This is a genomic window from Paraburkholderia sp. ZP32-5 (assembly GCF_021390495.1).
Lineage (GTDB): Bacteria > Pseudomonadota > Gammaproteobacteria > Burkholderiales > Burkholderiaceae > Paraburkholderia.
Genome location: NZ_JAJEJP010000001.1, coordinates 3401919 through 3516608, shown reverse-complemented (window position 1 = coordinate 3516608; position 114690 = coordinate 3401919). Strand labels below are relative to the sequence as shown.

The window sequence follows — 114690 nt, the reverse complement described above, 5'->3', positions numbered from 1 at the left end:
TGCCGTCCGCGCGCAACTCCGGCGCGAGCGTCGAGAACGTCAGCGCGGACAGCGGCACGAACACGAGACCGAGTCCGAAGCCCTGGACCACGCCGGGCCACACGATATTCGACGGCGACAGCACGATCGTGTAATGCATCATCTGCCACAACGCGAACGCGGAAATCAGAAAGCCGGCGAGCAGCAAAAGCCGCGCGTCGACCCGCCGGAGCAGCCGCCCGGCGATCAGCATCGCGACCATCGTGCCCGCGCCGCTCGGCGCGGTGACGAGCCCCGTAGTCGCGACCGGATAACCCATCAGGTTCTGCAGCATCGGCGGCAACAGCGCGCGCGTCGCATACATGACCGCGCCGATCACGAAGATGAAGAACGTGCCGGTCGCGAAGTTCGGGTCTTTCAGCAACTTGTACTTGAAAAACGAGCGCTCGCCGACGGTTGCCGTATGCACCAGAAAGAACGCGAAGCTGATCGCCGCGACCAGCGCTTCGATCACGATCTCGGTCGACGAAAACCAGTCGAGCTGTTCGCCGCGATCGAGCATCGCCTGCAACGCGCCGATCGCGAGACCGAGCGTGATGAAGCCGAACGCGTCGAACTTCACGTCGTGCTTCGGCTCGCGCGTCGGCAGGAAAGTCGCGACGCCGAACAGCGCGAACGCGCCGATCGGCACGTTGATGAAGAACACCCAGCGCCAGTTGTAGCTATCGGTGAGCCAGCCGCCCAGCGTTGGTCCGAGAATCGGACCGACCATCACGCCCATGCCCCATACGGCCATCGCCTGGCCTTGTTTTTCGCGCGGATTGATGTCGAGCAGGATCGATTGCGACAGCGGCACCAGCGACGCGCCGAAGATGCCCTGCAACAGACGCGACAACACGATTTGCGCGAGCGTTTCGGATAGCCCGCACAGCGCGGACGACACCGTGAAGCCGCCGATCGCGATCAGCAGCAGCCGCTTCACGCTCAGGCGGTCCGACAGCCAGCCGGTCAGCGGCGTGGCGATCGCGGCGGCGACGATGTAGGAGGTCAGCACCCACGTGATTTCGTCCTGCGACGCGGACAGCGTGCCTTGCATATGCGGCAGCGCCACGTTGGCGATCGTGCTGTCGAGCGTCTGGATCAGCGTGGCGAGCATGATCGAGATCGTGATCATCGGCCGGTTGAGCGGCATGGCGGCGCTCGCCGGCGAGGAGGCGGAGGACATGAAGGGTGGGAGTCGTCGATATCGTAAGCATGCTTATTATATCGATCGCGCGCGAATACGCCATCAGGAGTTGTGCTGACGCTAAAGCGCATCGGTTGCCGTGCTGCGGGCAAAAAGGCTTCCGTATAATTCGCGCATGAAAACCCAATTCGAAGAGCGCTTCGGCTTTCTGATTTCCGACGTCGGCCGCCTGACAGGCAAGCGTTTCGACGATCTCGCGAAATCGTCGGTCGACCTGACGCGCGCGCAATGCCGTGTGCTGGCCTATCTCGGCCACTACGGCGACATCAATCAGGCGCGGCTCGCGGATCTGCTCGAGGTCGCGCCGATCTCGGCGGGCCGGCTGCTCGACCGGATGGAGGAGGGCGGCTGGATCGAGCGGGCCGCGAACCCGCAGGACCGCCGCGAGCGCCAGGTGCGCATGACGCCGAAAGCCGAGGGCACGCTCGACAAGGCGCGTAAGGTCGGCGATGAAGTCGCGCTCGAAGCGCTCAATGGTTTCAGCGCCGAAGAAGCGGCGCAGCTGATCGCGTTGTTGCAGCGGGTACGCGGCAATCTGAGCCGGCTCGTGGATCGCTGAAACGCCAACGAGGCCGCGCGAGGTCGACGCTGCTCGTGCGTCGAACCCGCGCCGAGCTTGCGCCGGACCGGCGCATCCAATCAGTACAGAAAAGCGCTATTTCGCTTCCGACGCCGGCGCGCCGCCGCCCGGCGGCACCAGTTCGTAACAGGCCGGCGGCGTAGCCGCTTTCGTCTTTGCATCCGCCGCTTGCGGATCAATGCATTTATACGCGCTCTGATCGCGCTGCACGAAGATCGTATCGGCCGGGCCAGCGTTGCCGCGCGCGCCGTTGACGACGGCGACGATCCGGTAGCCGTCCTGCAGCAGCGTCGCGAGTGTAGTGGGGCTCGCGCGCCATTGGCTGTCGGACGAGGCCGCGGTTTGCGCCTGAACCGGAAGCGTCGCATTGGCGCCGAGCAGCGCGACAGAAACAACGGCGGCGGATGCGGCGGGGCGAAACGTCATCAGTGAGCCTCCTCGAAGTTGCGCTTGACGGCCACCGATCCCAACGCGGAATCGGCGGCGTCTGTCAGGCCGTTAGAGACCAGCCTGCCGATCGAGTTCAGCCACACCACCGGAGGACCCGCACGGTCCGGCGCGCTGGTTTGCCACGCTCGCCGCCGCGCCTACTGCCGGGTCTCGCTCTGATCCTCTGACACGTGCAACGGATGATGGCGCGGCGGCTGCGCCAGCGACGGCGCGCGCAACAGCGGCAAGCGCTTGCGATGCGCCTTGATCCACGGCAGTAGGTCCTCGGCGGGCATCGGTTTCGCGAGCAGATAGCCTTGCCCGATCTGACAGCCATACTGCTGTAGCAAGCGCCAGTCCTCGACGGTTTCGACGCCTTCGGCGACCGTTACGAGGCGCAGCCGGTGCGCCATCGTCAGCGCGGACTCCAGAATCACCCGCAGATTTTCCTGCTCATGCGCGCGATGCACGAACGAGCGGTCCACCTTCAGTTCGGTGAACGGAATGCGCGCCAACTGCTGCATCGACGACAAACCGGTACCGTAGTCGTCGATCGACAGGCCGAAGCCGCGCAGACGAAAGCGCGCGAGCGCGCCGAGCGCGGGACCGTCCGGGCTCACCACCGAGCTCTCGGTGATCTCCAGCACGACCTGCGACGGACTCACGCCGTGCTTTTCGAGCAGCCCCGAAATCGCCTCGACCAGGTGCGGCTCGCTCAGCAGACACGGCGATATGTTGAGCGCGAGGATCAGCCGCAGGCCGCGCGTATTCCAGCTGGCCGCCTGCGCGACCGCCTGATCGATGACCGACAGGCTGAGCGTCAGAATCAGGCCACTGTGTTCGGCGGCCGCGATGAAGCGATCGGCCGGCACCGGCCCGAGCCGCGCGTCGGTCCAGCGCGCCAGCACCTCGACGCCGCGCAGCAGGCCGCGCTGGATATCCACCTTCGGCTGATAGTGCGGCACGACTTCGCCCGCGCTGATCGCCTGCGCGAGCGCGGCGATATCCACATCGGGCAGGTGCGCGGCCGGCGAGCCGCAGTGCAACTGCTCGACGTTGTCGCGGCATTCGAAAGCGCGCGCGAGCGCGTCGCGCGTGAGCGGCTTGCATAGCCCGGCGATTACCGGCAGACCGAGATTGCGCGCCATGCCTTCGACCGCCCGCACCAGCGGGCCGTCGTGACCGGACGACACAATGATCGGAATGCGCAGTCCGCGCTGGCGCAACTGCTGCATCATCTCGACGCCATCCATCACCGGCATTTCGAGGTCGACGATCATCAGGCTGGGCGTGAACCCGGGCACCGCCAGCAGCGCGAGCGCTTCGGCGCCGTCGTACGCACACACGACGTCCTGCACGCCGAGCTCTTTGCACATGAGCGTGACGGCCTCGCATTCGGTTGCGCTGTCGTCAACCAGAAGCACCGATTCGATTGGGCAAGGCATCGGCTTCATTGAGGGCATCCTGCGTTACGGGAGAACGATGAAGAAGGCTTCGGAATGGCGGCTCTCCTTCATGGCTTGCGATACACCGAGGGCGCGACCTGCACCAGATCGTCGTTGACCTGATGCAGGCTCTCCGAATGACCGACGCACAGCATGCCGCCCGGACGCAGTTGCGCGCACACCCGCTCGACCACCTTGCGGCGCGTCTCGATGTCGAAATAAATCATCACGTTGCGAAGAAAGATGCAGTCGAACATGTCGATATCGGGCAAGCGCGCATTCAGGTTGACCTGCGCGAAGCGCACGCGCTCGCGCAGCGAACGCTCGACGAGCAGCGTGCCCGCGTAGTCGCCGATACCCTTGCGGCAGTATTGCCGCAGCAACGCGGGCGGAATCTGGCGCGCGCGTTCCTCGGTGTAGTGTCCGCGGCGCGCGTGCGCAAGTACGCGGGTGCTGATATCGGTGCCGAGCACGTCCCAGCGGTTCGGGCCGAGCGCGTGGTCGAGCACCATCGCGATGCTGTAGGGCTCCTCGCCGGTCGAGCACGCGGCGCTCCACACGTTGAGCGGCTCGCGCCGCTCGCGCCACAGCGCGGCGAAGCGGCGCAGCATCTCGAAGTGCCGGCTTTCGCGAAAGAAGAACGTCTCGTTGGTGGTCAGCAGGTTGATCGCCGTCTGTGCTTCATCGCCCGCCGCGTCGCCTTCGAGCAGCACGAGATACTGGCTGAAGCTGGTGCACCGGAAGTGCTGGAGCCGTCTCGCGAGCCGTCCGCAGACGAGCCCCCGCTTCGCGGCGGAGAGGTGGATCCCCGCCGTTTCGTGGATAAAGCGGCTGACCCTCGCGAATTCCCTGTCGGTGATCGTGGCTATCATCGGAACACGTGGTGCATGAATGGGGAGCGGCGCGCGCGACGACCCGCGCGAGCGCGCCGCGTTGCTAGTCGGGCTCGACCGGCTCGACCTCGGCGGACAGCGCGTCCATCGCGCCGAGCTGCTCGAGGTTCAGCACCTCGTCGAGGTTGAGCAGGATCACGAAGCGGCCTTTGTCGTCGCCGTTGCCGTTGCCCTTTTCCTTATCCTTGTCTCGTTCTGCTTCCTTGCTTCTGCGTTTGCGTGTGTCTTGGCCCATGCCGAGCACGAATTGCGCGGCGAGACGCATCCCGAAGCCCGGCGCCGGTTCGATTGCGCTCGCCGGAATCGTCAGCACCGCGCTCACCGTGTCCACGACCACGCCGATCACATGCGACGGCTCGCCCGCGCAGATTTTCTCGACGATCACGATGCAGGTGCGGCGCCCGACCGGACTCGACGGCTGACCGAAGCGCGCGAGCAGATCCACCACCGGCACGACCGCGCCGCGCAGATTGATCACGCCACGCACGGTGCGCGGCATCATCGGCACGTCGGTCACACCGCCGTATTCGATGATCTCCTTGACCGACAGGATATCGATGCCGAACACCTCGTCGGCGAGCGTGAACGTCAGATACTGCGACGGTTCGTCAAAGCGCGTGTCGTCCATGCGTCTCTTCCTGCGTCTCTTTCCTGCATGCTGTCTCCATGTCCGCGGCCCCTAGTACCTGACGAAGCTCGACTCGTCGAAGGGCTCGGCCGACTCCAGCTCCAGCGCGCTCGACTGCCGTCTGCCGCGCGGCTTGCCACGCTGCCTCGCGGCGGCGGCGCGGCGCCGGCCGTCGCCGGACCACGGCGCGGAGCCGGCCGGCGTCGCCGCCAGCTTGAAAAAGTCGACCGTTTGCTGAAGCTGGCGCGCCTGGCCGCTCATTTCCTCGGCGGTCGCGGCGAGTTCCTCGGAGCTGGCGGCGGTCTGCTGGGTCGCCTCGTTCAGTTGCATGACCGCGCTGGTGATCTGCGACACGCCGGTGGCCTGTTCTTCCGACGCCGACGTGATCTCCTGCACGAGTTCCGACGTCTTGCGGATATTCGGCACCATCGAGTCCAGCAGCAGGCCGGCGCGCTCGGCCAGCTCGACACTGCTGCCCGCGACCTCGCTGATTTCCTGCGCCGCGACCTGGCTGCGCTCGGCGAGCTTGCGCACCTCGGCGGCCACCACCGCGAAGCCCTTGCCGTGCTCGCCGGCGCGCGCGGCTTCGATCGCCGCGTTCAACGCGAGCAGGTTGGTCTGATAGGCGATGTCGTCGATGATGCCGATCTTGCCGGCAATCTGTTTCATCGCCGCGACGGTCGCGCGGACCGCGTCGCCGCCTTCGTTCGCCTCGCTCGCCGCCGTCGTCGCCATACCGTCGGTGACCCGCGCGTTCTCCGTGTTCTGCGCGATCGACGTGGTCATCTCTTCGAGCGACGCGCTGGTTTCCTCGACGCCGGCCGCCTGTTCGCTCGCCGACTGCGATAGCGACTGCGCGGTGTCGTTCAACTGCTCCGACGCGCGCGACAGATTGGCCGCGCCGTCATGCACTTCGCCCACCACCTGCGACAGCCGCGCGACCATTTCCTTGACCGCGAACAGCATGCTCGAACGATCACGCGCGCGGGTCTGCACGTCGACGCGCAGATCGCCGCCCGCCACCTTGCGGACGATTTCGGCCGCATACGACGGGTCGCCGCCGAGCGTGCGCATGATCGCGCCGACGATCACCACGCCCAGCGCGATCAGCAGCGTCAGCAGCGCGGCCGCCGCGATATACATGTGCCGGAGCGTGCGGGTCGCGTCCGCGTCGATGGCGTCGGTCGCGGTCTTGCCGTAGCGCATGTTCATGGCGACCAGTTGTGACAGATCGGTCGCCGCGACGCGGAACTGCGTATCGCTTTCGACCAGCGATTGATGCAGCGCGACGAACAGCGCCGATCGCTCGCCGGGGTCGGCGTGCGTAATTTCGAGCTGCTGGTCGGTCAGCCGCGTTTCCGCGTCCTTCCAGGCTTGCCAGTCCTTCACGAACTGCTGCCACACGACCGTCTCCTCCGGCGTCTGCGGCAACGGCTCATAGCGGTTCCAGCCCTTCTCGACGCGTGCCCACAGTTCCTGTTTGCGATCGAGCTGCGCGCCGATCTTGCCGAATTCGTCCGGAAAACTGGCCAGCGAATCGACCGCGCGATCGGCGGAGCGAATCGCCGTTTGCCCTTCGTGGACGATCATCAGCCCTTCGACCGACGGCAGATGGTCGCGGCCGATCTCGTCGAGATGCGCGGCGACCGTTTTCAGCCCGGCGAGCCCGATGTCCAGCACCATCAGTGTCGCCAGCACGCCCACGCCCAGCAGCAGGGTCGCCTTTGCCTTCAGAGAGAGATTTCCGAGCATGAAATGTCCTTCATTCAGTCAATGTGGGGCGCGTGCTCGTGCGCCGGCTGCCGCGCTGCTTTCCACGAGATCGGCGAGGCGCCCGTGACGTCGGCTCGAACGTTGCCGCCGCAAATGCTGCTGAAGAGCGCGGGGACGTCGATGATCAGCGCGACGTCGCCGCTGCCGAGGATCGTCGAGCCACTGATGCAGCGAACCCGCGAAAAAACCGGGCTCAGCGGTTTGATCACGGTCTGCAATTCGCCGACGAGACCATCGACAACGAGCCCCGCGCGCAGCTCGCCATGCTTGATCACGACCACGCTCTGGCGCCGGGTCGGCGTGGAGTCGAGGGCGAAGAACTCGCGCAGGCGGATTAGCGGCAGCACGTTGCCGCGCAGGTTCGTGTAGTCGCGGCCGGCCTTGTCGTTGAATTCGATGCATTCGTCGACCATCTCGAGCGGGATCACGAACGCGGCGTCGTCGACTTCCACCATGAAGCCGTCGATGATCGCCAGCGTGAGCGGCAGCCGCACGGTCATCCGCGTGCCGATGCCCGGCTTGCTGTCGATCGCGATGCTGCCGCGCAGCGCGGTGATGTTGCGTCTGACGACGTCCATGCCGACGCCGCGCCCGGACAGGCTCGTCACGTGATCGGCGGTGGAAAAGCCCGGCTCGAAGATCAGCTCGAAGACTTCCCGTTCGGGCAGCTTGGCGTCCGCCGAAACGAGGCCGCGCTCGACTGCCTTCGCGAGAATCTTTTTGCGGTTCATGCCGGCGCCGTCGTCGCTCACTTCGATCACGACGCTGCCCGAGTCGTGATACGCGTTGAGCGTGACCGTACCGCGCGAATGCTTGCCCGCGCGCAGCCGTTCGGCCGGCATTTCGATGCCGTGGTCGATCGCGTTGCGCACCATGTGCGTCAGCGGGTCGGCCAGCTTTTCGACCAGCGTCTTGTCGAGTTCGGTATCTTCGCCGTTGACGACCAGCGCGATGTCCTTGCCCATCTCGTGCGACAGATCGTGCACCACGCGCTGAAAGCGGTTGAACGTCGCGCCGATGCGGACCATGCGCAAATGCAGTGCCGCGTCGCGGACTTCGCGGACCAGCGCGGTCAGCGTCGCCGTGCATTCCTCCAGTTCCGCGTTACGACTGCGGCGGGCCGTGAGCGCGGTGCCGGCGGCGGCGATCGTCAGTTCGCCGAGCAGATCGATCAACTGATCGAGCCGCTGCGCGTCGACCCGCAACGACTGGCGCTCCGCCGCTTCCTTCGCGCGCAGCATCTGCGCGGCGGTGGGCGTGAGTGGCGCGGCCATCTGCGTTCTGGGCGCTGTGTGCGGTGGCGACGGCGGCGCGGGTTCCGTTTGCGCGGCGGCCATCGCCAGCGGATGCGCGGCGCTCACCGAGTGCGTGGCGCCCATCACGTCGCGCAGCACCGCATCGAGCTGCGCGGTGTCGAGCGTGCCACAGCGAACCAGCATCTCGCCGGCGCGCACCGGATCGGTGCCGAGTTCGCTGAGCAGTTGCGCGCAATCGCGCGGCGAGCTGTCCGGTGCGAGGATGCGCACCTCGCAGTCGTCGATGACGAACTCGAACGCGCCTTCGATCGTCGCGCGATCCGCGTCGGAGCGAAAGGCGATTTCGAAGCCGAGATAGCAGAGTTCGGGGTCCATGTCGGCGGCTACCGGCATCGCGTCGGACATCGTCACGACCGCGGCGAATTCGCCGAGCGTGCCCAGGTAACGCAGCAAGGACAGCGGGTCGAGGCCGTTGCGCAGCACGCTGGCACCGAAGCGCAGCGAAATATGCCAATGGCCGATGCCGGGCTCGCGCGGCACGTTGCCGGCAGTGTCTTCAGCGGTGTCGCCGGCCGGGTCCGCGGCGGTGCTGTCGACGATAGTGACGGTCGTGACCGTGGCGGCCGCGGGCGCGCCGCGTTGGCCCAGATAGCCGTGCAGTTGCGCCATCAATTGCTGCGCGCGTTGCACGGATTCGGTGTCGTTGCCGTGACGGCCCTGTTCGAGCGCGGTGATCAGCGACGCGATGTGGTCGCCGCAGGCGAGCAGCAACACCATCATGCCGGCGTCGACCGCGACGCGGCCGCCGCGCATCTCGTCGAGCACGCTTTCGAGCAGATGCGTGATCCCGACGATATGGTCGAGCCCAAACAGACCCGCCGAGCCCTTGATCGTATGCGCGGCGCGAAAGATCGCATTGACCGCTTCGCCGTCGCGCGGATTTTCGCCGAGCGACAGCAGCGCGCTTTCCATGTTCTCCAGCAGGTCGCGACTCTCGGCGATAAAGGTGGTGAGCGCGTGGTCCAGATTCATGGTGTGCCCGGCGGCGTTGAGATGAAATCCACGGGTGACGGTTATCCGCGGCTCGAAGGCGCGAGCAGCGGGTCGTTGAAATAGCCGGCCAGATCGAGTAGGTCGAAGACTTCCCGCACGGCGGAGCTGTGGCCGGTCAGCCGCAATTCGCAGCCGGCCTCGCGCGCCGCCGCGCTCGCCATCATCAGCAACTGCACGCCCGCGCTGTCGATTTCGGTGACCGCCGACAGATCGATCACGAGCGTATCGGCGCTGTCGAGCGCCGACAGGAAAATCTGTTTCAGTTCATTCGCGCGATAGATCGTCAATTCGCCTTCGACGGCGACTTGCACGCAGGATTGGGCTGAAGCGGAGGAGGGCATCGTTCGGTTCGCCGGACTCGAGGTTGAACGGAGACAGGATCGCGGCCGCCTGTCAGGGCAGCACCAGCCGGCGCACCACGCCGACCATCTGCTCGGCCTTGAACGGCTTGACGATCCACGCGCCTGCACCGGCCGCGCGCCCCTCGCGCTTTTTGTGCTCCGCCGATTCGGTGGTCAGCATCACCACCGGCGTAAAGCGATAGTTCGGCAGTTGCTTGACGGCTTTCACGAAGTGAATGCCGTCCATATTGGGCATATTCATGTCACTGATCATCAGATGGATCTTTTGCCCCGTCAGTTTTTCCAGCGCATCGCAGCCGTCGCAGGCTTCGATCACTTCATAGCCCGCGTCGCGCAGCGCGATGCCCAGTACCTGTCGCAAGGAGGCTGAGTCATCGACGATCATTACGGTCTTTGGCATGGTGTGTCAGATGTAGGTGATGGCTGCGCCGGTGTGGCTCGCGCTGCGCGAATCCTTCTGTCCGGCGGTTCGCCATCCCCGTCGATGGCGCTCTGCTTCACTTCACTGCATGGCTGGCTTGCCCGCCGCGACCGCAGACCTGCTGGTACGGCGCGGCATCGAGCGCTTTCACGACCATCGACGACTGCTGCTGCGCTTCTGCCCGAACTGCGAGCTGGTTTTCCCTTTCTAGTGCTGCTCTACTTTCCGGCGGTCATGGTTGCGTTCGAGTATTTATATCGGCGTTCTGGCGAATTGCTTTAGGGCATTTGTCAGCGGGAAAATCGCGGCGATTCGTCAGTTATTCACACGGCACGTGCTGTTTTTTCAATAAAACGTTTGCGCGAAATTGATTTATTCGCTTTAACCGGTGATCGAGCGATTCGTTACTTATTCAGCCTCTGCTTCAAGCGGCTCGGATACGCCGATTCCGTTTTCCCCAATGCGATTTCGCCCCGCGGCTTTCGCGGCGTAAAGCGCGGAATCGGCCATTTTCACCAATGCGAAAGCCTTTTCACCATGCGTAGCGCGGCGGGTCGCGACGCCGATGCTGACGGTCACGCGCCGCCATGGCGACTGCTTATGCGCGATGTTCAGGTCGTGAACCGCGCGCCGCAGCGCTTCGGCGACAATTCGCGCGTTGTCGGCGCCCGTACCCGGCAGCAACGCGACGAACTCTTCGCCGCCGTAGCGCGCGATTTCGTCGAGCGGACGGCCGATGCACGCCATCATCGTTTCGGCGACTTCCTTCAGCGTTTCGTCGCCGGCCGAGTGGCCGTAGGTGTCGTTGTATTTCTTGAAGAAGTCGACGTCGACGAACAGCAGCGAAATCGGGCTCGCGTCGCGCATCGATTGCCGCCACAGCCGCCGCAGCACCGCGTCGAATACGCCGCGATTCGAGAGTCCGGTCAATGCGTCGGTCGCCGCCGCGATTCGCAAACGGCCCTCGGCGTGCTGGCGGCGTTTCAACTCGGTGGCAAGCACGCTCGCGCACAGGCCCATCGACAGCGTGAAGACCAGCGTCAGCAGACCGACCCGGATCGCGCGCTGTCGCCAGCCCGCGTAGACGTCGGCGAGCGACGGCGCGACCACCAGCAGCAACGGCGCCTGGGAAAGCCGCTTGAACACGTACAGGCGCCGCGTGCCGGTTGTTTCGTCGAACGCGGCAAAGGCGCCCTCGCTTTTGCCGCGCATGCGCAGAAACAGCGGATCGTGGCTCATGTCCCGGCCGACCGAGCCGGGCGTGTCGGGCTGCTGCGACACCAGCGAGCCGTTGCTGTGGATCACCGCCGCGAAGCCGTCCTTGCCGAGCGCGACGCCGCCCAGCAGGGAGCGGAAATAATCGACGCTGAGCGTGCCGGCCACGATGCCGTCGAATTTGCCGCTCGGCGTGCTCAGGCAACGGCTGAAGCCGACCACATAGGTGTCGTACGTCAAGGGCGATCGATAGGGCGCGCCGATGAACAGATCGTTGCCGCAACTGCCGCCCTGGGCGAGCAGGTAGCGACGGTCGGCGTCGCGGGTCGGGCGCGCGGTCAGCGCGGTCGAGTCCAGCACGACCGTGCCGTTCGCGTCGGTCACGAAGACCGCGCCGAAGTAACTTTCCGGCGTCGCGCCGGCGAACAGCAACTGATTGCGCAGCAGCGGCGGCAACTGCATCACTCCGGGGTCGCCGAGATTCTCGACGACCGCTTGTAGCGAGCGGTCGAACAGATCGACGTTTTCATCGATGTCGTGCGCGATGAAGAACATCAGATTCTGCGCGTCGTTGACGGCGCGCGAGTACGCTTCGCGGCGCATGCCGATCAGATCGCGCGCGCATACGCCCCACATGAAAAGCGTCAGCATCACGCAGGCGACGACGACACCAACCGGAGACAACGCGCGGCTCGCCAGCCTCGCGGGAATATGCGCGGCGCGCGAAAGCCAGTTCATCCGACTTCTTTCCATCGTTACGCTCATTGACCCGGTCCTTCGACCGCGCCGCGAACCATGCCGCGTTCGCGTGCGCTTGCCGAAATCCGGCTCCCTCCCTGGGGTTGGTTTTTATCGGGCGCTACACCTTCTTCGGGTCGCGGCCGCCGTCGCGGCGCGCGGTGCAATCGATACGGGCTGTCCGGGTGATCAGAAGGTTTGCCAGTCGTCGCTGGCCTGTGCGGCAACTGGTGCCGCAACTGGTGCCTGCGCGGCGGGCGCTTCGTTGCGAACGTCGCTGCGCGGCTCGACGCGCGCCTTCACCGCGACGCGTCTGCTGGCCGGCACGGCGGCGCGTTGCATGGCGGCGCGCGCGAGAACCGGTGCGGCGGCATTCGCGTTGCCGAGCCTGAACGTGGCGACCGCGGCCTTCAGTTTCGCGGCCTGGTCGTCGAGCGACTGCGCGGCGGCCGCGGCCTCTTCAACCAGCGCGGCATTCTGCTGCGTGACTTCGTCCATTTGCGTGACGGCCTGGCCGACCTGATCGATGCCCTTGCTCTGCTCGTCGGATGCCGACGCGATCTCGCCCATGATGTCGGTGACGCGCGTGACGGCGACGCTGATCTGCTGCATCGTCGCGCCGGCCTGATCGACGAGGTCCGCGCCGGTGAGCACGCGCGATACCGACGTATCGATCAGCGCCTTGATTTCCTTCGCCGCCGTCGACGAGCGCTGCGCGAGCGCGCGCACTTCGCCCGCCACGACCGCGAAGCCGCGGCCTTGTTCTCCCGCGCGAGCCGCTTCGACCGCTGCGTTCAGCGCGAGGATATTGGTCTGGAACGCGATGCCTTCGATGATGCCGATGATGTCGGCGATCTTCGACGAGCTGTCCTTGATTTCATCCATCGTCGAGACCACGCGCTGCACCACGCCGCTGCCTTCTTCGGCGATGCCCGACGCGTTGGCCGCGAGCGTGCTCGCCTGGCGCGCATTCTCCGCGTTCTGGCGCACGGTGCCGGTCAGTTCCTCCATGCTGGCTGCCGTCTGTTCGAGCGATGCGGCCTGTTCTTCGGTGCGCGACGACAGATCGACGTTGCCCGCCGCGATTTCCTTCGATGCGACGCTCACCGACTCGGTCGATTCGCGCACCGTCGTCAACACGTCGACGACACGGCTCATCAGATCGTTGTACGCGGTGGCCGCCATACCGATTTCGTCCATCGCGTGGACCGGCACGCGATGGCTCAGGTCGAGCGATTCGCTCGCCTGTTGCAGCGTCGCGCGGATGTTATTCAGCGCTCTGAGAATCATGCGGGACAATGCCCAGATCCATCCGGCCACCAACGCGAGACCGACACACATCACGACGATGATGAGGTACATCATGTTTTCGCGGGTCTCGTCCGCGCTTGTGGTGGCGGCGTTAGCGCGTTCGGCGATTTCGGCGATGTTCTGGTCGAGCAGTGCCTGGAACGGCTGGAAGTTCGTGTGATAGATCGCGTTCACGCTATCGTTCGCGGCCTTCGGGTCTTGCGCGGCCGTGCCGATGATTTGCCGCGACTTCTGGTCGTACGCTTTCCAGCTTTCTATCAGCGTCTTGAACTTTTCGCGCCGCTCCGGGGTGGTCAGGATCGGCTCGATGATGCCGGTCCATTTGTCGATGTTCTGCTCGGCGGTGGTGAAGACCTGCTTCGTATCGTCGGTGGTCGGATCGAGCTGGATCGTGGACATCGCGCTTGCCTTGATTTCGGTCATGCCGCGAATCTGCTGTTGCCGTCTCGTCGCGATCGACGACGCGTCGCCGATCGAGTCGAACGCCTTCGTGGTGACCGCGAGCACGCCTCCCATCGCACACACCGTCACCAGCATCAGAATCTGAAATTTACGTTTGATATTCACTTGACCCGACCACCTGAAAAAATACTCGTTCGATCTACGACTCACATCCGTTTGCGCTTGCGCGCCCGACGATTAGCACGTTCGTACGCGGCATCGAAATACGCGATGTGCCGGTATGCACTCGCTCGACTTTCACGCGCGGTTTCGAACGGCCGTATTTAAATGAATATGCAAAAGAACCGGGCAGAGCAAACGTTGAAATAGCGCTTTTCCCCGCTGTTCGGAGCGCGATGGCTTGTTTGCGATGACGACGCGTGCCATTCGTGGCACGACGAAGTGATGCCGGAAGGCATCGGAGTACCCGGTCATTCATGATATCGGCCGACAGTGATGTTCCGACGTGGCGCACGGTGTGCTGAACCTGCCGCGCGATACCTGTCGGAATCGAACCGTCGCGTGCTGCCTGCGGATCGCTGATGCGGTGCTGTGCGTAGTTGTCCGTGTTAACGACAGCGATGCCCAATAGTTGAGGCATGGAGTGATCGCTCCACGCACGACGCGTGAAGTGTGAGGTCTGTGCAAACCTGAAGCAGCACTATTGCAATGACACTGCGCTGATTCAGATTTTCTTCAGACAATTAACTGGCCAATCTCCGGACGAGGGTTTTATTTTTTGGAGTACCCGGAATGGCGAGAGCTGCGAAGTAATCGTTTGCGATAGCAATTGCTGAGTGGAAGTACTCCGGTTGGAATCGCTTCCACGTCGGTGTTTGTTATCGAATGCGATGGAGCGGCCTCGAAGCTTCCATCAGGCCGCTCCCATTCACTCAGAGTCAGGAAACGGAACTGCACTCACTGGCGAGCCAGGCTCGCCATCCGCCGAACGTGGAGATATCCGTTGCGGCTTGTATCGCATACGGTTCGCACAGGAAGCCGGTTATCCACGAGCCGTCCGCGAGTTCGACCTTGCCGAGCACGAGAGGCGAGGGCACGGTCGCGATGAATGAACCGAACTCCGAACTGGGCATCTCCCATACTTCGACCGCGATCCCTACACCATTGTGCGACGGGTCGCTTTCGATGTTGCCGGCTACGCGCCACATGCCTGGACGTCGTGTGCCGTCCGCCGACGCGGGCAGCGCCGCTAACCGGTAATGCGCGGCGGTATGCGTGGCGCGCACCAGATGCGCGCCGCGCGCAACCAGATCGCGATTGAGCGGCAAGCCTTGCATGTGCGCGCCGCAGACCACGATCCGCATCCGGTCGTGGCTTGCGGTGCGCGGCTCGGCAGGCAACGGCGGTTGACCGCCGACGCATGGCACCGCGCTGTTTCGTTGCAGCAGATCGGCGACGCCCAGCAGATACTGGTCGGTCATCGCGCGGCCGAACACGGTGACACCCCAGGGCAGGCCGTTCTTCATGAAACCGGTCGGCGTCGCGACGGCCGCGTAGTCCAGCAGATTCATGAAGTTCGTGTAATAGCCCAGTAAGGAGTTCGGGCCGATCGGATCGCGCTCCAGTTCGTCGAGCGTCACCGCGCGTGGATACGCGGGCGTCAGCACGAAGTCCAGCGATTCGAGCAAAGCATCGCAGCGTGCTTTCAATTCCTGCAGACGATACTGCGCGCGAAATAGCTCGACTGCGGTGGCACCCGGCGCCTTGGCCAGCACATCGCGGATGACCGGCAGTACCGCGTCGGGCTGCGTCGTCATCAATTCGCCGGCCACGCTGTAACGTTCGGCGACCCACGGACCTTGATAGAGCAGTCTGGCCGCTTCGACGAACGGCTCGAAGTCGATTTCGACTGCTTCTCCACCGGCTTCTTCGAGCAACGCACGCGCTTTCGCGAATAAGGCCGGGCTCTCCGTGCAACCCGCGAATTCCAGTTGCGCGGGCACGCCGAAGCGGAACGCGGCGGGCGTGCCGAACGCGCGTGCGCTGTTCCATTGTGGATTCTTGCGGCTGTATGCGTCGCGCGGATCGGCGCGCGCGGTCAATGCCAGCAGCTCGCTGGCTTCCTGCGCGGTCGCGGTGAAAAACGTCACGCAGTCGAGCGTGCGGCACGCGGGCACGACACCCGCGGTGGACAACAAGCCCTTGCTCGGCTTGAGTCCGATCAGATTGTTCAGCGCGGCCGGCACGCGGCCGGAACCGGCCGTGTCGGTACCGAGCGCGAAGCTCGCCACACCGAGTGCGACCGCCAGCGACGAACCGGCGCTCGAGCCGCCCGACGGATAGTCCGGATGCACGCTATTGCGGCATTTGCCGTACGGCGAACGCGTGCCGTTCAGACCGGTCGCGAACTGATCGAGATTGGTCTTGCCGAGCGGTATCGCGCCGAGCGCGATCAACTGCGCGACCAGCGTCGCCGATTCCGTGGGTGTGTAAGCGAACGCGGGACAGGCGGCTGTCGTCGGGATGCCGGCGAGATCGATGTTGTCCTTGATCGCGAACGGAATGCCATACAGCGGCAGCTTGTCGATGTCCTGAGTGTCGAGCCAGTCGAGATACGGCGCGACTTCTTCAACGCTCAGAAGATGGATGAAAAGATTGAACTCGGGGTTCAGCGTGGCGGCTTTATCGAGCAGTTCGGCGACGAGCCCGCGCGGCGTGAGACTCCCCGCGCGGTAGGCGGCGCGAAGTGTCGGAAGACGCAGATCGAATGACGTCATGGTGATCTATCCAGCTATTGATTGAGGTTCTGCTGACGTGCGATGACCGCCACGCGCTGCCCGGCTCGCACCGGCGAACCCGGCGCCACGTGAATTTGCGCGACGGTTCCGGCGCACGGCGCGCACACGGAGATTTCCATCTTCATCGACTCGATGACGAGCAGCACGTCGCCGGCATCGACTGTCTCGCCGGGCTTCACTTTTACTTGCCACAGACTGCCGGCGATTTCGCTGTCTACTGCGACTTCGCCATCTTCCAGCGCCGCGAGCTCCGTATCCTGCGCAAGCGGCGGCTCGAACGTCTGCTCGGATGCGCCGGCTTCACGCCACCGTTCACGCTCCGCCTGGAAGGCCGTGCGCTGGCGCGAACGGAACGCGTCGATGCTAGCCGATTCGTCGGCGAGGAAGGCCTGATAGTCCGGCAACGACAGCTCGGCCTCTTCGATTCGCAGCGGATAGCGGCCCAGCGGAAAGTCGGCGCGGATGCGCAACAGCTCGTCGGCCGATACTTCGTAGAAGCGGATCTGATCGAAGAAGCGCAGCAGATAATGCTGCCCGGCGAAGTCCGCGGTCTTGCGGTAGCGATTCCACATCTGCAACGTGCGGCCGACGAACTGATAGCCGCCGGGTCCTTCCATCCCATACACACACAGATACGCGCCGCCGATACCGACGGAGTTCTCCGCGGTCCACGTGCGCGCCGGGTTGTATTTGGTCGTCACCAGCCGGTGGCGCGGGTCGAGCGGCGTCGCGACCGGCGCGCCGAGATACACGTCGCCGAGTCCCATCACCAGATAGCTCGCATCGAAGACGATCTGCCTGACCGCGTCGAGCGAATCGAGATCGTTGATACGGCGAATGAATTCGAGGTTGCTCGGGCACCACGGTGCGTCCTTGCGCACCGTGGTCATGTATTTCTCGATCGCGAGCTGGCATGCCGGGTCATCCCACGACAGCGGCAGATGAACGATGCGGGACGGCACGCGCAGGTCCTTGTGCAACAGCACCTGGCTCCACGCGCGCGCGACGATGTCGAGCAGATCGGCAAGCGGCAACGCCTCCGGCCGGTAGTGAATCTGCAGCGAGCGAATGCCAGGCGTCAGGTCGATCACGCCGGGCAGCGCCATGGCTTCCAGCGACTGCATCAGCGCATGGCCGCGGAAGCGCGACACGAGGTCGAGTTCGGCCGGTCCGATTTCGAGCAGCAGATGTGTGTCGCCCGACACGCGCGCGACGAGCCGTTCGTGATCCGCTCCGGTATCGAGCACCACCGGCGACGTCAGTGTGCCTGCGGTGTTGAGCGGCGCGCTTTGCTCGATCGTGAGGCTCTCCAGTTCGCGCAGACGTTGGCGCGCGGCCGCGCGCGCTTCATCGACGCCGACCGGCACGAAGCGGATCTTGTCGCCGGCTTTCAGCTGGCCGATCTGCCACAGGTCCGCTTCGATGATCGTCACCGGACACACGAAACCGCCGAGGCTCGGGCCATCGGGGCCGAGAATCACGGGCATGTCGCCGGTGAAATCGACCGCGCCGATCGCGTACGGATTGTCGTGAATGTTCGACGGATGCAGGCCCGCTTCGCCGCCGTCTTCGCGCGCCCATTCGGGCTTCGGTCCGATCAGGCGCACACCGGTGCGGCTCGAATTGAAGTGAATCTCCCATTCGGTGTCGAGCAGCCGTTCGATATAGCGCTGGCTGAAGTATTCGGGCGCGCCGTGCGGGCCGTAAATCACGCGCAGGGTGCGCACGCTATCGAGCGTGGGCGCATGCGCGAGCACCGCGCCGGCCTGCGTATCGTCGAGCGGATAGAGGTGCAGCACGTCGCCCGCGCGGATCGCGCGGCCGCCATGTCCGCCGAACTGACCGAGCGTGAAGGTGCTGCGGCTGCCGAGATAGTCGGCGACATCGAAGCCGCCGCGCACGCATAGATAAGCGCGCGCGCCTCGGCCGCGGATCGTGCCGAGTGTCAGCGTCGAACCGGCGCGCACAGCGATCGTCGTATTCAGCGGCTGCGCGACGTCGTCGAGCAGTACGGGGATTTCCGCGCCGGTTACAGCGATCACCGCATCGGTATTGAAGCGCAGCGTCGGTCCGCTCATCGTCACTTCGAGCGCGGCGGCATCGGCCGCGTTGCCGAGCAGGCGATTGCCGAGCCGCATCGCGCGATCGTCCATCGGTCCCGACGGCGGGATGCCGACCGCCCAATAGCCGAGCCGGCCCGGATAGTCCTGCACCGTGGTTTGCGTGCCGCCGCTGATCACTTCGACGGTCGTCGCCCGGTACTTGAGCCCTTCAAGGCAACGGGTCCACGGCTCTCCCGATGCGAACGGCGCGGCGCTCAGAATCTGGCGCAGATAGTCGCGATTCGTTTCGACGCCGTAGAGGCGTGTGTTTGCCAATGCATGGTCGAGCGCGGTGCGCGCTTCGTCGCGGGTCGGCGACCACGCGATCACTTTGGCGAGCATTGGGTCGAAGTACGGGGGCACTTCGCAACCGGCCTCGATCCACGTATCGATGCGCAGCGCGCTGCCGTCCGCGGGCGGGAACGCGACATCGGTCAGCAGACCGGGGCTCGGTTTGAAATCGCGGCCCGGGTCTTCGGCATAGAGCCGGGCCTGAATCGCGTGCCCGCGCGGCGTCAGATTCGCCGTGAGTTCGTGTAGTGGCGCGAGCGTGCCGGCCGCGAGTTCGATCATCCAGCGCACGAGGTCGACGCCCCACACCTGTTCGGTGACGCCGTGCTCGACCTGCAGACGCGTGTTGACTTCGAGAAAGTAGAACTGTTGCGCGGCGCTGTCGTAGACGAACTCGACGGTGCCGGCGGAGCGATAGTCGACCGCCTTCGCGAGCTTGACCGCGGCCTCGCACAACGCGGCCGACATGCCTTCGGGCAGACAGGGCGCGGGCGTTTCCTCCAGCACTTTCTGATTGCGCCGCTGCACCGAGCAATCGCGCACGCCGAGTGCGATTGCTCCGCCTTTACCGTCGCCGAATACCTGCACTTCCAGATGCCGCGCGCGTTCGATGTACTTCTCCAGAAACACGCCGGCATCGCTGAAGTTGTTCTCGCCGAGCCGTTTGACCGCGTCGAAATGGGCGCCGAGTTCATCGGCATCCCAGCACACCCGCATGCCGATACCGCCGCCGCCCGCGGTGCTTTTCAGCATCACCGGATAGCCGATGGTCTGCGCGGCTGCGAGCGCCGCCGGCAGATCGTCGAGCAGCCCGGTGCCGCGCAGCATCGGCACGCCTTCGTTGGCGGCGATTTCGCGAGCTGTGTGCTTCAGACCGAACGCGCGCAACTGCGCGGGCGTCGGTCCGATGAACGCGATGCCGGCCGCTTCGCAGGCTTCGCCGAACGCCGCGTTTTCCGATAGAAAGCCATAGCCGGGATGGATCGCCTGCACGTTCTCGCGACGCGCGATCTCGAGGATCTTCGCCGTGTCGAGATAGGTCGTCGCGGCCGGACCCTCGCCGAGACCATGCGCGACAGGCGCTTCGCTGACGTGACGGCTCGCGCGGTCGGCTTCCGCATAGATCGCGACGCCGGTGACATCGAGCTCGCGCAACGTTCTCAGAATGCGGCACGCGATAGCGCCGCGATTGGCGATCAGAATCTTCTCGAACATGGAAGGTGTGTTGAATCAGAGGCGGGCCGTCCCGCCGTGGGAGGTGCCGGCCGTGGTCGTCCACGGCCGCGGTCGCGGTTGCAGTTACGGTTGCGTCAGCGCTGGGCTCGGCGCAGTTGTTCGCGCGTCACGGCGACACAGCGCCCGGCGCGAACCAGCATGACGAAAAAGAGCCAGTTGCGGATGCGCGTCAGTTCCATATCAGCAGCTCGGCGGGCGTCGGGTTGTACGCGTTGCACGGATTGTTCAGCTGCGGGCAGTTAGAAATCAGCACGATCACGTCCATCTCGGCGCGCAGCTCGACGTACTTGCCCGGCGCGGAAATGCCGTCTTCGAACGTGAGTCCGCCTTCGGCCGTCACCGGTACGTTCATGAAGAAGTTCACGTTCGCGCCGATGTCCTGTTTCGCCAGACGTCCGTCGTGCGCGCACGCACGCAGGAAGTTGTCGCGGCAGCTATGCATGTAGCGCTTTTCCAGCGCATAGCGCACCGTGTTGCTCTCCTGCGCGCAGGCGCCGCCGAGCGTATCGTGACGGCCGCAGGTGTCGGCGACGATCGTCAGCATCGGATTGCCGAGGTTCGAATACAGCACCGAGCCCGAGCCCAGATAAAGGCTTTGTTGCCGGCGCAACGTGCGCTGCGGATCGAAACGCTCGCGTGGATCGGCGAGACTGTAGAACAGCGTATCGACGGCCTGATTGCCTTCGAGGTCGACGATGCGCAGTGTCTGGCCGGCTTTCACTTCGTGAAGCCATGGCTCGCCCGCGGCGAGTGTTTCGCGATAGGCCGCGTTTTCAGGCTGTTTTTCGCTGACGGTAAGCGTGCTGGTCATGGGTCGGTCTCCGCTCAAAGAAAGAACCGCTCGGTATTGATGAAGCCGCGTGCGTTTTCTTCGCAGGCGGTGCGGCAGATTTCGGCGACCTCGGCTGGCGCGTCGCTCAGTTCGAGCTTCACGGGCTTCGGCGCGTATTCCGGATTGGGGTCGAGCGGATGCTGAATCGCCGTGAGCACGACGAGCGTGTTCATCGGCGCGTACAGGTCGACGTAGTCGCCGGCCTTCGAGTTGCCGGGCACGAACTTCAAGGTCCCGTTGTCGGTGACATCGACACGGCTGAACAGATTCAGCGTCATCAGCAGGTCGGAGATGCAGAGGCCCCACTTGCCCATTTCGACGAGCAGGTTGTCGGTGCCGTTGCGATAGAAGCTGTTGCGCAGTTCCTGATAGCGGCCCGCGCCATAGCGTTCGAGCACTTCACTTGCGTTCGATACGCCGCCGATGCTGTCGTGCCAGCCGCAGGTATCCGCAACGATCGCGGCGAGCACGCGGCCCATGTCGGAGTACAGGCAGTGGCCGACGGTGAGCTTCGCCGTGTGCTGGCACTTCAGCGAATCCGGCAGATTCAGCCGTTCGCTTTTCTCCGCGGCGTTGACCATCATCACGCTGACGTTTGCGCCACCGCGCAGGTCCGTCACGCGCAACGACTGGCCGCGTTTGACGATCAGCGAGGTATGACCGCCGCCGGGAACGAGTTCTTCAAGCAGCAATTTCATCTTCGAATTCCTTCAGTCAGAGATCGCTTCAACACTCGCCGCGCCTTGCACCGCTGCCTGAGCGAGATGAACGGCGGATGCGGATTCGCGGCTGCGGTCGAGCGGAATGTTGTAGGTGATGCGCGCGCCATACGCGCCGGGCGCTTGCGGATCGACGCGCACCTTGTCGAAAACCAGCACGCGGCTGCCCAGCGTGAAGCCCTCTTTCAGGTCATGCGTGACCATGAAAATGGTGAGCTTCGCTTCGCGCCACAGGTCCGATAGCAGCTCGTGCATATCGCGGCGGATACCGGGGTCGAGCGCGCCGAACGGCTCGTCGAGCAGCAGCACGCGCGGCTTCATCATCAGCGCCTGGGCGATCGCCAGACGTTGCTGCATGCCGCCCGACAGTTGCTGTGGAAATTTGTGCAAGGACGCACCCAGACCCACGCGTTCGAGCATCGCGGCGGCTTCGTCGGCAGCCGCGCGGCGCCGCGCGCCGAAGAGCCGGCCCGTGAGCTTCGCTTGCGAAAGCTCGAGCCCCAGCATCACGTTGCGCAGCACGCTCAGGTGATCGAACACCGAGTAGCGCTGAAACACCACGCCGCGATGCGGGTCCGGCTCACCGGGCAACGGCTTGCCGTCGAGCAGGATCTCACCGCGAGTCGGTCGCTCCTGGCCGAGCAGCAGCCGCAGAAACGTCGACTTGCCGCAGCCCGATGCACCGACCATCGAACAGAACTCGCCTTCCTTGACGGTCAGATTCAGGCGTTCGAGCACGACCTGGTCGCCATACTCTTTCCATACGTTGCGCACTTCGATCATCACGCGCCTCCGCAATACCAGGGGAAGGACCACCGCGCGATCCGGCGCAGCAGTTCGTCGGTGAGCCATGCGAGCAGCGTGATCCACGCGACGTACGGCAGGATCAGATCCATCGACAGATAGCGGCGCACGAGGAAGATGCGATAGCCGAGGCCGTCGGTCGACGCGATCGCCTCGGCGGCGATCAGAAAGAGCCATGCCGCGCCGAGCGACAGACGCATCGCGACCAGCAGGCGCGGCAGCAGTTGCGGCAGCACCAGACGCAGAATCAGCGTCCAGCTGGTGGCGCCGAGCGTCTGCGCCTTGACCCACAGCTCGGCCGGAATCTCGCGAGCGCGTGCATGCAGGTCGCGAATGATCATCGGCGTGATGCCGAACACGATCAGCACGACCTTCGACAACTCATCGAGCCCGAACACGATGAACAGGATCGGCAGCACCGCGAGCGGCGGCACCATCGACACGACGGTGATGAACGGCGACAGCGTCGCGCTGACGAGCGGCAGCGAGCCGGTGGCGATCGCGGCGGTCAGCGCGATCAGCGCGCTCACCACGAGACCGATGCCGAGGCGCCGCAAGCTGGACACCGTATCGGCCCACAGCAGATATTCGCCGGTGCGCCGGTCTTCGGTGAACGCGACGGTCTTGACCGCATCGCTCATTTGCGCGGCGCTCGGCAGCAGCTTGTCATCGGGATTGGCCGCGAGCCGCATCGACGAGCCGGTGAAATAGACCGCGCAAAGCACGACGAACGGCAGCAGGAGCAGCATCAGGCCGCCGATCCGGCTCGGATGTCGATTGATGAGTCGCATGGTGGGCGCCTTGTTTTAAAGCCTTGCAGAAAGGCCGCAATGCCGGTCTCAGAGCTTGCCCGCCGCTGCCATCGCGACGTAGCTCGGGTCGAAGCGCAGCTTGACGTTGTTCTTGTTGCCGATCACGACGCCCTTGTCGAATGCCATGCCGACCGCGTCCGCGCTTTTCGCGTCCTGGCCGAGCAGGCCGTGATCGAACGAGAACTTCGCGACGCGCGTCATGATCTTCGGCATGTCGGGGCTGGTGACGAAATCGAGCGCGGCTTGCGGTGTATAGAAGAGCGCGGTGGTCGACAGTTGACCCTTGAAGTTCGCGAGATCGGTGCCCGAGGCCTTCGCCATCGCGGTCAGCGCGGAGGTGCTTTCGGCGGAATTGGTGTGCATCAGCGCGACCATTTCGAACCACGCGCCGGTCAGTGCCTTGCCGAGTGCCGGGTTCTGCTGCAGCGTCTTCGTGTTGACGACCATCATGTCCATGATCTCGCCGGGGATCTTGCTCGAGTCGAAGACTTCGGTGACGTTCGGCTGTGCTTTCAGGTCCGCGAGCATCGGGTTCCACGTGACCGCGTTGTGCACCGTAGGCGTTGCGAAGGCGCCGGAGATGTCGGCATCGGATGTGTTCACGACCTTCAGGTCACGCTCGCTCATATGCGCGCTTTCGAGTGCGCGCGCGAGCAGGTAGTGCGACACGGAGAACTGCACGAGATTGACTTCCTGGCCCTTCAGATCGGCGATCTGTTTGCCTTTGCCCTTGATCAGCACGCCGTCGTTGCCGTTCGAATAGTCGCTGACGATCAGCGCGGTCGAATCGACGCCGCCGGAGGCGGGGATCGTCAGCGCATCCATATTGGTCATCGCGCAGCCGTCGAACTTGCCGGCCGTGTATTGATTGATCGATTCGACGTAGTCGTTCAACTGCACGACATCGACGTTGATGCCGTATTTCTTCGCCCACTTGGAGACGATGCCTTGGGTTTTTGCCTGGCCCCACGGCATCCAGCCGGCGTAGATGGTCCAGCAGACCTTGAAATCATTGCGACCCGCGGCGAACGCGGGGCTTGATGCGAGTGTGGCGAGGGAGACGGCGGCAATGCCAAGACAGCGCACGAGCTTGAACATGGGTTGACCTCGGAGGGGACGGTTAGCGACGGCAGGGAGCAGCGCAAACATCGCGTTCTCTCCCGGGCTTTTATCCCGCCGTGTAACCTCGCCAGAGGTCGACGGCTCTCGGACCAGCGCCTGCGCGATGCAGGCCGGAACCCTAGCCGTCCATTTACAGATTGTCTGAACCGGGTGTTGCGCCGGCTCCTTGCGTGCTCTTTAAAGCGGGAAGTGTGCCAGGGCCGAAGTGGTGCTGTGGCTGGGCTTGAGCCTTGAGTTTTTGCCCTGTGGCGGGGAGGTGTGCACCGATGTAAGTCAATGCGCGCACCTGATTCGGGCGTGAGAGGTTGGTGCTCGCGAGGGAGTTGGGGGTAATGGAACGGTAAGCGAGTTCGCTAGCAGCGCAGTGTGTCCGGGTGATTGCAGGCGGATGTGTACAAGGATCTTTTCAATGGATTGATTCGGACTTTTTTCGTAAATCTATTGATTCGAATTAGAGTGCGATTCAACCGGGAGAAATGGGACCGAGTCGACTCGGGTGGATTTCGAATCTCTTTTCAATATTTTCCCGCGCGATCGTTATCGTAAAGAATTGAGCACCGTCACAGTAAAACGCGAAGGGTTATAGGACTATGCAAAACTTTCCGGAAGGCGATCATGGGTGACTACAATACTTCGCTGGTTGATACGGACGTTTCTCGCGAAGACGCCCCAAAGAGCGCACTTAAGCTCTATGAGCGCCTTGTCGACGGCGGCGTTATCCGTCCCGAACTGCGTGATGATTTGTCGCTGCGTGGGTTCGCTTTTCCGTTACGCGATGACTTTCGAGGTCTGGATGACCTTGAAGGCTGGGGTTCTCCCGAGCGAAAAGTTAATTCACATAGCCCGGAATTTACACGTATCAAGGCTATTGAAATCGATGTGACGGGCCACGCCTGGCAGATTGGTGCAGATGGTCGCCCAGAACTGATTGCTCACTCTCGCAATTACGGTTTGTTCATGAATTTTGAAGGCGGCTTTCGAGTGAATTGCCCATCTTGCAACGTTGCTGTCGAGATTGGGGCAGAGGGAAGTGAAGGGCTGGATGATGCTCTGAATGTCTGGTGCGAGGATCCGGACTCCCATTCACCTCTACGCTGCAGGTCATGTCATGTTGCCGCGCCGTTGTCGGCATGGCGCTCTAAAGATTACGAATTCGCGGCAGGCCACCTTGGAATGACATTATGGGGTGAGCATCTGCTGGGTCTTACGGAACGTCCGTTTAGCGCTGCGACGAAGCTTCTGAAAGGGTTGTTTGCTGGAAGCGATGGCGTTGATCCTGCTGTTGTTTTTTGCAATATTTAAGGGCGAACAGCGCAGCATTTCGACGGATGAGAATATCGCGGCATTTTTGCGACGCATAACTGGCTGACCGGGCTCGGCCGTCCAGCCGACTTACGGTTTCACGACTATCTGAGTGTCGTCTGTTGGCACATCGAGCATCCGGAATTCAAAGGAGGATAGACACATGGCGGGACTGCTAGTGCCGGCAATCGAGGGAGCGGCAACGGAACTTGGGCCCGTATTGGCGCGAGTGGGAGCCGTCTTGTTGGGCGGAGCGACGGCAGCCGGGACAGCTAGTCTGTCCGGCGATACCGCGAAGAACGACAGCAAGGCAACACCCGCTGTGCGCGCAGTGCCGAAGACGGGCGAGCGTTGCAAGAAATGTCCACCTGAGGAAACGGGGAGAGCCAAGCAGGCCATCCATCACATGACCGCGGCAGCGCGCGAATATCAAGGCCGCATCACGGGGTGGCCGTATAGCGTAAAGGAAGGATGGAGCGAGGAATGGGAGTGGAAGACAATTGATTTCGACGGCTTCATCGCTGCGCGATGCATGCTTCAAGAGGCGAAGGGTAACTACGATCAATTCCTTGATATGCCTTGGGCCGCTTCGTCGTTTTCTGGCTTTGATGGAATGGAATCCACGATTGTGAGACATGGCAGAGCCGTTCGTAACGATCCGCCGACAGGCCTGACATGGTATTTTCAAGGGCCGAAGACGCGTGCAAAAATGCTCCGGCTTCTAACTCAATGGGGTATTCAGTCTGTGGTCGTTCCTTGAGGCACACATGTCGACGATGGAAATCAACACGCAGTTTCGCGACACCGCATTGTCGCCGATCGATTTCGAATCGGTTCTGTTCCGGCTGGGTAAGATCATTGAAATAATCGGCGAGCGACAGCCCGAACTCCGGAAAGACGAGTGGTATCTAAAAGGCCAAACGCAGAAGGAAGCCAGGCTCTATCGCGCCTTTGATGCCGATGCCGCGTCAACCGCCGCAATCGCGGTTTTAAAAGAGTCGTTTCGAAATTCGCCCGATCAAACGTATGTTGGGATCTGGGCCCACCCCGAAGGATCAGAAATGGGCGGCAGCATGACCTGCCACATTGGCCCATCGGGTGAATTGAATTCACTCGCCGTATCGTTAACAGGCGAACATGCGTTGATCGATTTCGATGCGTTCACCCAATACACAAGCTGCGTTGCAGATGAGTTCAACCCCATCTATGCGGAAGTGTCTCCGGCGGAATATTTTGAGAAGCGGGTGTTCGACGACAAACCCGGTGTTGGCTGGATGCTGTATCTGCCTAAAGTCGTCACCGTGCAGCAGGTTCCTGAAGCGCGTGCGTTGATTCCGGTTCCAGGTCCCGGCAGGGAGCAGACCGGCACAATCATCGTCAGCGTTACCGATGCGGTGTTTTCGGTCGACAACACGGAACATGTCGAGGTCGCAAACCGTATCGAAATCCGTCTGGTTGATCAGGATCTATTGCCGTCCTATGCGGAACTTTAAGCACGGTGCGCCGACGAACGACTCCTTGCGTTCGTCGGTGATTTCACGTTTGTCCAGATACTGCCCGAGTCGGCGGGACACATTTTCCGAGTAGCCGGTTTCTGCCTTCCAGATGAGCAAAAGCTGTGTATCGCCACTCGCTTTCACGTTTTCGTGCGAGAAACGGCAACCGCTGCGCCAATCCCGTCGTGCGCGTAGCGCGGCTCCAACAGCGCATTGGCGATGAGGGCTTTCGATCGATTCTCTCCGGCCATCTGCAGAAACCTTTCGTCTGTCACGCCTTGGCCCGGCCTGGCGGCGCGCAATGATCGTCGGGTTGGCCAAATGCGTGTCTCTTTCCAACGGCCGGCTGCTCGTGACGCAAGGGTTCGCTCTGCCTTGGCTAAGGATGTCGTCCTGCCAGGCAGGACGGTCAGCGCGGGTTCGGCAACGCTTTTGCGGGCGTGAGCGGCGGAGTGTCGAGCAGAGCGGCCTTGGCTGCGAGCAGCCCGTTCTCGTCCACCTCAAAACGGCGAAGCCACGCGTTCGTCGACGCGACCGTGTTGTAGACCGGCGCGTCGCCATTGATCGTCCCTTGTTGCAAGACGTCGAGACTCGTCGTGCGGATCGGGCGCAACGCATGATCGAGCACAACATAAGCGGGCGGTGGTGATGGCCGTTCGCCCTCGCTTGCCGCGCGGCCCGAGTCCGGCTCCACTCCCGCGCGAATGATCACGCCAGCACCGTAGTCGTTCAGGCTGAACCACGAAGGGGGCAATTCAGCGCGCAATTCGCGCACGCCGCCCACTTTGTCGAACATCGCCTTCTCGATCGCGGTCAGCCAGCCCACCGTTTTGATTTGCCCTTTGAGGCCACGTGCGGCGTTGTCGATGACCGGCCCGACATCGAGCCCGGGCATCATTTGGCTGATCCAATACTCGGTCGCTTCATTCTCTTGCCGCGCGGTGGGCGACAGGTTGACACCGTGCCCGGCGTGGCCGTGGATCGCGTTTAGCCGCTGGGCGGCGTTGAAGAACAACCGCGCGAACGCGTCCGGGTTCTCCTGGACCGCGAGCATGGGCCAGGAGAACTCGACGACGTCGACGCCGCGAGTGCCCATCTTTTGCTCCCACGCCCGCATGCCGAAAGTGTGGAAGCCGTAAAACCCCGCGTCGCTCGCCTGCTCGCCGCTCATGAAGTAGAAATCGAATCGGTCGTTCTCTTTGAGCGAGGCCGCGAACTCGCGCATCGGTTTGGCGCGCTTGAACGGCTGCGAAGCTTTGCCGTTGTGCCACACGAAGGTCAAGACGTCGCCCGAGGCCGCCAGATACTCATCGAGGCAATCAGCCAGCGCGAGGCGGACAGACGGCTCATAGGCTTTCTCGAAATACAGAACAGCCCGAACGACGAGCGCCGCGCCGATGCCTTCGTGCGAATGGCGCGGCTCCAACAGCGCGTTGGGGACAAGGGCTTTCCACTGGTTCTCTTTGGCCCACCGCAAGAAATCGTTGTCCATTTGGGTGTCGTTTGCTCAGGGCACGGGAATGGGCGGAGGTGGCGGCGGCAAGCCGCGAAGCCCCCAGCCGCTAACGCATGCCAGGGTCTCTCACGACCTATTTCCGCTTCCACAATGACTTTTTCTCGCCCGCCTCCCCCGAATCCGGCGGCGGTTCATCACCGGACTCGGTCGTCTTGTTGAGCGCTTTGAGGTCCGGGTTGGTCATCGACAACTGATTCACCATGGCGACTCCGATTCGACCCGCGATCTCATTGGTCACCACGCCGCCGAACGCTTCGACCGGCAGTTCGATGTTGAACGCCTGGTCTGCCACGTCCTGAACCTTCGTTGCTTCGACAGAGCAGATTTTGAACGCCTGCGTCTCGTCGTCCCAGCGAATGACGAGGCTTCGTTTCGGTTGGGTTTTCGACATTAGTATCCTCTGCACTGTTGATAACGTTGAAAGGCCTTTTGGGAGCACATGTCCATCCGGCGCTGACCGCCCATCACGCCTTTGTAAAACGAACACTCTTCCATGTCTCGTTCGTATTGCGCGTGGCACTCGGCCTCGTCTTCCTCACTGACTCCTCGGGCGGCTTCGGTCTGGACTGCGCTGCCGCTCTGGCTGGCGTGGTATTCGAACGGCTGGGCGTCCCCAAGCGGTGTTTGGGGGCTGGCGTCGGCTACGCCAGCGCCGGAGGACGGGCCAGAAGCTTGGGAGGCCGCCAACGCCCCCGCGCCCGCAAGCCCCGCGGCGACAGCGATCAGCGAGCCGTCCGGATGGCAGCCCATTGCAGCCAGTTCGCCCGTCTCGAACGATTGACCCATACTCGCGTTTGACGCGACCATGGTCGGTTGCGGCGAGCAATGACAGGCGCAAAGATCGCCATCGAGCGCGGCCTCTTTTCCCATCAAATTACCCGGCCAGCGTGGGCCGGCTGCGACAATGTGGCCGGTTGTATTGCAGGCGGGGCACGAAACCGCAGCCCCGATGAACGCCAACAATCTGCCATCGTTGGACATGCCGTCTATGCCTTCTATGACTACGCCGCCAACAGACGATTTATCACCTTGAAGCAAGTAATTCCGACGCATGAGACTCCCTTGGAGTTCGGGATTTGCATCACTTTACATAGGTATGAGGAAAGCGCTGCGCGAGCGGAGCGAGCGCCGCCGTTAAAAGACCGCCTGGTTTGGTTTTTTGGGGGCTGCCAACGCACAACATCAAACTGGCGGGCGGCCTCGGAGAGATCGAAATCGGCGAGGTTGGGCGCTTTGGGCTTGTTCAAGGCCAGTTCCAGATTGAAGGCAAGAGCCCAGCGCTTAGCCCGTTGATAGTCCTTTGTGCGTAAGGACCGTTTCATCTCCCGCCCATTGCGGATAAGGCGCAGGTAGACGCCTAGGCGGTTGCAGTAGAGACGCGGCAGTTTGTGCAAGATGGCTCACCGACGCACAAAGCAAAAAAGCCGCTGTCCTTGTGGGACAGCGGCTTTTCCTTGAAACTGGTGGCGAATCAGGGACTCGAACCCCGGACCTGCGGATTATGATTCCGTCGCTCTAACCGACTGAGCTAATTCGCCGAAAGAAGCGAGATTATGCTGACGGGGCCGGAGGATGTCAACCCCCGGCCGCCATCTTTTTCAACGTATGCCAGCTTGCCCGGACATCAGTCCTGCGCGTAGATATCCGAGTCCTTGGTCTCCCGCACGAACAGCATGCCGATCACGAAAGTGATGACCGCGATCACGATCGGATACCACAGCCCCGAGTAGATGTTGCCCTTCGCCGCGACGATCGCGAACGCGGTCGCCGGCAGGAAGCCGCCGAACCAGCCATTGCCGATGTGATACGGCAGCGACATCGACGTATAGCGGATCCGCGTCGGGAACATCTCGACCAGCATCGCGGCGATCGGTCCGTAGACCATCGTCACGTAGATCACGAGGATCGTCAGCACCACGATGCTCATCGGCCAGTTGATCTGCGCCGGATCGGCCTTCGGTGGATAGCCGGCGGCCTTCAGCGTGCTGGCGAGCGTCTTCTCGAATACCTTGGTTTGGTCCTTCGCATCGGCGGCGCGTCCGTCGAACGTGTTGACGACGACGTCGCCGACCCGGATCTGCGCGATCGTGCCGGCCGGCGCCGCGACGTTGTCATAGTTCAGACCGGCTCGCGACAGTGCGCCCTTCGCGATGTCGCACGAGGTCGTGAACTTCGCCGTACCCACCGGGTTGAACTGGAACGAGCACTCCGACGGATCGGCGATCACGACGATCGGCGACTTCGCGGTCGCCGCTTCGAGCGCCGGGTTCGTGTAATGCGTGAGCGCCTTGAAGAGCGGGAAGTACGTCACCGCGGCGATCAGCAGACCGGCCATGATGATCGGCTTGCGGCCGATACGATCCGACAGCGAGCCGAAGAACAGGAAGAACGGCGTGCCGATCAGCAGTGCGAGCGCGATCATGATGTTCGCGCTGGTGCCGTCGACCTTCAGCGTCTGCGTGAGGAAGAACAGCGTGTAGAACTGGCCCGTGTACCACACGACGGCCTGGCCGGCGGTCAGGCCGAGCAGCGCCAGAATCACGACCTTCAGGTTCTTCCACTGGCCGAACGCTTCGGAGAGCGGCGCCTTCGAGGTCTTGCCCTCGGCCTTGATGCGCTCGAACACCGGCGACTCATGCAGTTGCAGACGGATCCACACCGAAACGGCAAGCAGCAGGATCGACACGATGAACGGAATGCGCCAGCCCCACGCACCGAACGAATCCTCGCCCATCAGCGTGCGCACGCCGAGAATCACGAGCAGCGACAGGAACAGGCCGAGCGTCGCGGTGGTCTGGATCCACGCGGTGTAGAAGCCGCGGCGGCCAGCCGGCGCGTGTTCGGCCACGTAGGTCGCGGCGCCGCCGTACTCGCCGCCGAGCGCGAGACCTTGCAGCAGCCGCATCGCGATGAAGATCACCGGCGACGCAATGCCGATCGCCGCATAGCCGGGCAGGAAGCCGACGAGGAACGTCGACAGGCCCATGATGATGATTGTGACGAGGAACGTGTACTTGCGCCCGACCATGTCGCCGAGCCGCCCGAACACGATCGCGCCGAATGGCCGCACCGCGAAGCCCGCTGCAAAGCTGAGCAGCGTGAAGATGAAGCCGGCGGTCGGATTGACGCCGGAGAAGAAGCTCTTGCTGATGAAGGCCGCCAGCGAGCCGGCCAGATAAAAGTCGTACCACTCGAACACCGTACCCAGCGACGATGCGAAGATCACCCGCTTCTCATCGCGCGTCATCGGCACGGGCGAGATGTGCCCGCCAACGGTAGCCATATGTCGTCTCCAAATATTTGATATGCAGGCGGAATCGCCGGCTCGGGCGTTTCCGTGCAACCGATTATTGGAGTGGAAACTTACGTCGTTCTGACGTGGCGAGGGGAGGTAGGGTAGTCCGGTAAGCCGGTGAATCAGCATCCAATTCCGGGCAACGTGCGCGGAATTTCTCGCAACATGCGTGGAAGTATCTCAAAATCACGCGCTGGGCGTGGCTGACGTTCGGCGCCCGTTAGGGTAAGTCCCGCCCCCGTTCCAGCAGATGCAAGCTGACACGCACGAGCGTTCCCGCCAGCCGTGGCGAGTCCTGATAGACGTTATCGTCGATCGTCAGCTCGCCGCCGTGCATCGCGGTGATCTCGCGGACGATCGCAAGTCCGAGGCCGCTGCCGTCGCCCTCGCGGCCGAGAATCCGGTAGAAGCGCTCGACCACGCGCGAGCGTTCGGCCGCGGGAATGCCGAGCCCGGTGTCCTCGACTTCCAGGTGCACGAGGCGCGCGGCCGCGTCGTGCCGGACCCGCACGGTGATGCGCCCGCCCGCCGGTGTGTAGCGGATCGCGTTGTCGATCAGGTTCGATAGCATTTCGCGCAGCATCACCGGATTGCCGGCGACTTCAACCGGCTCGTCGGGCGCCTCGTAGCCGAGGTCCATCTGCTTCGCGAGCGCTGGCTGCACCCATTCGCGCACCGCGCTACGTGCCAGCTCGCCGAGCTCGACCGGCGTGAAGATCTGTCCGGAGCGCCGGTTCTCCGCGCGCGCAAGCGCGAGCAACTGCGTGACGAGCCGCGCCGCCTGCTCGGAACTCGTCGCGATCTGTTCGAGCGAGCGATGCACCTCCGCCGACGCGTTCTGACGCAACGCCAGCTCGGCCTGGGTGCGCAGGCCGGCGAGCGGCGTTTTCATCTGATGCGCGGCGTCCGCGATAAAGCGCTTCTGCAGCTCCATATTCTGTTCGAGGCGCGTGAGCAGGTCGTTAAACGAGGTCACGAGCGGCTCGATTTCGGGCGGCGCGCGCTGTGCTTCGAGCGGCGATAAATCATCCGGGCGGCGCGCGCGGATATGCGCCTGCAGCGCATGCAGCGGCGCGAGCCCGCGCGACAGCCCGAACCACACCAGCAGGATCGCGAGCGGCAGGATCACGAACTGCGGCAGGATCACGCCCTTGATGATGTCGTTGGCGAGCTGGCTGCGTTTGTCGAGCGTTTCGGCGACCTGCACGAGCACCGGCTGCGCGCCCGGCGTCTGCGGAAACTCGACGGTCGTGTAGGCGACGCGGATGTCGTTGCCGCGCAGCACGTCATCGCGAAATTCGACGATGCCAGCTTGCGGACGGTCTTCCTCGTGCGGCAGCGGCATGTCGCGCTCGCCGGCGACGAGTTCGCCGCGCGTGCCGAGCACCTGAAAGAACACGCTGTCGACGTTGTCGGCGCGCAGGAAGTCGCGCGTGGATTCGGGCAGCGACAGCTCCGCGACGCCATTGACCGGATGGATCTGGCGCGCGAGCACGTAGGCATCGGTTTCGAGCGCGCGATCGAACGGGCTGTTCGCGATCGATTTCGCGACCAGATAGGTGACCGCGAGACTCATCGGCCACAGCAGCAGCAGCGGCGCGAGCATCCAGTCGAGAATTTCGCCGAACAGCGAGCGCGGACGCGCCTCGGCGGCGGCTTCGGTCTCGTCGGGCGGAGCGAACGGATTGGCGTAGCGCGCGTCGCGCGCCTCGTCGAGGTCCGCCGCGTGCGCCGTGGCGCGATCAGCGCGTGCGGACATCGCGGCCCTCTACTTATAGTGATGGCTCGCCGGCATCGTGCCGGAGGACGGCGCGGCGGACGGTTGGGCCGGTTGGGTTGGCGGGGGTGGCTGCGGCGGCTCGGCGCCGGGCGAGGGCGCGCCGGTGTTCGCCGCGGAACTCGCATTCGCCGGCGGCGCCGCTTTTTCGAGGCAGTAGCCAAGGCCGCGCACGGTAATGATGCGCACCCCGCTCGGCTCGATCTTCTTGCGCAGCCGGTGCACGTAGACTTCGATTGCGTTGTTGCTGACTTCCTCGCCCCATTCGCACAGGTGATCGACGAGCTGTTCCTTCGACACCAGCCGGCCGATCCGCTGCAGCAGCACTTCGAGCAGGCCGAGTTCGCGCGCCGACAGATCGATCACCTGGTCGTTCACGTAGGCGATCCGGCCGATCTGATCGAACGTCAGCGAGCCGTGCCGCACCACCGTCGGACCGCCGCCCGCGCCGCGCCGGGTCAGCGCGCGCACGCGCGCTTCGAGTTCGTTGAGCGCGAAGGGTTTGGCCATGTAATCGTCGGCGCCGAGGTCGAGCCCCTTGACGCGTTCGTCGACGCTATCGGCGGCGGTCAGGATCAGCACGGGCAGGTTCGAATTGCGCGCGCGCAGGCGGCGCAGCACTTCGAGTCCGGACATGCGCGGCAGGCCCAGATCGAGGATCAATAGGTCGAACGTCTGCATTGACAACGCGGTATCGGCTTCCACGCCGCTTTTCACGTGATCGACCGCATAGGCCGATTGGCGGAGTGATCGAACCAGACCGTCCGCGAGTATGCTGTCGTCTTCGGCAATCAGAATTCGCATGATGCGCCAGCCTGGCTTTGCCGGCACCGTGGGGTTCGCCCCGGGCGCGCAGCGGTCTCCGAAATCATTTATGGGTAGTTGGGCGGCGCGACAGTAAAAATGCGTGTTCGCATAACAATCGTGCTTGCCAAAACTACTGTTTTTTTATACAGTGTCTGCGTTTCGTGTGCTGTTCACTCGAATAGCCTCGGGAACATGCCACAACCGGCTGAAACCCGGGCGCACACCTGCCTCAGACGCCGTTCATCATAGCAAAGGACGATTCATGGAAGAAAGCAAGAAAGGCTCGGCTGGACTGACTGCTGAAAAGAGCAAGGCACTTGCCGCCGCGCTCGCGCAGATCGAAAAGCAGTTCGGCAAAGGGTCGGTCATGCGGCTCGGCGCAGGTGAGGCAGTCGAAGACATTCAGGTTGTGTCGACCGGCTCGCTCGGCCTCGACATCGCACTGGGCGTCGGCGGTCTACCGCGTGGCCGCGTGGTCGAAATCTACGGTCCGGAATCGTCCGGTAAAACCACGCTGACGCTGCAGGTCATCGCCGAAATGCAGAAGCTCGGCGGCACCGCGGCGTTTATCGACGCGGAACACGCGCTCGACATCCAATACGCGGGCAAGCTCGGCGTGAACGTCTCCGATCTGCTGGTCTCGCAGCCGGACACCGGCGAACAGGCGCTCGAAATCGCCGACGCGCTGGTGCGTTCGGGCTCGATCGACATGATCGTGATCGACTCGGTCGCGGCGCTGGTGCCGAAGGCCGAAATCGAAGGCGAAATGGGCGACTCGCTGCCGGGTCTGCAGGCACGTCTGATGTCGCAGGCGCTGCGTAAGCTCACTGGCACGATCAAGCGCACGAACTGCCTCGTGATCTTCATCAACCAGATCCGTATGAAGATCGGCGTGATGTTCGGCAATCCGGAAACCACCACGGGCGGTAATGCGCTGAAGTTCTACGCGTCGGTGCGTCTGGATATTCGCCGCATCGGTTCGATCAAGAAGAACGACGAAGTGATCGGCAACGAAACGCGCGTGAAGGTCGTCAAGAACAAGGTGTCGCCGCCGTTCCGCGAAGCGATTTTCGACATCCTGTACGGCGAGGGTATTTCGCGTCAGGGCGAAATCATCGATCTCGGCGTGCAGGCGAAGATCGTCGACAAGGCTGGCGCCTGGTACAGCTACAGCGGCGAGCGGATCGGTCAGGGCAAGGACAACGCGCGTGAATTCCTGCGCGAAAATCCGGACATCGCTCGTGAAATCGAAAACCGCATCCGCGAATCGCTGGGCGTCACCGCGATGGCAGATGCCGTGGCCGGCGCAGACGCTGAAGAAATCGCGGGCGAAGAAGAGTAAGCATCACGTGATACGCAAAGGCCGGCCGCTGTCTGGTTCCAACTCCGGACGCTATCCGGACGGCCCGCGCGACACAGCGGGTGGAGCGTCCGATCGCGATGCCTCATCCGCTGGCGATCCATTCGATCCGTTCGAATCATTCGACGCACACGATCGCGCCGCGGGCCGAGGCTCGCGGCGTACACGATCCGAATCCTCCGCATCACCTTCCTCATCATCATCTGGCGCGGGGTTTCCCGACACCAGTTCCGAAGCTGCTGCCGAAGTCACCTACACCCGTTCGCGCCGCCAACCCGGCGAAGCTAAGCCGGGGCAGTCCGACGAAGACGACAGCAGAAAATCCCAGCGTCCAGCGCGCTCGCTAAAAGGGCGCGCGCTCGGTTATCTGTCGCGACGCGAATACAGCCGCGCCGAACTCGCGCGCAAGCTCCAACCTTATGTCGAGGAAACCGATTCGCTCGACACGGTGCTCGACTCACTGGAAGCCGAGAACTGGCTCTCCGATTCACGCTTCGCGGAAAGTCTGATTCACCGGCGCGCTTCACGGCTCGGTACGAGCCGCATCCTCGGTGAACTGAAACAGCACGCGCTGAACCCGGCGCTGGTCGAAGAGGCCACCGCGCAATTACGCGACACCGAACTCACGCGCGCGCTGGCTGTGTGGCGCAAGAAGTTCGGCGAGCTTCCGCAAACGCCGGCCGAGCGTGCGAAGCAGGCGCGCTTTCTCGCGTCGCGCGGTTTTTCCGGCGCGACGATCGGCAAGATCCTCAAAGGTATCGACGAGATGGACAGCGGCGATTAGCGCGGCGGTACCGGCGCGGCTGCGCGGGCGGCAACCCCGCGCCCCGAGCCAGCGGCCGGCCTTGCGCATTGCGGGGTATCCCGAATACCCGTTATGCTAAAATCCATAAGTTTTCCAATCCGGCCTTTCCTTCCCGCATGTCGCTTTCCCCGCCAGTATCCCGTCAGTTGCGCCATCGTCGCGCAATCAGAGCGGAAGCTTACGAGCGAGCCGACGGCCTGTGGGATGTGGAAGCGTGCCTCACCGACGAAAAGCCGCGCGATGTAGCGCTTGCGTCGGGTGTCCGGCCCAATGGTCAGCCGATCCATGAACTCTGGCTTCGCATCACCATCGATCGCAAGCTCAATGTCGTCGACGCCGAGGCGTCGTCCGACTGGGTGCCCTATCCAGGGTTGTGCCAGGCCAGCAATCCCGCCTACCGTGCCCTCATCGGGCTCAATCTGTTCCACAACTTCCGTCGCGATGCCGCCCGTTTGCTGGCCGGTACGGCCGGTTGCACGCATCTCACCGAGTTGTGCGCAATCCTGCCGACCGCCGCGATCCAGGCGTTCGCCGGCGAGGTATGGAACACCAATGACAGCACGCCAGGCGAGAACGCGGGTTCCGCAGACAGATCGTCGAACGGCACGGGCGAACATTCCAACGACAAACCGCCATTCCAGTTGGGACGCTGCCACGCGCTGCGTTTCGACGGCGAGGCGGTGAAACAGTTTTATCCGCGCTGGTATGGCCACGCACCGCATTCGGTGGAGCGCGCGGCTGCGGCGGACGACGCGGCGAGCCGCGAAGAAAGCGGCAACGTGTCGGCCTGAACGGCGGCAACGGAAACGAAGTTCAATCCAACTCTCAGACTGAAGGGAATCACGCATGAAGATTCACGAGTACCAGGGTAAGGAAATCCTGCGGAAATTCGGCGTCGCGGTACCGCGCGGCAAGCCGGTCTTCTCGGTGGATGATGCGGTCAAGGCCGCGGAAGAGCTCGGCGGCCCGGTTTGGGTCGTGAAGGCTCAGATCCACGCGGGTGGCCGTGGCAAGGGCGGCGGCGTGAAGGTTGCCAAGTCGCTGGAACAGGTTCGTGAATACTCGAACCAGATCCTCGGCATGCAACTCGTCACGCACCAGACCGGCCCGGAAGGCCAGAAGGTGAATCGCCTGCTGATCGAAGAAGGCGCTGACATCAAGAAGGAACTGTATGTCGGCCTGGTGATCGACCGCGTGTCGCAGAAGATCGTCGTGATGGCATCGAGCGAAGGCGGCATGGACGTCGAAGAAGTCGCGGAAAAGACGCCCGAGCTGATCCACAAGATCGCTGTCGACCCGTCGACCGGCCTGAAGGATTCCGAAGCCGACGAGCTTGCAACGAAGATCGGCGTGCCCGCCGCTTCGCTGCCGCAAGCTCGCGCGATCCTGCAAGGTCTGTACAAGGCGTTCTGGGAAACCGACGCGTCGCTCGCCGAAATCAACCCGCTGATCCTGACCGGCGACGGCAAGGTCATCGCACTCGACGCGAAGTTCAACTTCGACTCGAACGCGCTGTTCCGTCACCCGGAAATCGTCGCTTACCGCGATCTGGACGAAGAAGATCCGGCTGAAATCGAAGCGTCGAAGTTCGATCTCGCGTACATCTCTCTCGACGGCAACATCGGCTGCCTCGTGAACGGCGCTGGCCTCGCAATGGCAACGATGGACACCATCAAGCTGTTCGGCGGCGAACCGGCGAACTTCCTCGACGTCGGCGGAGGAGCTACGACCGAGAAGGTCACCGAAGCGTTCAAGATCATGCTGAAGAACCCGAACCTGACCGCGATCCTGGTCAACATCTTCGGCGGCATCATGCGCTGCGACGTGATCGCGGAAGGCGTGATCGCGGCGTCGAAGGCCGTGTCGCTGAAGGTGCCGCTCGTGGTCCGCATGAAGGGCACGAACGAAGACCTGGGCAAGAAGATGCTCGCCGAATCCGGTCTGCCGATCATCTCGGCGGACAGCATGGAAGAAGCGGCTCAGAAGGTCGTCGCGGCTGCTTCGGGCAAGGCGTAAGCCAAAGCTCCAGCGGATTTACAGGCGCATTTACCAGCGCATTTGCCAAGTTGACGAGTGGCGGCGCGCAAGCGACACAGGCGTGAAACATCGCGCCGAATGGCGCTACCGCGCGACGCCAAACGAACAGAGGTCAATACATGTCGATTCTGATTAACAAAGACACCAAGGTCATCACGCAGGGCATCACCGGCAAGACCGGTCAGTTCCACACGCGTGCTTGCCGTGAATACGCAAACGGCCGCGAAGCGTACGTCGCGGGCGTGAACCCGAAGAAGGCCGGCGAAGATTTCGAAGGCATTCCCATCTACGCGAGCGTCGCTGAAGCCAAGGCTGAGACGGGCGCGACCGTGTCGGTGATTTACGTTCCGCCGGCAGGTGCTGCAGCTGCGATCTGGGAAGCAGTCGAAGCCGATCTGGATCTCGCGATCTGTATCACGGAAGGCATTCCCGTCCGCGACATGATCGAGCTCAAGGCTCGCATGCGCGCGGAAAACCGCAAGACACTGCTGCTCGGACCGAACTGCCCGGGCACGATCACGCCGGACGAACTGAAGATCGGCATCATGCCGGGTCACATCCACCGCAAGGGCCGCATCGGCGTCGTGTCGCGTTCGGGCACGCTGACGTATGAAGCAGTCGGCCAGCTGACCGCGATCGGCCTCGGCCAGTCGTCGGCAGTCGGTATCGGTGGCGATCCGATCAACGGTCTGAAGCACATCGACGTGATGAAGATGTTCAACGACGATCCGGAAACGGACGCCGTCATCATGATCGGCGAGATCGGCGGTCCGGACGAAGCGAACGCCGCGCACTGGATCAAGGACAACATGAAGAAGCCGGTGGTTGGCTTCATCGCTGGCGTCACGGCGCCTCCGGGCAAGCGCATGGGCCATGCCGGCGCGCTGATCTCGGGCGGTGCTGACACCGCTGAAGCGAAGCTGGAAATCATGGACGCATGCGGTATCAAGGTCACGAAGAACCCGTCGGAAATGGCGCGTCTTCTGAAGGCGATGCTGTAAATCGAAGAAATTCGCGTGCCGTAGCGGCGCGGTTTTGATACGCTTACGAAGTCCTTTCGTGAGCGGGCGGTCCCGAAAAGCGGGGGAGTGCAGACTCCCCCGCTTTTTTTCGTCCGCGTTCGTGTCCACGCGTCAGCTTTCTTCCGGTTTTCTCATGCTTGAATTTTTCACGACGCTCAACTGGGGCGCGGTCTTCCAGATCATCGTGATCGACATCCTGCTCGGTGGCGACAACGCGGTCGTGATCGCGCTGGCGTGCCGCAATCTGCCGCCCGCGCAGCGCGTGCGCGGCGTGCTATGGGGGACAGCCGGCGCGATCCTGCTGCGCGTCGTGCTGATCGCGTTCGCGGTCGCGCTGCTCGACGTGCCGCTTCTGAAGTTCACCGGCGGCTTGCTGTTGCTGTGGATCGGCGTGCGTCTGCTCGCGCCCGCGCACGACGTGCATGAGAACGTGAAGCCCGCCGACAAGCTGATCTCGGCGATCAAGACGATCATCGTCGCGGACGCGGTGATGAGCCTCGACAACGTGATCGCAATTGCCGGCGCGGCCGAGGGCGCGGAGCAGGAGCATCGGTTGGCGCTCGTGATCTTCGGACTCGTGGTGAGCATTCCGCTGATCGTGTGGGGCAGCCAGCTGATTCTGAAGCTGCTCGACCGCTTCCCGGTCATCGTGCTGCTCGGCGCGGCGCTGCTTGGCTGGATCGCGGGCGGTCTGATGGTCAACGACCCCGCCGGCGACCGTTGGCCGATCCTCGATACGCCCGCCGCCGAATATGGGATGAGCATCGCGGGTGCACTGTTCGTCGTGGTCGTCGGTTATCTGCTGAAGCGGCGCAATGCGAGACGCGCCGCGCTTTGAGTCTCCAGTTTTGAGTCTCGAGTTGGTTGCAACGCGAGCACGGGCCGATGCATGCGGCCTAAGCGCCGCCCTCACCGCGCCGATGCAACATTGGCCATCTGGCTGACTGTAAGACGCGAGCCGGGCTCGCTACGATGGAAACGCCTGTTCCCGATCCGTGGGGCAGGCGTTTTTCGTATCAGGAGTCTGCCGATGACCGTCACCTTGCCCTATTCCCCTTATTCTCAAGCGACGTCTTCGTCGCGCTGCGCGCGCTGGCGTGCGAACTGGCGCGCGCGGTTTGCGCGTGCGTGCCGCCGTTGCGGCGTCGGCTTCACGCTGATCGAGCTGATGATCGTGCTCGCAATCGTTGGGGTGATTGCCGCCTATGCGATCCCTGCGTATCAGGACTATCTGGCGCGCAGCCGGGTGGGCGAGGGCTTATCGCTGGCTTCTTCCGCGCGGCTGTCGGTGGCCGAGAACGCCGCGAGCGGCAATGCATTCGGCGGCGGTTATGCTTCGCCGCCTGCGACGCGCAACGTCGAGTCCATTCATATCGACGATGACACCGGGCAGATCACCGTCACCTATACGACGCGCGTCGCACAGGCCGGCGAGAACACGCTGACGCTGGTGCCGTCGGTGCCGGACAACGCGGAGGCGCCGACCACGCGGGTCGCGTTGAACAAGGACTCGGTGCAGACCGGCGCGCTTACATGGGAATGTTTTGCGGGCGGCAAGGCAGCGTCGTCGTTACCGGCGCCGGGGGCCGGGCCGTCGCCGACCGAAGCGCCGACGCTAGCGGGCAATCTGGCGCCACCGGAGTGTCGATCCTAAGCAGAGCGGCCAGCCGGCGAAAGAGTATCGAAAGAGCTTTCGAATGTGCTGGCGAACGCGAATGAATGGGCAAACGAATGAGCGCATGAATGGACGACTCAAGGGGCGCATCGATCGTCGACTAAGTAGCTGACTGAGTGGCCAACGAACCAGCCGGCAACACAACGTAAAAGGCTGATTTTCTGTCTATTTCGGCCGGGCCGACGCACAGCGTAAGGAATTTTTTGTATAGTGCGCCGGTTGCTGACGCCCACCGTTGATTCGATGCCCACCCCTTTCGCGCGCTACCTGTCTCTCGTTCTGTTGGCCCTCGCGTTGATACTGCCGTATGCGGTCGCCAACCACACGTATCCGATTCCGACCTTCTACGCCGAATTCACCGCGCTCGCGCTGTATCTGCTGACCGGCGCGGCCGTCGTACTGCTGGTCGCGACCGCGCGGCCGCGCGTCGCGTTCGCGTCACCGATGGTCGCGCTGGTGCCGTTGCTATTCGGCTTGCTGCTGATCGTGCAGGCATTCGTGCTGCCGGTTGCCGTGCCGTCGATGAACTGGCTCGGCGCCGGCTTCCTGCTCGCGGCGTTGATGGCGGTGCACGTGGGCTACGGCTTCGCGCGTGTGAAGCTCGACGAAACCGCGCTGCGCTGGGCGGCAGGGGCGTTGATCGTCGGCGGACTGTTCGCGGTGTTCAGCCAGGTGATCCAGCTGTTTCACCTCGAGACGCGGGTCGCGCCGTTCGTCGTCGCGTACAACGTGACCATCGAGCGCCGGCCGTTCGGCAATATGGCGCAGGCGAATCACCTTGCCACCTATATCGCGTTCGCGATGGCGGGTGCGTTGTATCTGGTGCAGACGCGCCGTATTGCGCTGCCGATCTGGCTGCTGGTGTCGACGATTTTCTCGGCCGGTCTCGCGCTGACCGTGTCGCGCGGGCCGTGGTTGCAGATGGGCGTGATCGTTGTCGCCGGTTTCTGGATGGCGTTCGCGCAGATGCGTAGTGAGCCGCTACTGCGCCGCGGCAATCGCGAATGGCTGATTCCGATCGCGCTCGCGGTGCTGTTCTTCGTGGTCAATGCGCTGATCCGCTGGGCCAATGTGCGCTACCACCTCGAGTTGGGGCAGTCGGCGGCCGAGCGTTTTCAGGATGCCGGCCAGATCGCGCCGCGCCTCGCGTTGTGGAAATATGGCTGGACGATGTTCACGGCGCATCCGCTGATCGGCGTGGGTTGGGGCGAATTCCCGAGCTATCAGTTCGAGCTCGTGAAGCAGCTTGGCGGTGTCGAGATTGCGAACAACTCGCATGACATCTTTATCGATCTGCTTGCGAAGACCGGTCTGATCGGCCTTGGCATCGTGCTGCTCGGCCTCGTCGCGTGGCTCGTGCGGGTCGTGCGCGCGCCGCAGAGCGCCACGCGCGTGTTCGGGGTCGCGCTGATCGGCGTGCTGACGATGCATGCGCTGGTCGAGTATCCGCAGCAGTACATGTTCTTCCTGCTGCCGGCGATGTTCGTGTTCGGCCTGCTCGATACGCGGCCGCTGCGCGCCGTGCCTGCGGGCGTGTCGTTCGGCGGGTTCGCGGTGGTGGTGTTCGGCGGGCTCGCCGCGCTGTATCCGGTGTACCGCGACTATGCGCGCGCAGAGGTGCTGTACTACGGCGCGAAGCCGGCCGAGCAATACGGCGCGGATCCGTCCTTCCTGTTCGGTGCGTGGGGCGAGTACGGCATGGCGACGCTGCAGCCGATGAATCCGATGAACCTGCAACGCAAGCTCGCGATGCACCGCGAGGCGATCGCGCTCTTGCCGGGTGAGACGGTGCTGCGCCGATATGCGGTGCTGCAGGCGCTGAGCGGCGACACCGCGGCGGCGCTCGATACGGTCGAGCGTTTGCGGATTTTTGCTCAGGAGCTAAAGGACTGGCCTGCGCAGCTGGGCTATCTGTACCAGCTGGTCGATGAGCAGAAATCGCTCGGCGGGTTCAAGGAGCAACTGGTCAAGCGCTATGGCACGCCGCCGGCCGACGCGAATCAGCAGGACGATGACGATAGTGACGACGATTGAGCGCGCCGTGCAGCCTGCTTGCCCGGGCGGTTAGAGCGTAGCGATCGTCCGGCGCAGGGTCGATGCACGTTCGAACAGCAATGCGATGCGTTGCATTCGCTGCCCAAGCGGTTCCGCATCAAAGCCTGGAATACTTCGTCGCCTTTCCCCTGGCCTTGTCCACCGGATAGCGCGTTTCGTTGAGCTTGAGCTTTTCCGCTGCCGCGTCGACGAGATCGAATCCCGCGGTATGGGCAACCAATAGCAGGTACATCAGCACATCCGCGCATTCGTGCTTCAGGTTCTTCATTTGCGCTGGATCGCGCAACAGCGCTTCGATGTCCGCGTCGCTCTTCCACTGCACCGTTTCCAGCAGCTCCCCCGCCTCGATGCTGGTGGAGACGATCAGATTGCGAAGCGTGTGAAATTGCTCCCAGTCGCGGGCGTCGCGAAACGCGAGTAGCTGTTTGAGCAGTGCGTCGATCGTCATCTGCATGTCCTGATAATGCTGAGTCTGGAAATCGAGGCCGGGAAGTCGACGCCGATAATCGACGCCGATAAAGCCGCGCTTAACCCTGCGCGACCCAATCTCCCGATTTCCCACCGTGCTTTTCCAGCACGCGAACATCGGTGATAGTCATCCCACGATCGACCGCCTTACACATGTCGTACACCGTCAGCAACCCGACCTGCACCGCGGTCAGCGCCTCCATCTCCACGCCGGTTCTGCCAAGCGTCTCTACCTGGACCGTGCAATGCACGCCGGGTAGCGTGTCGTCGAGTTCGAAGTCGGCCTTCACGCGCGTCAGCGCGAGCGGATGGCACAGCGGAATCAGATCGGCGGTGCGCTTGGACGCCTGGATCGCCGCGATGCGCGCGATGCCGATCACGTCGCCTTTTTTGGCGTTGCCGTCGCGGATCAGCGCGAACGTTTCGGGCAGCATGCGAATCGAGCCGCGCGCAATCGCGATGCGCTTCGTCTCCTGCTTGCCGCCGACGTCCACCATATGCGCCTGGCCGGCGGCATCGAAATGGGTGAGTTCAGGCATATTGGCTCCTTCAGAGGGCGCCTATCATAGCAGTGCGATAGGCGCGCCGCGGCCACTGGATTGCCGCCGCGACTGATTACAATTGCGCTGTGTTTTGCTGCGTGTTCGTTGCGCGCTGCCTTATGCCCGCTATCTTAGTCCGGGCGGTGGGCATTGCTTTTCGACTTCGTCAGACCGGCCTCGCAATGCATCCAAAACGGTTTCTCGTTGCGTTGTTGTCGATCGCGCTCGCGGTGCCGCCGGGCGCGTTCGCGCAATCACACGGCGCGGCGGGTATCGCGCCGACCGCCGCAGCCGCCGAGTCACCGCTCGTCAGCGGGCCGACCGACGCTTACGACCCGATCCTTCCGCCCGACATCGCGCAAGGCGTGTTCGGCACGTATGGCGGCGCGCAAAGCCGCTTCTCGAACGGCGCCGGCAGTGGTGGTAACCCCGGCGGCAACCCCGGCAGCAACGGCTGGCGCGCGCCGATCGCCGCGCAGCAGTTGCCCGACCTCGGCAACGGCGGCGCGGGTTCGCTGACACCACAGGCCGAACGCAAACTCGGCGAACGCGTGATGCGCGAGCTGCGTCGCGACCCCGACTATCTCGACGACTGGCTGGTGCGCGACTATCTGAATTCGGTGTCCGCCAAACTCGCCGCGGCGGCCAATACGCTGTACATCGGTGGCTATCGTCCGGACTTCGATCTGTTCGCGGTGCGCGATGCGCAGATCAACGCGTTTTCGTTGCCGGGCGGTTTTATCGGCGTGAACACCGGGCTGATCGTGACGACGCAGACCGAGTCCGAGCTCGCCGCGGTGCTCGGTCACGAAATGGGGCATGTGCTGCAACGGCACATCTCGCGGATGATCTCGACTGGCGAGCGCAGCGGCTACGCGGCGCTCGTCGGCATTCTGTTCGGCGTGCTGGCGGGCGTACTCGCGCATAGCGGCGACCTCGGCAGCGCGATCGCGATCGGCGGCCAGGCGTATGCGGTCGACAGCCAGTTGCGCTTTTCGCGTTCGGCCGAACAGGAAGCGGACCGCGTCGGCTTTCTGCTGCTGGCCGGCGCCGGCTACGACCCGTATGCGATGCCGACCTTCTTCGGCCGGCTCGACCGTGCGGCGATGAACGACAACGGCATGCCCGCCTACGCGCGCACGCACCCGCTGACCGGCGAGCGGATCGCCGACATGGAGGACCGCGCGCGCCGCGCGCCGTACCGGCAGCCGCATCAGGATCCCGAATATGGTTTCGTGCGGGCGCGCGCGCGTCTGCTGCAGGACCACTCGCGCAGCGAATACGCGGACGAAATTTCGCGGATGCATTCGGAAATCGACGAGCGTACCGCGCTGAACGTCGCCGCGAACTGGTACGGCATCGCCTACGGGCAGATGCTGCTCGAACGCTACGATGACGCGGCGGCGTCGCTCGCGACCGCGCGTACGACGTTCGAGGCCGGCGAGCGCGCCGAGGGCGGGTCGCGGCGCAGCTCGCCGAGCCTCGACGTGCTGGCGGCCGACATCGCGCGGCGCGCCGGTCACGACGACGAAGCCGCGCGTCTCGCCGAATTCGCGCAGAAGCGCTGGCCGGACTCGAATGCCGCGATCGACATGCACATCCGCACGCTGCTGACCTTGCGGCGCTTCACCGAGGCCCAGGCGCTCGCCCGTCAGGAGACCCGCGCGCACCCGGACCAGCCGGCGTGGTGGCTGTATCTCGCGCAGGCGGCGGCGGGCAGTGGCGATGCGCTGACGCAGCATCGGGCGATGGCGGAGAAATTCGCGCTCGAGGGGGCGTGGCCGTCGGCGATCCGGCAATTGAAGGACGCGCGTGACCTGAAGACGATCGGCTATTACGATCTCGCGACCGTCGACGCGCGTTTGCACGAGATGGAGAGCCGCTACAAAGAGGAGCGGCTCGACGACAAGGATTCGACGGGATGAGTCCGCGCGCCGTTTCAGACTCGCGCCGCGGGGCTCGCGACGAAGCCGAAGCGCGTAGCCACCTCGTCACGCCGCACGCTTTGCAGCGGTAGCGTGAGCTGTGCATTCCAGTGGAATTCACCGCTCAACGGGGACGCTTCATCGGTTAGCGCGTCGGCGAGCGTCGCGTGATCGGAGAACACTTCGAGATCGTGATCGTGCAGCACCGCGACCCGTGCCGGTTGCGACTGATCGGCGAGCAGAACCGCGCCGTCTTCATCGACGAAAACCGCCGCCGGCTCGAACGCGCCGCCGCCCTGATCGTGCAACGCGAGTGTCCCGTTCGCGTCCACGGACAGCCGGACGACCCACGGCGTATAAGCCAACTCCACATACACGCGCTGCGGGCCGTTCTGGAAAAACCACTGCCCGTGTTCGTCGGCCTCGTAATTGCGGTTGATGAAGCCGAGCAGCGCATCGTGCCGGATCGGCACACCCGGCGCGCCGCTCGCCTGAGCCGCTTCGTCGCGCATGCGCCAGTTGCCGCGCCGGTCGAGCATCAGCCAGCCGGTGCAACTCGGTACGTTCGGCCATTTGGCGAGTGCCTGGCGGACGATGTCATCCATGATCGACGTGCTGATTCAGATAGCCGAACACGCGCCGCGACAGCCAGTCGATGCGCCCGGGAAACGGCCCGGTCATGAAACCCGCGTGACCGCCGTGCTCCGGCTGGTAAAGCTCGACCGCATTCGACACTTCGTGCCGCGACGGCAGTGCCTCGGCCGGCAGAAACGGGTCGTTGCGCGCGTTCAGCACGAGCGTCGGCACCTGGATGTGCGGCAGGATCGGCCGCGTGGTCGCGCTGCTCCAATAGTCGTCGGTATTGCGAAAGCCGTGCAGCGGCGCGGTCACGACGTTGTCGAACTCGTACATCGTGCGGCTCGCGAGCATCGCGTCCCGATCGTACAGGCCGGGGAACTGCGCGAGCTTCTGGTCGGCCTTCAGTTTGAGCGTCTTCAGGAAGCTGCGCGTGTAGACGAGGCCGAAGCCCTGCGAGAGCGCGCGGCCGCCGGCATGCACGTCGATCGGCGTGGAAATCGCGGCCGCCGCCGAGACCACCGGCAGCGCGTCCTCGCGCCGCTCGCCGAGCCAGCGCAGCAACACGTTGCCGCCGAGCGACACGCCCGCGGCGAACACCGGCCCGCGATGCGCGGCGCGCAGGCGGCGCAGGATCCAGTCGACCTCGTTGCTGTCAGCGAGATGGTAGAAGCGCGGCAGACGATTGATCGGCCCGCTGCAACTGCGAAAGTGCGGCACGACGCCATGCCAGCCGTACTGGCGCGCGGCCGCCATCAAAGTGGCCGAATAATGCGAGCCCGAACTGCCTTCGAGTCCATGAAACAGCACGAAAAGCGGCGCGGTATCGGCGGGCGGGCTGTCGTGGCTGACCCAGTCGAGGTCGATGAAATCGCCGTCGGGCGTGTCCCAGCGCTCGCGGCGAAACGCTATCGCCGGGCGGCGCGCGAACAGCGACGGGACGATGGTCTGGACGTGCCGGTTCGGCAGCCACAGCGGGGCGCGGTACAGCAGTTCGACGGTTGCCTCGACCGCGGCGGCGGCGCGGGCCGTGGTGGAGGAAGCGGGATTATCGGAGGTCGAACTCATACCGGCGTGAAAACGGAAAAATAACGCGCGAGCCGCAGGCGTTGCCCGGCCGCAGCCGGGCATCAGTGCAGCGGGCCCTGGCCGTGCCGCATCTTCGTCGCGAACTGGCTGGCGGTGTCGTTCGGCATCGTGCTCGCGTGAATATGCGCAATGCGCCATTCGCCGCGCTCGTGGACCATCACGTAGGTGGTAAACACCATCGCGGGCGTCGCGCTCGGGTCGGCCGGACGATGTGCTTCGGCAATGGCGTAGACGACCGTGCCGAGGCTGTCGTAGACGCGGATGTCGAGCGGCTCGATCGACACCGGCATCGCTTCGAGCTGGCTCTGCAAGCCGGTGCGGATGCTGTCGAGCCCATGCAGGTGCGAGCCGTCCGCGCAGATGCAACTGACGAACTCCTCATCGATCCACAAACCCATCAAGCTGTCGATATTGACCTCGGCGACGGCCTGATAGTAGGCGTTCAGGGTATCGGCGGCGGCTTCGAAGATATGGGCAAAACGTGGCATGGCTCGTCAGTCTCTTGTGCGCGGCGCGCGGTTGCGGGTCAGCGGTAGCAGGATGGTCCGGTGCGCCGGACCATCGCTCCCCGGCGCCAGCTTGCCCGCGCCGCAAGGCGCGAACATGACGCGACGCGCTCGGGGGCGTGCGATGTTGCGTGCAAGTACCAGTCGGCTCAGCGCTGCGCGAGCAGCATGCCGCGCAAATCGCCGAAAACCTGCTCGGCGCTCAACTGTTTCAGGCAGTTCAGATGACCGAGCGGACACTCGCGCTCAAAACAGGGGCTGCATTCGAGATGAAGCCATTGTACCTTCGCGAGCTCGGACAAGGGCGGGGTGTGGCGCGGATCGGTCGAACCGTAGACCGCCACCAGCGGGCGGCGCAGCGCGGCGGCGACGTGCATCAGACCGGAGTCGTTGGTGACCACCGCGTTGGCTCGTGCGATCAGCGCGCAGGCTTCGCCGAGCGCGGTCTGGCCGCACAGATTGCGCACGTTGGGCGCCTTTTCGGCGATCGCCTGCGCGAGCGGCGCGTCTTTCGGCGAGCCGAGCGCGACGATCTGCGTGTACGGGAACGACTGGCCGACCATCTGCGCGAGTGACGCGAAATGCTCGGGCGGCCAGCGCTTCGCGGGACCGTACTCGGCGCCGGGGCAGAACACCAGCAGCGGCACACGGGTATCCAGATTGAAGCGCGCCGATACGCGCGACGCCTCGTTCAGGTCGGTGTCGAGGCGCGGCATCGGCAGGTCGTCGGGCACTTTCGCGCCGGGCGCGTAGGCGAGCGCCGCGTAGTGGCCGACCATCGGCGGGCGCTCGTCCTTGCGCGGATTTGCGTGGCGCACGTTGAGCGCGCCATAGCGGCTCTCGCCGGTGTAGCCGATGCGCAGCGGAATGCCCGCCAGCCATGGAATCAGCGCCGACTTGAACGAGTTCGGCAGCACGTAGGCCGCGTCGTAACCGACGTCGCGCAGATCGCTCGACAGCTGCCAGCGGCGCAGCATCTGCAGCTTGCCGTGCGCGAGATCGGTCGCGTAGACGTCGCGGATTTCCGGCATCCGCTCGAGCACGGGGGCGACCCAGGAGGGCGCGACCGCGTCGATGACGATGCGCGGATGCAATTTCACGAGGCGCGCAAACAGCGGCTGCGCCATCAATGCGTCACCGATCCAGTTCGGTGCGATAACCAACGCGCGACGCATCAGAGTGAGTGTCCGGTGTCGAAAAGAAGCGCCGCGCGCGCAATGCGCGTGGCGATCGGATTGGTAAAAGGGGGATAAAAACCGCGCGGCGCGTGACCGGTTGCCCGGACGCGTCGCATTGGCGGCACGGGCTCGCGGTGCCGCCGCGCGGTTCTGACGGCTAAATGGGCATCAGGGCGGGCATCACGGCGAACGCGTCGGCAGCTAACCGCCGCGCCGCTGAAGCCCGCTCAGCGCGCCGAGCTCAATGGCCCTTGATCACTTCGCCGTCGCGCAGTTTGTAGCGCGTGCTGCAGTACGGGCAGCGCGCTTCGCCGTGCGAGACGTCGATGAAGACGCGCGGATGCGCGCTCCAGCGCGGCATGGCCGGGTTCGGGCAATACGCCGGCAGATCTTTTGCCGTCAGTTCGACCAGCGGCATTTCCTTGATTTCGCTCATGAGACTCTCGTTGTAGGCGGGGCGCGGGCCGGGTGCCGTTCACGGGCGGCGCCCGGCGCATCTCAAAACTTTGCTCAGATCTTCGTGAGCCAGTGCGCGTACTTCGCGCTCTTGCCGTTCACGACATCGAAGAAGGCCGATTGCAGCTTTTCGGTGATCGGGCCGCGTGCGCCGGCGCCGATCGTGCGGTTGTCGAGTTCGCGGATCGGCGTGACTTCGGCGGCCGTGCCAGTGAAGAAGGCTTCGTCGCAGGTGTAGACCTCGTCGCGCGTGATGCGCTTTTCGATCACCTGCAGGCCCATGTCGCGCGCGAGCGTGATGACTGTGTCGCGCGTGATGCCGTCGAGGCACGACGACAGATCGGGCGTGTACAGCTTGCCGTTGTTGACGAGGAAGAAGTTTTCGCCGGAGCCTTCCGACACGTAGCCGTCGACGTCGAGCAGCAGCGCTTCGTCGTAGCCGTCGGCGATCGCTTCCTGGTTCGCGAGGATCGAGTTCACGTACCAGCCCGACGCCTTGGCGCGGACCATCGATACATTCACGTGATGGCGCGTGAACGACGACGTCTTCACGCGGATGCCCTTGGCGATGCCGTCTTCACCGAGGTACGCGCCCCACGGCCATGCGGCGATTGCGACGTGGATCGTGTTGCCCTTGGCCGACACGCCGAGCTTTTCCGAGCCGACCCAGATGATCGGGCGCAGGTAGCAGGATTCGAGCTTGTTTTCGCGGACCACTTCGCGCTGCGCGGCGGCGAGCGTTTCATGGTCGAACGGCACGTCCATCTGGAAAATCTTGGCCGAGTTCAGCAGACGCTTGGTGTGCTCCTGCAGACGGAAGATCGCGGTGCCGCCGTCGGCCGTCTTGTAGGCGCGTACGCCCTCGAAAACGCCCATGCCGTAGTGCAGCGTGTGGGTGAGCACGTGGATCTTGGCATCGCGCCAGTCGATGAGCTTGCCATCCATCCAGATCTTGCCGTCGCGGTCGGCCATTGACATACGATTCTCCAGCAGGTGCGTTGTGAGGTGCGGCTAGCAGCGCCAAGGCCTAGCCGGGAGCGCTATTTTAGCGTCATTTGCACACGCAACGGGCATTTGCGCGCAGCCCCGCGTGCCTTGTTGCGCTTCGTCACGCGCCGGGTTATGCCTCTCCCGGCACCCATCGCGGACGCTATAATCCAGCGCACGCATAATTCGAATCCGCATGCCTCAAATCCACCCGCGCCAGAACCTGTCCGCCGCCGGCGCCCCGTCAGCTGGCGCCGGCCTGGCCCTGCTGACGGCGTGCTTTGCGCCGGTGCCCATCGCCTGATGCTCGCTCGACTGTCCGCCACCAATCACCGCGCCTTCCGTGAAGGCATGGGCGATTACGCGCCGACGCTGATGGCGATCTGCTCGTGGGGCCTCGTCACCGGTATCGCGATGAGCAAATCCGTGCTGACGCTGCCGCAGGCGCTGACGATGTCGTTGCTGTGCTACGCCGGCTCGTCGCAACTGGCGGTGCTGCCGCTGCTCGCCGCGAAACTGCCGATCTGGACCGTGCTGCTCACCGCGGCGATGGTCAATACGCGTTTCGTGATCTTCAGCGTCGGTCTTGCCCCGCATTTCTCGTATCTGCCGATGTGGCGGCGCATCGTGCTCGGCTATTTCAACGGCGACGTGATCTATCTGCTGTTCCAGAAGAAGAGCTTCGCGACCGGCTATCTGCCGGGCAAGGAAGCGTATTTCTGGGGCATGGCGATATCGAGCTGGCTGTCGTGGCAGGTGTCGTCGATTATCGGCATCCTGCTCGCCAGCCTGATTCCCGATAACTGGGGGCTCGCGCTCGCCGGCACGCTGGCGCTGCTGCCGATCATGGTGTCGGCGGTCGAGACCCGCTCGACGCTCGTCGCGGTCTGCGTCGCCGGCATCGTCGCGCTGCTCGCGATCGAGCTGCCGTACCGGCTCGCGCTGCCGCTCGCGGTGATCGCGGCAATCGCCGCCGGCAGCGTGGCCGACCTGATGATCGAGCGCGCGGACCTGCGCCGCATCCGCCGCGCGAGCCGCATGGGCCGCGCAGGCGATAGCACCGGAGACTCCCGATGACTTCCACGCAGATCTGGCTCTCCATCTTCGGCATGACCCTCGTCACCGCGCTCACGCGCGCGCTGTTCCTGATCGGCGGCGAGCGCACGGTGCTGCCCGAGCGCGTGCAGCGGATGCTGCGCTATGCGCCGGCCGCGGCGCTCGCCGCCGTGGTGCTGCCCGATGTGCTGACGACGCCCGAGGGGCTGTCGTTCGCGGCATCGAACCACGAGTTTTACGCGACGCTGTCCGGCCTCGCGTGGTTCCTGTGGCGCCGCACGATGCTCGGCACGATCGTGACCGGCATGCTCGTCTTCACGCTGCTGCGCCTCGTGATGTAACGGTCGCGTAACGGTCACGGCGACGGCTGTCGCGTTGCGGCAAGACCCGCGCGGGCATCGGCGGCAAATCCGAAGGATTCGCCCCGCCACGGGTCAGAAGGCCGTTTGGATCAGTTAAAATGCCGCTTTCCGGGTTGAGCGCGCCGCAGCAACGCGCCCCTGCCGCGGCCCGGCCGCCGGCGCCCGATCCCGCGGAACCGTTGGGCCGAAGCGCGGGCGTTCGCCGCGCCGGGCCCGGCGCGCAGTCCGCCACCGCCTTCTCATCAACTCGCATACTCAAGCCCATGAACAAGGTATTGCGTCTCTCCGACCTGATCGCCGAAGGCAAGCTGTCCGGTCAACGCGTGTTCATCCGCGCCGATCTGAACGTGCCGCAGGACGACCAAGGCAACATTACCGAAGACACCCGTATCCGCGCCTCCGTGCCGGCCATCAAGGCCGCGCTCGACGCCGGCGCCGCCGTGATGGTCACGTCGCATCTGGGCCGTCCCACCGAAGGCGATTTCAAGCCGGAAGACTCGCTCGCGCCGGTCGCCAAACGGCTCGCCGAGCTGCTCGGCCGCGACGTGCCGCTGGTCGCGAACTGGGTCGAAAATGGCGTGAACGTCGCGCCGGGTTCGGTCGTACTGCTCGAAAACTGCCGCGTCAACAAGGGCGAAAAGAAGGATTCCGACGAGCTCGCGCAGAAAATGGCGAAGCTTTGCGACATCTACGTGAACGACGCGTTCGGCACCGCGCACCGCGCCGAAGCCACCACGCACGGCATCGCGAAATACGCGCCGGTCGCCTGCGCGGGTCCGCTGCTCGCCGCCGAACTCGAAGCGCTCGGCCAGGCGCTCGGCGCGCCGAAGCGTCCGCTCGTCGCGATCGTCGCCGGCTCGAAGGTGTCGACCAAGCTGACGATCCTGAAATCGCTCGCCGACAAGGTCGATCAGCTGATCGTCGGCGGCGGCATCGCCAACACGTTCATGCTGGCCGCCGGCCTGAAGATCGGCAAATCGCTCGCCGAAGCCGATCTGGTCGCCGAAGCGAAGGCGATCATCGACGCCGCGAAGGCCCGCGGCGCCTCGGTGCCGATTCCGACCGACGTGGTCACGGCCAAGGAGTTTTCGGCGACCGCCAAGGCTGAAATCAAGGCCGTTGCCGACGTCGAGGACGACGACATGATTCTCGACATCGGCCCGCAGACCGCGCAGGCGCTCGCCGCGCAGTTGGAAAAAGCCGGCACGGTCGTGTGGAACGGCCCGGTCGGCGTGTTCGAATTCGACCAGTTCGGCAACGGCACGAAGACGCTCGCGGACGCGATCGCGCGCTCGTCGGCATTCTCGATCGCCGGCGGCGGCGATACGCTCGCGGCAATCGCCAAGTACGGCATCCACGATCAGGTCAGTTATATCTCGACGGGCGGCGGCGCCTTCCTCGAATTCCTCGAGGGCAAGAAGCTGCCGGCGCTCGAAGTTCTGGAATCGCGGGCTTAACGTGGCGACGCGCTCCCCTACGGCGAAGTCGAGCAAGGCGCGGAGCGCGAAAGCGTCCCGCGATACCACGGCAGCGACGGCAGGGGAGCGCGCGAAGCGCGCCACCGCGTCGGCGGCAACGGCCGGACGGCAAGCGTCCGCGCAGCCCCATTCCACGCCCGCGCAACCTCCCTCCGGCGCAGCGCGCGCCAACCCCGCGGCACCTCAGCTGCCGCGCTCGAATACCGCTTCACCCAAAAAAGCGACACCGGTTGTAGCCGGCGCGCGACCCCGTGCAGCATCTTCCGATGCGCAGCCTCCGCAGCAGCTCCGCAGCGCTTATCCCAGCGATTCCATCCAGACGAGGAGACTCATGCATCGCGCCACCAAGATTGTCGCTACTATCGGTCCGGCTTCCAGCACGCCGGAAATCCTGCTGCAAATGATCCAGGCGGGGCTGGATGTGGTGCGGCTCAATTTCTCTCACGGCACGGCGGACGATCACCGCCAGCGCGCCGAATTCGTGCGCGACGCGGCCCGTCAGGCCGGCCGCGAAGTCGCCATCATGGCCGACCTGCAAGGCCCGAAAATCCGCGTCGGCAAGTTCGAGAACGGCAAGGTCACGCTGGTCGCCGGCGAACCGTTCGTGCTCGATGCCGATTGCGAACTCGGCGGTCAGGAACGCGCCGGTCTCGACTACAAGGATCTGCCGCGCGACCTGAAGCCGGGCGACGTGCTGCTGCTCAACGACGGCCTGATCGTGCTCGACGTGCAGCGCGTGATCGGCAACGAGATTCATACGATCGTGAAGATCGGCGGCGAGCTGTCGAACAACAAGGGCATCAACCGCCAGGGCGGCGGTCTGTCGGCGCCCGCGCTGACCGCGAAAGACATGGAAGACATCCGCACGGCGATGTCGCTCGGCGTCGACTTCATCGCGGTGTCGTTCCCGAAGAATGCAACCGACATGGAAATGGCCCGCCAGCTGGCCAACATCGCCGGCGCGCCGTACGGCATCAAGCCGAAGATGATCGCGAAGATCGAGCGCGCCGAGGCGATTCCGGCGCTGCAAGGCATCCTCGACGCATCGGACGGCATCATGGTCGCGCGTGGCGATCTGGCCGTCGAAGTCGGCAACGCGGCGGTGCCGGCGTTGCAAAAGCGCATGATCCGCATGGCGCGCGAGTCGAACAAGTTCGTGATCACCGCGACGCAGATGATGGAGTCGATGATTCACGCGCCGGTGCCGACCCGCGCGGAAGTGTCGGACGTCGCGAACGCGGTGCTCGACGGCACCGACGCGGTGATGCTGTCGGCGGAATCGGCGGCCGGCAAGTATCCGGTGCAGACGATCGAAACGATGGCGGCGATCTGCCTCGAAGCGGAGAAGTCCGAGCAGTCGGAACTCGACAAGGACTTCCTCGACCGCACGTTCACGCGGATCGACCAGTCGATCGCGATGGGTGCTTTGTTCACCGCCTATCACCTCGGCGCCAAGGCGATCGTCGCGCTGACCGAATCGGGTTCGACCGCGCTGTGGATGTCGCGCCACTGGTCCCATGTGCCGATCTTCGCACTGACGCCGCGCGTCGGCAGCGAGCGGGCGATGGCGCTGTATCGCAACGTGACGTCGCTGCATCTGGACACCAATACCGACCGTGACACCGCGCTGCAGCAGGCGCTGGAAACCGTGGTCGGCAAGGGTTACGCGTCGCGCGGCGACATGGTCGTGCTGACGGTCGGCGAGCCGATGGGCCAGGCCGGCGGCACCAACACGTTGAAGATCGTACGGGTCGGCGAACCGTACTGATCGCGCTGTAAGGTCCGATCGGCACAGGCTCGATTGAGCGAAGCAGAGCCAACGCAGACCCGCACAGCCGATGCGGCGCCATGTTCGGCGCCGCACCAAGGCGGGCTCGCCGGCACTGGAATGCGATCTGCTTCGCGATAGAATCGCCGCAAAAGATGCCGACGGCAAAAGAATTCGTTTCAATCTAAGGAGTTACAGCATGCCTCTCGTATCAATGCGTCAACTGCTGGACCATGCCGCCGAACACGGCTACGGCCTTCCGGCATTCAACGTGAACAATCTGGAGCAGGTGCAGGCGATCATGGCTGCCGCCGACAAGGTCAACGCCCCGGTGATCATGCAGGCGTCGGCCGGCGCGCGTAAGTACGCGGGCGAGCCGTTCCTGCGTCACCTGATCGAAGCAGCGGTCGAGTCGTATCCGCATATTCCGGTCGTGATGCACCAGGACCACGGCCAGTCGCCGGCAGTCTGCATGGCGGCGATCCGCAGCGGCTTCACCAGCGTGATGATGGACGGTTCGCTGGAAGCCGACGGCAAGTCGGTCGCAACGTACGAGTACAACGTCGAAGTGTCGCGCAAGGTCGTCGAAGCGGCGCACTCGATCGGCGTCACGGTCGAGGCCGAACTGGGCGTGCTCGGTTCGCTCGAAACGATGAAGGGCGACAAGGAAGACGGTCATGGCGCCGAAGGCACGATGACGCGCGAGCAACTGCTGACCGATCCGGAGCAGGCCGCCGACTTCGTCAAGCTGACCCAGTGCGACGCGCTGGCCATCGCGATCGGCACGTCGCACGGCGCCTACAAGTTCAGCAAGAAGCCGACCGGAGATATCCTGTCGATCCAGCGCATCAAGGAAATCCATCAGCGCATTCCGAACACGCACCTCGTGATGCACGGTTCGTCGTCGGTGCCGCAGGAACTGCTCGCGGAAATCCGCGAATTCGGCGGCGACATGAAGGAAACCTATGGCGTGCCGGTCGAGGAAATCCAGGAAGGTATCCGTAACGGCGTGCGCAAGGTCAACATCGACACCGACCTGCGTCTGGCGATCACGGGCGCGATTCGCCGCTACATGGCGACCAACCCGGGCAAGTTCGATCCGCGCGATTATCTGAAGCCGGCGCGCGAAGCGGCGATGAAGGTGTGTATCGACCGCTACACGCAATTCGGCTGCGAAGGCCAGGCTGGCAAGATCAAGCCGGTTTCGCTTGATAAAATCGCGGAGAAGTACAAGTCGGGCGAGTTCGCGCAAGTCGTCCGCTAAGCTGTCGTTCTGGCCGGGCGTTTCTGGCTGATTTTGCGCCCGGCCGCAGGCCATCCGGCCAGGTTGTCGTCCGATCGCCGTTCCCGCATCATCGGGGGAACGGCGTTTCCCTTTTGTTCCGGTCACATTTTCTGCCCCATTTTTAGCGAACCACGACGATGTCTACCCTCTACGAATCCACGCTCCGCTCGCTGCCGCTGCTCGGCCGCGGTAAAGTCCGCGACAACTATGCGGTGGGCAACGACCAGTTGCTGATCGTCACGACCGACCGTCTGTCGGCGTTCGACGTGATCATGGGCGAGCCGATTCCGAACAAGGGCCGCGTGCTCAACGCCATGGCGAACTTCTGGTTCGACAAGCTCCAGCACGTGGTGCCGAACCACCTGACGGGCGTTACGCCCGAGTCGGTGGTCGCGGCGGACGAAGCCGAGCAGGTGAAGGGCCGCGCGGTGGTCGTCAAGCGCCTCGAGCCGATTCTCGTCGAGGCGGTGGTGCGCGGCTATCTGGCCGGCAGCGGCTGGAAGGATTACCAGGCCACCGGTTCGGTGTGCGGCGTGCAACTGCCGCCGGGCCTGCAGAACGCGCAGAAACTGCCCGAGCCGATCTTCACGCCGGCCGCCAAGGCCGAAATGGGCCACCACGACGAAAACATCACCTACGACGAGATGGAACGCCGCATCGGCACCGAGCTGTCGGCCACGATCCGCGACATCTCGATCCGCCTGTACAAGGAAGCCGCCGATTACGCGGCCACGCGCGGCATCATCATCGCGGATACGAAGTTCGAATTCGGTCTGGATAACCACGGCAAGCTGTATCTGATGGACGAGGCGCTGACCGCCGATTCGTCACGCTTCTGGCCGGCGGATCAATACCAGGTGGGCACCAACCCGCCGTCGTTCGACAAGCAGTTCGTGCGCGACTGGCTCGAAACCCAGCCGTGGAAGAAAGAGCCGCCGGCACCCAAGCTGCCGGACGACGTGGTCACGAAAACGGGCGAGAAGTATCAGGAAGCGCTCGAACGCCTGACTGGGCACAAGCTCGACTGATCGATTTGATCTGATCGCGCGCCGTATCCGGCGCGAATCGTCCGGAAAAGGAAGCCGTAATGATGAGAGTGAAGCGATGAGTGAAGCACAAACCGCCCATACGCATGGCGCGCCGGTCGTCGGCGTGCTGATGGGCTCCAGTTCCGACTGGGAAGTCATGAAAAACGCCGTCGCGATTCTGCAGGAATTCGGCGTGCCGTACGAGGCGAAGGTCGTGTCCGCGCATCGCATGCCCGACGAAATGTTCGCCTATGCTGAAAGCGCGCGCGAGCGCGGCATCCGCGCGATCATCGCAGGTGCCGGCGGCGCGGCGCACCTGCCGGGCATGCTGGCCGCGAAGACCACGGTGCCGGTGCTCGGCGTGCCGGTCGCGAGCAAGTATCTGAAGGGCGTCGATTCGCTGCATTCGATCGTGCAGATGCCCAAGGGCGTGCCGGTCGCGACGTTTGCGATCGGCGAGGCGGGTGCGGCGAACGCGGCGCTGTTCGCGGTGTCGCTGCTCTCCGGCACCAGCGCCGAATATGCCGACAAGCTCGCTGCATTCCGCGTGCGCCAGAACGAAGCGGCTCACGCAATGGTTTTGCCGGCGCTGTAAGCGCGCCGGTTGTTTTCTGCTTCAAGACAAAGACGTCCCCTGTCCGACCCCCGGTCGTTTGCTCGTCGTTCTCCCGTGGCTCGCCATGCGAGCGCGACCGGCATCCGGCCGCGACCGATCATCAAGATGAACCCAGACAACTCACCGGTTTCACCGATTCTGCCCGGCGCATGGCTTGGCATGGTCGGTGGCGGCCAGCTCGGCCGCATGTTCTGCTTTGCCGCCCAGGCGATGGGCTACCGCGTCGCCGTGCTCGACCCGGACGAAACCAGTCCGGCCGGCACGGTTGCCGACCGCCATCTGCGCGCGGCCTACGACGACGAAGCGGCGCTGACCGAACTCGCGCGGCTGTGCGCGGCGGTGTCGACCGAATTCGAGAACGTGCCCGCCGCGAGTCTCGATTTCCTCGCGAAGACCACCTTCGTGAGCCCGGCGGGCCGATGCGTCGCGGTCGCGCAGGACCGGATCGCCGAGAAACGCTTTATCGCGGGCTCGGGCGTGACGGTCGCGCCGCACGTCGTGATCGAGTCGTCGGATGCGCTTGCCGCGCTTGCTGATGACGCGCTCGAAGCCGTGCTGCCGGGCATTCTGAAGACCGCTCGCATGGGTTACGACGGCAAAGGCCAGATTCGCGTGCGCAACGCCGAGGAAGTGCGCGAGGCGCATGCGTCGCTCGGCGGCGTGCCGTGCGTACTGGAAAAGCGCCTGCCGCTGAAGTTCGAGGTGTCGGCGCTGATCGCGCGCGCGGCAAGCGGGGCATCGGCCGTCTATCCGCTCGCGCAGAATACGCACCGCAACGGCGTGTTGTCGCACACGATCGTGCCGGCGCCGGACGCGACGCCCGCGCTGGTCCGCCAGGCGCAGCAGGCCGCGCTGCAGATCGCCGACAAGCTCGGCTACGTCGGCGTGCTGTGCGTCGAATTCTTCATTCTCGAAGACGGTTCGCTGGTCGCCAACGAAATGGCGCCGCGCCCGCACAACTCCGGCCACTACACGGTCGACGCTTGCGCGACGAGCCAGTTCGAGCAGCAGGTGCGCGCGATGACCGGCATGCCGCTCGGCGACACGCGCCAGCATTCGCCGGCGGTGATGCTGAACATCCTCGGCGACGTGTGGTTTCCGGACGGCCCGAAGCGCGCGGCGGTCACGCCACCGTGGCACGAAGTCGCGGCAATGCCGGCCGCGCGGCTGCATCTGTACGGCAAGGAAGAGGCGCGTTGCGGCCGCAAGATGGGGCACGTGAACTTCACCGCGCCGACGCTCGAAGAAGCCCGCACCGCGGCGCGCGATTGCGCGCGGCTGCTGCATATCGCCACCAGCTGACGCGCGCGCCATGCCGGATCAACAGAAACCCGCCGAAGCCGCCGCCAGTGCCGTAAGTGCGTTCGGCGTCAGCGCCGCGCAGATCGAGCACGCGGCCGCGCTCCTCGACGCGGGTGAGCTGGTCGCGTTTCCGACGGAGACCGTCTACGGTCTCGGCGGTGATGCCGAGAACCCGGACGCAGTCGCGCGCATTTACGCGGCGAAGGGCAGACCGGCCAATCATCCGGTCATCGTGCATCTCGCGCCGCACGGCGACCCGAACTATTGGGTCGAGCATTTGCCGGCGGACGCGCAGCGCCTGATCGACGCGTTCTGGCCCGGGCCGCTCACGCTGATTCTGAAGCGTGCCGCGCGGATTCCGGCGGCGGTCAGCGGCGGGCAGGATTCGGTGGGGCTGCGCTGCCCTTCGCATCCGGTCGCGCAGGCGCTGCTCGATGCGTTTAGCGCGTTGCGCGGCGGGCACGGCGGCGTGGCCGCGCCGTCCGCGAACCGCTTCGGGCACGTGAGTCCGACCACCGCGCAGCATGTGCGCGACGAGTTCGGCGGCGCGATTCATGTGCTCGACGGCGGCGCGTCGGATGTCGGGATCGAATCGACGATTCTGGATCTGTCGCGCGGCTTTCCGGCGTTGCTCAGACCGGGTCGCGTGACGCCGCAGGATATCGCCGACGTGCTCGGTGAGGCGCCGCGTCTGCCCGATGGATCGGATGCAAGCGCGCCACGTGCATCGGGCACGCTGAAGGCGCATTACGCGCCGCGTACGCCGCTTGCGTTGCTGCCGTTCGATGAACTCGAGCCGCTGCTTGCGGTGCGCGAGGCAGGCGAACGTGTTGCGCTGGTCGCGCGCGCATCGCGTGCCGGGCAGTGGGCCGAGGCCGAAGGCGTGCATTTCGTCGCCGCACCGGAAGACCCGCACGTCTATGCCCGCGAGCTATATGGCTTGCTGCGGGCGCTCGACCGCGCGAACGTAACGCGGATTCTGATCGAGAAGCTGCCGGACACGATCGAATGGATCGCGGTCAACGACCGGTTGGGGCGCGCGGCCGCGGCTTTCGAGGCGCAGGGCTGAGCGGCTTCGTCGAGCTGCTGTAGCGTTGCCGGTTTCTGCTGCCAACCGATAAAAGAAGGCCCGGCTGCGTGCTACCGCAGCCGGGCCTTTCGTTTTGCAAAGCGCGCTCAAGGACAAGTCGGAGGCCGAGGCCGCGAACTGGCCGCCAACCCCGCCAGCCGCGCGGCCAGCAACCCGTTACTTCCCAAGCCCGCTTGCCGCGATCTGCTTCTCGACCTGCTGCGCGAACAGCGCATACAGATGCGTGGTCGGATGCACGAGGTCCGCGAACATGTAGCTCTGATCCGCGCCGGCCACCGTATAGGTCTGCGGCGAGCAGAACAGCGACGATGCGAACGAGCTGCCGAACGACGCCGCCGTCTGGCCCGGCAGCAGCACGCCCGGGTTCTTCGTCGCGTAAGCGGTCGCGCTGTCGGACATCGACTTCAGGTTACACGCGGTGCCCGTGTTCGACACCGTGAAACCGAGCGACTGATAGTTCGCCAGCGTCTGGTCCAGCCACGTGAACGTGCTCACGTAGATGACCTGCTTGCTCGACGCCAGCCCCTGCTGCAGCGTGCCGTTGTAGGTCTGAACCAGCGCGTTGAAGAGCGCCTGGCCCTGCGCACCGGCCGCGAGGCCCTGCGGCGTCTGCGCGATATCGGGCACGTCCGCGACCACCACATGCGTCGCGCCGGCCGCGACCACCTGCTGGACCGTACCGACGAACTTCGTTGCCGCGACGCTGATCGCCTGCAGCGCTGCCGGCGTCGCCGCCAGCGACGCCTGTGCCGCCGCGGTTTGCGCGGCCGCCGGCGTGCCGCCGCCTAGCAGCACCTGAGTCGCCGCCGCCGTCCCGGCATCCGAGACCGCTTGCGCCTGAATGAAGATATCGTTCGCGCCGCCGTTCATCAGCACGAGCTGGTTCGCATTGAAGCTGCTGTGCGCGGCCAGATACTCGCCGACCTGCGTCGTGATCGGCACCGTCGTCGCGGCCAGGTTGTTCGGCGCGAAGCCTTCGCCCGGCTGCAGATCGACCCGCGAGCCGCCTTGCGCGTAACCGAGGCCGCCGGCCGCGGTGAGCGGCTGGCCGAAGCCGCCGACGTAGGCGGGGGTCAGCGTGTCGCCATAGTATTCGGCGACCTTCTGCGTCCAGACTTCGCCCGGATTCGTCGTGAAGCGGCCGCCGCCGGTGCCGACGTTGGCTTGCACCGACGCCATGTAAGTGCCGACGTCCGACAGGCTGTCGCCGAACGACACGATCTGCAGCTTGACGCCACCGGGCGGCGTGCTGCTGCTCGAATTGTTGTCATCGCCGCCACCGCCGCATGCCGCGAGCGCGGCGAACGCTGCGCTCGCCACCGCGATCTGCGTGACGCGCATCCATTGATGTTTCTTCGAAGCGGTTCGATTCATGTTGACTGCATCTCCTCTTATGTGTGGCCCTTGTGCCATGTGTTGCAGGCGGCGCCCACCGCGTCGGCGGCGTGACGACAGCTTACAGAATCTTCTACGGCCTGCGTGGCGGGTGAAACGCAGCCGTATGATTTGCGCTCGAGCCTGACTGCTTACCGGTTGCCCGACTGATCGCGTTGCCCAAACCTGCTGCCTGACTCCAAACCAGAAAGCGCGTGCGTCGGCGCGTGCAAGCGCGTTTCAAATCCTGCCTGCAACCCTGCTGCCAACCCGATGCGCCGCGCGTGATAAGCGGTGGCCCATGCGGGCGGTGCGAACAACGCGCGCCATTTGTCGTGCCAGCCGCGCGCGCTCGAAAAATCCGCGGCCATCGACTTCCATTCGTGAAACGTCGCCTTCAACGGGTTGTACGTATGAAGCGGCTCGACGATGCCGTAGACCGGCGCCTCGCGCGGATCTTCATCGACGTAGCTGCCGAACAGGCGATCCCAGATCACCAATACGCCGGCGTAGTTGCGATCGATGTAGCGATCGTTGCGCGCGTGATGCACGCGATGGATCGACGGCGTGTTGAACACGTATTCGAGCCAGCCGAGCTTGCCGATCATCTGCGTGTGCACGAAGAACTGGAAGCCGAGATTGATCAGCACGATCGCGACGATCTGCTGTGGCGCGAAGCCGAGTATCGCGAGCGGAATCCAGAACACCCACATGCCGGCGACCGGATACATCAGGCTCTGACGGAACGCGGTCGAAAAATTCATCCGCTCCGACGAGTGATGCACGACGTGCGCGGCCCACAGCCAGCGCACGCGGTGACTACAGCGGTGAAACACGTAATAGAGCAGGTCCTGCGCGATGAACAGCACGACGAACGACAGCCAGCCGGGCTGCCATGTATGGATGCGGTAATGCGTGTAGAAAAAAGCGTAGACAGGGATGATCGCGAGCCACGCGAGCTTGTCGGCGGCCTGCTGCATCAGCGCGAGCGCGGCATTGCACAGCGTGTCGCGCCAGCTATAGAGCCGTGCGTCGGGGCGCGTGCGTCGCACGTGCCACGCCTCCCAGCCGATGCAGGCGAGAAAGACGGGCGCCATGGCGAGCAGCAGCAATTCGGCATCGAATTGCATCGTGTCTCCGTTGCTGGTCCCTGACCGCCGCGTGATGCGCGGCAGGCGGTGTCGTTATCGTTCGTGTGAGCCGCGCGGTCTGGATAGCCGCACGGCACGCGCTGCCGGTGCGGCCCGGGCGCTTATCGCAAGTCTGTTGCTCGCGTGTGTCACGCGCCGCACGTTGCTCGACAGCGTACACGGTTAGGACGTTGCCGCGCGCGGCTTCGCTAGAAGAAATCCTCAGGGGCCGGCGCGCTTGCGCGGGTTTTTCCTGGGCGTCGCGCGGGGCTCCTCGATCCGCTCCGAGACTTTCGTAAAGCCTTGCGACGGACCGTCGTACACCCATTCGAGCAGCGCGTCGTGCGCGGCGCGTGCTGCTTCGGAATGCGGATCGTTGATCAGGCTGACCACGATATAGCTGTTGCCGTCGGCCGACGCCACGTAGCCGGCGATCGCGCGCACGTCGCGCAACGTACCGGTCTTGATGTGCGCATTGCCGCCCGCGCCCTGGTTGATCAGGCGGTTGCGCATCGTGCCGTCGACGCCGGCGATCGGCAGCGATTCGACGAACACCTGCGCGACCGGGCTCGCGTTCGCGCGCTGCAGAAGATCGGCCAGCGCAAGCGCGGTGATGTGCTCGTCGCGCGACAGGCCCGAGCCGTTCTCGAGCGTCAGATACTCGGTGTTCAGCGCGTCGCGGCGCAGGAAGTCCTCGATCGCGCTGGCGGCCTTGGCCGGTGTCGCGGGCGCCCTTTCCTCGACCGCGCCGATCGTCAGGAACAGATTGCGCGCCATCGTGTTGTTGCTGAACTTGTTGATGTCGCGAACGATGTCGGACAGCATCGGCCCTTCGTGCGTCGCGACCAGTTTCGCACCGACCGGCACCGCGCCGTCGCGCGTCGCGCCGTGAAAGGTGCCCCCGGTTTGCTGCCATAGCGCGAGGAAACCACCGGCGAAGAACGCCGAATGATCGAGCACCGCGACGTTGATCGTGCGCGGCTCGCAGCGCATCGAGAAATTGCCGCTGAACGACGCGACGACGGTGCCGTCCGGTTGCGGTGTGACGCTCGGAGTCAGCGCGGCTGCGTCTCCGCGGCAGGGGCCGTTGGTCGCGCGCAGCTGGTTGTCGATGCGCAGTTGCGCGAGCGCGGGCAGCACGTCGATGGCGACCGTGCCGTCCGGTGACGGCGTCAGCGTGAATGACAGCGACTTGAACGCATAGAGCAGCGGATCGGGCCCGACGTTGTAGGGCGCGGTGACGTCGTCGTCGAAGGCGGGGAGATCGCGCGTCGACGGATCGAAGTAGCGCTTGTCGAGCACCAGAGCGCCGTCGATACCGTTGATGCCGGCCTTGTGAATCTTTTGCACCAGATCGATTAGCTCTTCCGGCACGAGCTTCGGATCGCCCGTGCCCTGGATGTACAGGTTGCCGTGCAGCACGCCGCTTGCGTCGAGCGTGCCGTCCGCGTAGGCGCTCGTGCGCCAGCGATAGTCAGGGCCGAGAATCGACAGGCCGGAATAAGTGGTGACGAGCTTCATCGTCGAGGCCGGCATCATCGGTTTGCCGGCGTTCAGCGCGAGGATCGGCGTGCGATCGCCGACTTTCTCGACCACCACGCTGATCGACGATAGCGGCACGTGCGCGCGCTGCAAACCGAGCATCACCGATGGCGGCAGCACCGTCGTGACGCTGACGCTCGGATGGGTCGCCTTGACGCGCGCCTGCGCCGGCTGTGGCAGCAGCGCGCCCGCGCCGAGCGCGGCGGCCAGCAGCCAGATCGCGGCGGTACGCGGCGCGAGCCGGCTCGGCATGGATGCTGCGGCAGCGGGAGAGCGGAGCGGCCACGACGCCATGCGGCGAGCGGCGAAAGACAGGAAAGCGTGCGTCATGAACGGGCGAAAACGAAAACGGGCAAAGAACTGAACCGGCAAAGAAGCAAACGGGCGAGCAAAATTTCAGCGTATGCGGCACGCGCGGGATGCGTTAGCGGTCGGTAATCCGGGCTGCTTGACGCCAGTGCATCGCGTCGCGCTATCGCCCGCGTGCCCGAGCGCCGCGTGTCGTCGCGTGACGTGCGCTCGAAGACGAGGTTCGCGAGCGAACCCTACAAATCCCCAACCGTTCGACGCATCCGGCATGCGCCGGCGCCACGCGGACCGGACGGCCGCCGCGCGACGCAAAGCGCCCATTGTAGTGACATGCCACGGGGCTGCGTTGAAAAAAGCGCAGTGCGGCGCGCAGTCCCGGAGGCGGGCGCTAGAATGCGGCATCACCAAACGTTTCGGAACGGACAACCATGCGCATCCTGCTAGTCGAAGATGACCGGATGATCGCCGAAGGCGTGCGCAAGGCGCTGCGCGGCGAAGGTTTTGCCGTCGACTGGGTCGAAGACGGCGAAGCGGCGTTGCGCGCGGCCGCCTCCCAGCCTTACGACCTCGCGCTGCTCGACCTCGGTCTGCCCAAGCGCGACGGCCTCGAAGTGCTGCGTACGTTGCGTGCGCGCGGCCACGCGCTGCCGGTGCTGATCGTCACCGCGCGCGATGCGGTGGCCGATCGCGTGAAGGGCCTCGATGCCGGCGCTGACGATTACCTTGTCAAACCTTTCGATCTCGACGAACTCGGCGCGCGCATGCGCGCACTGATCCGGCGCCAGTCCGGCCGCAGCGATTCGACGATCCGGCATGGCAACGTGACCCTCGATCCTGCGTCGCACCAGGTCACGCTCGACGGCGCGCCGGTCGCGTTGTCCGCGCGTGAATTCGCGCTGCTCGAAGCGCTGCTCGCGCGGCCGGGCGCGGTGCTGTCGAAAAGCCAGCTCGAAGAAAAGATGTACGGCTGGGGCGAGGAGATCGGCAGCAATACGGTCGAGGTCTACATCCATGCGCTGCGCAAAAAGCTCGGCGCCGAGCTGATTCGCAACGTGCGCGGCCTGGGTTACATGATCGCGAAGGACGCCTGAGCCGATGCGCTCGATTCGCCGTCAGTTGTTGTTCTGGCTGCTCGCGCTCGTGCTGCTCGGCGTCGGTATCGCGGGATGGCTGATTTACCGGCAGGCGCTCGCCGAAGCCAACGAACTGTTCGATTACCAACTGGAGCAGATCGCCGCGGCACTGCCGGCCGAGCCGTTCTCGCAGGTGCTCGGGCGCGATACCGGCGACGAAGGCATCGTACTGCAGATCTGGAATCGCAACGGCATGCTGATGTACTACTCGCGGCCGCGCGCGCCGCTCGCGCCGCGCGCCGAGCTGGGCTTTTCGACGGAGCGAACCGAGCGCGGCGAATGGCGTGTGTATGGTGCGATCGTCGGCGATAACGTCGTGCAGCTCGCGCAGCCGCTGTCGGTGCGCAACCGGCTCGCGGCGAACGTCGCATTGCGCACGTTGTGGCCGCTGATCGTGCTGTTGCCGCTGCTTGGTCTCGCGGTGTGGGTGATCGTCGGACGCGGGCTGCGGCCATTGCGGCGCGTGGCGAGCGCGCTCGACACGCGTCATCCCGAGGCGCTCGATCCGCTGCCGGACAAACGCTTGCCGCTCGAAGTGCAACCGCTCGTGCGCGCGTTGAACGGCCTGCTCGACCGGCTCGCCACGGCACTCGATATCCAGAAGGCGTTTGTCGCCGATGCCGCGCACGAATTGCGTACGCCGCTCGCCGCGGTGCAGATTCAGGCGCAGCTCGTCGCGCGCGCGAAGGACGACAAAGCGCGCAGCGAAGCGCTCGCCGATCTGCAGACCGGCGTCACCCGCGCGACGCGTCTTGCCGAGCAACTGCTCGCGCTCGCGCGCGCCGAGCCGGACGGCGGCGCGGTGAGCGGCACGCTCGATCTGCGTGAACTGCTGCAGGAGTGTGTCGCGACCTACGCGCCGCTTGCGATGAATCGCGGCGTCGATCTCGGCATCGAGGCAAGCGAGGCCGCCACCGTCACCGGCAACGCCGAGGCGCTGCGCGTGATGTTCAACAACCTCGTCGACAACGCGACCAAGTACACGCCGCATGGCGGGCGCGTCGACGTCAGCCTGCGCATCGAGAACGGACGGCCAGTCGTGCGGATCGCCGATAGCGGGCCGGGCATCGACCCGGCCGAGCGCGAGCGCGTGTTCGACCGCTTCTATCGCGTGGGCGCCGGCGCGAATCGCGCGCGCACCGACGTGGCGGGCAGCGGCCTTGGTCTCGCGATCGTGCGCCGGATCGCCACGCAACATCATGCGCAGGTGTCGCTCGACGAATCGCCCGCGGGCGGCTTGCAGGTCACCGTGCGCTTCTGAGGACGCCGTTTCCGGCGCCTCGAAAAAGACCGCGCTCTCAGCCCTGAGAGGCCCGGCCGGCAAGGTTTCCGGGATCTGGCGCTGCTTAAGACTCCTTTAAGCGAGGCCCCGTAGGCTCCTCGACATTCAAAGTTACTTTTCTCCAGTCAGGAGCTCATGATGAACGCGAAAACCTTGTCCCGCAGCGCTGTTGCTGTAGCTGTCGCCGTGGCGCTTTCCGCCGGCTACGTGGCGGGTCATCGCGACGTGCCCGCACCGCAGATCATCTCGCCCGCGCAAGCCGCGGCGGCGATGATGCCCGCGGAAGCCGCCGCCAAGACTGGCATCCCCGATTTCTCAGGCCTCGTCGAAACCTACGGCCCGGCCGTCGTCAATATCAGCGCGAAGCACGTGGTCAAGCAGACCGCGCTGCGTGGCAACGGCGGCAATGGCGGCAGCCTCAATGGCAACCAGTTGCCGATCGATCCGAACGATCCGTTCTTCCAGTTCTACAAGCACTTCTTCGGCGGCGTGCCGGGCATGCAAGGCGGTGGCGGCGAAGGCGGCGAAGCGCCCGATCAGCCGAGCGCAAGCCTGGGCTCCGGTTTCATCATCAGCAATGACGGCTATATCCTGACCAACGCGCACGTCGTCGACGGCGCGAACGTCGTCACCGTCAAGCTCACCGACAAGCGCGAGTTCAAGGCGAAGGTGGTCGGCGCCGACAAGCAGTCCGACGTCGCCGTGCTCAAGATCGACGCGAGCAATCTGCCGACCGTGAAGATCGGCGATCCGCGTCAGAGCAAGGTCGGTCAGTGGGTGGTCGCGATCGGGTCGCCGTACGGCTTCGACAACACCGTGACCTCCGGCATCATCAGCGCGAAATCGCGCTCGCTGCCGCATGAAAACTACACGCCGTTCATCCAGACCGACGTGCCGGTGAATCCGGGTAACTCGGGCGGTCCGCTCTTCAACCTGCAAGGCGAAGTGATCGGCATCAACTCGATGATCTACTCGCAGACCGGCGGCTTCCAGGGCCTGTCGTTCGCGATTCCGATCAATGAGGCAATCAAGGTCAAGGACGATCTGGTCAAGACCGGTCACGTGAGCCGCGGCCGTCTCGGCGTCGCGGTGCAGGGCCTGAACCAGACGCTCGCCGACTCGTTCGGCATGCAGAAGCCGCAAGGCGCGCTGGTCAGCTCGGTCGACGCCGGCGGTCCGGCAGCCAAGGCTGGCCTGCAGCCGGGCGACGTGATCCTGTCGGTGAACGGCGACGAAGTCAGCGACTCGTCGGATCTGCCGGCCAAGATCGCGGGCCTCGCGCCAGGCAGCTCGGCAACGCTGAAGGTGTGGCGCGACAAGGCCAGCAAGGACGTGAAGGTGACGATCGGTTCGTTCTCGGACGCGAAGCTCGCGTCGGCGGGCAAGGCCGAGCAGCAGACCCAGCTGCAAGGCCGTCTCGGCGTCGCGGTGCGTCCGCTCACGCCGGAAGAGAAGAGCAGCGCGTCGGTGTCGCATGGTCTACTGGTGCAGCAGGCGGGCGGTGCGGCGGCGAGCGCCGGCATCCAGCCGGGCGACGTGATTCTCGCGGTCAACGGCCGGCCGGTCACGAGCATCGATCAGTTGAAGCAGATGATTTCGGGCGCGGGCAATAGCATCGCGCTGCTGATCCAGCGCGACAACGCGCAGATCTTCGTGCCCGTCGATTTGGGCTGACCGATAAGCCGGGCGGCTCGATCATGTCCCGCCCAACCTCGAGCAGAGCTGTAGTAGCGATTTCCGGTCCTTTGCATTTACTGCAAGGACCGGTTTTTTTTCGTCTGTCCGAACGCGCTCGCTGGCGCGTGGCGAATCGGCTGGAAGCTCGCCGCGCCCCGCTGTGCCGCGACGGCAGCGCTTTTTCCGTCGACGCAACCGGACGGTTGGCACGCAGGTTGCATCGTCCTTGATTCGGGCCCGGCGAGGGCTTCCGGCAGAGGACTTTAACAAGGAGCGAACCGATGAAAACCCAACGCAAACAGCACAGGACCGTAGCCGCCGCGCTCTGCGCGGCGCTCACGCTCGGACTGGCGGGCGGTGCGTACGCGCAGCAGGCAGGCGTGACCGGCGGGTCGACCACCGACAGCACCAGCGCGGGCAACACCAACGGCGGCGGTCTGCCGCAGATCCAGCAGCAGGGCGACGTGTCGTACGTATCCGGCGGCGTTGGTCTCGACGAATCGCGGGCTTTGCAGGCGGCGCAGAGCCAGTGGCCGCTGACGCTGCGCTTCACCGGGCCCAAGGGCGAGTTTCTCGCCGATGTCCATGTCAGTATCGTCGATGCGCACAACACCGAGGTACTGAGCACGACCTCGCGCGGACCGTACATGCTGGTCCGGCTGCACCCCGGCCGCTACACGGTGCACGCGAAGTACAACGACAACGAACAGACCCGCGCGGTGACGGTATCGGCGCAAGGCCACATCAAATCCGCGTTCATCTGGAACATGAAGTAGGCGGGCGATTCGCTCGGCGCCGCGTCTGACCGGAGGAGGGACCGCTTCGGACGCTGACGTGGCGGCGCCCCGCGCGATGCAGGAAGCTCGCGCAATCGGCCGGAGTTTCGTCGATAATGAAGCCACGGGCGCGTCCCGTGGCTTTGCCGTTCAGGCGGCAATAACTTGCGCCACGACGCCAACACATCAGGAGCCTGGATATGAGCGATGCGTCGACATCCGCGGGAAGGTCCGGTGGCCATACCATCGTGATTCACGACAACGGCCATCGGGTGCGCGTGATTCACGGCGGCGTGACGATGGCCGACACCCAGGCTGCGCTGACGCTCTCCGAAACCGGCTTGCCGGATGTGTTCTATTTCCCGCGCGAGCATGTAAACATGGCGCGCCTCGAACGTTCGGCGCATACATCCCACTGTCCGTTCAAGGGCGACGCGTCGTACTTCCACCTGCGCACCGAGGACGGCCTGGTCGAGAATGCGGTGTGGACCTATGAAGAGCCGTTCGACCAGGTCAGGCAAATAAAGGGCTATCTCGCGTTTTACACATCGCGCGTCGACCGCATCGATCAGACGTCCTGATCCCGCTGTCGGCGCGTTTCCCGGAGAGGTTGTCATGGAACTGAACAACGCGTTACGGATTCCGCTTGCGCCGTCCGATGTATGGGACGCGTTGCAGGATCTCGCGCTGTTGCGTGCCAGCCTCGACAACTGCGAGTCGTTCACGCGCCTGGCGCACGGCGAATACGCGCTGACCATGACGGTGCCGCTCGGTCCGTTGCGCGCGCATTACGAAGCGCGTGCCCACGTGGCGGGTCAGGATTCCGGTCCGGCGGACGCGCAGCGCCGCACCATCAACTTCAAGGCACGCGCGGAGGGTATCGGCGCGCTCCGGGGGCAGATCGAAGTGCGTTTGCGCGCGGACGAGGGCGCGTATAACACCGGCCGGGAGCGCGGCACGCGCATCGATTACACGATCTGGGCGACGTCGTCCGGACCGCTCGCCGAGTTGCCGACTCGTCAGCTTGAAAATGCGCTGCATCAACTTGCCGACGATTTTTTCACCGAATTCGGTGCCGTGGTGCGCGCCAAGCACGGCAAAGGGCCGAACCGCGCGAGTGGTTCCGCGCCGCGCCGGCAGCACGTGTTTTTGCGGCCGATCACGCTGGGTGGCATGGCGCGGCGTAGCCGCGTCGACCACGCTAGTGCGTTGACGGGACGGGCGGCGAGCGCATCGCACAGCTGGTCGCATGGCGTGTCGCAGCAGGAGCCCAGCCAGCATGTCGTGCCGTATTGGGCGTGGGCCGGGATGATTTTTCTGGTCGCGCTGCTGCTGTATGCGGTGCGCTGGATCAGCGAGCAATGAGTTCGCGAGCGGTGCGCCAGGCTGGTCGCGACAGCGGTTGTCGTGTCGGCGCGACTACGAAATTCCGGTGGGACACTACGAAACAGCGGTGATTTCGCCGTGACGGCTTTAAGTCGGCAACGCGCGTTTTGCTCCGATCGGTAGTCAGACGCGCTCGTGGTTCTTTCGCGCTTTCCACTTCCCACCCCTCGCCGTTTCGATATTGCGAATGCCGTGCCGCAGTCCGCCGCATCCGCTAATCGCCCCGAAAGCCCCGCCGCCACGCGGACGGCGACGTGCGAAATGCCTCGCCGAAATGCTGCCGCAATGAGGCCGCCGACCCGAACCCGGCGCTTGCCGCGATCGCTTCGATCGACTTGTCGGTGCTTTCGAGCAACTGCTGCGCGCGCGCAAGCCGCTGCGCGAGCAGCCACGCGCCGACCGTCGCGCCGGTGGCGAGCCGGAAACGTCGCGTGAAGGTCCGGCGGCTCATCAACGCACGCGCGGCGAGCGTGTCGAGCGTATGCGGCACCGCCAGGTTGCCGCTCACCCAGTCGAGCAGCCCGGACAGGCGGTCGCCGCGCGTGTTCGGCGGCATCGGCTGCTGTACGTATTGCGCCTGCCCGCCTTGCCGGTGCGGCGACACGACGAGCCTGCGCGCGACGTAGTTCGCCGCCTGCGTGCCGCCGATCTTGCGCAGCACGTGCAAACAGCAGTCGAGGCCGGCGGCGGTGCCGGCCGAGGTCAGCACGTTGCCGTCGTCGACGTAAAGCACGTCGGGGTCGAGCCGCACGCGCGGGTAGCGGCGCGCGAAGTCGCCTGCCCAGGCCCAGTGGGTCGAGGCCGGCCGGCCATCGAGGATGCCCGCGGCGGCCAGCACGAATGCGCCCAGGCACAGGCCGACCAGCAGCGCGCCGCGTTCGTGCGCGGCGCGCAACGCGCCGACCAGCGCGGCGGGCGGTGCTTCGTCGGGATCACGCCAACTCGGCACGATGATCGTGTGCGCGTCGGCGAGCGCTTCGAGCCCGTGCGTGACCGAAATCGAAAAGCCGGCGGTCGTCGAGAGTGCGCCCGTCTCGGCGGCGCAGACGCGGAAGTCGAACTCGGGCAGGCCGCCGCCGCGGCGGTCTTCGCCGAACACCACGCACGGCACCGACAGATGAAACGGACTGATACGGTCGAACGCGACCACGGCGACGACATGGCGGGGCACGTCGCCGCGCGTGTCGCCGAAAGAAGCGGGGTTGGCCATGGCCATCGCCTCATCGATTCAAAAGAGGATGGCCCGATTCTAGCGAATGTTGTCATGCGGGCCGCTGTCGGCGGCGCAGTGGTACGGCAACAATGCGGTCATCGCCGCTGCGAGGGTTGGCCGTCACGACTCACATGCGGCATTGATCGCTTTTTCCGACAAGGAGCCTTGCCATGACCACGCCGCGCCGTGCGCTGATCGTCATCGACGTGCAGAACGAATACGTAACCGGCGATCTGCCGATCGAATTTCCGGACGTGCAGACGTCGCTTGCCAATATTGGCCGCGCGATCGATGCGGCGCACGCGGCCGGCGTGCCGGTCGTGGTCGTGCAGAACGTCGGGCCAGCCACGTCGCCGTTGTTCGCGCGCGGCAGCGTCGGCGCTGAACTGCATTCGGTCGTGAGTTCGCGCGCCCATGACCACTTCGTCGAGAAGTCGTTGCCGAGCGCTTTTGCCGGCACCGATCTGGCCGACTGGCTCGCCGCGCGGCAGATCGATACGCTGACCATCACCGGCTACATGACGCACAACTGCGATGCGTCGACGATCTTCCACGCGGTGCATGCGGGGCTCGCGGTCGAGTTCCTGCACGATGCGACGGGCTCGGTGCCGTACGAAAACAGCGCCGGCTTCGCGAGCGCGGAGGAGATTCACCGGGTGTTCAGCGTGGTGCTGCAATCGCGCTTTGCCGCGGTGGCGAGCACGGACGCATGGATCGCAACGATAACGGGCGGTGCGCCGCTCGAGCGCGGCAACATCTATGCGTCGAATCAGGCGGCGCGGGCGCGGCGGGTCGCGGTGTAGAGGGGGGGGCCTTCGACCTTCGGAAGGATTCACGCAAGCGGTCCACGAACGGAAGCGGGCGGTTCATCGAACCGCCCGCTTTTTTTAAAACCAGTGCGCTTTGCGCCGCTACTACGTCGCCCGTTTGCGCAACGACGGGCTCAACCGCAGCGTGTCGAACATTCCCTCGACCATTTGTTCGGCGTGCGCGCCGAAATCGGTCGCATCGGGCAAAAACAGCATGTCGCGCAGCGCTCCGCCGACAAACGCATGCAACATGGCCGCCGCAAGCTTCGTGTCGAGATCCTCGGGCATTTGCCCCTTGGAGATCGCGTTGCGCAGACCCCCTTCGATTTTGGCGAGCCCCTCGCGCATATTGGTCTGATAGCGTTCCATCATCGGACCCATGTCCTCGACGAGTTCGCATTTCAGAAACAGGATGTCGAACACGCGGCGCTGGCGCGGGTTATTGGCGGTGTCGCGTAGACACACCGTGCAGACTTCGATCAGCCGTCCTAGCGGATCGGCCTGGTTCGGATCGAGTGACGCGGCTTTCAGTTCGTCGAGCGGCAGCAGCACGCGATCGAACATTTCGGTGAACAGCTCGCTTTTGTGCGCGAAGTGCCAGTAGATTGCGCCGCGCGTGACGCCCGCGGCCTGCGCGATATCGGCCAGCGACGTGCGCGATACGCCCTTCTCGAAGAAGACCTGTTCGGCTGCGTCGAGAATCTTGTTACGCGTCTCCAACGCTTCTTCTTTGGTTCTTCTGACCATATACGTATGAACTGCCCTGGATTGTGGGGAGCCCGGGCCGCAATTTAAGTCGGCCCGATGACAATCTGACTACTATTTGAGCGAATTGCAAAGTGATCTTGCGAGTTCCCCGCCCGCAAGAGAACTAAATGTACTTTTACATGCATTCGTGAATGTATCTATAATAGCATCCCACGATCGGATAGCCCAAGCCGTGACGACCGGTTAATATCCGTCACTGTTGCCTTTCAGAACGCCCCTTGCGCCCGCCAGACGGCGGCGCCGTGCGGCATTTCCCGGTATGGCACATACGCAGCACGGTGCCCTTGCAGGCGCGGTTTGCATTCATGGGCTTCCGGTTGAGCGTCGCAAGACGCCTGTGTGCGCTGCCGTCCCCGGGGTAGGGATGCGCGCACTTTTTCATTCTCAGTCTTTGACAGAGGTCGCTCCATGCGCGTCGAACGGGTTCCATTCCGCTTAATCAGTGCCGCGACGGCTGCCATCTTGCTGGCGGCATGCGGACAAAAACAATCTGCCCCGCCGCCACAGGCGCCCGAAGTTGGCGTCATCACCCTGCAGCCGACGACCGTGCCCGTCGTCACCGAACTCCCCGGCCGTACCAGTGCCTATCTCGTCGCGCAAGTGCGCGCTCGGGTCGACGGCATCGTGCTGCGCCGCGAGTTCACCGAGGGTAGCGAGGTCAAGGCCGGCCAGCGTCTCTACAAGATCGATCCGGCTCCTTACATCGCCACGTTGAACAATGCGAAGGCATCGCTCGCGAAGGCACAGGCGAATCTCGTGTCGACCACCGCGCAGGCCAATCGCTACAAGGTGCTAGTCGCCGCCAACGCGGTCAGCAAGCAGGACTACGACAACGCGGTCGCCGCTGAAGGCCAGGCCGCCGCCGATGTCGCCGCCGGCAAGGCCTCGGTCGATACCGCGCAGATCAACCTCGGCTACACCGACGTGACGTCGCCCGTGAGCGGCCAGATCGGCGTGTCGCAGGTTACGCCCGGCGCCTTCGTGCAGCAGAGCGCGGCCACACTGATGTCGACGGTCCAGCAGCTCGATCCGGTCTACGTCGACCTCACGCAATCGAGCCTCGACGGCCTGAAGCTGCGGCGCGAAGTCCAGGAAGGGCGTCTGAAGACGACCGGTCCGGGCGCGGCGCAGGTGTCGCTGGTGCTGGAAGACGGCCGTGTCTACTCGGAGAAGGGCAAGCTGCAGTTCACCGACGTGACGGTCGACCAGGGCACCGGCTCGGTCACGGTCCGCGCGATCTTCAAGAACCCGAACCACGTGCTGCTGCCGGGCATGTTCGTGCGCGCGAAGATCGACGAAGGCGTCAACCAGAACGCGATCATCGTGCCGCAGGTCGGCGTCACGCACGACCAGAAGGGCCAGCCTACCGCGCTCGTCGTCGATAACGACAACAAGGTCGCGCTGCGCCAGCTCGTCACCGCGGGCACGTACGGCTCGTACTGGGTGGTCTCCGACGGTCTGAAACCGGGTGACCGCGTGATCGTCCAGGGTGTCGACAAGGCGCGCCCCGGCCAGCAGGTCAAGCCCGTGCCGGCGCAGCTTCCCGCTACCCCTGCTTCCGACGCGGCCGCGCAGCCCGCGCCGGCCGCCAGCGGCACGCAGACGGCTCAACCCGCCTCCGCCGCATCGGGCGCGTAATAACAGGGAGCCCGCCTCATGGCAAAGTTCTTTATTGATCGCCCGATTTTTGCATGGGTGATCGCCATCATCCTGATGCTCGCGGGTATCGCTTCGGTGTTCACACTGCCGATCGCGCAATACCCGACCATCGCGCCGCCGGCCGTGCAGATCAGCGCAACGTACCCGGGCGCTTCGGCGAAGACGGTGGAAAACACCGTCACGCAGGTGATCGAGCAGCAGATGAGCGGTCTCGACCACCTGCTGTACCTCGCGTCCACGTCGGACGACTCGGGTACGGCCACCATCACGCTGACGTTCGCGGCCGGCACCAACCCTGACATCGCTCAGGTGCAGGTGCAGAACAAGCTGCAGCTCGCCACGCCGCTGCTGCCGCAAGCGGTGCAGCAGCTCGGCACCAAGGTCACGAAGTCGAGCAGCAGCTTCCTGCTGGTGATGGCGTTCGTGTCGACCGACGGCAGCATGAACAAGTACGACCTCGCGAACTACGTGGCGTCGAACATTCAGGATCCGGTCAGCCGTATCGACGGCGTGGGCACGGTGACGCTGTTCGGCTCGCAGTACGCAATGCGGATCTGGCTCGACGCGAACAAGCTGAACAACTTCGGGCTCACGCCGGTGGACGTTCAAACCGCGTTGCAGGCGCAGAACGTGCAGGTCGCGGGCGGCTCGCTCGGCGGCACGCCGTCGGTGCCGGGTCAGGTGCTGCAGGCCACGATCACGCAGGCAACGCTGCTGAACACGCCTGAACAGTTCGGCAACATCCTGCTGAAGGTCAACCAGGACGGTTCGCAGGTGCGTCTGCGCGACGTGTCGCGTATCGAGCTCGGCGGCGAAAACTACAACTTCGACACCAAGTACAACGGTCAGCCGACGGCGGGCTTCGGTATCCAGCTCGCCACCGGCGCGAACGCGCTCGCCACCGCGAAGGCGGTGCGCGCGAAGATCACCGAACTGTCGAAGTACTTCCCGCACGGTCTGGTGGTCCAGTACCCGTACGACACGACGCCGTTCGTGCGCCTGTCGATCGAGGAAGTGGTCAAGACGCTGCTCGAAGGTATCGTGCTGGTGTTCCTGGTCATGTACCTGTTCCTGCAGAACCTGCGCGCGACGCTGATCCCGACGATCGCGGTGCCGGTGGTGCTGCTCGGTACGTTCGCGATCATGAGCGTGGTCGGTTTCTCGATCAACGTGCTGTCGATGTTCGGCCTCGTGCTCGCAATCGGTCTGCTGGTGGACGATGCGATCGTGGTGGTGGAAAACGTCGAGCGGGTGATGCAGGAGGAGGGCTTATCGCCTCGCGAAGCGACCCGCAAGGCAATGGACCAGATCACCGGCGCGCTGATCGGCGTGGCGCTCGTGCTGTCGGCGGTGTTCGTGCCGGTGGCGTTCTCGGGCGGCTCGGTGGGCGCGATCTACCGGCAGTTCTCGCTGACGATCGTCGCGGCGATGGTGCTGTCCGTGCTCGTCGCGTTGATTCTGACGCCGGCGTTGTGCGCGACGATCCTGAAGCCGATTCCGAAGGGGCATCACGAGAAGGCCACCGGCTTCTTCGGCTGGTTCAACCGTACGTTCAACACGAGCCGCGACAAGTATCACTCCGGCGTGCACCACGTGATCAAGCGCTCGGGCCGCTGGCTCATCATCTACATGGTGGTGATCTTCGCGGTGGGCCTGCTGTTCGTGCGACTGCCGAAGTCGTTCCTGCCTGACGAAGACCAGGGCACGATGTTCGTGCTGGTGCAAACGCCGTCGGGTTCCACGCAGGAAACCACCGCGCGCGCGCTGAAGGACGTGTCCGACTATCTGCTGAACGACGAGAAGGAGATCGTCGAGTCGACCTTCACGGTGAACGGCTTCAGCTTCGCCGGCCGTGGTCAGAACGCGGGTCTCGTGTTCGTGCGGATGAAGGATTACTCGCAGCGTCAGAGCGCCAATCAGAAGGTGCAGGCACTGGTGGGCCGTCTGTACATGCACTTCGCCAGCTACAAGAACGCGACGGTGTTCCCGGTCAACCCGCCGTCGATTCCTGAACTCGGCACGGCCGCGGGTTTCGACTTCCAGCTGCAGGATCGCGCCGGCGTCGGCCATGAAAAGCTGATGGAAGCGCGCAACATGCTGCTCGGTCTCGCCGCGAAGGACCCGACGCTCGCGCAGGTGCGTCCGAACGGCCTGAACGATACGCCGCAGTTCAAGGTGAGCATCGACCACGAGAAGGCTTCCGCGCTCGGCGTGTCGCTGTCGACGATCGACCAGACGTTCTCGATCGCGTGGGCGTCGCAGTACGTGAACAACTTCCTCGATACCGACGGTCGGATCAAGAAGGTGTACTTGCAAGCCGACGCGCCGTTCCGCATGAAGCCGGAAGATGTCAACGCCTGGTTCGTGCGCAACAACGCGGGCGCGATGGTGCCGTTCTCGGCTTTCGCGAGCACCCAGTGGACGTATGGTTCGCCGAAGCTGGAGCGCTACAACGGTATCTCGTCGGTGGAAATCCAGGGTGCGGCGGCGCCGGGCAAGTCGACTGGTCAGGCAATGGCGGCCATGGAGCAGCTCGTCACGAAGTTGCCGGCCGGTGTCGGTTACGAGTGGACGGGTTTGTCGCTGCAGGAGCGTCAGTCGGGTTCGCAGGCGCCGATCCTGTACGGCATCTCGATCCTCGTCGTGTTCCTGTGTCTCGCGGCGCTGTATGAAAGCTGGTCGATCCCGTTCTCGGTGATCATGGTGGTGCCGCTCGGCGTGATCGGCGCACTGCTGGCCGCGACGCTGCGTGGGCTCGAGAACGACGTGTTCTTCCAGGTGGGTCTGTTGACGACAGTCGGTCTGTCGGCGAAGAACGCGATTCTGATCGTCGAATTCGCGCGCGAACTGCAGCAGGGTGAGGGCATGGGGCCGATCGAGGCCGCGCTCGAAGCCGCGCGTCTGCGGTTGCGCCCGATTCTGATGACGTCGCTCGCGTTCATTCTCGGCGTGCTGCCGCTCGCAATCAGTAACGGCGCGGGCTCGGCAAGCCAGCACGCGATCGGTACCGGCGTGATCGGCGGGATGTTGACGGCGACCTTCCTCGCGATCTTCATGATCCCGATGTTCTTCGTCGTGATCCGCGCGAAGTTCGGCGGCGAGAAGGAAGACCCGGATGAAGCGCTCGCGCACTACGAACAGCACCATCCGCACGATCCGCAAGGTGGCGGCGCGGCTGATGGGTCGGCCAGCGGGTCGGATGGCAAGGACTCGGGCAAGGATGGACATTGAGATGCAAAAACACTCTCTGATTGCAGTGGCGGTGGCATTGCTCGCCGCGGGTTGCACGCTGGCGCCGCATTACGAGCGTCCGGCCGAGCCCACGACCGCCACCTTCCCGAGCGGCGGCGTGTACGACCAGCAGCCGGGCGGCGCGCCCGGCGCACGCAGCGCGAACGGCCAGAACGCCGTCGACATCGGCTGGCGCGAGTTCTTCGTCGATCCGCGTTTGCAGGAGCTGATCGGCATCGCGCTGAAGAACAACCGCGATCTGCGTGTGTCGGTACTGAACATGCAGGCGTCGGCGGCGCAGTACCGGATCGTGCGCGCGGGGCTCTTTCCGACGCTCGACGCCGCGGCGTCGGGAAGCCGGCAGCGCACGCCGGCCGACCTGCGGATCTCGCCGCTCAGCCCGGCGATTTCCAGCACGTATTCGGTCGGCCTGAACGCATCGTGGGAAATCGACTTCTTCGGGCGGGTTCAGAGCCTGAAGGATCAGGCGTTGGCGACCTACCTGGGTACCGCGCAGGCGCGCAAGGCGGCGGAAATCTCGCTGGTCTCGCAGGTGGCGAACCAGTACATGACTGTGCTTGAACTCGACGATCTGCTGAAGGTCACGCAGAACACGCTGAAGACGGCGCAGGAATCGTATCGGATCACCAAACTGCAGTTCGACAACGGTACCGGGTCGGAACTCGATCTGCGCCAGGCGGAAACGGTCGTCGAGACCGCGAGCGCGGATATGCAGACGCAATCGCGTTTGCGGGCCCAGGCTGTGAACGCGCTGGTGCTGCTGATCGGCGAGTCATTGCCGGCCGATCTGCCGAACGGCCTGCCGCTGAACGACCAGAACCTGCTCACGGATATTCCGGCGGGTCTGCCGGCCGACCTGCTGACGCGCCGTCCCGACATCATGGAGGCCGAGGAAAATCTGCTCGCGGCCAACGCGAACATCGGCGCGGCGCGCGCGGCGTTCTTCCCGAAGGTCACGTTGACCGGCAGCGCCGGCACGCTGAGCCCGACGCTCGGCGGCCTGTTCAAGCCCGGTTCCGCGGCCTGGAGCTTCGCGCCGTCGATCACGCTGCCGATCTTCGAAGGCGGGCAGAACATCGCCAACCTCAATCTCGCCAATATCGAGAAGAACGTGCAGATCGCTACGTATGAAAAGGCGATCCAGACGGCCTTCCGTGAAGTGGCGGACGGGCTGGCCGCGCGCGGCACGTACGACGAGCAGATCGCGGCGCTCGAACGGGACGTCGCGGCTGAGCAGCGCCGACTGGATCTGTCGACCCTCCGTTATACGAACGGTGTCGACAGTTATCTGTCGGTGCTGACCGCGCAGACCGCGTTGTACGTGGCTCAGCAGGCGCTGGTCACCGCGCGCATGGAGCGGCTGCAGAATCTGGTCACGCTGTACCAGTCGCTCGGTGGCGGCTGGATCGAGCACACCGGCGATCAGCCACGCCCCGCGGATGCGCCGGTCGACTACGGTGCGGCGAGCGCGCCGGTCGCGGCTTCGGCGGCAACGGCGGGCTAAGCTCGACGCGCGTCGCGCTGGCAGCGGCGCTTGGGTGAGGCGCTTGTTCGAGGCGGCTTGCCTTGGCGGTATGGGCAAGTGCTCGCAGCCAACCTGCAATGCGCTGATACAAACAAAAACGCCACGGCATGCCGTGGCGTTTTTTTAATGCGCTGCGTTCGGTGCGTTCGTCACGTGCCGCGCAAATTTAAATGAACCGCAACCTCAACCTCAGCGAGCCTGCCAACGCAGAACCACTCGACGCCCGCTGACAGAGCCATCACCGCTCAATGCAGATCCGCAGCCCGCAACATTTCGTTATGCTGCGGCTCGCTGCCCGAACGTCCATCGAGATCATGGCCAGCCCGGCGAATCTCGGACTTCGCCTTCTTCTCGCTTTTCACGCCGTTGAAAATCAGGTTCAACACGACCGCCGACACCGACGCGAGCAGAATCCCGCTATGCAGCAGCGGCGACAGCGCCGGCGGCAGTTGCGCGAAGAAGTGCGGCGACACGACCGGCACGAGCCCCAGGCCGATGCTCACCGCGACGATGAACAGGTTGTGGTGATTGCGCACGAAGTCCACCCGCGACAGCACCTTGATGCCGTTCGCCGCGACCATCCCGAACATCACGATGCCGGCGCCGCCGAGCACGAACGCGGGTACCGACGCGACGACCTGCGCCATCTTCGGGAACAGGCCGAGCAGCACGAGGATCACGCCGCCCATCGCGCAGACGAAGCGGCTTTTCACGCCGGTCACGCCGATCAGCCCGACGTTCTGCGAAAACGACGTGTGCGGAAACGAATTGAAGATGCCACCGATCAACGTGCCGAGGCCGTCGACGCGCAGGCCGCGCACCAGCGTCTTCTGATCGACCGGACGATCGACCATGTCGCCGACCGCGAGGAACATACCAGTCGATTCGATGAAGGTGACGAACATCACCGTGACCATCGTCGCGATCGACAGCGGATCGAAGTGCGGCAGGCCGAAGTGGAACGGCATCACGATGCCGACCCACGGCGCGTGCGTGACGCCGTCCAGGTTCACGCGGCCGAGCATCAGCGCGATCACGAAGCCGGAGACGATACCGAGCAGCACCGAGATGTTGGCGATAAAGCCTTTTGCGAACTTGTTGATCAGCAGGATCAGTGTCAGCACCAGCAGCGACAGACCCAGATAAACCGGATTGCCGTAGTCGGGATTACCGACACCGCCGGCCGCCCAGTTGATGCCGACCTCCATCAGCGAAAGCCCGATCACCGAAATCACCACGCCGATCACGACCGGCGGGAAAAAGCGCAGCAGCTTGCCGACCGCCGGCGCGAGCAGAATGCCGACCACGCCGGCCGCGATCGTCGACCCGAAGATATCGAGGATGCCGAGCGAGGGGTTGGTGCCGATCGCGACCATCGGCCCGACCGCCGCGAACGTGCAGCCCATGATGACGGGCAGCCGGATGCCGAAGATCCACAGTCCGAGCGTCTGGATCAACGTGGCGATGCCGCATGAAAACAGATCGGCGCTGATCAGGAACGCAATCTGGTCCTTCGGCAGCTTCAGCGCCGCGCCGATGATCAGCGGCACCGCGACCGCGCCGGCATACATGACCAGCACGTGCTGGATGCCGAGGGTGAGCAACTGGCCCGCGGGCAGGCGTTCATCGCACGGGTGAACCGTGTTCGCTTGCATATCGTCTCTCTCCACCATCTCGTTTTGGGATGACTCCAAGGTATCGGGGACGAAAAGCCACAACAAGACCGCTGGCGCCTATTCCGGCATTCCCGGCGACGATATACGCACGCGCATTTTGAAAGCTGGATTAAAGGTACGCGCGCGGCCGGTCCCGTATCGATCGACGGTAAGCGCTGCTGGGCGGCGATTGGCGGCGACGGGCGGCGCGCACGTGGCGGCTGCGTCGCGCGCGAGCATATGTGTGAGAATCAATGACGTGTATCACGCTTCACGCATAGTCCTGTTTTGACGCGGCTCGCGGCACGGCGGGGTTAACCCGCGAATCGGCTTCGGCGCGGCTCGACGGGCCACCCGGTGCAACTTCGTTTTTATCCCCGCTTCCGGCTTGCGTTCCTCATCTGGTCCTCATCTCCATTTCGACGTCCCAGCGCATATGAGTTTTCTCGGCATCGACCTCGGCACCGGCTCCGTGAAAGCGGCAATCGTCGACGAACAGGGCCGCGAGCAGGCGGTATCGAGCGTGGCTTATGCGCTCGATACGCCGCACGCGGGTTGGGCCGAGATCGACGTGCGCACGTGGTGGCGCGCGCTCATCGACGCCATGGCGGGTCTGCCGCGCGATTTGCGCGACGACGTGCGCGCGATCGGCCTGTCCGGACAAATGCACGGCGTCGTGTTGACCGATGCGGCGGGCGAAGCCGTGCGGCCCGCAATGCTATGGCCCGATTCGCGCGCGCTCGACCTGCTCGATGCATGGCCCGAACCGCAGCCGAATCCGGTCGCGCCTGGCATGGCGGGGCCGCTGCTGCGCTGGATCGTGCGGCATGAGCCGCAGACCGCGCGGCGCACGCGCTGGGTGCTGCAGCCGAAGGACTGGCTGCGTGTCGCGCTCGGCGGCGCGCGGGTCACGGATCCATCCGATGCCTGCGCGACCGCGCTCGCCAGTCCCGCTGGCGTGTGGAACACGGCGCTGCTCGAACGGCTCGATATTCCGCGTGAGTGGTTCGTACCATTGGCAGCGTCGTATGCGGCCTCCGGCACGCTGTCGCAGCAGGCCGCGCAAGCGCTCGGCTTGCGCGCCGGCATCGTGCTCGCGACCGGTGCGGGCGATACGCCTTGCGCGGCGCTCGGCAGCGGACTCGCACACGATGGCGACGCGTTGCTGACCACCGGCACCGGCGGACAGATCGTCGTGCTCGCCAACGACGAGCCGGCGGCGCTGAGAGGGCTGCATCGCTATCGCGCGGCGAGCGATCACTGGTACCGGATGGCGGCGATGCAAAACGTCGGTATTGCGTTGGAGCGGGTGCGCGGATGGCTGTCGTATGAATGGGCGGACGCTTATCGCGAAGCGTTTGGCGACGCGGTCAACGATGTGGCCAACAATGCCGCCAACGCGTTCGCCGCCGATAGCGCAGGCAATGCAGCTCACGCGACGCCCAACGCCTCTTCGAGCCTGACCTTCCTCCCGTACCTAAGCGGCGAGCGCACCCCGTGGCTGAACCCCCAGGCGCGCGGCGGCTGGCTCGGTCTGTCGCTCGAACACACGCGCGGCGCGATGATGCGCGCGGCGTTCGAAGGCGTCGCGTTCTCGCTGCGCGCGGGGCTCGACGCGATTCGCGCAAGCGGTGCACCGGTGAGCGCGCTGAAGCTCGCGGGCGGCGGTTCCGTCGATGCTCGCTGGCGGCAGTTGCTCGCCGATGCGCTCGACGTCGAACTGCATGCGGTCGATTGTCCGAATGCGGCGCCGCGCGGCGCGGCGATACTCGGTGGTGTTGCGTGCGGTCATTGGCGGATCTCCGACGACCTTGCCGCGCTAGCGCCGGGTGCCACGCGCGTCGCGGGTCCGCGCGGCGATGCGTCGTTGGCGCAGCGCTATGCGCGCTTTATCGATCTGTATGGCCGCGTCGAGCCGTGGTTCGGTGGCACACGCACACCACGCCGCGACGCGCGCTAGCAGCACATATCGCGGGGTCTCGTTATTGCGCGCGTCAAGCCCTGCCGGCACGCTCCAAATGAAAACGGCGGCACATCATCGACGTGCCGCCGTTTTTCATGCGCTGAGCGCGCGCACGCCGAACTACCTATCGTGCTCAATGCCGCCGCAACAAACTCCCTCCATACACGAGCGCCGACAGCACGGTGATCCAGAAGCTGGTCGGCCAGTCGGTATAGAACGCGAGCGTCAAGCCGAGCCACGCTTGCGCCAGCGCAAACAGCGCGGCCAGCACCAGACCAATGGAAAGCCGCGTGCTCAGGTTCTGCGCCGCGGCGGCCGGCCCGACCATCAGCGTGAACACCAGCAGCACGCCGACGATCTGCGTGCAGGCCGCCACCGCCAGCGCGGTGATCGCGAGAAACAGCACCGACACGCGGCGCAGCGACACGCCTTTGGCTTCAGCGAGTTCCGGCTGCAGCGACGCGAACAGCAGCGGTCGCATGATCGCCGCGAGCGCGACCAGACTGACGACCCCCAATGCGGCCAGCACGCCGAGCGTCGAGGCATTCACGCCGAGCACGTTGCCGAACAGCAGCGCGGTGACCTGCGTCGCGTACGCGGTGAAGAAGTGCAGAAACAGCAGACCGAAGCCCAGCGACAAAGAAAGGATCACGCCGATCGCGACGTCGCGGCCGGCCAGCCGTTCGCCGAGCGCGCCCATGCCGACGCCCGCCGCGAGCGTGAAGCCGATCATCCCCCAGATCGGCGAAATGCCGATCAGCACGGCGCCGGTCGCGCCGGTGAAGCCGACGTGCGACAGCGCGTGACCGGCGAAGGTCTGGCCGCGCATCACCAGAAAGTAGCCGACCACGCCGGCCAGCACCGCGACGATCCCCGACGCCGCGAATGCGTTCACCATGAAATCGTATTCAAACATCGTGCGTGTGTCCGTCGGGTGAACCGTGCTGGTGGGAGTGGCCGTGGCTGTGGCCGTGCGAGTGACTGTGCGAATGGCCGCCGTTGTCGTCGTGTTCGTGCTCGTGATCGTGCTTCTCGACCTCGACGCCGCCCGACATCACGAAGATGCGGCCATTCACGCGCATCACGTCGATCGGCGAACCATAGAGGCGCGACAGCACCGGACGTGTGATCACCTCGTCGACGGTACCGAGCGCCGCGACGCCGCTGCCGAGATACAGCACGCGATCGAGCGAATTGAGCAGCGGATTCAGTTCATGCGCGGAGAACAGCACCGCGATGCCAAGTTCGCGCTGCACGCGCCGCACCAGTTCGACGACACTCTTCTGATGATGCGGATCGAGGCTGATCAGCGGTTCGTCGAGCAGCAGCAGTTTCGGGTTGCCGAGCAGGCACTGCGCGAGCAGCAGCCGCTGACGCTCGCCGCCCGACAGCTCCGACAACGGCCGCAACGCGAGCTTGCTGGCACCGACCAGATCGAGCACCCGGTCGACATCCGCGCGGGTCGCCGCATCCGCGTGCGGCAGGCCCCAGCGATGCCCATCGGCGGCCATCGCGACGAAGTCGCGGCCGCGCACGCGGCGACCGGCCAACGCGCTGCGCGTCTGCGGCATATAACCGATCGACGGATTGCCGCGCTCGACCGCCTGTCCGAGTACGCGGATCACCCCGGCCGCGGCGGGAACGAGACCGAGCACCGAGCGCATCAGCGTGGTCTTGCCCGCGCCATTTGGCCCGAGCACGCCGATGAACTCGCCCTGGTTCACGACGAAGCTCGCCTCGCGCAGGATCGTGCGCGCGCCGAGTTCCAGCGTCACGCGCTCGAGTTCGAGCACGGGCGCGTCGCTTGACGTGGCGCTGAATGCGGCGGTGGATGCGCCTCCCGGCGCAGTTGCTGGCGCGTTGCGGCCAGTCGAAGTCATGGGGTTTTTCCTTTGGCGTTGTTCGCGCCGCTTGTGCCGTTCATGCTGCCCGCGCCATTGGCGTCGCCCGCGGCGAGCGCCTTGTCCAGTGCGTCGAGCTGCGTGAGCATCCACGTCTGATAGGTCTTGCCGGCCGGCAACGTTTCGGTGACGCTCATCGTCGGTACCTTCGATTGCTGCGCGAGTTTCAACATATGGCGCGTCAGTGCCTCGGTTGCCTGGCTGTTATAGATCAGCACGCGCACGCGCCGCTCGCGCAGATCCTGTTCGAACGCGGCGATATCGGCTGCGCTCGCTTCGGTGTCGTTCATCGTCGCGAGCTGGAAGCGCAGATTGCGCATTTGCAGACCGATTGCGTCAGACATATAGCCGAACACCGGTTCGGTCGCCGTGACCGGCACGCCCTCGTAGCGGCCGTGCAGCGCGGCGATCTTCGCGTCGATCGGCTTCAGCGAATCGAGAAACTTCGCGAGGTTCGCATCGTACGCCGACTTGTGCGCCGGATCAGCCGCGATGAGTGCATCGCTCATCGCGCGCGCGACTTTCGGCATTGTCGCCGGGTCGTACCACAGGTGCGGATTGTCGCCGCTCTTCTTGCCGGTCAGATCGGCCGCGACGATCACCGTGCGCTGCGTGCCTTTCGATGCCGCCAGCAACTTCGCCATCCACGGATCGTAGTCCGCGCCGTTGTACAGCACGAGGCTCGCGTGCTGCAGTGCGCGCGCGGTAGCCGGGCTGGCTTCGAACAGATGCGGATCCTGGTCCGGATTGCTGAGGATGCTCGTCACGTTGACGCGATCGCCGCCGAGTTGCCGTACCACGTCGCCGTAGAAATTCTCCGCGGCGACGACCGGGATTTTCGCATCGGCGGCAGTTGCTGCCTTCGCGTCGGCGGCAAACGCGCCGTGGCCGAACGCGAGCGCGGCACCCGCCAGCACCCAGGCCGGCATAGCGTTCGACAGCTTCAGCGCGCGCCGCGCCCGGTTCAACATCGAGCCGATTCTTTTCATCGTTGTTTCCTGCTGCGTGAGAGTTGAATGAGCCACCGGCGGTGGCGGTAACGGGTATGACTGGCGCTCAGCGGGGTGTCGCGCGCTTCATCGCGCGGGCTCGCCGGCGGCGCCGTCTGTATGTGGCGGGCCGTCAGCGGCATCGGGCCTGAGCGCGCGGGCACACAGCGCGCACAGCCCGCTCAGTTCGATCACCTGACGATGCACTTCGAAGCCATTCGCCGGCGCGCTATGCGACAGCTGGTCGGCGAGTTCGTCGCCGGGAATCTCGACGGTCGCGCCGCAGCGATCACACATCAGGAACTGCCCGCGATGCGGCACGCCGACATCGCAGCACGCGAAGAACGCATTTTTCGATTCGATCCGATGCACGAAGCCGTGCGCGACCAGGAAGTCGAGCGCGCGGTAGACGGTGGTCGGCGGCATGCGGCCGCGCTCGGGTTCTAGCGCGTCGAGCAGCTCGTATGCGCCGATCGGCCGTTCGCTCGCGACGATCGCCGCGTACACCTGGCGACGCAGCGGCGTCAGCGTGAGCTTGTGCGACGCCGCGTGCGCTTCGGCGCGCGCGAGCCGCACGGCTTGCTGTTGCGCGAGCGAGGTAGTCATCGGCATCGATCTCCTGACGGGGCGGGCGACGAGCGCTCAAACGCAGCGCCAGGGCAAGCAAAGGCGGCGCGCGGCTCGAAGCATGAGCCGCGAATGATATAACGTATCGCGATTTTTTGTCAGTGCCACGGTGTTGTAGGCGTAACGATTGCTCCTGCCGCGCTGCACCATCGAAATCTGCCGTCGCGCCTTGACACGGCCCAGTCCGTATCCGATCATTCGATCACAAACAGAGCAATTGATCGCGTGATGGGCGTTCGCTCACTACGCGGCGAAAATGCAAAACGAACCGGAGACAGCCAGTGGCGGCACGATTGCAGGACAAGGTGGCCATTCTGACGGGCGCGGCCAGCGGTATCGGTGAAGCGGTGGCGCGGCGCTATCTCGACGAAGGTGCGCGCTGCGTGCTGGTCGACGTGAAGCCGGTCGACAGCATCGGCGAGTCCCTGCATGCCACCTATGGCGAGCGCGTGCTCGCCGTCAGCGCCGACGTTCGCCGCCGCGAGGACATCGAGCGCATCGTGACGAGCACGCTCGGCTGCTTCGGCCGCATCGACATCCTGTTCAACAACGCGGCGCTATTCGACATGCGCCCGCTCCTCGACGAATCCTGGGACGTGTTCGACCGCCTGTTCGCGGTCAACGTGAAGGGCATGTTCTTCCTGATGCAGGCCGTCGCGCGGCAGATGGTCGAGCAGGGCCACGGCGGCAAGATCATCAATATGTCGTCGCAGGCCGGCCGGCGCGGCGAGGCGCTGGTCTCGCACTACTGCGCGACCAAGGCCGCCGTGCTGAGCTACACGCAGTCCGCGGCGCTCGCGCTCGCGCCGCATAAGATCAACGTGAACGGCATCGCGCCGGGTGTCGTCGATACGCCGATGTGGGCCGAGGTCGACGCACTGTTCGCGCGCTACGAGAACCGGCCGCTCGGCGAGAAGAAGCGGCTCGTCGGCGAGGCGGTGCCGCTCGGCCGCATGGGCCTGCCCGACGACCTGACCGGCGCGGCGCTGTTTCTCGCGTCGGCCGACGCCGACTACATCACCGCGCAGACGCTGAACGTCGACGGCGGCAACTGGATGAGCTGAAAAAGCGAACTGCAAAACGAAGCTGAAAGCAGGCACCTCGCCTGCTACCCGATGGCGCGTCATTCCGAACAACGAACGCAGCACGACATAACGCACGAGAAAGGAGACAACGATGAAACCAGCTTTCAAATTCGCGCTGAAGGCGGCCGGTGCCGGCGCGGCGGCATGCTTCGCGCTAAGCGCATCGGCGGCGACGGTGACGATCGCGACGCTGAACAATCCGGACATGATCGAGCTGAAGAAGCTGTCGCCCGCCTTCGAAAAGGCGAATCCGGATATCAAGCTGAACTGGGTGATTCTCGAGGAAAACGTGCTGCGTCAGCGTGCGACCACCGACATCACGACCGGCAGCGGCCAGTTCGACGTGATGACGATCGGCGCCTATGAAACGCCGCAATGGGGCAAGCGCGGCTGGCTTGCGCCGCTGACGAACCTGCCCGCCGACTACGATCTGAACGACGTCGTGAAGACGGCCCGCGACGGCCTGTCCGCGAACGGCCAGCTGTACGCGCTGCCGTTCTACGTCGAAAGCTCGATGACCTACTACCGCAAGGATCTGTTCGACAAGGCCGGCCTGAAGATGCCCGACCAGCCGACCTACGACCAGATCGCGCAATTCGCCGACAAGCTCACCGACAAGTCCAAGGAGCAGTACGGCATCTGTCTGCGCGGCAAGGCGGGCTGGGGCGAGAACATGGCCTACGCGACGACGGTCGCGAACACGTTCGGCGGCCGCTGGTTCGACGAGAAATGGAATGCGCAACTGACCTCGCCGGAATGGAAGAAAGCGATGACGTTCTACGTCAATCTGCTGAAGAAGGACGGCCCTCCAGGAGCCAGTTCGAACGGCTTCAACGAAAACCTGACGCTGATGTCGTCGGGCAAGTGCGCGATGTGGATCGACGCGACCGTCGCGGCCGGCATGCTGTACAACAAGCAGCAGTCGCAGATCGCCGACAAGGTCGGCTTTGCCGCGGCGCCGACCGAAGTCACGCCGAAGGGTTCGCACTGGCTGTGGGCGTGGGCGCTGGCGATTCCGAAGTCGTCGAAGCAGGCCGATGCGGCGAAGAAGTTCATCACTTGGGCGACCTCGAAGGAGTACATCGAGCTGGTCGCGAAGGATGAAGGCTGGGCGTCGGTGCCTCCCGGCACGCGTCAATCCACCTACGCGCGCCCCGAGTACAAGCAGGCCGCGCCGTTCGGCGACTTCGTGCTGAAGGCGATCCAGACCGCCGACCCGGATCATCCGACGCTGAAGCCGGTGCCTTATACCGGCGTGCAGTTCGTCGGCATCCCTGAGTTCCAGTCGTTCGGCACGGTGGTCGGGCAGAGCATCTCCGGTGCGATCGCCGGGCAGATGACGGTCGACCAGGCGCTCGCGGCCGGCAACGCGGCGGCTGATCGCGCGGTTAAGCAGGCCGGCTATCAGAAGTAGCCGCGAAGTAACCGAGAAGTAAGCGCGACGTTGCCTGGGCATAACCGCGAAGTCACCGCCGGGCAGGCGGAAACCAGGCGCAAGCCGGGCGGAAAACCAGGCGACGAGCAACGCGGCAGACCAGCGCCGCGAACGAACGCGGGAAGTCACGCGTGAGCCAGCCCGACGCGCAGCGACGGCGACCACTCGACACTTCCCGCGGCAGCCCCGCCGCATCGCATCGTCGATGCGGCACGCGCCGGCCGATGCGCATCGAGCGATGCGCGCCGGTCGGCTCACGCGGCAGAGCGGGCCATTCGCCATTCACGAGCGCCGCGCATCGTGTGTCAGGTCATCGCACCTCGTGCACGAGCGCGCGCGTTTCCGGTGAACGCTCCGCGCATTACCGAACAGGTGGTTCATCATGCGTCCCTTGCGCCTACCTCTGATGCAAACCCATCCCCAGACAGAAAAAGAACGCGAAGAGCGCAGGGCCAATTCGGCCCGCTGGCTCGTCATGCCGTCGGTCGGCGTGCTGGTGCTGTGGATGGTGATTCCGCTCGCGATGACGATCTGGTTTTCGTTCACGCGTTACAACCTGCTGAATCCCGATCTGCACGGCTTCGCCGGCCTCGACAACTACCGCTATCTGGCCACCGATCCATCGTTCTGGCCGTCGATCGTTCATACGATCGAGCTGATCGTGTCGGTGCTGGTGATCACGGTGGGTGGCGGCGTGCTGATGGCGGTGCTGTTCGACCGCAAGTTCTATGGGCAGGGCGTCGCGCGGCTGCTGGCGATCGCGCCGTTCTTCGTGATGCCGACCGTCAGCGCGCTGATCTGGAAGAACATGATCCTGCACCCGGTGTACGGCCTGATCGCGGATGGCATGCGCGGGCTGGGTCTGCAGCCGATCGACTGGTTCGCCGACTATCCGCTGACCTCGGTGATCATGATCGTCGCGTGGCAGTGGCTGCCGTTCGCGTTCCTGATTCTGTTCACGGCGATCCAGTCGCTCGATCAGGAGCAGAAGGAAGCCGCGAAGATCGACGGCGCGGGTCCGTTCTCGATGTTCTTCTACATCACGCTGCCGCACCTGCGGCGCGCGATCGCGGTCGTCGTGATGATGGAGACGATTTTCCTGCTGTCGATCTTCGCCGAGATCTACACGACCACGGGCGGCGGTCCGGGCAACGCGACCACCAACCTGTCGTACCTGATCTTCTCGCTGGGCCTGCAGCAGTTCGACGTCGGTCTCGCATCGGCGGGCGGCATTCTCGCGGTCGTGCTGGCCAACATCGTGTCGTTCTTCCTCGTGCGGATGCTCGCGAAGAACCTGAAAGGGGAGTACGAAAAATGAGCCACGTTGCCTCTACCCCTGCGTCGACGACGCAGCCCATCACAGTGCCGGCTAAATCGCCGTTCGAGCCGGTGCTGCGCGCGATTCCCGGCGTGATCGCATGGCTCGTCGCGCTGCTGCTGTTCTTCCCGATCTTCTGGATGACGATCACCGCGTTCAAGACCGAGCAGCAGGCCTATTCGTCGTCGCTGTTTTTCATGCCGACGCTCGATAGCTTCCGCGAGGTGTTCGCGCGCAGCAACTACTTTGCGTTCGCGTGGAATTCGGTGCTGATCTCGGTCGGCGTGACGCTGCTGTGCCTGTTTCTGGCGGTGCCGGCCGCGTACGCGATGGCGTTCTTCCCGACGCGCCGCACGCAGAAAGTGCTGCTGTGGATGCTGTCGACCAAGATGATGCCGTCGGTCGGCGTGCTGGTGCCGATCTATCTGCTGTGGAAGAACAGCGGCCTGCTCGATACGGTGTCGGGTCTCGTCATCGTGTACACGCTGATCAATCTGCCGATCGCGGTGTGGATGGCGTTCACGTACTTTGCCGAGATTCCGCGCGACATTCTCGAGGCCGGGCGCATCGACGGCGCTGCGACGTGGCAGGAGATCGTCTATCTGCTGATGCCGATGTCGCTGCCGGGGCTCGCGTCGACCGCGCTGCTGCTGGTGATCCTGTCGTGGAACGAGGCGTTCTGGAGCATCAACCTGTCGAGCTCGAACGCCGCGCCGCTGACCGTGTTCATCGCGTCGTATTCGAGCCCTGAAGGATTGTTCTGGGCCAAGCTGTCGGCCGCTTCGCTGCTGGCGGTCGCGCCGATCCTGATCGTCGGCTGGCTGTCGCAGAAGCAACTGGTGCGCGGCCTCACGTTCGGGGCGGTCAAATGACGCCAGGCGCGGCGGGGATGGCTGGGGTAGCGCCCGCGAGCCGGCTCGCGCTGATCTGCGATTGCGACGGCGTGCTGATCGACAGCGAAGCGGTGGCCGCGCGTATGCTGGTGCACGAACTCGAGACACGCTGGCCCGGCACCGACGTCGAGCCGGTCGTGCTGCCGCTGCTAGGCCTGCGTATCGAGCGCGTGTTGCAGGACACTGCGACGCAGCTCGGCAAGCAGCTCGGCGCCGGCGATATCGATGCGATTCGCCGTGCGGTCGAAGCGGCGGCGATCGAGGCACCGGCAGTCGACGGCATCGAGCTGGCGCTGACCCAGGTGCCGCTCGTCAAAGGGTGCGCGAGCAACAGCTTTCGCCCGTATGTGGAGAGCGTGCTGGCGCGCACGGGTCTCGCGCGGTTTTTCGGCGAGCGTCTGTTCTGCGCGGATGCGGTGCCGAATCCGAAGCCCGCGCCGGACGTGTATCTCGCGGCGGCACGTGGCTTGGGTCTGGCGCCGGGCGCGTGCCTCGTGGTCGAGGACAGCGTGACCGGCGTCACCGCGGCGGCGGCCGCGGGCATGACGGTGCTCGGTTTTATCGGCGGCGGTCATGCGAGCGATGCGCAGATCGATCGCCTGCACGCGGCCGGCGCTCGCTACGTATTCGACGATATGGGGCAGTTGCCGGATCTGGTCGCGCAATGGACATTGAGCGCGACGGCGGCGGCGCCGTGATCAGCAACATAAGCGGCAAGCTACAACAGGTAACACGCGGCACGCAGTATCGAACAGCATCACTCGGAGACACATCATGGCAAGCCTAACCTTGCGCAACATCAGAAAGGCCTACGACGACAACGAAGTGATGCGCGACATCAATCTCGACATCGCGGATGGCGAGTTCGTCGTGTTCGTCGGGCCGAGCGGTTGCGGAAAATCGACGCTGATGCGGATGATCGCGGGTCTGGAGGACATCAGCGCCGGCGATCTGAATATCGACGGCGTGCGCATGAACGACGTGCCGCCGGCCAAGCGCGGCATCGCGATGGTGTTCCAGTCGTACGCGCTGTATCCGCACATGACGCTGTACGACAACATGGCGTTCGGCCTGAAACTCGCGGGTGCGAAGAAGCCGGAGATCGACGCGGCGGTGCGCAACGCGGCAAAGATTTTGCATATCGACCATCTGCTCGATCGCAAGCCGAAGCAGCTGTCAGGCGGTCAGCGCCAGCGCGTCGCGATCGGCCGCGCGATCACGCGCAAGCCGAAGGTGTTCCTGTTCGATGAACCGCTGTCGAATCTCGATGCCGCGCTGCGCGTGAAGATGCGCCTCGAATTCGCGCGTCTGCACGACGAACTGAAGACGACGATGATCTACGTGACGCACGACCAGGTCGAGGCGATGACGCTCGCCGACAAGATCGTCGTGTTGTCGGCGGGCAATCTGGAGCAGGTCGGCACGCCGACGATGCTGTATCACGCGCCCGCGAACCGCTTCGTCGCGGGCTTTATCGGCTCGCCGAAGATGAACTTCATGGAAGGCACCGTGCAGTCGGTATCGCACGACGGCGTCACGGTGCGCTATGAAACCGGCGAGACGCAGCGCGTCGGCGTCGAGCCCGGCAACGCGAAGCAGGGCGACAAGGTGACGGTCGGCATTCGCCCCGAGCATCTGCACGTCAGCACGAACGAAGACGGTATCGATGCGCGCACGATGACGGTCGAATCGCTTGGGGATGCCGCGTATCTGTACGCGGAATCGAGCGTCGCGCCCGATGGCCTGATTGCGCGGATCCCGCCGCTCGAACGGCATGCGAAGGGCAACGTGCAGAAGCTCGGCGCGACGCCCGAGCATTGCCATCTGTTCGACAGCGATGGGAAGGCGTTTCAGCGGAAGATCGTCGAGGTGCTGGCGGCGTGAGCAGCGGATAAAGGAAAGCGGCGCATGCGCCGCTTTGCCGAACTGAACGACTCAATGCGACTGCGCCGGCGCATCACGCTATGCCTCCAACGCCGCCCGCGCGCACACCTCATCGGTCACAAGCCCCGACAACCACCCACCTTTAAGCACCGCGATCAACGCCTCCCGCTTGCGCTGCCCACCGGCGAACCCGATCGTCGGGCGGCGCGGCGGCGCATCGAGTGCAATGCTCGTCACGCGCCGGCCGGTCGGCGATTCGACGGGCGCGCCGGCCGCATCGATCGGCAGACCGAGCATTTCGGCGATCGCGCCGTTTTCCACCAGCTCGTTCACTTCGTTTTCGGTGATGAAGCCGTCTTCGTGCAACGGACAGGTCATGCCGATATTGCCGATGCCGACGAACGCGACATCCGCCTGCGCGGACAGCGACTCGACAATCCGGTAGAGGCGATGGTTGCACCACTGCGCGCGCTCGGCCTCGCTATCGGCGAGCAGCGGCGCGGGCAACAGAAAATGCTTGCCGCCGGTCTTCTCGGAAATATGCAGCGCGACGTCGTAGCGGTTCGACGAGCCGTCCTGCGCGATCGCGCCGACCATCGAGACCAGCCGATGCTGCGGACGATCGAGCTGGGCGATCTGATCGACCGCGGCCTTCAGCGTGCGGCCGCTGCTGACCGCGACGACCATCGGCTTTTCCTCGATCAGATAGCGCTCCATCACCTGCGCGCCGGCCACCGCGAGTTTGCGATCGAGTTGTTCGGGAGTGTCGCCGTCGATCGGCACGATTTCGCACATGGAGAGGCCATAACGCTTCGACAATTGATCGGCGAGCGACAGGCAATCGGCGAGCTTGTGATCGACGCGCACGCGGATCAGGTTCTTTTCAACCGCGAATGCGACGAGCCGCTGCGCGACCGGCCGCGACACCTGCAGCTTTTCGGCGATTTCGTTTTGCGTATTGCCCGCCACGTAGTAAAGCCACGCGGCGCGCGTGGCGAGATCGAGTTTTTCTGTTGACCTAGGCACGATGACGGTTCGCTCGAGTTTTACTTGATGTGTGCCGATGAAAGCGGCTGGCAGGTGCGCGAGCACAGGCCAGCCACGCTTGTGCGCTCAGGCGAGCGGCGTGCGCGCGGGATCGAACAGCGGCCGTACATGGCGATACAGCGCGCGATACGCTTCGAGCCGCGTGCGCAGTTCCGCGTGGCGGCGCGGATTCGGCGTGAACTCCTTTTCGACGGGCGGCTTGGTCAGCACCGTGGCCGGATCGCCACCCGCGGCGAGCCAGCCGAGCCGCGCGGCACCGAGCGCCGCGCCGGTCTCGCCGCCGCCGTGTTTGACCGTGGTCGTATCGAGTGCATCGGCGAGCAGTTGCGCCCAGTAATCGCTGCGTGCGCCGCCGCCGAGCAGCGACAGCACCTTGGCCTCGGTGCCGGCCGCGCGCAGTGCATCGAGCCCGTCGGTGAGCGCGAGCGTCACGCCTTCGAGCACCGCATAGCCGAGCAGCGCGCGATCGGTCGCGTGGTTCATGCCGAAGAACACGCCTTGCGCGTACGGGTCGTTATGCGGCGTCCGTTCGCCCGACAGATACGGCAAAAAGAGCGGCGCGGTCGCGAGCGCATCGGCGGGCAGTGCATCGATTTCGGCGAGCAGCGTCGGCTCGTCGGTGGACGTCAGCTTGCAGACCCAGCGCAGACAGCTTGCCGCCGACAGCACCACGCTCATCTGATGCCAGCGATCCGGAATCGCATGACAGAACGCGTGCACGGCCGAGGCCGGATTCGGCCGGAAGCTGTCGCCGACCACGCACAGCACGCCCGACGTGCCGAGCGACACGAAGCCGTCGCCCGGCTGCGTCGCGCCGATGCCGATCGCGCTGGTCGCGTTGTCGCCGCCGCCGGCCGCGACGATCACGTCCTCGCTCAGGCCGAATTCGCGTGCGAGCGCGGGCAGCAGCGTGCCGGCCGGTGCGCTGCCCTCGCGCAGCGCGGGCATCTGCGCGCGCGTCATGTTGCAGGCGGCCAGCAGCGCGTCGGACCAGTCGCGCTTCGCGACATCGAGCCACAGCGTGCCGGCCGCATCCGATGGATCGGACACCTTGCCGCCGGTCAGTTGCAGGCGCAAATAATCTTTCGGCAGCAGCACGCAGGCGGTGCGCGCAAAGATATCCGGTTCGTGACGAGCAACCCATAGCAGCTTCGGCGCGGTGAAACCGGGCATCGCCAGATTGCCGGCAACGCTGTGCAACTCCGGCGCGCGCTCGGTCAGCTCCGCGCATTCCTTGTCGCTGCGCATGTCGTTCCACAGGATCGCTGGCCGCAGCACGCGGTCCTGTGCATCGAGCAGTACCGCGCCGTGCATCTGCCCGGACAGGCCGATGCCGCGAATCTGCGCGAATTCGTCCGGGTGACGCGCGCGCAATGCGGCGAGCGCCTCGCGCGTGCCCGCCCACCAGTCCTCGGGATTCTGCTCGGCCCAGCGCTGATGCGGCCGCGAAACGGTAAACGGAGAGCCCGCGGTGCCGATCACGCGTCCGTCGGAAGCGAGCAGCAGAACTTTTACTTCGGACGTGCCGAGGTCGATGCCTAAGTACATGGGCGCGAAACCTTCGTCGTTGGGGATGCGCTACTTTAGCCGCACATCGCGGGCGCTGTCATGAGCATTAAGCCTGGCAGCACGTGTGAATCAAATCGACCCGACGCGGATCAAAGTGGAGTCCGTCAGCGGTTCAGGCCGCGCCGCGTTTCGCGAGCCATGCGTCGACTCGCGCGAGCGCGCCGGCGAGCGCTGCTTCGAGTTCGGGCGTTTGCGCCATGCGGCCCCACAGCAGTTTGTCGGCGGCGAATGCGCGCAGCGGATCGGGCGCGGTGAAAAAGCCGTGCGCGACGCGCTCGTCCATCACGCCGTCCTGATACGCATACGGCAGCTTGCCGGTGTGCCAGCGTTCGAGAAAGCGGAAGAACAGCGCGGGCAGCACCGCGGTCGCAGCCGGCGTGACGCCGCGCTCGAAGCACTCGGCGAGCGTCGGCGCGATGAAGCCGGGCAGTTTCGAAAAGCCGTCGGCGGCGACACGCTGATTCGTATCGAGGATATGCGGATTGCTGAAGCGCTCGAGCACCACGTCGCGATAACGTTCGAGATCGAGCGGACTCGGGCTCAGACACGGAATCACGTCCTCGGTCACGTAGTCGTACGCGAACTGGCGGATGTCGTCATCGAGTGTGCCTTCGTGGATGTAGTTCAGGCCCACCAGCGTGCCCGCCCACGCGATGCAGCTATGCGGCGCGTTCAGGATGCGGATTTTCGCTTCCTCATAGGGCAGCACCGACTCGACCATTTCCGCGCCGGCCTTCTCCCAGGCCGGCCGTCCGGCGACGAAACGGTCTTCGATGACCCACTGGATGAAGGCCTCGCCCATCACCGGGCTCGCGTCGTCGACGCCGGTTGCGGCCTTCACGCGCTCGCGCACATCGGGCGTCGGACGCGGCGTAATGCGATCGACCATCGAGCATGGGCACGACGTGTTGGCGTCGAACCATTGCGCGAGATCCTTCGCGCCGCGTCGCTGCAGAAACTCGCTCATTCCCGCGTGAAAGCGCTCGCCGTTACTGCGCAGGTTGTCGCAGGTCTGCAGCGTGACGGCGCCCGCGCCGCGTTTCATGCGTGCATCGAGAATCGCCGCGAGCGCGCCGTAGATCGTCGTATGGCCGCCGGCGAGATCGGCGGCGAGGTCCGGGTTCGCGAGGTCGAGCCGGTCGTGCTCGTCGAGGTAATAGCCGCCTTCGGTCACCGTGAACGCGATGATCTTGCAGGCCGGATCGGCGCCGGCCTCGATCAGCCCGTCGAGGCTTTCGCTCCACGGCAGCACGCGCTCGATCGAGCGGATCGTCTCGTATGCGCGCTCGCCTTTCGGCGTCACGGTTTCGAGCGTATAGACGCCGTTCTGCGCGGCGAGCGCGTCGAGCACCGCGTTCATGTCGCCACGGATATTGCCGACCGTCAGCGACCAGTGCGGCTCGCCCGCGGCTTTCGCTTCGTTGAGCCGATGCAGATACCACGCCTGATGCGCGCGATGAAACGACCCCGCGCCGATATGCAGGATCACGTGTGCGGCCGCGCCGCTGCCTTGCCCGCTGTTCATGTACGTCTCCGTGGTTCCAATCTTCCGCGGCTCGAAGCGCGCGTTATACAGGGTAGAGCATTTGCTCTGCATGTGAGCGAATGATCGTACCCGCTGGAGCGAAAGTCAAGGCGACGGCGCGGAGTTTTCGTGACGCGGCGCGGCATCGCGCGAGCGGGTGCCGGCGTGCTATCGCGAGACGCCGCAACGTACGCATCCCGAAGCGGCACGAAGGGCTCGATGCCCGGTTTTGCATTGCATCAAATTTGACTTCGCCGGCCTCAGGACTAACCCGAATGCAAAAAAGTATCGATCCGCGGTCTCTTTTCGAGTGGTGGCCGGCGCGTTTGGCGGTTACTTTTCGCTGTACAAGATCAAGTCTGGCGGCGCGCGTATCGGTCATAAGTCATCGGCCAGCACGCGAACCGCCTCATGGAGGCAGACAGTGGAACCTGATCTCGAAATCGTGGCGGTACGCCACGACGAATCGTTCAAGGTGTGGTCGCATGGCTACCCGTATCGCACGGTGCGCTGGCACTTTCACCCCGAATACGAGATTCATCTGATCGTCGCGACCACCGGCAAGATGTTCGTCGGCGATCACATCGGCAGCTTCGCGCCCGGCAACCTGGTGCTGATGGGCCCGAACCTGCCGCACAACTGGGTCAGCGACGTGCCCGAGGGCGAGAGCGTCGCGCAACGCAATCTGGTCGTGCAATTCGGTCAGGAGTTCGTGTCGAACTGCTTCGACAGCTTTCCGGAGTGGCGTCAGGTCGATGCGTTGCTCGCCGACTCGCGCCGCGGATTGTCGTTCGGCTCGCAGACCTCCGCGCGGATCCAGCCGCTCTTTCTCGAACTGCTCGCGGCGCGCGGACTGCGCCGCCTCGTGCTATTCATGTCGATGCTCGAGATCCTGATGAACGCGCAGGATCGCGACACGCTCGCGAGCCCCGCGTACCAGGCCGATCCGACCAGCTTCTCGGCGACGCGCATCAATCATGTGCTCGCGTATATCGGCAAGAACCTCGCCAACGAGTTGCGCGAATCCGAACTCGCGCAACTGGCCGGACAGAGCGTCAGCGCGTTTTCGCGTTATTTCCGCCGCCACACCGGGCTGCCGTTCGTGCAGTACGTGAACCGGATGCGCATCAATCTCGCGTGCCAGTTGCTGACCGACGACGCGCTGAGCGTGACCGACATCTGCTTCAAGGCGGGTTTCAACAACCTGTCGAATTTCAACCGGCAGTTTCTCGCGGTGAAGGGTATGGCGCCGTCGACATTCCGCCGCTACCAGCAACTGAACGATGCAAGCCGCGATGCTTCCGAGGAGGCGGCCGCACATGGCAGGGGCATCGACAACGCGCCATCGATTGTGCTGGCGCCGGGATTGCCGCGTAGCGGCGTCGCTTATCCGCTCACTTAGCCGGGTTATGTAGTCCGCTGATCGAGTCCACTCGCGTTTCAACACGCATCGCGCCGTGCGCACACGGCGCGACGGGCGTGCTCACTTCAAAAAAAGGAGACAACCATGAAGAAGGAATCCGCTTTTCTGCCTTGTTTTCAGCCTGGCTCTCAGTCTGCTTTTGATCCCGCTTGCCAGTTCGCGTTGAAGTCCTCCCGACAGCCGGCTTCACCGCGCACGTTCGCGCGCCACGCCGCCGCGCTCGCGTTCGGTCTGTCGCTCGTCGCGATGTCGGTCGCGCAAAGTGCGCAAGCCGCGCAGGCCGCGCCGCTGAAAATCGGCATGACCTTCCAGGAGCTGAACAACCCGTATTTCGTAACGATGCAAAAGGCGTTGAACGATGCGGCCGCATCGGTCGGCGCGACGGTGGTCGTCACCGATGCGCATCACGACGTCAGCAAGCAGGTCAGCGACGTCGAGGACATGCTGCAGAAGAAGATCGACATCCTGCTCGTCAATCCGACCGATTCGACCGGCATCCAGTCGGCGGTGACGTCGGCGAAGAAGGCCGGCGTGGTGGTCGTCGCGGTCGATGCGAATGCAAACGGTCCGGTCGATTCGTTCGTCGGCTCGAAGAACTACGACGCGGGCATGATGGCCTGCGAATACCTGGCGAAGTCGATCGGCGGCAGCGGCGAGGTGGCGATTCTCGACGGCATTCCGGTCGTGCCGATTCTCGAACGCGTGCGCGGCTGCAAGGCGGCGCTCGCGAAATCGCCGGGCGTGAAGCTGGTCGACACGCAGAACGGCAAGCAGGAACGCGCGACCGCGCTGTCCGTCACCGAGAACATGATTCAGGCGCATCCGAACCTGAAGGGCGTATTCAGCGTCAACGACGGCGGCTCGATGGGCGCGCTGTCGGCGATCGAATCGTCGGGCAAGGACATCAAGCTGACCAGTGTCGACGGCGCGCCGGAAGCGATCGCCGCGATCGAGAAGCCGAACTCGAAATTCGTCGAGACGTCCGCGCAATTCCCGGCCGACCAGGTGCGCATCGCGCTGGGTGTCGCGCTCGCGAAGAAGTGGGGTGCCAATGTGCCGAAGGCGATTCCGGTCGACGTGAAGATGATCGACAAGAGCAACGCGAAGGGCTTCAGCTGGTAAAGGCGCATGCGGGTGGGTGTGGCGCTTGCCGTGTGCGAAAGATGCACACGGCAACTTGCCATGCGACCCGCGACAGGAACACGCGATGGACACGATCCTCAAGCTCGACAACATCAGCAAAAGCTTTCCCGGCGTGAAGGCGCTGCAGGGCATTCACCTCGATATCGCGCGCGGCGAGATTCACGCGCTGCTCGGCGAGAACGGCGCGGGAAAGTCGACGCTGATGAAGATTCTGTGCGGCATCTACCAGCCCGACGAAGGCACGATCACGCTCGACGGCGAGCAGCGCCATTTCGCCAACTATCACGATGCGGTGGCCGCGGGCGTCGGTATCGTGTTTCAGGAATTCAGCCTGATTCCGTATCTGAACGCGGTGGAGAACATGTTTCTCGGCCGCGAAATGCGGACCCGCTTCGGCATGCTGGAGCGCACGAAGATGCGGCGCGCGGCCGCGGCGATTTTCGCGCGGCTCGGTGTCGCGATCGATCTGTCGGTGCCGATTCGGGAACTCTCCGTCGCGCAGCAGCAGTTCGTCGAAATCGGCAAGGCGTTGTCGCTCGATGCGCGCGTGCTGATTCTCGACGAGCCGACCGCGACGCTGACACCGGCCGAAGCCGCGCATCTGTTCACGATCATGCGTGAGCTGAAGCAGCAGGGTGTTGCGATGATCTTCATCTCGCATCACCTCGAAGAGATTTTCGAGGTGTGCGACCGGATCACGGTGCTGCGCGACGGCCAGTACGTCGGCATGACCGAGGTCGCGCAATCGGACGTGAGCCGGCTCGTGCAGATGATGGTCGGGCGCCGCATCGAAAGCAGCTTTCCGCCGAAGCCGACGCTTCGCGCCGATGCGAAGATCGTGCTCGACGTCGTGCGGCTGCAGCTGTTCAAGGACAGCCCTGAATTGAGCTTTACGCTGCGCGAAGGCGAAATTCTCGGCTTTGCGGGACTGGTCGGCTCGGGACGCACCGAGACCGCGCTCGCGGTGATCGGTGCCGATCGCGCGTACGTGAAGGAGATTCGCGTGAACGGCGCGGCGGCGAAACTCGCCGATCCGGCCGATGCGTTGCGCGCGGGGGTCGGCATTTTGCCGGAGAGCCGCAAGACCGAAGGGCTGATCATCGACTTCTCGATCAAGCAGAACATCTCGATCAACAACCTCGGCAAGTACCGCTCGCTACGCTTCTTTATCGACCAGCGCGGCGAGGCACGGGCGACCGCCGACATCATGAAGCGCGTCGGCGTGAAGGCGCCGACGATGCACACCGAAGTCGCGACGCTATCGGGCGGCAACCAGCAAAAGGTCGTGATCGCGCGCTGGCTCAATCACCACACCAACATCCTGATCTTCGACGAACCGACGCGCGGCATCGACGTCGGCGCGAAGGCCGAAATCTATCTGCTGATGCGCGAACTGACCGCGCGCGGCTACTCGATCATCATGATCTCGTCCGAGTTGCCGGAGATCGTCGGCATGTGCGACCGCGTCGCCGTATTCCGGCAGGGCCGCATCGAAGCGATGCTCGAAGGCGACGCGATCGAATCGAACGCCGTGATGACCTATGCGACCGCCGGTTCGCTCGGAGCCAATCATGAACACGCCTAATCCTTCTTCGCCGCCGAAAACGTCCACCGTCACGAGCGATACGCCGGGCGCGCCGGTGCGCTTCAGCTGGTCCGCGATAAAACGCTCGACGCTGTTCTATCCGTTCGTCGGTTTGCTGGTCGTGTGCATCGTGATGGTGTTCGCGAGCGACAGCTTTCTGTCCGCGGCGAACATCGAGAACGTGCTGCGCCAGGTGTCGATCAACGCGATCATCGCGGTCGGCATGACCTGCGTGATCCTGACCGGCGGCATCGATCTGTCGGTCGGCTCGGTGATGGCGCTGTCGGGCACGCTCGCGGCCGGCTTGATGGTGGCCGGCATCAACGCGGTGGCCGCGCTCGCGGTCGGCATTGCAATCGGTCTCGGCTTCGGCGCGGCCAATGGCTTTTTCGTCGCGTTCGCCGGCATGCCGCCGATCATCGTCACGCTCGCGACGATGGGCATCGCGCGCGGTCTCGCGCTGATCTACACGGGCGGCTATCCGATCGACGGGCTGCCCGACTGGGTCGGTTTCTTCGGCAGCGGCAAGATTCTCGGCATCCAGGCGCCGGTCGTGATCATGGTGGTGGTCTATGCGATCGCGTGGGTGCTGCTCGAACGGATGCCGTTCGGGCGCTACGTGTACGCGATCGGCGGCAACGAACAGGCGACCCGGCTCTCCGGCGTGCGCGTCGCGCGCGTGAAGCTGCTGGTCTACACGCTCGCGGGCCTGACTTCCGCGTTTGCGGCGATCGTGCTGACCGCGCGGCTGATGAGCGGTCAGCCGAACGCCGGTGTCGGCTTCGAGCTCGATGCGATCGCCGCCGTCGTGATGGGCGGCACGTCGATTTCCGGCGGCCGCGGTTCGATCCTCGGCACGTTGATCGGCGCGCTGCTGCTCGGCGTGCTGAACAACGGCCTGAACATGGTCGGCGTGAATCCCTACGTACAGAACGTGATCAAGGGCGGAATCATTCTGCTTGCGATCTACATCAGCCGCGACCGCAGAAAGTAACTCTCCCCAACACTCTCTCACCCTCTATCTGGCAGGACCATGCAATGACGACTCAAACAGACAAGCAGAACATGACCGCCATCGTCTGTCATGCGCCGAAGGACTATCGCGTCGAACAGGTGAAAAAGCCCAGCGCCCGCGCGCATGAACTCGTGATCCGCATCGCCGCGTGCGGCATCTGCGCGAGCGATTGCAAATGTCATTCGGGCGCGAAGATGTTCTGGGGCGGCCCGAGCCCGTGGGTCAAAGCACCGGTGATTCCTGGCCATGAATTCTTCGGCTATGTCGAAGAACTCGGCGAAGGGGCGGCCGAACACTTCGGTGTGAAGAAAGGCGAGCGCGTGATCGCCGAGCAGATCGTGCCGTGCGGCAAGTGCCGCTATTGCAAATCCGGCCAGTACTGGATGTGCGAAGTGCACAACATCTTCGGCTTCCAGCGCGAAGTCGCGGACGGCGGCATGGCCGAATACATGCGCATTCCGCCGACCGCGATCGTCCACAAGATTCCCGACGGCATTTCACTCGAAGACGCGGCGATCATCGAGCCGCTCGCGTGCGCGATTCATACGGTCAATCGTGGCGATCTGCAGCTGGACGACGTGGTCGTGATCGCGGGCGCGGGTCCGCTCGGTCTGATGATGACGCAGGTCGCGCATCTGAAAACGCCGAAGAAGCTGGTCGTGATCGATCTCGTCGAAGAACGGTTGGCACTCGCGCGCGAATACGGCGCCGACGTGACGATCAATCCTCAGAAGGATGACGCGCTCGCGATCATCCGATCGCTGACTGACGGCTACGGCTGCGACGTCTATATTGAAACGACCGGTGCGCCGATCGGCGTCAATCAGGGGATGGACCTGATCCGCAAGCTCGGGCGCTTCGTCGAATTCTCGGTGTTCGGTGCCGATACCACGCTCGACTGGTCGGTGATCGGCGATCGCAAGGAACTGGACGTGCGCGGCGCGCATCTGGGGCCTTACTGCTATCCGATCGCGATCGATCTGCTGGCGCGCGGGCTCGTCACGTCGAAGGGCATCGTCACGCATGGCTTTTCGCTGGAAGAATGGGACGACGCGATCCGCATCGCGAATTCGCTCGATTCGATCAAGGTGCTGCTGAAGCCGCGTGGGTGACGCGTGCGGGTGTGAACGTCGCGTGTGCGAATCTGCTGCGGATTTCACGCATCAGCTGTCAACGGAGACTCTATGAACTACGTCATCGGCGTCGATATCGGCACGCAGAGCACGAAGGCGCTACTGGTCGATCAGCACGGCGCGATCGTCGCGCAGCACGCGTCGAGCTATCAACCCGATACGCCAAAGCCGCTGTGGGCCGAACAATGGCCCGCGGTGTGGGTCAAGGCGGTGGTCGAGTGCGTGGCTGCCTGTGTGAGCGACGCGAAAGCAGCCGGCGTCGCCGCGAGTTCGATCAAGGCGCTGTGCGTGAGCAGCCTGTACGGCGGCTCGGGCATTCCGGTCGACAGCGACATGCGGCCACTCGCACCGTGTCTGATCTGGATGGACCGGCGCGCGACCGCGCAGGTCGACTGGGTGCGCGAGCACATCGATGTCGAACGACTCTGTACGATCACTGGCAATGGCGTGGACAGCTACTACGGCTACACGAAGATGTTGTGGCTGCGCGAAAACGAGCCCGACGTATGGGCACATACGCGCTATTTCCTGCCGCCGAACGCGTACGTGATCTACCTGCTGACCGGCGAGGTGGCGGTCGATCATAGTGCGGCCGGCAATATCGGTGGTGTGTACGACATCGCAAAGCGCGACTGGTCGGACGAAGCGCTCGACATGCTCGGCATTCCCGCGACGATGATGCCCGAGCGCCTGGTTGAATCGTCGGACGTGGTGGGCGGCTTGCTATCGCAATGGACCGCGCAGCTCGGGCTCGACGCCGGCACCGCGATCGTCGCGGGCGGCGTCGATGCGGCGGTGGCGACGTTCGCGGCCGGCGTCACGCGCGCGGGTCAGCACGTCGCGATGATCGGCACCAGCATGTGCTGGGGCTATATCAATCAGCATGTCGACGCGCGGCATGGCCTCGTCAGCATGCCGCATGTGTTCAACGGCCAACACGACCTGTATGTGTTCGGCGGCGCGATTACCGCCGGGGCATCGGTGGCGTGGTTTCGCGAGCAGTTCTGTCATGCGGAGATCGAAGCCGCGCGCGCGATGCCGCACGGCGATCCGCATCGGCTGCTCGAAGAGTCGGCCGCGAAGGTGCCTGCGGGCTCCGATGGCGTGCTGTTTCTGCCGTATCTGATGGGCGAGCGCAGTCCGGTGTGGGATGCGAAAGCGAGCGGCGCGTTCGTCGGCTTGAGCCTTTTTCATACGCGCGCGCATCTGTATCGCGCGGTGCTGGAAGGCGTGTCGTTCGCGCTGAAGCACAACATCGAGGCGGGCCGCAAAGGCGCGCCGTCGCTCAACGACAAGCTGATCGTGGTCGGCGGCGCCGCGCATTCGGACCTGTGGATGCAGATCATCGCGGATGTCACCGGTTATCCGGTCTACACGATCGAACAGGACGTCGAGGCCGCGATGGGCGCCGCGCTGCTCGCGGCGTTCGGTGTCGGACTGATCTCGCGCGAAGCCGCGCAGGGTGGCTGGGTCACGCTGGTCGAACGCGCGCAACCGGACGCACAGCGCATGGCGTTATACGAACGATGCTTCGGCGTGTACACGGATCTCTATCCGGCGTTGAAGCCGGTCATGCATCGGTTGCAATCATCATGAACGTCACTTTCGATTTTTCCGGTCGCTCGATTCTGGTGACGGGTGCGTCCAGCGGTATCGGCCGTGCGACGGTCGAAGCGCTGTGTGCAAGCGGCGCGTCGGTCGTCGCGGCGGCGCGCAACGTGAACGAACTCGCGCGCCTCGCCGAGGAAACCGGCTGCGAGCCGCTGATGCTCGACGTCAGCGACGAAGCGGCGATCGACGAAGCGTTTTCATCGCTCGATCCGTTCGATGGGTTGGTCAATTGCGCGGGCATCGCGTTGCTCGAACGCGCGGTCGATACGACGGCCGCGAGCTTCGACCGCGTGATGGCGGTCAATACGCGCGGCGCGGTACTGGTCGCGAAGCATGCCGCGCGCGCGATGCTCGATGCGCGGCGCACGGGCAGCATCGTCAACGTATCGAGCCAGGCGGCGCTCGTCGCGCTCGACGAGCATCTGAGCTATTCGGCGTCGAAGGCCGCGCTCGATGCGGTCACGCGCGCGCTATGCATCGAGCTGGGGCCGAGCGGGATTCGCGTGAACAGCGTGAACCCGACCGTTACGCTGACGCCGATGGCTGTGCACGCGTGGAGTGATCCCGCGAAACGCGATCCGGCTTTGCAGGCGATTCCGCTCAGGCGGTTTGCCGAGCCCGCGGAAGTGGCCGCACCGATCCTGTTTTTGCTGAGCGATGCGGCGTCGATGATCAGCGGTGTTTGCCTGCCGATCGATGGGGGGTATACGGCGCGGTAGGAGGCGGCCGCCGTTGGTTGGCAGGTGAAATGGAAGTAGATGGAAGCTTGCCAAACGGCGTGGGGTTAGTCGCTCGGAGGAAGCGCAGTCTACTCGCTCAGAAGAAGACGCTTCAGCTCGTCAAGAAACGATTCCGTGGTGTGCCCCCACAGTGTCGGATCGAACTGCCGGCCGAATTGTTCTTCGAAGGCGGTGTCAAGATTTCCGGCGTGATCGCCCTTGAATCGGTCTATGTCGGTCACCGTCGCATTAATCTCCTCCGGTGTACATTCGCGTGTAAACGACAACACCAGTTCTTCGATTGTGTTTCCAAACAGGTCGAAATCTTCATGGAAGCGGCCACAAATCAGTTGATACAAGTTTTCGTAATTCATAGATCACTATCCGTGCGAAGTCAGTGTTCGACCATAGCCGTGAGAATGTAGTACGGCATCCCGTTATGCGTCCCGTACTTCAAGATGACCTTCACCTTACTGCAATCCGCCAACGCGTCGGTTTTCCTGACCAACGCATAGCCCACTTTTCTCCCAACGTCTTTTTCCAGCGTCAGAGTTCGTCTTGGTGCTCTTGTCCATGCGTGAATTTTCGATGCATTTGCGCGCATTGTTTCCGATATAGCCCACTCCGCCTGCTCAAGATTGATGAAGGACGATACTACGGTCCTCCCCGGCTCCAACCTGAGCCTCTCGCGCAACTGAGCCTCAGTTCTCCCCACATGTTTCAGAAGCGTATGTCCGCCGATCTCGCTGCCTGCCTTCGCCTCATGCATGTGCAGATTGATCCTGCCCATCGTGATGCGAGCGGCGCGTGCTGCCCTGATCGAGCCGGCAAAGCCGAATGGCACCGCGATATCGAGCGACAGCCCAATATTGTTCGCGATGTCAGGGCTCGCCTTCATTACTTCAGCGAGCTTCGTCGTGCCCTGCCGGATCAGCGTCGCTGTGTCCCCACCAGTCCACAACTGCCGGAGGCCTGCCGCCGCGGTATCGGAGCCATGTGCCCCGAACACAATACAGCCGGCTTTGCTGGCCATCGTCGGCTCCGGCAAAACGCAGAGCGCAGCCGCACCGACCATTTCCAGCACGCCGCCGACGACCGCCAGTCCGCCCCAAAGGCGGTTGGAAAGCATCTCCGTGTGGCTGATCGACTGGCGCGATAGCACGGCCGCGAGTTGTGCCGCACTCAGTACGACCTTCACGCCTTCTTCGTTATCGGCATCGGACATCTCGAAACCCTCTTCTGTTTTTATGGGGTTCCGATGCTGCCGTGCTGATCATCTGTTGAGATTCGGATAACTCCGAATTTCCCGTCGCCGGATGCACGATGCTTGCGCTGCATCAAACGGGAATAGCCACGGCCTGACGTTGACATGCACCAGGATATCAGCGTCAGGCCGCGAAACTGCTGGAGGCGCGCTAGCCGCTACAACATCGTGCGCACATGCCACAACTCCGGAAACAGCACGACGTCGAGCATCTTCCTCAGATACGGCGCGCCGCTGGTGCCGCCGGTGCCCTGCTTGAAGCCGATGATGCGTTCCACCGTCGTGACGTGCCGGAAGCGCCACTGCCGGAACGCATCCTCGAGATCGACCAGTTCCTCGGCCATCTCGTACAGCTCCCAATGCTCGGACGGGTTGCGATAGACCTCGAGCCAGGCCGCTTCGACCGACGCATCGTGTTCGGTCGGCTGGGTCCAGTCGCGCTCGAGTCGCGCCGGCGCAATCGCGAAGCCGCGGCGCGCGAGCAGCCGCACCACCTCGTCGTAGAACGACGGCGCTTCGAGCGCGGCCTTCACTTCGGCGTACACGTCGGCGCGATGCGCGTGCGGCTTCAGCATCTGATCGTTCTTGTTGCCGAGCAGAAATTCGATCTGTCGGTACTGATACGACTGGAAGCCCGACGAGCTGCCGAGGTATGGACGCATCGCCGTGTATTCGGACGGCGTCATCGTCGCGAGCACGCTCCACGCCTGCACCAGTTGCTCCATGATGCGCGACACGCGCGCGAGCATCTTGAAGGCGGGCGGCAGCTCATCGCGATGCACCGCCTTCAGCGCCGCGCGCAGTTCGTAGAGCGCGAGCTTCATCCACAGCTCGCTGGTCTGATGCTGGATGATGAACAGCATCTCGTTGTGATCCGGCGACAGCGGATGCTGCGCATCCAGCACCTTGCCGAGCGACAGGTAATCGCCGTAGCTCATCGATTCCGAGAAATCGAGCTGCGCGTCGTGCCAGCCGCTGTCGGCGGTTCCGGCGGAAGCGTCGCTCGCCGTAGCGGTCGAACCTGCCGTAGCGGCGGCATCCGTAGCAATCGGCGCGGCCTTCGCGGCCGAGCCCGCTGCGGCCGCCGCCGCCGGCTGCTGTCCATAGCCGAACGGACAGCCCTGCGCGGCCGGCTCTTCCGGCAATCCCGGCGTTTGCATGTGATCGGTCATTCCGCTTTCCTCAGGTGACGGCGCCGCGCGCGGCGAATTCGGGGGCCCGCCATGTCTCATGCGTGAGCACGTCGCGTAGCGTTTCGACGGCATCCCACACATCGACGAAGCGCGTATAAAGCGGCGTGAAGCCGAAGCGCAGCACATAAGGCTCGCGATAGTCGCCGATCACGCCGCGCGCGATCAGCGCCTGCATCACCTCATAGCCGTGCGGATGCTCGAAGCTCGCGTGCGAACCGCGTTGCGCGTGCTCGCGCGGCGTCACGAGCTTGAGCGGAAATTCGCTGCAACGCGTTTCGACCAGTTCGATAAACAGATCGGTGAGCGCGATCGACTTGTCGCGGACCGCTTGCATATCGGTTTGCAGGAACACGTCGAGCCCGCATTCGACCAGCGCCATCGACACCATCGGCTGCGTGCCGCACAGATAGCGGGCGATGCCCGGATCGGGCTGATAGGTCGGGTCCATGTCGAACGGCGCGCGATGGCCCCACCAGCCCGACAGCGGCTGCGCGAATTCGGCCTGATGGCGTTTCGGCACCCACACGAACGCGGGCGAACCGGGGCCGCCGTTCAGATACTTGTAGGTGCAGCCAACCGCGTAGTCCGCGCCGACGCCGTTCAGATCGACCGGCACCGCGCCCGCCGAGTGCGCGAGATCCCACAGCGCGAGCGCGCCCTTGTCGTGGATCAGCGTCGTCAGCGCGGCCATGTCGTGCATATAGCCGGTGCGGTAGTTCACGTGCGTGAGCATCGCGATCGCAGTGTCGTCGCCGATCGCGGCGGGCAGCTCGGACGGATCGTCGACGAGGCGCAATTCGTAGCCGCGGTCGAGCTGTTCGATCAGCCCCTGCGCGATATACAGATCGCTCGGGAAATTCGAGCGCTCGGAGACGATGACGCGGCGCTTCGGATCGCGTGCATTCGCAAGCCGCAGCGCGGCCGACAGCAGCTTGAACAGGTTGATCGAAATCGTGTCGGTGATCACGACTTCGTCTTCGGCCGCGCCGATCAGCGGCGCGAGCTTGTTGCCGAGGCGGCGCGGCAGCGCGTACCAGCCGGCGCTATTCCAGCTGCGGATCAGGCCTTCGCCCCATTCGGCGGCGATCACGGTCTGTGCGCGCTGCGCGGCCGCGGCCGGCGGCACGCCGAGCGAGTTGCCGTCGAGATAGATGGTGGTCGGCGACAGCGCGAACTGGTCGCGCAGCATTGCCAGCGGGTCGGCGTTGTCGAGCGCCAGAGCTTCGTCACGATGGTTCATGGTGGGTCGGGTCGGAGTGGTCGTTATGGCTGGAGTGAGGGTTGTTTTTTCAGGGCGCGGCGATTCGTGCCGCTGGTGTGTGTCGTTGCCGGTTCGTGATCTCGACGCCGTCGCTCAACGCGCGGCCGGCAGTGCGCGTAGCACCGCGCGCACCGGGCTCGCATCGAGCGTGGTCAGTTTCAGCGGCAGCGCGATCAGCTCGTAGTCGCCGGGTTCGACCGCGTCGAGCACGATGCCTTCGAGAATCGCCATGCGGTGCGCGCGAACCCGGTGGTGCGCATCCATCGTCTTCGATTCCTGCGGATCGAGCGACGGCGTATCGATGCCGATCAGTCTGACGCCATGCTCGGCGAGTAGATCGATGGTCTCGGGCGCGACCGCGCAGAAGCTGCTGTCCCATTCGCGCGTCGGCGCATTTCTGTAAGTGCGCAGTAAGACTCGCGGCGGCAGATCGTCGAGCGAGCCGGCCAGGTGTTGCGGCGTCACAACAGGCGATGCGCCGATGCAATGAATCACCCGGCATGAGCCGATGTACGTATCGAGCGGCACGTTGCCGATCGCGGCGCCGTCGGCGTCGTAGTGAAGCGGCGCGTCGGTGTGCGCGCCGGTGTGCGGCGACATCGTCAGGCGCGCGACGTTGACCGGCGAGCCCGCTTCCATGCGCCATATGCGCTCGATACCGACCGGCGTGTCGCCCGGCCAGACGGGGGTGGCGGTGTCGACGGCGGGGGTGATGTCCCAGAGGGTTGGCATAGCGGTTTCGGCGGAAGGTGTCTATCTGGAAATAATAGTGGTCCTGCCACGAAATGTGATTGCGAAAAAATCTCGTTCTTCGCCCTGTCTTGGAACATAATTTGATTTAAACCGGAAAGGGAGACCGAATATGAACGCGATCTCGCTCGACGCCACCGATTGCCGTATCTTGACGGTGCTTCAGCAGGAAGGACGCATCAGCAATCTCGACCTCGCGGAGCGCATCTCGCTATCGCCGTCGGCCTGTCTGCGACGACTGCGTCTGCTCGAGGAACAGGGGGTCATCGAACACTACCGCGCCTGTCTGAATCGCGAAGTATTGGGATTCGAACTCGAGGCGTTCGTGCAGGTATCGATGCGCAACGATCAGCAGAACTGGCACGAGCGCTTTGCCGAGGCGCTGCGCGACTGGCCGGAAGTGGTGGGCGCGTTCGTCGTGACCGGCGAAACCCACTACCTGCTGCGCGTTCTGGCGCACAACCTCAAGCACTATTCGGATTTCGTGCTGAACCGTCTGTACAAGGCGCCCGGCGTGATGGACATCCGTTCGAACATCGTGCTCGAGACGCTGAAGGAAGATTCAGGCGTGCCGGTCTCGCTGGTGAAGAAAACCGGACACGGGGCCGCGCATACCGAGCGGTGAAGGAGGGCGGGGTGGCGGTGGCGGCCGGACGGGTTGCGTGAATTGCGCTGCTGTTTATGCCCCCGGAGCCGCTTGCGCCGCTTCGCAAGGTTAGCGCGTATTAGCGTGCTCGCGCCGCATTAAATGCCGCGTCCCATCGGCGCGGCATGCGAGTCAGAGCGGCTTGAATCAGAGCGGTTTGAGCCCGTGGAACTGGCCGCCCTGAAACACCAGCGGCAGAATCTCAGCGGCATTTTCATGCACGCCGCAGCGCTCCACTTCGCCGACGAAGATCACGTGATCGCCTTCCTCGTAGCGGCTGCGGTTGTGACATTCGAACCACGCGAGCGCGCCATCGAGCACCGGCATGCCGGTATCACCCGCCGCATGCGACACGCCTTCGAAGCGGTCGCCCTTTACGGTCGCAAAGCGCTTGCACAGATCGAGCTGCGACGCGGCCAGCACATTGACCACGTAGTGACTGTTGGCGCGGAACACCGGCATCGATGCCGAGCGCGTCGCGAGACTCCACAGCACGAGCGGCGGATCGAGCGATACCGAATTGAACGAGCTGGCCGTGATGCCGATCAGCTGACCGGATGCGGCGCGCGTCGTGATCACGGTGACGCCGGTCGCGAACTGGCCGAGTGCCTGCTTGAAGGCTGTCCGGTCGAAATTGGGTGGGCTCGCATGCTTCATCGGGGCAGGGTCCCCATTGCGCGCCGGATAAAAGCCGGCGGGCGAGGGCACGCGCAGCGGATAGCGGATGAGTCGAAAGTCATGGTGAAAGTCGTCGATGTGCGCCAATTTTAACTGCAATCGACGCGCGCGCCGCACGATGCGCGGCCGCCGCGGTGCTTCAGCGGGCATGCCGGCCTCGCAGGCACTGCGTATGCTGCGCTGTTCTTCACCCATCGAGCGCCGGCGTTCCTATACTCGATAATCATCACGGCACGCAGCGCCGAAGGCGTCTGCGAAATAGTGCCCGCGGGCGGCGGCGGGATCTTTTCAGACGCGTTTTCGGCCATATATTCCGACCTGGTGGCGGCTCGAAGGCTTGGCCGCCGGGTCGTTTTTTCTTCTGTATCTGATTCTGGGGTGAACCATATGAACGAGACGGCAACGCTTGGCGGCGGATGTTTCTGGTGCCTCGAAGCGGTGTATCTGGGCGTCGAAGGCGTCAATGCGGTGGAGTCGGGCTATGCGGGCGGCCACGCGCGCAATCCGAGCTACGAGCAGGTGTGCGACGGCGAGACCGGTCACGCGGAAGTGGTCAAGGTCGACTTCGATCCGGCGAAGATCAGCTATCGCGAGATTCTCGACATCTTCTTCGCGATCCACGATCCGACCCAGTTGAACCGGCAGGGCAACGACGTCGGCACGCAATATCGCTCGGCGATCTTCACGCATTCCGATGCGCAGCGCGAAACGGCATTGCAGGCGATCCGCGAGATTACCGAGCAGCAGATTTACGACGGCAAGATCGTCACCGAGGTGCTGCCGCTGGACGGCAACTACTGGCCCGCCGAGGCGTATCACCAGAACTACTTCGCGCAGCATCCGAATCAGGGCTACTGCTCGTTCGTGGTCGCGCCGAAGGTCGCGAAGTTCCGCCAGAAGTTCGCGCACCGGATCAAGGCGGGGTAACTGGAGCACCGTCCGAAGCAACCGGCGGCTCAGCTTCGCGATCTGGCTCGGGAGCGTGCTGAGCCAGACGCGCGCAGGCATCGGCGATTTCCCGTGCGAGCTTCACGCAGCTAAGCGGCGCCGATCCCTCCGCCTTGTTGTTGACCGCGATCACCACCGGCTGGCCGGCCAGCGCGTAGCGCGCGGCCAGCTCGGCGAGCGACGCGCGCGTGGCCGGGTCTTCGTCGACGAGCCGGTTGAACGGCTCGTACTTCGCCTTCGCCTGCTCGTATTTGAAGCCGCCGTGCAGGCTCCAGCGCACGATCAGCGG

At 64.5% G+C, this 114690-nt stretch carries 101 protein-coding genes, 1 tRNA gene and 1 riboswitch (2 of these 103 running past the window's edge); of the genes, 48 read left to right on the top strand and 54 right to left on the bottom strand.

The window, feature by feature from the left end; all coding sequences use genetic code 11:
* Positions 1–1204 carry the 5' portion of a DHA2 family efflux MFS transporter permease subunit gene (locus tag L0U82_RS15180; RefSeq protein WP_233832008.1) on the bottom strand. It extends 335 nt beyond the left edge of the window, so the window shows 1204 of its 1539 coding nt (coding positions 1–1204); the start codon lies at positions 1202–1204; its stop codon lies beyond the left edge, outside the window.
* Positions 1205–1340: 136 nt separating this feature from the next.
* Here L0U82_RS15180 and L0U82_RS15175 point away from each other — a divergent pair, with 136 nt between their 5' ends.
* Positions 1341–1784, top strand: a complete 444-nt coding sequence (locus L0U82_RS15175; protein ID WP_233832007.1) for a MarR family winged helix-turn-helix transcriptional regulator — start codon at positions 1341–1343, stop codon at positions 1782–1784.
* Between the two features lie 96 nt (positions 1785–1880).
* Here the strand turns inward: L0U82_RS15175 and L0U82_RS15170 are convergent, their stop codons facing one another.
* The 18 genes from L0U82_RS15170 to L0U82_RS15085 all read right to left on the bottom strand — a co-directional run bounded on the left by L0U82_RS15170 (position 1881) and on the right by L0U82_RS15085 (position 24423).
* Positions 1881–2231, bottom strand: a complete 351-nt coding sequence (locus tag L0U82_RS15170) for a hypothetical protein (protein WP_233832006.1) — start codon at positions 2229–2231, stop codon at positions 1881–1883.
* A gap of 161 nt (positions 2232–2392) precedes the next feature.
* Positions 2393–3688, bottom strand: a complete 1296-nt coding sequence (locus tag L0U82_RS15165; protein WP_326489728.1) for an EAL domain-containing response regulator — start codon at positions 3686–3688, stop codon at positions 2393–2395.
* A 59-nt stretch (positions 3689–3747) separates the two neighbouring features.
* Entirely contained in the window at positions 3748–4551 is an 804-nt protein-coding gene (locus L0U82_RS15160) for a CheR family methyltransferase (protein ID WP_233832004.1), read from the bottom strand.
* Between the two features lie 64 nt (positions 4552–4615).
* Positions 4616–5200, bottom strand: a complete 585-nt coding sequence (locus L0U82_RS15155) for a chemotaxis protein CheW (protein WP_233832003.1) — start codon at positions 5198–5200, stop codon at positions 4616–4618.
* Between the two features lie 51 nt (positions 5201–5251).
* Positions 5252–6952: a HAMP domain-containing methyl-accepting chemotaxis protein gene (locus tag L0U82_RS15150; protein WP_233832002.1), complete on the bottom strand. Its 1701-nt coding sequence runs from the start codon at positions 6950–6952 to the stop codon at positions 5252–5254.
* Between the two features lie 14 nt (positions 6953–6966).
* Positions 6967–9261, bottom strand: coding sequence for a chemotaxis protein CheA (locus L0U82_RS15145; protein ID WP_233832001.1), 2295 nt, complete (start codon positions 9259–9261; stop codon positions 6967–6969).
* Between the two features lie 41 nt (positions 9262–9302).
* The gene (locus L0U82_RS15140; RefSeq protein ID WP_233831999.1) at positions 9303–9593 is read right to left on the bottom strand and encodes an STAS domain-containing protein; all 291 of its coding nucleotides are present in this window, start codon (positions 9591–9593) and stop codon (positions 9303–9305) included.
* Positions 9594–9675: 82 nt separating this feature from the next.
* Positions 9676–10044: a response regulator gene (locus L0U82_RS15135; RefSeq protein WP_233831997.1), complete on the bottom strand. Its 369-nt coding sequence runs from the start codon at positions 10042–10044 to the stop codon at positions 9676–9678.
* Between the two features lie 429 nt (positions 10045–10473).
* Positions 10474–12018, bottom strand: a complete 1545-nt coding sequence (locus L0U82_RS15130) for a sensor domain-containing diguanylate cyclase (protein WP_233831995.1) — start codon at positions 12016–12018, stop codon at positions 10474–10476.
* A gap of 189 nt (positions 12019–12207) precedes the next feature.
* Positions 12208–13896, bottom strand: a complete 1689-nt coding sequence (locus L0U82_RS15125) for a methyl-accepting chemotaxis protein (RefSeq protein WP_326489727.1) — start codon at positions 13894–13896, stop codon at positions 12208–12210.
* 34 nt (positions 13897–13930) lie between these two features.
* Positions 13931–14371, bottom strand: coding sequence for a hypothetical protein (locus tag L0U82_RS15120; RefSeq protein WP_233831993.1), 441 nt, complete (start codon positions 14369–14371; stop codon positions 13931–13933).
* A 298-nt stretch (positions 14372–14669) separates the two neighbouring features.
* Positions 14670–16508: an allophanate hydrolase gene (gene atzF / locus L0U82_RS15115; RefSeq protein WP_233831992.1), complete on the bottom strand. Its 1839-nt coding sequence runs from the start codon at positions 16506–16508 to the stop codon at positions 14670–14672.
* Positions 16509–16522: 14 nt separating this feature from the next.
* Positions 16523–20137: an urea carboxylase gene (uca, locus tag L0U82_RS15110; RefSeq protein ID WP_233831991.1), complete on the bottom strand. Its 3615-nt coding sequence runs from the start codon at positions 20135–20137 to the stop codon at positions 16523–16525.
* A 190-nt stretch (positions 20138–20327) separates the two neighbouring features.
* Complete coding sequence (locus L0U82_RS15105) at positions 20328–20969, bottom strand: urea amidolyase associated protein UAAP2 (RefSeq protein WP_233831990.1); 642 nt, start codon at positions 20967–20969, stop codon at positions 20328–20330.
* Between the two features lie 14 nt (positions 20970–20983).
* The gene (locus L0U82_RS15100) at positions 20984–21688 is read right to left on the bottom strand and encodes an urea amidolyase associated protein UAAP1 (RefSeq protein WP_233831989.1); all 705 of its coding nucleotides are present in this window, start codon (positions 21686–21688) and stop codon (positions 20984–20986) included.
* A 12-nt stretch (positions 21689–21700) separates the two neighbouring features.
* Complete coding sequence (locus L0U82_RS15095) at positions 21701–22492, bottom strand: ABC transporter ATP-binding protein (RefSeq protein WP_233831988.1); 792 nt, start codon at positions 22490–22492, stop codon at positions 21701–21703.
* The gene (locus tag L0U82_RS15090; RefSeq protein ID WP_233831987.1) at positions 22492–23304 is read right to left on the bottom strand and encodes an ABC transporter permease; all 813 of its coding nucleotides are present in this window, start codon (positions 23302–23304) and stop codon (positions 22492–22494) included. Before L0U82_RS15090 ends, L0U82_RS15095 begins: the two co-directional genes overlap by 1 nt.
* Positions 23305–23352: 48 nt before the next feature.
* Positions 23353–24423 carry a putative urea ABC transporter substrate-binding protein gene (locus L0U82_RS15085; RefSeq protein ID WP_233831985.1) on the bottom strand — a complete coding sequence of 357 codons (1071 nt, stop codon included), beginning with the start codon at positions 24421–24423 and terminating at the stop codon, positions 23353–23355.
* A gap of 57 nt (positions 24424–24480) precedes the next feature.
* Positions 24481–24580: riboswitch (guanidine-I (ykkC/yxkD leader) on the bottom strand.
* A gap of 482 nt (positions 24581–25062) precedes the next feature.
* On the opposite strand from L0U82_RS15085, the gene L0U82_RS15080 reads away from it, so the two are divergent.
* From L0U82_RS15080 to L0U82_RS15065, 3 genes are all read left to right on the top strand, one after another.
* On the top strand, positions 25063–25749 hold the full coding sequence (locus L0U82_RS15080; protein ID WP_233831983.1) for a hypothetical protein: 687 nt from the start codon (positions 25063–25065) through the stop codon (positions 25747–25749).
* 163 nt (positions 25750–25912) lie between these two features.
* A complete protein-coding gene (locus L0U82_RS15070) occupies positions 25913–26509 on the top strand; it encodes a restriction endonuclease fold toxin 5 domain-containing protein (protein WP_233831981.1) in 597 nt (198 codons plus the stop codon).
* Positions 26510–26516: 7 nt separating this feature from the next.
* Positions 26517–27242, top strand: coding sequence for an immunity 52 family protein (locus L0U82_RS15065; RefSeq protein WP_233831979.1), 726 nt, complete (start codon positions 26517–26519; stop codon positions 27240–27242).
* A gap of 412 nt (positions 27243–27654) precedes the next feature.
* Here the strand turns inward: L0U82_RS15065 and L0U82_RS15060 are convergent, their stop codons facing one another.
* The 7 genes from L0U82_RS15060 to L0U82_RS15030 form a co-directional block, all read right to left on the bottom strand.
* A complete protein-coding gene (locus L0U82_RS15060; protein WP_233831978.1) occupies positions 27655–28737 on the bottom strand; it encodes a type VI immunity family protein in 1083 nt (360 codons plus the stop codon).
* 97 nt (positions 28738–28834) lie between these two features.
* Positions 28835–29152 (bottom strand): hypothetical protein, encoded by a 318-nt coding sequence (locus L0U82_RS15055; RefSeq protein ID WP_233831977.1) that lies wholly within the window; start codon positions 29150–29152, stop codon positions 28835–28837.
* Positions 29152–29814 (bottom strand): PAAR domain-containing protein, encoded by a 663-nt coding sequence (locus tag L0U82_RS15050; RefSeq protein ID WP_233831976.1) that lies wholly within the window; start codon positions 29812–29814, stop codon positions 29152–29154. Before L0U82_RS15050 ends, L0U82_RS15055 begins: the two co-directional genes overlap by 1 nt.
* A gap of 408 nt (positions 29815–30222) precedes the next feature.
* A tRNA-Met gene (locus L0U82_RS15045) sits at positions 30223–30299 on the bottom strand.
* An 86-nt stretch (positions 30300–30385) separates the two neighbouring features.
* Positions 30386–32044, bottom strand: a complete 1659-nt coding sequence (locus L0U82_RS15040; RefSeq protein WP_233831975.1) for an MFS transporter — start codon at positions 32042–32044, stop codon at positions 30386–30388.
* Between the two features lie 232 nt (positions 32045–32276).
* Complete coding sequence (locus L0U82_RS15035; RefSeq protein ID WP_233831974.1) at positions 32277–33815, bottom strand: sensor histidine kinase; 1539 nt, start codon at positions 33813–33815, stop codon at positions 32277–32279.
* 9 nt (positions 33816–33824) lie between these two features.
* Positions 33825–34637 carry a response regulator transcription factor gene (locus L0U82_RS15030; protein ID WP_233831973.1) on the bottom strand — a complete coding sequence of 271 codons (813 nt, stop codon included), beginning with the start codon at positions 34635–34637 and terminating at the stop codon, positions 33825–33827.
* A 265-nt stretch (positions 34638–34902) separates the two neighbouring features.
* On the opposite strand from L0U82_RS15030, the gene recA reads away from it, so the two are divergent.
* The 8 genes from recA (at position 34903) to L0U82_RS14990 (ending at position 43573) form a co-directional block, all read left to right on the top strand.
* A complete protein-coding gene (gene recA, locus L0U82_RS15025) occupies positions 34903–35982 on the top strand; it encodes a recombinase RecA (RefSeq protein WP_233831971.1) in 1080 nt (359 codons plus the stop codon).
* Positions 35983–35989: 7 nt separating this feature from the next.
* Positions 35990–36784: a recombination regulator RecX gene (gene recX / locus L0U82_RS15020; RefSeq protein WP_233831969.1), complete on the top strand. Its 795-nt coding sequence runs from the start codon at positions 35990–35992 to the stop codon at positions 36782–36784.
* Between the two features lie 137 nt (positions 36785–36921).
* Complete coding sequence (locus L0U82_RS15015) at positions 36922–37596, top strand: DUF2889 domain-containing protein (RefSeq protein WP_233831968.1); 675 nt, start codon at positions 36922–36924, stop codon at positions 37594–37596.
* A 55-nt stretch (positions 37597–37651) separates the two neighbouring features.
* Positions 37652–38821, top strand: a complete 1170-nt coding sequence (gene sucC, locus L0U82_RS15010; protein WP_233831967.1) for an ADP-forming succinate--CoA ligase subunit beta — start codon at positions 37652–37654, stop codon at positions 38819–38821.
* Between the two features lie 140 nt (positions 38822–38961).
* Positions 38962–39843, top strand: coding sequence for a succinate--CoA ligase subunit alpha (sucD, locus tag L0U82_RS15005; RefSeq protein ID WP_233831966.1), 882 nt, complete (start codon positions 38962–38964; stop codon positions 39841–39843).
* Between the two features lie 154 nt (positions 39844–39997).
* Positions 39998–40702, top strand: coding sequence for a TerC family protein (locus L0U82_RS15000; protein WP_233831965.1), 705 nt, complete (start codon positions 39998–40000; stop codon positions 40700–40702).
* 192 nt (positions 40703–40894) lie between these two features.
* Complete coding sequence (locus L0U82_RS14995) at positions 40895–41518, top strand: pilin (RefSeq protein ID WP_267929438.1); 624 nt, start codon at positions 40895–40897, stop codon at positions 41516–41518.
* 264 nt (positions 41519–41782) lie between these two features.
* Complete coding sequence (locus L0U82_RS14990) at positions 41783–43573, top strand: PglL family O-oligosaccharyltransferase (RefSeq protein ID WP_233831964.1); 1791 nt, start codon at positions 41783–41785, stop codon at positions 43571–43573.
* Positions 43574–43691: 118 nt separating this feature from the next.
* Here the strand turns inward: L0U82_RS14990 and L0U82_RS14985 are convergent, their stop codons facing one another.
* Both L0U82_RS14985 and moaC read right to left on the bottom strand, forming a co-directional pair.
* A complete protein-coding gene (locus L0U82_RS14985) occupies positions 43692–44042 on the bottom strand; it encodes a nucleotide pyrophosphohydrolase (protein ID WP_233831963.1) in 351 nt (116 codons plus the stop codon).
* Between the two features lie 79 nt (positions 44043–44121).
* Positions 44122–44601, bottom strand: coding sequence for a cyclic pyranopterin monophosphate synthase MoaC (gene moaC / locus L0U82_RS14980; RefSeq protein ID WP_233831962.1), 480 nt, complete (start codon positions 44599–44601; stop codon positions 44122–44124).
* A gap of 185 nt (positions 44602–44786) precedes the next feature.
* On the opposite strand from moaC, the gene L0U82_RS14975 reads away from it, so the two are divergent.
* Positions 44787–46529: a M48 family metalloprotease gene (locus tag L0U82_RS14975; protein WP_233831961.1), complete on the top strand. Its 1743-nt coding sequence runs from the start codon at positions 44787–44789 to the stop codon at positions 46527–46529.
* Between the two features lie 14 nt (positions 46530–46543).
* Here the strand turns inward: L0U82_RS14975 and L0U82_RS14970 are convergent, their stop codons facing one another.
* From L0U82_RS14970 to L0U82_RS14945, 6 genes are all read right to left on the bottom strand, one after another.
* Positions 46544–47134, bottom strand: a complete 591-nt coding sequence (locus tag L0U82_RS14970) for a DUF2946 family protein (protein ID WP_233831960.1) — start codon at positions 47132–47134, stop codon at positions 46544–46546.
* Positions 47127–48173, bottom strand: coding sequence for a hydrolase (locus L0U82_RS14965; protein WP_233831959.1), 1047 nt, complete (start codon positions 48171–48173; stop codon positions 47127–47129). The genes L0U82_RS14970 and L0U82_RS14965 overlap by 8 nt, the downstream gene beginning before the upstream one ends.
* A 62-nt stretch (positions 48174–48235) precedes the next feature.
* The gene (locus L0U82_RS14960; RefSeq protein WP_233831958.1) at positions 48236–48682 is read right to left on the bottom strand and encodes a nuclear transport factor 2 family protein; all 447 of its coding nucleotides are present in this window, start codon (positions 48680–48682) and stop codon (positions 48236–48238) included.
* Between the two features lie 167 nt (positions 48683–48849).
* Positions 48850–49875 carry a lipopolysaccharide heptosyltransferase II gene (gene waaF, locus L0U82_RS14955; protein ID WP_233831957.1) on the bottom strand — a complete coding sequence of 342 codons (1026 nt, stop codon included), beginning with the start codon at positions 49873–49875 and terminating at the stop codon, positions 48850–48852.
* Positions 49876–50119: 244 nt separating this feature from the next.
* Entirely contained in the window at positions 50120–50314 is a 195-nt protein-coding gene (locus L0U82_RS14950) for a zinc-finger domain-containing protein (protein ID WP_013090430.1), read from the bottom strand.
* Between the two features lie 74 nt (positions 50315–50388).
* Positions 50389–51312 (bottom strand): branched-chain amino acid transaminase, encoded by a 924-nt coding sequence (locus L0U82_RS14945; protein WP_075302658.1) that lies wholly within the window; start codon positions 51310–51312, stop codon positions 50389–50391.
* Positions 51313–51624: 312 nt separating this feature from the next.
* On the opposite strand from L0U82_RS14945, the gene L0U82_RS14940 reads away from it, so the two are divergent.
* The 9 genes from L0U82_RS14940 to L0U82_RS14900 all read left to right on the top strand — a co-directional run bounded on the left by L0U82_RS14940 (position 51625) and on the right by L0U82_RS14900 (position 61285).
* On the top strand, positions 51625–52398 hold the full coding sequence (locus tag L0U82_RS14940) for an AzlC family ABC transporter permease (RefSeq protein ID WP_233831956.1): 774 nt from the start codon (positions 51625–51627) through the stop codon (positions 52396–52398).
* Entirely contained in the window at positions 52395–52718 is a 324-nt protein-coding gene (locus tag L0U82_RS14935; RefSeq protein WP_233831955.1) for an AzlD domain-containing protein, read from the top strand. Before L0U82_RS14940 ends, L0U82_RS14935 begins: the two co-directional genes overlap by 4 nt.
* A gap of 284 nt (positions 52719–53002) precedes the next feature.
* Positions 53003–54196, top strand: coding sequence for a phosphoglycerate kinase (locus tag L0U82_RS14930; protein WP_233831953.1), 1194 nt, complete (start codon positions 53003–53005; stop codon positions 54194–54196).
* 352 nt (positions 54197–54548) lie between these two features.
* Positions 54549–55985, top strand: coding sequence for a pyruvate kinase (gene pyk, locus L0U82_RS14925; RefSeq protein ID WP_233831952.1), 1437 nt, complete (start codon positions 54549–54551; stop codon positions 55983–55985).
* 199 nt (positions 55986–56184) lie between these two features.
* Positions 56185–57249, top strand: a complete 1065-nt coding sequence (gene fba / locus L0U82_RS14920) for a class II fructose-bisphosphate aldolase (protein WP_233831951.1) — start codon at positions 56185–56187, stop codon at positions 57247–57249.
* A 158-nt stretch (positions 57250–57407) separates the two neighbouring features.
* Entirely contained in the window at positions 57408–58298 is an 891-nt protein-coding gene (locus L0U82_RS14915) for a phosphoribosylaminoimidazolesuccinocarboxamide synthase (protein WP_233831950.1), read from the top strand.
* Positions 58299–58374: 76 nt separating this feature from the next.
* Complete coding sequence (purE, locus tag L0U82_RS14910) at positions 58375–58893, top strand: 5-(carboxyamino)imidazole ribonucleotide mutase (protein WP_062124479.1); 519 nt, start codon at positions 58375–58377, stop codon at positions 58891–58893.
* Positions 58894–59019: 126 nt separating this feature from the next.
* The gene (locus L0U82_RS14905) at positions 59020–60216 is read left to right on the top strand and encodes a 5-(carboxyamino)imidazole ribonucleotide synthase (RefSeq protein ID WP_233831949.1); all 1197 of its coding nucleotides are present in this window, start codon (positions 59020–59022) and stop codon (positions 60214–60216) included.
* A gap of 10 nt (positions 60217–60226) precedes the next feature.
* Positions 60227–61285 carry an L-threonylcarbamoyladenylate synthase gene (locus tag L0U82_RS14900; RefSeq protein WP_233831948.1) on the top strand — a complete coding sequence of 353 codons (1059 nt, stop codon included), beginning with the start codon at positions 60227–60229 and terminating at the stop codon, positions 61283–61285.
* Between the two features lie 177 nt (positions 61286–61462).
* Here the strand turns inward: L0U82_RS14900 and L0U82_RS14895 are convergent, their stop codons facing one another.
* From L0U82_RS14895 to dacB, 3 genes are all read right to left on the bottom strand, one after another.
* Positions 61463–62680: an SGNH/GDSL hydrolase family protein gene (locus L0U82_RS14895; protein WP_233831947.1), complete on the bottom strand. Its 1218-nt coding sequence runs from the start codon at positions 62678–62680 to the stop codon at positions 61463–61465.
* Positions 62681–62832: 152 nt separating this feature from the next.
* Positions 62833–63810 (bottom strand): sterol desaturase family protein, encoded by a 978-nt coding sequence (locus L0U82_RS14890; RefSeq protein WP_233831945.1) that lies wholly within the window; start codon positions 63808–63810, stop codon positions 62833–62835.
* A 222-nt stretch (positions 63811–64032) separates the two neighbouring features.
* Positions 64033–65682 (bottom strand): D-alanyl-D-alanine carboxypeptidase/D-alanyl-D-alanine endopeptidase, encoded by a 1650-nt coding sequence (gene dacB / locus L0U82_RS14885; protein WP_233831943.1) that lies wholly within the window; start codon positions 65680–65682, stop codon positions 64033–64035.
* 407 nt (positions 65683–66089) lie between these two features.
* Here dacB and L0U82_RS14880 point away from each other — a divergent pair, with 407 nt between their 5' ends.
* The 6 genes from L0U82_RS14880 to L0U82_RS14855 all read left to right on the top strand — a co-directional run bounded on the left by L0U82_RS14880 (position 66090) and on the right by L0U82_RS14855 (position 71894).
* Complete coding sequence (locus L0U82_RS14880) at positions 66090–66752, top strand: response regulator (RefSeq protein ID WP_233831941.1); 663 nt, start codon at positions 66090–66092, stop codon at positions 66750–66752.
* 4 nt (positions 66753–66756) lie between these two features.
* On the top strand, positions 66757–68055 hold the full coding sequence (locus L0U82_RS14875; protein ID WP_233831939.1) for an ATP-binding protein: 1299 nt from the start codon (positions 66757–66759) through the stop codon (positions 68053–68055).
* A 159-nt stretch (positions 68056–68214) separates the two neighbouring features.
* The gene (locus tag L0U82_RS14870; protein ID WP_233831938.1) at positions 68215–69750 is read left to right on the top strand and encodes a DegQ family serine endoprotease; all 1536 of its coding nucleotides are present in this window, start codon (positions 68215–68217) and stop codon (positions 69748–69750) included.
* A gap of 284 nt (positions 69751–70034) precedes the next feature.
* Positions 70035–70529 (top strand): carboxypeptidase regulatory-like domain-containing protein, encoded by a 495-nt coding sequence (locus L0U82_RS14865; RefSeq protein ID WP_233831937.1) that lies wholly within the window; start codon positions 70035–70037, stop codon positions 70527–70529.
* A gap of 200 nt (positions 70530–70729) precedes the next feature.
* Entirely contained in the window at positions 70730–71110 is a 381-nt protein-coding gene (locus L0U82_RS14860) for a DUF427 domain-containing protein (protein ID WP_233831936.1), read from the top strand.
* Between the two features lie 34 nt (positions 71111–71144).
* The gene (locus L0U82_RS14855; RefSeq protein ID WP_233831935.1) at positions 71145–71894 is read left to right on the top strand and encodes a CoxG family protein; all 750 of its coding nucleotides are present in this window, start codon (positions 71145–71147) and stop codon (positions 71892–71894) included.
* 235 nt (positions 71895–72129) lie between these two features.
* Here the strand turns inward: L0U82_RS14855 and L0U82_RS14850 are convergent, their stop codons facing one another.
* Entirely contained in the window at positions 72130–73125 is a 996-nt protein-coding gene (locus tag L0U82_RS14850) for a helix-turn-helix domain-containing protein (protein ID WP_233831934.1), read from the bottom strand.
* 173 nt (positions 73126–73298) lie between these two features.
* Between L0U82_RS14850 and L0U82_RS14845 the strand changes: the two genes are divergently transcribed.
* Complete coding sequence (locus L0U82_RS14845) at positions 73299–73931, top strand: isochorismatase family protein (RefSeq protein ID WP_233831933.1); 633 nt, start codon at positions 73299–73301, stop codon at positions 73929–73931.
* Between the two features lie 111 nt (positions 73932–74042).
* Here L0U82_RS14845 and L0U82_RS14840 read toward each other — a convergent pair whose 3' ends face one another.
* Positions 74043–74684, bottom strand: coding sequence for a TetR family transcriptional regulator (locus tag L0U82_RS14840; protein WP_233831931.1), 642 nt, complete (start codon positions 74682–74684; stop codon positions 74043–74045).
* Positions 74685–75113: 429 nt separating this feature from the next.
* Here L0U82_RS14840 and L0U82_RS14835 point away from each other — a divergent pair, with 429 nt between their 5' ends.
* From L0U82_RS14835 to L0U82_RS14825, 3 genes are read left to right on the top strand one after another with little or no spacing between them, the layout of a single operon-like run.
* Entirely contained in the window at positions 75114–76343 is a 1230-nt protein-coding gene (locus L0U82_RS14835; protein WP_233831930.1) for an efflux RND transporter periplasmic adaptor subunit, read from the top strand.
* An 18-nt stretch (positions 76344–76361) separates the two neighbouring features.
* Positions 76362–79595, top strand: a complete 3234-nt coding sequence (locus L0U82_RS14830) for an efflux RND transporter permease subunit (protein WP_233831929.1) — start codon at positions 76362–76364, stop codon at positions 79593–79595.
* A gap of 1 nt (position 79596) precedes the next feature.
* Positions 79597–81120: an efflux transporter outer membrane subunit gene (locus L0U82_RS14825; protein WP_233831928.1), complete on the top strand. Its 1524-nt coding sequence runs from the start codon at positions 79597–79599 to the stop codon at positions 81118–81120.
* 266 nt (positions 81121–81386) lie between these two features.
* On the opposite strand, the gene L0U82_RS14820 is transcribed toward L0U82_RS14825, so the two are convergent.
* A complete protein-coding gene (locus L0U82_RS14820) occupies positions 81387–82796 on the bottom strand; it encodes a nucleobase:cation symporter-2 family protein (protein WP_233831927.1) in 1410 nt (469 codons plus the stop codon).
* Between the two features lie 436 nt (positions 82797–83232).
* On the opposite strand from L0U82_RS14820, the gene L0U82_RS14815 reads away from it, so the two are divergent.
* Complete coding sequence (locus L0U82_RS14815; RefSeq protein ID WP_233831926.1) at positions 83233–84756, top strand: xylulokinase; 1524 nt, start codon at positions 83233–83235, stop codon at positions 84754–84756.
* A gap of 136 nt (positions 84757–84892) precedes the next feature.
* On the opposite strand, the gene L0U82_RS14810 is transcribed toward L0U82_RS14815, so the two are convergent.
* The 4 genes from L0U82_RS14810 to L0U82_RS14795 form a co-directional block, all read right to left on the bottom strand.
* Positions 84893–85675 (bottom strand): metal ABC transporter permease, encoded by a 783-nt coding sequence (locus L0U82_RS14810; protein WP_233831925.1) that lies wholly within the window; start codon positions 85673–85675, stop codon positions 84893–84895.
* The gene (locus L0U82_RS14805; RefSeq protein WP_233831924.1) at positions 85668–86639 is read right to left on the bottom strand and encodes an ABC transporter ATP-binding protein; all 972 of its coding nucleotides are present in this window, start codon (positions 86637–86639) and stop codon (positions 85668–85670) included. The genes L0U82_RS14810 and L0U82_RS14805 overlap by 8 nt, the downstream gene beginning before the upstream one ends.
* Positions 86636–87649 (bottom strand): metal ABC transporter solute-binding protein, encoded by a 1014-nt coding sequence (locus L0U82_RS14800; protein WP_233831922.1) that lies wholly within the window; start codon positions 87647–87649, stop codon positions 86636–86638. The genes L0U82_RS14805 and L0U82_RS14800 overlap by 4 nt, the downstream gene beginning before the upstream one ends.
* A gap of 87 nt (positions 87650–87736) precedes the next feature.
* A complete protein-coding gene (locus tag L0U82_RS14795) occupies positions 87737–88255 on the bottom strand; it encodes a Fur family transcriptional regulator (RefSeq protein ID WP_233831921.1) in 519 nt (172 codons plus the stop codon).
* A gap of 302 nt (positions 88256–88557) precedes the next feature.
* On the opposite strand from L0U82_RS14795, the gene L0U82_RS14790 reads away from it, so the two are divergent.
* The 6 genes from L0U82_RS14790 (at position 88558) to L0U82_RS14765 (ending at position 94891) form a co-directional block, all read left to right on the top strand.
* Positions 88558–89340, top strand: coding sequence for an L-iditol 2-dehydrogenase (locus tag L0U82_RS14790; protein WP_233831920.1), 783 nt, complete (start codon positions 88558–88560; stop codon positions 89338–89340).
* Positions 89341–89452: 112 nt separating this feature from the next.
* The gene (locus L0U82_RS14785) at positions 89453–90775 is read left to right on the top strand and encodes an ABC transporter substrate-binding protein (protein WP_233831919.1); all 1323 of its coding nucleotides are present in this window, start codon (positions 89453–89455) and stop codon (positions 90773–90775) included.
* Between the two features lie 403 nt (positions 90776–91178).
* Positions 91179–92114 carry a carbohydrate ABC transporter permease gene (locus tag L0U82_RS14780; protein ID WP_233831918.1) on the top strand — a complete coding sequence of 312 codons (936 nt, stop codon included), beginning with the start codon at positions 91179–91181 and terminating at the stop codon, positions 92112–92114.
* Positions 92111–92986 (top strand): carbohydrate ABC transporter permease, encoded by an 876-nt coding sequence (locus L0U82_RS14775; RefSeq protein ID WP_233831917.1) that lies wholly within the window; start codon positions 92111–92113, stop codon positions 92984–92986. Before L0U82_RS14780 ends, L0U82_RS14775 begins: the two co-directional genes overlap by 4 nt.
* Positions 92987–93003: 17 nt before the next feature.
* Complete coding sequence (locus L0U82_RS14770) at positions 93004–93705, top strand: HAD family hydrolase (protein WP_233831916.1); 702 nt, start codon at positions 93004–93006, stop codon at positions 93703–93705.
* Between the two features lie 76 nt (positions 93706–93781).
* Positions 93782–94891 carry an ABC transporter ATP-binding protein gene (locus tag L0U82_RS14765; RefSeq protein WP_233831915.1) on the top strand — a complete coding sequence of 370 codons (1110 nt, stop codon included), beginning with the start codon at positions 93782–93784 and terminating at the stop codon, positions 94889–94891.
* Between the two features lie 78 nt (positions 94892–94969).
* Here L0U82_RS14765 and L0U82_RS14760 read toward each other — a convergent pair whose 3' ends face one another.
* The 3 genes from L0U82_RS14760 to dalD form a co-directional block, all read right to left on the bottom strand.
* Positions 94970–95917, bottom strand: coding sequence for a sugar-binding transcriptional regulator (locus tag L0U82_RS14760; RefSeq protein WP_233831914.1), 948 nt, complete (start codon positions 95915–95917; stop codon positions 94970–94972).
* A gap of 87 nt (positions 95918–96004) precedes the next feature.
* On the bottom strand, positions 96005–97486 hold the full coding sequence (xylB, locus tag L0U82_RS14755; protein WP_233831913.1) for a xylulokinase: 1482 nt from the start codon (positions 97484–97486) through the stop codon (positions 96005–96007).
* A 133-nt stretch (positions 97487–97619) separates the two neighbouring features.
* On the bottom strand, positions 97620–99032 hold the full coding sequence (gene dalD, locus L0U82_RS14750) for a D-arabinitol 4-dehydrogenase (RefSeq protein ID WP_233831912.1): 1413 nt from the start codon (positions 99030–99032) through the stop codon (positions 97620–97622).
* Positions 99033–99456: 424 nt separating this feature from the next.
* Here dalD and L0U82_RS14745 point away from each other — a divergent pair, with 424 nt between their 5' ends.
* The 7 genes from L0U82_RS14745 (at position 99457) to L0U82_RS14715 (ending at position 107661) form a co-directional block, all read left to right on the top strand.
* Positions 99457–100434 carry an AraC family transcriptional regulator gene (locus L0U82_RS14745; protein WP_233831911.1) on the top strand — a complete coding sequence of 326 codons (978 nt, stop codon included), beginning with the start codon at positions 99457–99459 and terminating at the stop codon, positions 100432–100434.
* Positions 100435–100701: 267 nt separating this feature from the next.
* Positions 100702–101577: a substrate-binding domain-containing protein gene (locus L0U82_RS14740; RefSeq protein ID WP_233833292.1), complete on the top strand. Its 876-nt coding sequence runs from the start codon at positions 100702–100704 to the stop codon at positions 101575–101577.
* A gap of 85 nt (positions 101578–101662) precedes the next feature.
* Positions 101663–103183 carry a sugar ABC transporter ATP-binding protein gene (locus L0U82_RS14735; RefSeq protein ID WP_233831910.1) on the top strand — a complete coding sequence of 507 codons (1521 nt, stop codon included), beginning with the start codon at positions 101663–101665 and terminating at the stop codon, positions 103181–103183.
* Complete coding sequence (locus L0U82_RS14730) at positions 103170–104177, top strand: ABC transporter permease (protein WP_233831909.1); 1008 nt, start codon at positions 103170–103172, stop codon at positions 104175–104177. The genes L0U82_RS14735 and L0U82_RS14730 overlap by 14 nt, the downstream gene beginning before the upstream one ends.
* Positions 104178–104221: 44 nt before the next feature.
* On the top strand, positions 104222–105310 hold the full coding sequence (locus L0U82_RS14725) for an alcohol dehydrogenase catalytic domain-containing protein (RefSeq protein WP_233831908.1): 1089 nt from the start codon (positions 104222–104224) through the stop codon (positions 105308–105310).
* A gap of 72 nt (positions 105311–105382) precedes the next feature.
* The gene (locus tag L0U82_RS14720) at positions 105383–106927 is read left to right on the top strand and encodes an FGGY-family carbohydrate kinase (RefSeq protein WP_233831907.1); all 1545 of its coding nucleotides are present in this window, start codon (positions 105383–105385) and stop codon (positions 106925–106927) included.
* The gene (locus tag L0U82_RS14715; RefSeq protein ID WP_233831906.1) at positions 106924–107661 is read left to right on the top strand and encodes an SDR family oxidoreductase; all 738 of its coding nucleotides are present in this window, start codon (positions 106924–106926) and stop codon (positions 107659–107661) included. Before L0U82_RS14720 ends, L0U82_RS14715 begins: the two co-directional genes overlap by 4 nt.
* Before the next feature lie 89 nt (positions 107662–107750).
* Here L0U82_RS14715 and L0U82_RS14710 read toward each other — a convergent pair whose 3' ends face one another.
* The 5 genes from L0U82_RS14710 to kynB form a co-directional block, all read right to left on the bottom strand.
* Positions 107751–108035: a contact-dependent growth inhibition system immunity protein gene (locus L0U82_RS14710; RefSeq protein WP_233831905.1), complete on the bottom strand. Its 285-nt coding sequence runs from the start codon at positions 108033–108035 to the stop codon at positions 107751–107753.
* A 20-nt stretch (positions 108036–108055) separates the two neighbouring features.
* Positions 108056–108886: an RNase A-like domain-containing protein gene (locus L0U82_RS14705; RefSeq protein ID WP_233831904.1), complete on the bottom strand. Its 831-nt coding sequence runs from the start codon at positions 108884–108886 to the stop codon at positions 108056–108058.
* A gap of 197 nt (positions 108887–109083) precedes the next feature.
* The gene (kynA, locus tag L0U82_RS14700; protein ID WP_233831903.1) at positions 109084–110097 is read right to left on the bottom strand and encodes a tryptophan 2,3-dioxygenase; all 1014 of its coding nucleotides are present in this window, start codon (positions 110095–110097) and stop codon (positions 109084–109086) included.
* 10 nt (positions 110098–110107) lie between these two features.
* A complete protein-coding gene (gene kynU, locus L0U82_RS14695; protein WP_233831902.1) occupies positions 110108–111358 on the bottom strand; it encodes a kynureninase in 1251 nt (416 codons plus the stop codon).
* A gap of 114 nt (positions 111359–111472) precedes the next feature.
* Entirely contained in the window at positions 111473–112111 is a 639-nt protein-coding gene (gene kynB, locus L0U82_RS14690; RefSeq protein WP_233831901.1) for an arylformamidase, read from the bottom strand.
* 130 nt (positions 112112–112241) lie between these two features.
* Between kynB and L0U82_RS14685 the strand changes: the two genes are divergently transcribed.
* On the top strand, positions 112242–112754 hold the full coding sequence (locus L0U82_RS14685; RefSeq protein ID WP_233831899.1) for an Lrp/AsnC family transcriptional regulator: 513 nt from the start codon (positions 112242–112244) through the stop codon (positions 112752–112754).
* Between the two features lie 168 nt (positions 112755–112922).
* On the opposite strand, the gene L0U82_RS14680 is transcribed toward L0U82_RS14685, so the two are convergent.
* Complete coding sequence (locus L0U82_RS14680) at positions 112923–113432, bottom strand: flavin reductase family protein (protein ID WP_233831897.1); 510 nt, start codon at positions 113430–113432, stop codon at positions 112923–112925.
* 408 nt (positions 113433–113840) lie between these two features.
* On the opposite strand from L0U82_RS14680, the gene msrA reads away from it, so the two are divergent.
* Positions 113841–114380, top strand: coding sequence for a peptide-methionine (S)-S-oxide reductase MsrA (gene msrA / locus L0U82_RS14675; protein WP_233831895.1), 540 nt, complete (start codon positions 113841–113843; stop codon positions 114378–114380).
* Here msrA and L0U82_RS14670 read toward each other — a convergent pair.
* Positions 114367–114690, bottom strand: the end of a protein-coding gene (locus L0U82_RS14670) for a DUF72 domain-containing protein (protein ID WP_233831894.1). 1176 nt of this gene lie beyond the right edge of the window; only the last 324 of its 1500 coding nucleotides appear in the window; the start codon falls outside the window, past its right edge; it ends in the stop codon at positions 114367–114369. The genes msrA and L0U82_RS14670 overlap by 14 nt on opposite strands.

Excerpts from the sequence above, each read along its gene's own strand:
- L0U82_RS14930 (WP_233831953.1), top strand. The coding sequence starts at position 53,003 with ATGAACAAGGTATTGCGTCTCTCCGACCTGATCGCCGAAGGCAAGCTG.
- L0U82_RS15000 (WP_233831965.1), top strand. The coding sequence starts at position 39,998 with ATGCTTGAATTTTTCACGACGCTCAACTGGGGCGCGGTCTTCCAGATC.
- sucC (WP_233831967.1), top strand. The coding sequence starts at position 37,652 with ATGAAGATTCACGAGTACCAGGGTAAGGAAATCCTGCGGAAATTCGGC.
- L0U82_RS14945 (WP_075302658.1), bottom strand. The coding sequence starts at position 51,312 with ATGTCAATGGCCGACCGCGACGGCAAGATCTGGATGGATGGCAAGCTC.
- L0U82_RS15085 (WP_233831985.1), bottom strand. The coding sequence starts at position 24,423 with ATGTTCAAGCTCGTGCGCTGTCTTGGCATTGCCGCCGTCTCCCTCGCC.
- msrA (WP_233831895.1), top strand. The coding sequence starts at position 113,841 with ATGAACGAGACGGCAACGCTTGGCGGCGGATGTTTCTGGTGCCTCGAA.
- atzF (WP_233831992.1), bottom strand. The coding sequence starts at position 16,508 with ATGACGTCATTCGATCTGCGTCTTCCGACACTTCGCGCCGCCTACCGC.
- L0U82_RS14855 (WP_233831935.1), top strand. The coding sequence starts at position 71,145 with ATGGAACTGAACAACGCGTTACGGATTCCGCTTGCGCCGTCCGATGTA.
- L0U82_RS14725 (WP_233831908.1), top strand. The coding sequence starts at position 104,222 with ATGACGACTCAAACAGACAAGCAGAACATGACCGCCATCGTCTGTCAT.
- L0U82_RS14780 (WP_233831918.1), top strand. The coding sequence starts at position 91,179 with ATGCGTCCCTTGCGCCTACCTCTGATGCAAACCCATCCCCAGACAGAA.
- L0U82_RS14880 (WP_233831941.1), top strand. The coding sequence starts at position 66,090 with ATGCGCATCCTGCTAGTCGAAGATGACCGGATGATCGCCGAAGGCGTG.
- purE (WP_062124479.1), top strand. The coding sequence starts at position 58,375 with ATGAGTGAAGCACAAACCGCCCATACGCATGGCGCGCCGGTCGTCGGC.
- L0U82_RS14825 (WP_233831928.1), top strand. The coding sequence starts at position 79,597 with ATGCAAAAACACTCTCTGATTGCAGTGGCGGTGGCATTGCTCGCCGCG.
- L0U82_RS14840 (WP_233831931.1), bottom strand. The coding sequence starts at position 74,684 with ATGGTCAGAAGAACCAAAGAAGAAGCGTTGGAGACGCGTAACAAGATT.
- L0U82_RS14800 (WP_233831922.1), bottom strand. The coding sequence starts at position 87,649 with ATGAAAAGAATCGGCTCGATGTTGAACCGGGCGCGGCGCGCGCTGAAG.
- waaF (WP_233831957.1), bottom strand. The coding sequence starts at position 49,875 with ATGCGTCGCGCGTTGGTTATCGCACCGAACTGGATCGGTGACGCATTG.
- L0U82_RS15155 (WP_233832003.1), bottom strand. The coding sequence starts at position 5,200 with ATGGACGACACGCGCTTTGACGAACCGTCGCAGTATCTGACGTTCACG.
- L0U82_RS15030 (WP_233831973.1), bottom strand. The coding sequence starts at position 34,637 with ATGCGAATTCTGATTGCCGAAGACGACAGCATACTCGCGGACGGTCTG.
- L0U82_RS15160 (WP_233832004.1), bottom strand. The coding sequence starts at position 4,551 with ATGATAGCCACGATCACCGACAGGGAATTCGCGAGGGTCAGCCGCTTT.
- L0U82_RS14835 (WP_233831930.1), top strand. The coding sequence starts at position 75,114 with ATGCGCGTCGAACGGGTTCCATTCCGCTTAATCAGTGCCGCGACGGCT.
- L0U82_RS14985 (WP_233831963.1), bottom strand. The coding sequence starts at position 44,042 with ATGACGATCGACGCACTGCTCAAACAGCTACTCGCGTTTCGCGACGCC.
- L0U82_RS14995 (WP_267929438.1), top strand. The coding sequence starts at position 40,895 with ATGACCGTCACCTTGCCCTATTCCCCTTATTCTCAAGCGACGTCTTCG.
- L0U82_RS14965 (WP_233831959.1), bottom strand. The coding sequence starts at position 48,173 with ATGAGTTCGACCTCCGATAATCCCGCTTCCTCCACCACGGCCCGCGCC.
- L0U82_RS14810 (WP_233831925.1), bottom strand. The coding sequence starts at position 85,675 with ATGTTTGAATACGATTTCATGGTGAACGCATTCGCGGCGTCGGGGATC.
- L0U82_RS15065 (WP_233831979.1), top strand. The coding sequence starts at position 26,517 with ATGTCGACGATGGAAATCAACACGCAGTTTCGCGACACCGCATTGTCG.
- L0U82_RS14795 (WP_233831921.1), bottom strand. The coding sequence starts at position 88,255 with ATGACTACCTCGCTCGCGCAACAGCAAGCCGTGCGGCTCGCGCGCGCC.
- L0U82_RS14865 (WP_233831937.1), top strand. The coding sequence starts at position 70,035 with ATGAAAACCCAACGCAAACAGCACAGGACCGTAGCCGCCGCGCTCTGC.
- uca (WP_233831991.1), bottom strand. The coding sequence starts at position 20,137 with ATGTTCGAGAAGATTCTGATCGCCAATCGCGGCGCTATCGCGTGCCGC.
- L0U82_RS14715 (WP_233831906.1), top strand. The coding sequence starts at position 106,924 with ATGAACGTCACTTTCGATTTTTCCGGTCGCTCGATTCTGGTGACGGGT.
- L0U82_RS15105 (WP_233831990.1), bottom strand. The coding sequence starts at position 20,969 with ATGACCAGCACGCTTACCGTCAGCGAAAAACAGCCTGAAAACGCGGCC.
- sucD (WP_233831966.1), top strand. The coding sequence starts at position 38,962 with ATGTCGATTCTGATTAACAAAGACACCAAGGTCATCACGCAGGGCATC.
- L0U82_RS14860 (WP_233831936.1), top strand. The coding sequence starts at position 70,730 with ATGAGCGATGCGTCGACATCCGCGGGAAGGTCCGGTGGCCATACCATC.
- L0U82_RS14730 (WP_233831909.1), top strand. The coding sequence starts at position 103,170 with ATGAACACGCCTAATCCTTCTTCGCCGCCGAAAACGTCCACCGTCACG.
- L0U82_RS14740 (WP_233833292.1), top strand. The coding sequence starts at position 100,702 with ATGTCGGTCGCGCAAAGTGCGCAAGCCGCGCAGGCCGCGCCGCTGAAA.
- L0U82_RS14970 (WP_233831960.1), bottom strand. The coding sequence starts at position 47,134 with ATGGATGACATCGTCCGCCAGGCACTCGCCAAATGGCCGAACGTACCG.
- L0U82_RS14900 (WP_233831948.1), top strand. The coding sequence starts at position 60,227 with ATGCCGGATCAACAGAAACCCGCCGAAGCCGCCGCCAGTGCCGTAAGT.
- L0U82_RS14850 (WP_233831934.1), bottom strand. The coding sequence starts at position 73,125 with ATGGCCAACCCCGCTTCTTTCGGCGACACGCGCGGCGACGTGCCCCGC.
- L0U82_RS15070 (WP_233831981.1), top strand. The coding sequence starts at position 25,913 with ATGGCGGGACTGCTAGTGCCGGCAATCGAGGGAGCGGCAACGGAACTT.
- L0U82_RS15100 (WP_233831989.1), bottom strand. The coding sequence starts at position 21,688 with ATGAAATTGCTGCTTGAAGAACTCGTTCCCGGCGGCGGTCATACCTCG.
- L0U82_RS14870 (WP_233831938.1), top strand. The coding sequence starts at position 68,215 with ATGAACGCGAAAACCTTGTCCCGCAGCGCTGTTGCTGTAGCTGTCGCC.
- dalD (WP_233831912.1), bottom strand. The coding sequence starts at position 99,032 with ATGAACAGCGGGCAAGGCAGCGGCGCGGCCGCACACGTGATCCTGCAT.
- L0U82_RS14940 (WP_233831956.1), top strand. The coding sequence starts at position 51,625 with ATGCTCGCTCGACTGTCCGCCACCAATCACCGCGCCTTCCGTGAAGGC.
- kynA (WP_233831903.1), bottom strand. The coding sequence starts at position 110,097 with ATGACCGATCACATGCAAACGCCGGGATTGCCGGAAGAGCCGGCCGCG.
- L0U82_RS14950 (WP_013090430.1), bottom strand. The coding sequence starts at position 50,314 with ATGAGCGAAATCAAGGAAATGCCGCTGGTCGAACTGACGGCAAAAGAT.
- moaC (WP_233831962.1), bottom strand. The coding sequence starts at position 44,601 with ATGCCTGAACTCACCCATTTCGATGCCGCCGGCCAGGCGCATATGGTG.
- L0U82_RS15135 (WP_233831997.1), bottom strand. The coding sequence starts at position 10,044 with ATGCCAAAGACCGTAATGATCGTCGATGACTCAGCCTCCTTGCGACAG.
- L0U82_RS15175 (WP_233832007.1), top strand. The coding sequence starts at position 1,341 with ATGAAAACCCAATTCGAAGAGCGCTTCGGCTTTCTGATTTCCGACGTC.
- L0U82_RS14960 (WP_233831958.1), bottom strand. The coding sequence starts at position 48,682 with ATGCCACGTTTTGCCCATATCTTCGAAGCCGCCGCCGATACCCTGAAC.
- L0U82_RS14905 (WP_233831949.1), top strand. The coding sequence starts at position 59,020 with ATGAACCCAGACAACTCACCGGTTTCACCGATTCTGCCCGGCGCATGG.
- L0U82_RS15040 (WP_233831975.1), bottom strand. The coding sequence starts at position 32,044 with ATGGCTACCGTTGGCGGGCACATCTCGCCCGTGCCGATGACGCGCGAT.
- L0U82_RS15120 (WP_233831993.1), bottom strand. The coding sequence starts at position 14,371 with ATGCCTCAACTATTGGGCATCGCTGTCGTTAACACGGACAACTACGCA.
- fba (WP_233831951.1), top strand. The coding sequence starts at position 56,185 with ATGCCTCTCGTATCAATGCGTCAACTGCTGGACCATGCCGCCGAACAC.
- L0U82_RS14990 (WP_233831964.1), top strand. The coding sequence starts at position 41,783 with ATGCCCACCCCTTTCGCGCGCTACCTGTCTCTCGTTCTGTTGGCCCTC.
- L0U82_RS14975 (WP_233831961.1), top strand. The coding sequence starts at position 44,787 with ATGCATCCAAAACGGTTTCTCGTTGCGTTGTTGTCGATCGCGCTCGCG.
- L0U82_RS14830 (WP_233831929.1), top strand. The coding sequence starts at position 76,362 with ATGGCAAAGTTCTTTATTGATCGCCCGATTTTTGCATGGGTGATCGCC.
- L0U82_RS15015 (WP_233831968.1), top strand. The coding sequence starts at position 36,922 with ATGTCGCTTTCCCCGCCAGTATCCCGTCAGTTGCGCCATCGTCGCGCA.
- kynU (WP_233831902.1), bottom strand. The coding sequence starts at position 111,358 with ATGAACCATCGTGACGAAGCTCTGGCGCTCGACAACGCCGACCCGCTG.
- L0U82_RS15080 (WP_233831983.1), top strand. The coding sequence starts at position 25,063 with ATGGGTGACTACAATACTTCGCTGGTTGATACGGACGTTTCTCGCGAA.
- L0U82_RS15145 (WP_233832001.1), bottom strand. The coding sequence starts at position 9,261 with ATGAATCTGGACCACGCGCTCACCACCTTTATCGCCGAGAGTCGCGAC.
- L0U82_RS14895 (WP_233831947.1), bottom strand. The coding sequence starts at position 62,680 with ATGAATCGAACCGCTTCGAAGAAACATCAATGGATGCGCGTCACGCAG.
- L0U82_RS14785 (WP_233831919.1), top strand. The coding sequence starts at position 89,453 with ATGAAACCAGCTTTCAAATTCGCGCTGAAGGCGGCCGGTGCCGGCGCG.
- L0U82_RS14680 (WP_233831897.1), bottom strand. The coding sequence starts at position 113,432 with ATGAAGCATGCGAGCCCACCCAATTTCGACCGGACAGCCTTCAAGCAG.
- L0U82_RS15050 (WP_233831976.1), bottom strand. The coding sequence starts at position 29,814 with ATGCGTCGGAATTACTTGCTTCAAGGTGATAAATCGTCTGTTGGCGGC.
- L0U82_RS14805 (WP_233831924.1), bottom strand. The coding sequence starts at position 86,639 with ATGACTTCGACTGGCCGCAACGCGCCAGCAACTGCGCCGGGAGGCGCA.
- L0U82_RS14935 (WP_233831955.1), top strand. The coding sequence starts at position 52,395 with ATGACTTCCACGCAGATCTGGCTCTCCATCTTCGGCATGACCCTCGTC.
- L0U82_RS14820 (WP_233831927.1), bottom strand. The coding sequence starts at position 82,796 with ATGCAAGCGAACACGGTTCACCCGTGCGATGAACGCCTGCCCGCGGGC.
- L0U82_RS14705 (WP_233831904.1), bottom strand. The coding sequence starts at position 108,886 with ATGTCCGATGCCGATAACGAAGAAGGCGTGAAGGTCGTACTGAGTGCG.
- xylB (WP_233831913.1), bottom strand. The coding sequence starts at position 97,486 with ATGTACTTAGGCATCGACCTCGGCACGTCCGAAGTAAAAGTTCTGCTG.
- L0U82_RS14915 (WP_233831950.1), top strand. The coding sequence starts at position 57,408 with ATGTCTACCCTCTACGAATCCACGCTCCGCTCGCTGCCGCTGCTCGGC.
- L0U82_RS14770 (WP_233831916.1), top strand. The coding sequence starts at position 93,004 with ATGGCTGGGGTAGCGCCCGCGAGCCGGCTCGCGCTGATCTGCGATTGC.
- L0U82_RS15055 (WP_233831977.1), bottom strand. The coding sequence starts at position 29,152 with ATGTCGAAAACCCAACCGAAACGAAGCCTCGTCATTCGCTGGGACGAC.
- L0U82_RS15090 (WP_233831987.1), bottom strand. The coding sequence starts at position 23,304 with ATGCGACTCATCAATCGACATCCGAGCCGGATCGGCGGCCTGATGCTG.
- L0U82_RS15130 (WP_233831995.1), bottom strand. The coding sequence starts at position 12,018 with ATGAACTGGCTTTCGCGCGCCGCGCATATTCCCGCGAGGCTGGCGAGC.
- L0U82_RS14765 (WP_233831915.1), top strand. The coding sequence starts at position 93,782 with ATGGCAAGCCTAACCTTGCGCAACATCAGAAAGGCCTACGACGACAAC.
- pyk (WP_233831952.1), top strand. The coding sequence starts at position 54,549 with ATGCATCGCGCCACCAAGATTGTCGCTACTATCGGTCCGGCTTCCAGC.
- L0U82_RS14720 (WP_233831907.1), top strand. The coding sequence starts at position 105,383 with ATGAACTACGTCATCGGCGTCGATATCGGCACGCAGAGCACGAAGGCG.
- L0U82_RS14710 (WP_233831905.1), bottom strand. The coding sequence starts at position 108,035 with ATGAATTACGAAAACTTGTATCAACTGATTTGTGGCCGCTTCCATGAA.
- L0U82_RS15165 (WP_326489728.1), bottom strand. The coding sequence starts at position 3,688 with ATGAAGCCGATGCCTTGCCCAATCGAATCGGTGCTTCTGGTTGACGAC.
- L0U82_RS14735 (WP_233831910.1), top strand. The coding sequence starts at position 101,663 with ATGGACACGATCCTCAAGCTCGACAACATCAGCAAAAGCTTTCCCGGC.
- L0U82_RS15035 (WP_233831974.1), bottom strand. The coding sequence starts at position 33,815 with ATGTCCGCACGCGCTGATCGCGCCACGGCGCACGCGGCGGACCTCGAC.
- L0U82_RS14875 (WP_233831939.1), top strand. The coding sequence starts at position 66,757 with ATGCGCTCGATTCGCCGTCAGTTGTTGTTCTGGCTGCTCGCGCTCGTG.
- L0U82_RS15170 (WP_233832006.1), bottom strand. The coding sequence starts at position 2,231 with ATGACGTTTCGCCCCGCCGCATCCGCCGCCGTTGTTTCTGTCGCGCTG.
- L0U82_RS14845 (WP_233831933.1), top strand. The coding sequence starts at position 73,299 with ATGACCACGCCGCGCCGTGCGCTGATCGTCATCGACGTGCAGAACGAA.
- dacB (WP_233831943.1), bottom strand. The coding sequence starts at position 65,682 with ATGACGCACGCTTTCCTGTCTTTCGCCGCTCGCCGCATGGCGTCGTGG.
- L0U82_RS15150 (WP_233832002.1), bottom strand. The coding sequence starts at position 6,952 with ATGCTCGGAAATCTCTCTCTGAAGGCAAAGGCGACCCTGCTGCTGGGC.
- recA (WP_233831971.1), top strand. The coding sequence starts at position 34,903 with ATGGAAGAAAGCAAGAAAGGCTCGGCTGGACTGACTGCTGAAAAGAGC.
- L0U82_RS15095 (WP_233831988.1), bottom strand. The coding sequence starts at position 22,492 with ATGATCGAAGTGCGCAACGTATGGAAAGAGTATGGCGACCAGGTCGTG.
- L0U82_RS15060 (WP_233831978.1), bottom strand. The coding sequence starts at position 28,737 with ATGGACAACGATTTCTTGCGGTGGGCCAAAGAGAACCAGTGGAAAGCC.
- L0U82_RS14890 (WP_233831945.1), bottom strand. The coding sequence starts at position 63,810 with ATGCAATTCGATGCCGAATTGCTGCTGCTCGCCATGGCGCCCGTCTTT.
- kynB (WP_233831901.1), bottom strand. The coding sequence starts at position 112,111 with ATGCCAACCCTCTGGGACATCACCCCCGCCGTCGACACCGCCACCCCC.
- L0U82_RS14815 (WP_233831926.1), top strand. The coding sequence starts at position 83,233 with ATGAGTTTTCTCGGCATCGACCTCGGCACCGGCTCCGTGAAAGCGGCA.
- L0U82_RS14775 (WP_233831917.1), top strand. The coding sequence starts at position 92,111 with ATGAGCCACGTTGCCTCTACCCCTGCGTCGACGACGCAGCCCATCACA.
- L0U82_RS14685 (WP_233831899.1), top strand. The coding sequence starts at position 112,242 with ATGAACGCGATCTCGCTCGACGCCACCGATTGCCGTATCTTGACGGTG.